Source organism: Shewanella aquimarina, assembly GCF_023349185.1.
Lineage (GTDB): Bacteria > Pseudomonadota > Gammaproteobacteria > Enterobacterales > Shewanellaceae > Shewanella > Shewanella aquimarina.
Genome location: NZ_JAKIKY010000002.1, coordinates 402,215 through 488,694 on the forward strand (window position 1 = coordinate 402,215; position 86,480 = coordinate 488,694).

Here is an 86,480-nt window from a genome sequence, read left to right on the forward strand (position 1 = left end):
GTGTTTCTTATGAGAAATTAATTACACAACTAATAATTAGTGCTCAAACTATATTAACATTCAATTGATCTATTTTTCCACCCTGAATCCAGAGAGAACGCTTACTCGCACCTTCATCTAATCCTCTGTAGCCCTTGTGGTTGCTGAGGTTGAGGCGTGATAAGTAGACGCTGAAATAAAAATATGAAGCGGCAATACACCTAGTACTGTTGTGGGATCAACCTTACCTCTGTATGAAAAATAACCAGTATTCGGTTGTCAGCAGCATGGCTGGAGCTATGGTCTGGAAGAATTCATGTCCATAGTCGTAGGCCATTTTGTTGACTCAATGACGGCTGAGCGAATGCTTAGCACTGACCCTGTGGCGGTCTGGGCTGTTATCCATGACTGAGGCCGCTAGTGTATGCTTCTTGCTCGCTGCCGAGCCTTTATAGTTGAGGGAAGTTTAGGCTGACAGAGTTTAACTATGGCGAGTAGTTTAATTAGCTCTGTAACTATTTTGTCATCTTGATTTCTAGGGATTCTCTCTAGTCGACTTTTGCCTGTGCGGGGGTAAGCTCGGCGATTACGAAGTCAATAAACAGGTTGATCAGCGCCGAGTCTTTTCGCCTATGGCTGTAGAGGGCGTAGAAGTTGGCTGACGCAAGTTGGTAGTCGGGCAGTATGGCCACCAAATCGCCTCGCCGCAGGTCGGCATCAACTAGATATTTAGGCAGTACGGCGATGCCAAATCCAGCCTTGACCGCCTGGTAGATGGCGCTCTTATTGTTAAAAGTGAGTTCGCCATCCAGCCGCTGATCAATACTCTGCATGGCACTATGGTTAGTGCATAGCAGCTTGATGCGATCGAATACCTTGTCCCTGCTGCTAAGGAGGATCATTTTGTGCTCAGCCAGCGCCTCTGGGGTCTGCGGGGCGGCATGTCGACTCAGATAGTCGTGGCTGGCGCAAAGTATAGACTCATCTTTTGCGATCAGCCGCGCCAGGTAAGGCTCTGTGGTGATCTGTGTGCTGCGAAAGGCGATATGTAGCTTGTCTCTGTGAAGGTCGCTGTGTTCGTTGGAGAAGCTGGCCTTGATGTGCACATCGGGATGATGACGCTTGAAGGCCAAGATGATGGGGGTCAGTATGCGCTCGCCCCAGAGTTTGGGGGCCGTGAGGCGCAGCTCGCCGCTAAGCTGGGTCTTCTGGTGACTCAGGTTGTCTAGCAGTTCGTCGTTGAGCTCCAGGATCTCCTGGGACTTGTGATAGAAGAGTTCGCCGGCGTCCGTGGTGGTTACATGGCGGGTACTGCGCTGCAACAGTCGGGTATCGAGCAGGCTTTCCAGGTATTGAATATCCTTAGAGGCCTTGCTCGGGGTGATCGACAGCTGTGCGGCCGCGGCAGCAAAGGAGCCGCGGTGGACAATGGCGGCAAATAGCTTCATCAGGTAGATGGTATCTAGCTTACTCTTCACAGTTATTATTTCCTATTGGGAAATTTACTCTTGCTGATTTGCCTGATTATATCGCCTATGGGAGTGGTGTACAGTAGGCGCCATGAGTTTAATGGTGTGGAATATCTACTATGGTGACGACAAGCTTTACCCATCCCCAGCTGTTTTGCCGCGCAGGTAAGAGCGCTAAAAACAAGACGGTTCTGGCCCCGCTGACCCATAACATGAGCGAAGATAATGGCGATCTCAGCAGCGACGAGATGGCCTGGCTTAGCCTGTGTGCCCGGGGCGGGTTCGGCACCCTGATCTTAGCCGCCACCCAGGTTCAGACCGGCGGGCGCTGCTGGCAGGGGCAGCCCGGTCTGATGAGCGATTATCAGCAGGGACAGTTTGCCAAGGTGGCCGCGATGGCCAGGGGTCATGAGGTACTGACCCTAGTGCAGTTACATCACGGTGGCGTACGCGCCTCGGTGGAGTTAAATGGCCGAGCGCCAATGGGGCCCTCAGCCATCCCACCGGGTGGACGCTATCCACTCGGGGTACAGGAGATGAGCGGCGAACAGATCGCCGAGCTTAAGGAGGCCTTCGTTCATTCGGCGCAGCGGGCCTTTGAGGCGGGATTGGATGGCATAGAGCTCCACAGCGCCCACAATTTTCTGCTGTGTAATTTTCTCAATCCGACCCTCAACCAGCGTAGCGACGAATGGGGTGGTAGCGTCTATAAGCGTACCAAGTTACTGCGCGACATCATCGCAGAGATCCGCCGTCGCCTGCCCCGTAACTTTATCGTCGGCGTTCGTCTGTCACCGGAAAGCTATGCCAATGTGCGTGGCATAGCGCTGAGCCATCAGATGGAGGTTGCCAATATCCTCGCCGAGCAAGATATCGACTGCCTGCACTTCTCCTTGGGGGACAGCTTTAAGGCGCCGGATGAAGGCGAGGGGAGTTCCCTGCTGGCAAATATTCGTGAAGGCTTTATCGGTGATATTCCTTTGATGGTAGCCGGTAAGATTGCCGATGGCCTCAGTGCGCAACAGGCGTTGCATCTGGGGGCCGACATGGTGGCCGTGGGCAGTGCGGCCTTGGGTAATCCCGACTGGTTCAACCGGGTGTCGACCCGCACTAAGTTGATTAAGCCGCCCTTTAGTCGAAAGCGGCTGAGCCTAAATGGCTTCAACGCTAAGGGACTTGAATATCTGCTCTCTGTGCCCGGGCTGGTTGCGACGCCCGACGACGCTCAGGCCTAACTCAGGAAAGGGAGAGACTCTGTGGATTTCTCATGGTTACTGGTCTTTATGTTGACCTTCTTTCTCATGTCGGTCTCACCTGGGATCTGCATGATGCTGGCAATGACGCTCGGAGCCAACATAGGCGTGCGTCGAACCCTCTGGATGATGATCGGCGTGTTGGTGGGCATCGCGTCGATCGCCACCTTGGCGCTTGTCGGTATCAGCAACTTGCTTAGCCGTCATGAATGGTTGCTGCTGATGGTGAAATACCTTGGGGCAGCCTATCTCATCTATCTCGGGGTGAAGAGCTGGCGCTCGCCTTATAGTGCCAGTAAGGTGGAGAGTGCGTCGCAATCATCGCCGGGGGCACTGGCGTTGAGTGGCTTCTCCGCCGCGATCTCTAATCCTAAGGCTTGGGCCTTTCTGATGACGTTGCTGCCGCCCTTTATTCGTCCCGGGCAGCCTTTGATGACCCAGGCGCTAGTCTTGCTGGCGCTGGTGGTGGTCATAGAGTTTGCCTGTTTGCTGCTCTATGCCTATGGTGGTCGACGGCTCTCGAGCTTCCTCCTGCTGCGCGGCAGGGGCCAGTGGCTCAATCGTCTCTCGGGTTCCATGCTCTTTCTGGTAGCCGTGCTCTGGCTCAGTATTTAACTTAGGGAGCTGCATTGCCAAAGTGCTTGACCCCGATGGCTAAATCACGCTTTTCGCCCCGGCTGTTATACTCAATGAACGGCGCAATGTAAGGGGGCGGGGCATGAGCTGGCAGGATATTAAAGAGATCTTATCATTCGTTCTCTTTACCTATGGTGAGTCGGCGATCACCGTCTCTCAGGTTCTGCAGGTGCCGCTGCTGCTGCTGTTGGCCTGGTTTATCGTGACCCGTATCGGTAAGCTCATTCGCCGTGCCATGCTGGCCCGTAAGGTGGCGCCGGACGCGGTGCATCTGTTTTCCCGTATCTACCTCATCCTGGCGATTGCCGTCATTGTGGTGACCAGCCTGGAGATCCTCAATATCCCCCTCAAGGCGTTCGCCTTCGTGTCCGGTGCCATCGCCATTGGGGTGGGCTTCGGGGCGCAAAACATCATCAATAACTTTATCAGCGGCTGGATCTTGATGTGGGAGCGGCCGATACGGATCGGCGATTTTCTAGAGATAGGCGACACTAAAGGCGTAGTGGAGAGCATCAATACCCGCTCGACCCTGATCCGTCGCAACGATGGGGTACATATGCTGGTGCCCAATAGCCATCTGCTTGAGAACACTGTGACCAACTGGACATTGATCGACAATATCGCCCGTTCGACGGTTAGGGTAGGAGTGGCCTATGGCTCAGACGTGGAGAAGGTGGGGGCCATCATCAAGCAGACGCTGGATGATCATGATGAGATCTTAGATGGCCCCGCACCCATTGCCATCTTCGAAGATTTTGGCGATAACGCGTTGATCTTCGATGGCATCTTCTGGGTGTGTGCCAGTAGCGAGGCGGATATTCGTCGCATCCGCAGCGACATACGTTTTCGGCTCTATAAGCAGTTTAATGATGCCGGCATAGTGATCGCCTTCCCTCAGCGGGATCTGCATATCGATGGCGAGCTTAAGCTTACGGGCAGGTCACCGAGTGGCTCAGAGGCTAATTCAGAGTCTAGTTCAGAGTCTAATTCAGAGGATGAACAGAGTCGCCAATCCTAAGAAGGCGAAGAAACCCACCACGTCTGTGACCGTGGTGAGTACGACACCGCCGGCCAGAGCAGGATCTATGCCTATCTTCTTGAGCAGCATAGGAATGCTAGCGCCTGCCACGACACCAGTGATCAGCACTATCACCATGGCGAGACCAAATACCAGTCCCAGCTGCCAGTCGCCAAACCACCTGAGGGCGATGAAGGCGACTAGGGCGGCCCACAGCAGGGCATTGAGCGCGCCGATACTGAACTCATGACCGATCAGCCTGATGATGTTGTTGCGGTTGACCTGATTGAGCGCAAGGCCCCGGGTCACCAGGGTGAGGGTCTGACTGCCAGCGACGCCGCCCATGCTGGCCACCACGGGCATCAGCACCGCCAGGGCAACCACCTTCTCGATGGCGGCCTCGAACAGGCCGATCACCCAGGCGGCGAGGAAGGCGGTAAGCAGGTTAATCCCGAGCCAGAGCGCCCGCCTCGTGGCGCTGCGAACTATGGGAGCAAACATATCCGGGTGGGTGTTAAGGCCAGCCTGGGAATAGAGCGCCTTGTCGGCCTCATCCTGAATCACGTCGATCACATCGTCCACCGTGATGCGACCAATAAGTTTTTGTTCGTCGTCCACCACGGGCGCCGAGAGCAGATCCTGGTCTTTAAAGACCTGGGCGACGCTGCTGGCGGGCATCTGTGGCGTAAATCGGGTTACCTGGGTCGACATCAGCTCACGAATGCTGATATCCATCTCGGTGGAGACCAGGAGGCTCAGGGGGACGATTCCAAGCAGGGTGTTGTCGCGATCGACCACCATTAGGCTGTCTAAGTGTTCCGGCAGCTCGCCCTCGCGCTGGCGCAGACGACGCAGATATCGCAGGGCCGCCTTAACCGAGACATCGGCACGCAGGGCGCTACTATCCACATCCATCAGACCGCCGGCGCTGTTGTCTGGGTAGTCTCTGACGCGCTCATAGCGCTGCCTGCGCTGGGCGTCCATCGCCTGCACCATGGCCGACACCACGGGCATGGGCAGATCGGCATCGATATCCGCCAGCTCATCCATCTGCATCTGGCTCAGACCCATAATGAGTCTGGTTTCTTCTGTCTGTTGGATCAGCGTGCGGCGCAGTGGTTTGGGCAGGGCCAGCAGCACCTTGGCGCAGCTGCTCGTGGGCACCAGCGCCCAGATCTGTAGTCGTTCTTTGGGAGGCTGAGACTCGAGCAGACGGGCGGTCTCGGCGCTGGTACATTCGGCTAAAATGTCCTGAATGGCGGCGTTATCGCCCTGAAGTAATGCGCTGTCGAGCCTGTCTGCAAACTGCTGAAATTTGTCTGTCATCGAATTTCCTTTTGATTGACTATTTGGGGCCTGATTTTCCCAAAATTCAGGTTCATCACAGGGAGTGAATCGATAGTGAGAGCTTAGTCTACTCTAATGAATTTAACGCGTTAGTGACAGTACAACGTCTAACCTGGAATACTTAAATGACGTGATGTATTGCTCTTGATTTAACGGGGAAAGGATGAGTGAGAGGGAAGACGATGATAGAGTTAATCTTATGAATTTATTGTTTTTTGCACATGTGATGTGGGTAAATGGTATAACTTGAGGTTGGCAGAGCTGTTATATCATCGGCAAGCTAGAGGCCGCCCACGAGTCGTTCTGCTGTCTGAATCGCTACTGATGCCATAGAGGCCTGATTTTACACAGATAGTAAAGATAATTTAAAACTTTGAAATGCCTGCCGAAGCTTTATTTCTGGTTCTTGTATTTACGAAGTATTAAATGAAGTTAAAGCTAAGAGGCAGAATAACTCTGTGCAGATACGCCGGTGACAGTCGGTCTCAGGGCCTAAAATGTTTCCGAGATTTATCGGCATTCCCTCCTTCCGTGGAGGTCAGATGAAACTGTAGAGTGGCCAGGGACGGCCTCATAGCGTGTCACTGGCAAATCTCAGTATCAAGTTCGATACAACACCTTAGTAACGTGTTCATTACAATGCACTATCTTAGCGCTTCGTGCGAAAATAATGTTTAAGACGGTCGCAAGTCGTCTTACTATGTCTACGCAGACCTTAAACCATCATGTCCTGTAGAGGATCTTCACCACATGCCAGCCGAATTTAGTCTTCACCAGATGCGGGGTGATTAGCTCGCCGCTGAAGCAGACCTTGTCGAAGGCCGGGACCATCTGTCCTTTCTTGAACTCACCCAGGCTGCCGCCTTTCTTGCCCGATGGGCAGGTTGAGTGTTTCTTGGCGAGTTGGTCAAACTTGGCGCCCTTGTTGAGCTTTTCGATGATCTCTTCGGCGAGCTCTTTATGTTTGACTAAGATATGAAGCGCCGCTGCGGTTCTGGCCATCTGGTGTTGCCTCTTGGCTAATAAATTGGATCTGATACTGGCCATTATACTGGCTTAGGCTTCGCTGGCCCAAGAGGATTTAGCCACCTTGGTTTGGGGTTGCCCATTTCTCTCGGCAAAAGGATAGCCAGGATTGTGAAAGGGCCTCCGTAAAGGAGACCCCTAGGTGATTAAATTGCCAAGCTTTAATTTGCCGAGCGTAGGGTCGATTTTCGATAAGAATAGTGATTGTTGATGAGTAGATTCTCAGACAGCGTCATGGCCTTGGCAGTGACCGCCTCCCCCTCTTGTTGATATTTGCTGACCTGATAGTTAACGAAGTCAACCACATAAACGGGCTTGTTGTCCTGCTTCGCGAGTACCTTGGCGGCCTGTTGCAGGGCTGCGGCCGATGAGCAATCGTTACATTCAATGGCGGTAAAGTTAGCGAAAGTTGCGCCCGAAAGTGCCGACGAGACGAGTAGGAGTGCTGTAGGGATCATCTTATTCATTATTATCTTCCTCATGGTAAATGTGACCGGTGTCACATTTATTCTGCTGTGCAAAATATCATCTGTCTAGTTTTTGTCTTAAAAATTAATATCTTGTTGATAGCTAAATTAGCGAGCGCTAAGCTTGTGAACGCTGGGTTTGCTCATGAACTAAGGGGCTAACCCATTGAGAAGCCTGGGGGAATGATAAGCAAGGATCCTATTGGGCGAGTATCTGTGGGAGCAGATGAGGGATTTATTGATTGAGCGCAAGCTTAATGAGGTCAGATAGCTGTCTGACACACTTGGTTTTGTTATAATTCTTATCCATTTCTAATCGGTTTTTTCGAGGCTTTTGATGGCGCGCAACGTAGGCACGGAACTTGAGCTTATCCATCTGTTTGTGCATCTGGTGAATACCGGAGGGTTTTCGCAGGTGGCAAAAGAGCTGGGAATACCTGTGGCTACCGTGAGTCGCAAGGTCACTAAGCTGGAGAGCCTGCTCGATACCCAGCTGATCATGCGCAGTACCCGTAAGCTCAGGCTGACGGAGGAGGGCAGTGAGCTCTTTGGTCGCTATCAAAATGTGGTTGCCCAGTTTGACCGTTGTAGCGAACCCAGAGTCGAAAAGGCCGAAGGTACGCTGCGCATCGCGGCGCCCGTGTCGATCATCTCGATGATCTTCATCGGGGTGCTGAACGACTTCTCCAAGGCCTACCCGGATATTCAGCTGCACATTACTCAGAATAACTCCAGCATAGATTTGATCGATGAGGGGGTGGACGTGGCCATTGTCGGCGGCGCCCAGCCGGATTCCTCCTGGGTCTCCAAGTCGCTTGGGGTGCTGGATTATGCTTTGTTTGCCTCGCCGGGTTATCTTGCCTGTGCCGGTATTCCTCACCATCCCGATCAGCTAGCGGAGCATTCCTTGATCAAGGTGTGGCCCCTGTTTAACTGGTCGATGAAACACATTAACGGCGAAGATTTTTACTACGAGGGGCCGGCCAAGTTAACCCTTGGGGATCTCAACGGTGCGGTGCGTGCCACGGTAGACGACGGCGGTATTCTCTATGGTCCAGAACTTTTCGTGAAGGAGGAGCTTGCCTCGGGTGAGCTGCGCCGGGTGTTGCCCGACTGGCAAGGGGAGCAGCGACGTATCTCTCTGCTGTACCATCAGCGTACCCATCAACCCCTAAAGGTAAAGCTGTTTATCGAATTTATGCAGGAAAGAGCCAGCTGTTTATTTCATTGATTCCGGAACTCTCTTTAAGAGTTTTTCTCTCAGTTTTAACCAAAAAAAAGCCACCCTTTAAAAGCGGTGGCTAGGCAGTTTGAGGCTGCAAAATGGGGGGTTAAATTAGGTAGACATTCAAGCTACAGGCACCATGGGCTCCCACAACCAAGGCTTGTTCGATGTCGGCCGTTTTAGATGGACCGGCAATGAATACGCCGAACTCACCGCTGTTTAAGCCGATCTGTTTAATCGCTTCATGTAGGTTGGCGACCACCTTGTCGGCGCTCACCACCAGAAACAGGTTCTCACAGATGAAGGGAGTTACCCTGTGGCCCAGGTGTTGGTTATTGACCCAGATGGCACCATTTTCCGCCACGGCGACATCGCCTGGGATCACCGCAAAGTCGATATCTTTCAGCTCGTGAGCCGTTTCCGGGGCGCTGCGGTTGCCGGTGACACCCTCGACCTGAGAGATCACCTGCTTACCTTCTTTGATCAGCTCGTCCACCTTAGCCTGTAAGGCGGCCAGGCCGCCCTCTCTGTGCAGGGTGCCGGCGACAGTGCCTAGGTTGGTTTCAAACTGGCCGATCACATCGTCAAGACGTGGGCTGACATTGATTGGCGGCATGGCCTGAGGTGCAACCGCGACGCTTTTTAATGCATTGAGAATTGATTGCTTGCTCGACATGTTTATTGACCTCTGTTTTTGTTAAACCAAGCTTCGAAGCTGGACTTAGGTGCGACCGGCAGTTCTCTGTACTTACCCCAGGCGCCCGAGAATGGCTTGAGCAGTGACCCCGGCAGGATGCGCAGCGCGGTGCGGGCGACACTCATGGAGCAGTTGAGCATGGTCTCGCTGGCCATGAAGTTGCCGACCAGCGGCATATAGTTGCGCTTGCCGTATGGTAGCTTGCCCGCCTTGGCCTTGAGGCGACGGTGGTGATGGATGATCTTATCCAGCGGCACCTTGGTCGGACAGACATAGCTACAGCTGCCACACAGGGTACAGGCCCAAGGGATAGAGTGAGTGTCATCGGCCTGTGCACCTACGGCGATACCGATAGGGCCTGGAATCGTGTAGTTGTAGCTGTAACCACCCGAACGACGATACACGGGGCAGGTGTTCAGGCAGCCGCCACAGCGAATACACTTGAGCGATTCGGCCAGAATCTTGTCTTTCAGCATGTCGGTACGGCCATTGTCGACGATGATGATGTGCATCTCGCCGCCGTCCTGTGGACCGCGATAGAAGCTGCTGTAGGTGGTAATAGGTTGACCGGTTGCGTTGCGGGCCAGGGTGCGTAGCAAGATGGCGGCGCTGTCGAGATCTGGCACCATCTTGTCGATACCCATGGAGTGCAGCTGTAGTTTCGGCAGGTTAGCGCCCATGTCGGCGTTACCTTCGTTGGTGCAGACCACAACGGCGCCTTTATCGGCAATTGCCATGTTGACCCCTGTCATGGCCGCATCGGCCGACAGGAACTGCTCACGCAGGTGGGCGCGGGCGGCGCGGGTCAGATAGGTGGGGTCCGAGGCGCCGGCCTCTGTGCCTAGCTTGTCGTGGAAGAGGTCGCCCACTTCCTCTTTCTTCATGTGGATCGCCGGTACCACGATATGTGACGGTGGCTGCTTGGCCAGCTGGATGATGCGCTCGCCAAGGTCGGTGTCGATCACCTCTATGCCTTTGCTCTCCAGGTAAGGGTTAAGGTGACACTCTTCGGTGAGCATCGACTTAGACTTAACCAGCTTCTTCACCTGATGCTTGGCCAGTATGCTGTGCACTATCTGGTTGTGCTCGGCGCCATCTTTGGCCCAGTGCACCACGATGCCGTTGGCTTGACAGTTCTTCTCGAAGGTCTCTAAGTACTCGCCCAGGTGGGTCAGAGTATGTAGCTTCATCTCGGAGCCGAGCTGACGCAGTTGTTCCCATTCAGGCAGGCTCCCGGCGGCGCGATCGCGCTTCTCACGCAATACCCAAAGGGCCTTAGAGTGCCAATCGACGCGCGCCTCATCTTTACAGAAGATGTCGGCCTTCTTCGCATGCACGCCTGAGTTGAGTGCGGTTGTTTGACTAGACATGGTCGGCTCCTTAGAGGGCTGCGTTGATGACTTCGGCGATATGACGGGTCGCGATCGGCAATAGCTGACGGCGGATCATGCCATCCAGGTGCAGCAGGCATGATGGATCGAAGCCCACCGCATAGGTTGCCCCAGTGGCGGCGTGTGCCTGCGCCTTGTCCTTACCCATCTTGGCGGAGACGGCGCCTTCGTCGACGGCGAAGGTACCACCGAAGCCACAGCATTCGTCGCGGCGATCCGGATAGACGATTTCGATGCCTGGGATGCTGCTCAGTACGGCCTCGACCTTGTTGGTGCGTGGGCCCATCTGCTCGCTCGGTGTGGCTAAGTCCAACATGCGGATGCCGTGACAGCTCAGCTGCAGGCTGATCTTGTAGTTGAAGGCCTTGTTGTAGGCGGGAATAGGTGCGACGTCGTGAAGGAATTCGGTCAGCTCGTAGAGCTTATCGATCACCGCCTGGGCTTCCGGGCTGTCGTCGAACTCATGGAAGTTCTCCTTGGCTGCCACCAGGCAAGAGGCGGCCGGGCAGACGATGGCGTCACACTCGACGCCCTTGAAGGCATTTAACAGCTTGAGGGTGGTCTTCTTGGCTTCATCAAAACAGCCCGAGTTGGTCATGGGCTGACCGCAACAGGTTTGGCCCTTGGGCAGTATGACCTGATGGCCGAGTTTTTCGAGGAGTTCGACGGTTGCGATGCCGACATGGGGCATCATCTGGTTCACCAGACAGGGAATGAATAGGGCTATCTTCATGAAGCACTCTCTTTTTTTGATGGCTGCATGTGGGCGAATGCGCTGGCTTATCGTGCCGCTACAGGTGGCATAAGCTGGTTATTTAGCCCATGTTGCAGGGTTATTTGTGATGATAATTTAAGCTTATATCCACATAATAAGTAGTGCTAATTTAGTAAATATATATACGTATTTTTTCATTTCTGAAACAGGATGATTTCGCTCACTCATTAATGAAAAATGTCACTGATCCAGGTCAAAAAAGGCTTGATTTAAACAATTATATGAAACGGTTGTTTAAATTTTTTATTTGGGCGTACATCTGTAACCTTTTGAAAAGAATGGTCTTAATTTTAAGTTATGTTTGTAACTGTAAAATAAAGCATTTTTTTGAGGTTAGAATGTTTGATCTAATTCGTTTTTTGTGACGTAATGCACACTAGGTTTTCTGGTCGGATGAGTCTGAAAGATGAGTATTAGAACAAAATTTAAAAAAGTACTGCCGAGTATATCTACCACTGAACAAGAGGCGCTCGACGCCGGTGATGTGTGGCTAGAAGGATCTATCTATCAGGGGATCCCAGACTTCGATGCCCTGCGTCAGGTTCCGGGTGCCACCCTGTCCGATGAGGAGCAGGCCTTCCTCGACGGCCCAGTGCAGACCTTGATCGAGATGGTGGATGATTTTGCCATTCAAAACAGCCTGCACCTGCCAGATAACATTCTTAATTTCTTAAAAGAGCATAAGTTCTTCTCGCTGATCATTCCTAAGGCCTTTGGCGGCCTGGAATTCAGCCCTTATGCCAACTCAACCATAGTGGCGACCATTGCCGCCAAGAGTTCGGCGGTGGCGGTTACCGTGATGGTGCCTAACTCTTTAGGCCCTGGTGAGCTATTGATGCATTATGGCACTCAGGCTCAGCAAGATTTTTGGCTGCCGCGTCTGGCCAACGGCCAGGAGATCCCCTGTTTCGCACTGACCAGTCCAGAGGCGGGCTCGGATGCCGGTGGTATTCCCGATATCGGCACTGTCACCATGGGCGAATATCAGGGCGAGCAGGTGCTCGGCCTGTCGGTGACCTGGGACAAGCGTTATATCACCCTGGCGCCTATCGCCACCGTATTAGGTTTGGCCTTTAAGGTGGAAGATCCACAGGGTCTGTTGGGGGGCAAGGAGCAGCTAGGCATCACCTGCGCGCTGATCCCTAAGTCTCATCCAGGCGTTGAGCTGGGCAATCGCCACGACCCTATGGGCTGTCGTTTCTATAACGGGACTACTCGCGGCGAGAATGTGTTTATTCCGATGGACTTCATCATTGGTGGTCAGCAGAACATAGGTCGCGGCTGGCAGATGCTGGTGGCCTGTCTCGGCGCCGGCCGTGGTATCTCGCTACCGGCACTCGGGGTCTCTGTGAGCCAGGCATCATTTAAATCGTCGGCGGAATATGCCGCTGTGCGTGAGCAGTTTGGTCTGGCCATCGGCAAGTTCGAGGGGATTCAGGAGAAGCTGGCGGATATCGCAGGTAAGACCTATCTGCAAGAGGCGATGCGCGTGCTGACCACAGAAGGCCTGGGCCTGGGGCTTAAGCCATCAGTGGTGACTGCAATGGCTAAGTACCACATGACGGAGATTGGCCGCGATGTGCTGAACTCGGCCATGGACATTCAGGCTGGTAAGGCGATTCAGCGTGGCCCGCAAAATACCCTGGCTTCTGGCTATGTGGCGCAGCCTATCGCCATCACGGTGGAAGGGGCGAATATTCTGACCCGCAACCTGATGATCTTCGGTCAGGGCGTGATGCGCTGTCACCCTCATCTGCAAAGTATGGTGGAGGCGATTCACAGCGACGATAATGATGCCGACAAGACCTTTAACCGCATCTTCAAGCAGACAGTGGGCTACAGTGTCGGTAACAGTCTGCGTGCCTTCCGCCTAGGCCTACTGCCTTTCACTGCGGGAGCCAAGTCTGAGCTGAGCGAGGTAGTGGAATATGAGAAGGCGGTGCACAAGCTGGCGTCTAAACTGGCTGTGTATGCTGACTTCTCCTTGCTGGTGCTCGGTGGCAAGCTCAAACAGGCCGAGATGCTGTCGGCGCGTCTGGGGGATGTGATGAGCTACCTGTACGCGGCCATGGCCTCGATTCGTTACTACGAGCAGAAGGTGAGTAGCGAACATCGTGCGCAGGCCAAGCCTTATTTCGAGTATGCTACACGTTGGGCGCTGGTTAACGCCGAAAACGCGCTGCAGAGCTTCCTGGACAATTTCCCATCGGCAGCGACCCGCCAGCTGATGAAGCTGATCACCGTGACCTACTCGCCTAAGATGAAGAAGATCAACGACGACCTAGTTCGTGAACTGGCCCACGAGGCGCAGCTTAATACCCAGATCAAGCGTCAACTGACCCATCTGGTGAAGCCTGTTCCGGGCGATGGTAACGATATCAATCAGCAGGCCTATCTGGCTAAGATCGCCTGTCTGCCGCTGCTGGCCAAGGTGAAGAAGGGGTTGAAGCAGGGCTACTTCAAGTCTGGTGTCAGATTTGCGCAGACGCTGGACAGAGCCCGCGCCGCCAAGATCATCACAGAGGGCGAGCACAAGCAGTTGCTTGATTATAACCTTAAGCGTGAGCGTGCCATTCGGGTCGACGAGTTCGACTTCGACATGCAGCTAATAAGCGATAAGGCTGCGTTAAAAATAGCTTAGAGTAAGCGTTTATCCGTTAAAAGCCGCCCCTTGGGGCGGCTTTTGTCTTTGGGACCTCAGGTTTAGTGGGGGGAGCAGAAGTTAACGAAGTGTTTATCGGCCACCTTGCCAATCTTTACCATGACCAGCAGGGCGATACTCATGGCGATAAAAATGGTGGCTAACATAGGCCAATGAATTGTGCCTGACAGTGCCACGACCACAGTGCTCATCATGATAATGACGCTCCATAGGATCAATAGTCTCATCGTTTCCCCTTTCGTGTGCTGGTAAATTGATTTAGCGACACTATACCTGTGGCTAGCTGAACCAAGATTGAACGTGGGGGCTGGTGGCGATAAGCCATGAGATGACGGGTAATATTGGGTATCATAGTGAGGTCAACAAATCGGTGCATCAGCAAATCGGCGGGTAGTCTGTGCTAAAACGAAATCAGTATCGACGTGAGGGACCGGACTATCGCTGCGGCGAGCAGGTGAGCTTTCATGACATCAAGGAGGTATTTGGCCTCAACCATATTCGCCTGGGCAGCTGGGTCGAGGAGGAAGAGAAGCAAAAGGCGGCTAACCTTATCTTCGACGCCTTTGCCGATCTCGCCTTCATGTTACAGTTGCCGCCCAAGGCCATGGGGCTGAGACAGACGCTGAACCTGGCGTTTGGTACTGGTGGGCAGATGGGCGTGCAGGCGCATTATATGCCTGCCCAGCGGGAATTAGCCCTGGCAAAAAATGCCGGTGCGGGCGCCCTGGCACACGAGTTCTGGCACGCCTTCGACCACTATATTGCCACCAAGGCCTTCGACATCCCTAAGACGGGCATCGCCTTCGCCAGTCACTGCTGGCTGGCCGACCACACGCCCATAGTTCATCCCCTAAATGATCGCCTGATGCAGCTGTTTGCCTGCGTCTTGCTGAGCGGCGATGGCCAGGACAGCCATGATTATGTGCGCCGCGCCGTGGCGCTCGACAGGCAGCAGGGGAGGCAATACTTTTCCAAACCCACAGAGATGATGGCCAGGGCCTTCGAGGCCTGTATCGAGTCCCATCCCGAGATCCGCAATCCCTACCTGGTCAACGAGACCCTGGATTCGTCGCTGGCGAAGGCGGGCGGCTATCCGACTCATGAACACCGCCAGGCGATCTATCGACAATTACTGGCCTATTTCGGCCCCTTGGGCGATGCCTTGGGGCGCGAGGGATAGCCTCAATCTACCCAGTGCAGTACGTCGCGTATGATGGACCATCTGGGTTGAGTTTCGCTGGCGCCTTGGCCCAGCATCCAGTAGTTGTACAGCCGCTGCTGGTGACCATCTACCTTGCGTAGTTTCTGCCAGTTGTTGACATAGTTGAGCAGGGACTGGTTGTCCTGGGCGACGGCGTAGGCGATGGGGTATTTGGCCTTATATTCCAGTGGCGCTATGCCGTAGCCGGGGAAGAAGAGGGTCCAGGCGGAGCCCGCCTCGGCGCTGATCACCACGGCATCGTACTTATCACCCTTCTGGCGAAAGAAGTCTTTATAGCCCTCAATCTTGACGAACTCGAGGTTGGGGTAAAATGCCTTGGCATCTGCGATGATGTCACTATGCTCCACATAGGCGATAGTCACATTCTCCATCGCCTTAATCGACTCATTGCGCTTGAAGCCGCTGACCTTATGGTCTTTGGTGGCGATGGCCAGGTTAAGCAGCAGTACCGGCTCCACATAGCTGAGCTTGTCCATCTGCTCGATATCCATGGCCAGGCCAGACATGGCGATATCGAAGAAACCGGCGTCGAGTGAGGCCGCCAGCTTGTCTTTCTCGAAGGGGATAAACTCAACCTGCACACCGAGATCGTCCGCCAGACGGTTTGCCATGGCGCTGTCGAAGCCCACCAATTGGCCGGCGTTGTTGTAGTAGCTAAAGGGCACATTACTGGGGATATAACCGACCCTGAGCAGGCCGCGTGCGCGGATGGCGTTGACATCGGCAATGGGTTGCTTGGCTGTCTGGCCTAACACAGGATATTGCTTGTTGACCTTAGTCGGCACCTTATCGGCCACCTGCATGTTGGCGATAACGCCGCTGGTTACCTCTGGGCTATGAATAAACAACCCCATGCCCACCCGGCAGACGATGAGGGTGAGCACCACGCTGGCCCCCACGCCTATGGCCATCTTGAGCAGTTGCGGTGGCCTGAATCTTAGACGCTTCTCAAATAGCGCCACCGTCAGCAGTGTCAGGGCAAACAGGTTCATCACGGCGGTGATGGAGTTAAACTTGCCCGTGATGAAGCCAGACATCACAAACAGCTGGAACAGATCCTGTGGCAGATGCACCAGGTCCAGCATGAAGGGGATAGCCACATAGACGCTGCCAAATAGCGACAAGACGCCGCTGATGGAGAGCGATGGCAGGGCGCCGAGCTCTATCGGTGTGCCGTTGAACCAACCGGCGAAGAGGACGAAGAGGATCACCGTCAGCTTGCCTATGTTGGGGAAGGTGAAGGCGATGGGCACCAAGATCTCCACCAAGGTTTCGGCATCGTCGCTCAGGCTCTGATGCTCGCGCATGATCTGCTTACACTCCTCGACGATCACAGGAATGACGATGAAGATGTTGCCGGTGGCGAAGGCGGTGACCAGGCTTGCCTTACTTATCCTCAGCGCCTGGGCGAAGGTGACTGGGGTCAGTGAGGCTACAATCCAGGGCAGTACCCAGAAGGTCAGCAGTAGGCAGAGCACGAAATAGCTGATGAGATAAACCTGCATGCTGGCAAACTCATCCACCCCCATGGTGCCAGCGGCCGAGGCCGACATGGCGAAGATCCCTATAGGCAGTACCTTCACCAGCGCCTGGGTGATCTTGGAGAAGATCTCGCTGCAGGTGTGCATGAAGTTAATGATCAGCTGCTTGTTATCGCCCTCCATGCCAATCAGTGCCAGCCCCATGGCGATGGCGAAGATCACCATGGCGGGCACATAACCCTCGGCCATCGACTGGAAGGGGTTGGAGGGGATATAGAGCTTAAAGTAGTCGATGGCCGCGGCGGGCTCTATGGAGCTGGTGCTGAAGAAGGAGGCGGTCTCGACAAAGGGAAAGGAGAGCGGCATCAGGGCGACCAGTAGGAGTCCGACAGCCCAGAGCAGCAGCATGATGACGCCGGCGCGGCTGAAGATCAGGCTGGCGGTGGCGCGCTTGAGTTTACCTATGCCCCCTACCAAGGAGACCAGAATATAGGGCAATACCGTCATCTGCATCAAGAGGATCACGCTGGTGCCTATGCTGCTCATCCAGCCGACGGACTCTCCGAAAAAGAGCCCCACCGCAAAACCGACAAACATGGCGACGAGCATCTGGGTCGAGCTGGTCATGGCGAGCAGTTTCTTTAGCACGAGAGTCATTCCCTTTTTACGTATGCTTGAGTTTCCGACTGCCTGATTATAAAAGGGGCTGCGGGTTGGCAAAAGGCTTTCATCTCAATCTGTTGCGCAGCAGCACAATTAATATCTGGGCAGATAGTCGTGGCCAGTCTCATGCTAAGGCTGGCCCGAACGCTTGATGCTAGCCTCCCTCGCTAGAGGGAGAGCAGAGTATGGGACGCCTGAGGAATAGTACGCTTGGCCTCTGGGTCGAAGATACAGATGCGATCCCGCCCGGTTTCCTTCGACTGATACATGGCGCTGTCGGCGTCGTTGATTAACCGCTCCAGCTTATAGCCCGACATATTAGTGTCTGTGATGCCAAAGCTGGCAGTGACTTCAAACTCATGACCCGTCTCTGTGCAATCTATGGCGGCAATCGCCGTGCGGCAGGCCTCGGCCAGTTTAATTGCCGTCTGCAGCGTGCAGCCCGGCAGGGCGATACAAAACTCCTCGCCGCCTATGCGGGCGAAGATATCGTTCTTGCGTCCCTGGGCCTGACAGGCCTTGGCGACTCGCTTGAGTACCCAGTCACCCACGGCATGACCAAATCTGTCGTTGATCTGTTTGAAATTATCTAGGTCGAACAAGATATAGCTTAAATCGGAGGCATTGCTCTCGCAGTAGGTCAGTGCGCTCTGGGCGACCTGGGTAAAGTGACCGCGATTAAACACATGAGTCAGGGCATCGTATTCCGCCAGCTGCTTGAGTCGTTTCTGAATCGTCCACGACTTGTAGGCCCAGAAGCCCAGCAGGGTGATGATGGCGATAAGTAGCGAGATAAATAGCCGGTTGTTTTCCGCCTGGGTCTTGGCCAGCTGCTGCTCGGTGAGTAGCAGGTTGTTTTGTCTGTCCAGCAGGGCGATACGGCTCTTCTGTTCCGCCGCCTGATGCTCGGCGAGCTGGAAGGCCAGATGCTTGGTCTTGATATCGTCCAGGTATGCCTTGTCGGCCTGGGCGTACTTGACATGATAATCCAGCGCCGCCTTGTAGTTGCCGCTGAGCTCGGCGATCTGATAGAGCACCTTGTAGGCGGTAACGACCGCCTGAGTATTGCCTAAGCCCTTTGCCAAATTGACAATTTTCTCTGCCAATAAGCGAGCCTCACCTATCTTGTGATCCTGCAGATAGGCGCTGGCCAGGGTGGCGTAGACCTCGGCGATAAGCCTTGGGTAACGGGTCTTCTCTATGGCTTCCAGCGATGGAGTGAGTTGCTCATAGACCTCTGCCGTATTGCCGTCTCGCAGGTGTTTTGTGGCGATAAAGGAGTGGATGAAACTCGCCATTATCACCTCTTCATCACAGCTGGCGAGTGCGGCTTGAAGGCCGGGGGAGTCGACCTCGAGTTGATTGAGGCCAAGTTGTGCCTCTATGGCTAATCCATTGGCTATACAAGTATTTCTTTTCGATGGTTTGCTGTTCTTTAATTTTTCTGCGTATTGAATAGCCGAGTTATACTGTCCCAATTGATTAAAAAACATCGAAGCAACGGCATAGCCGTTATGTTTCAGTTCTATGTTTTGGATTTCATTGAGCAAGCTTAATAAGTTTTTTAGGTGGGATAACCCTTCAGTCCATTGGTTGGTGATCGAAAAAATATTAATTAATGATATTTCAGACCGAAGTGTAATTTCATTTGGTGTATTACTATTCTTGACTAGTCTTTTTAGCTGAGATGTTCCTTCTTCTAAGTTGCCTTTGTATGTGATCTCATAAGCTTCTAAATATGCGAGCAGTGCAAGCTGTTCCGAGTTCAACTGGTTTTTTGTTTTTCTGATCTCAGCAAGAAGTAAGGAAAATTCTTCAGGTTTACTGCTTCTTATCTCGTTTGCATGTAAAAGTTTGCTACCTAAATCAAAGCTTTCCTCTGCTTTAATGTGCAGAGGAAGTGATACGAATAAAATGCTAAATAGTAGGTAGCAAAATTTCATTTTATTGATTTACCACTGACTTGTTGTCAGATTCCTCGTTGGTTTCACTTTCATTTTCTTCTTCCTCATCTTTCGCTGGGATTAGGAAGCAAATGATATCTTTACTTGTTTTGAGAGACTCGGCAAGCTCATCACCTTTGCGGTTTATCAGAAGCTCTTTTTGTTCTGCACTAATCTGTGACTCTTCAATTGTCTGCAGTTTATCAGCTTCGGTCTGTAGCGCTGCATCCTGACCCATGCGTTCCAGTAGTTGAATAATGTTCGACATTGCTCTTCCTTAATTGTTGTTGGTAGTTAGTTTGTTATTGATTAGTTTTCGGGCATTAGGGTGTTATCGACCTGGTGAGCCGTTTCAAGTCTAGCTAGTTTATCTAGGATTGTTGGGTTTGGTCGCATCTTTTCGCTTGGCGGGATCACTAAGGTGGTGTGCATAAAAATTTCGGCATCGGCCAAATCACGCAGCGGCAGCGTTTGTTTGCGTACCTTATCTATGGGCAGCACGGCCGCCTCGTAGAGGATCACCTGATGATCTAAGGGGTAAGTTTCTGCCAGCAGCTCTATCAGCACCTGACGATGGGCCTTGCCGGTGGCGAATCTGGCCATGCTCTTGTCGCCGGCCAGGCCTATTTGCCAGAGGATCAGGTAACAGGAGGGGTCGAAGCGGCGCTGATAAAACATAAACTGACTGGCTTCAAACTGCTGGCAGCCAAATTGGCCTGGATCTATGCCAAGGTCGGCGATGAGGCAATCTTCGGCAGAGATGCCTGGTACCATGACTGCCTCGAAGCCTTCTTCGCGCGCCAGTTCCAGTGACCTATGGGGCGCCTGGGCGAATACGCCGGGGTGGCCATAGAAGGCGCCGACGACTTTCTTGCCTTGTCTGACCTCTGTTAGCATGGCGTCGACCATCTCACGATAGGTGATATGGCGTGACTTGCCCTCGTCATAGTAGACCTGTAGCGAGCGGACATCGCCGTGCATCTCTTTTAGCCAGAGTTCGACTATGCCGTTTGAAACGCCCGAGAAAACGACGTCGGCTTGTTCAATATAGCTGCGTGCCAGCGGGCAGATATGGGCGCCTAAGGTCATCCCTATGCCGACACAAGCCAGGCTTCCCGCCATGAATTTGGGTCCTGATTTCATGTATGTTAATTAAGGGTTAAAGCTAACAGCAATCGCCGAGTTTTAAAACTGCTAATTGCCTTGAATTGATGACTTATTTTTGACTTTTATAGTGCTGAGGATCGGCGAAGCAAGATTTCATCTGGCGAGTGTCATCTACTACCGAATCCATTGCTGAAAATCCTTCTGTTTCGAATATAAATCCCAGCTTTTTGACGAAACGTTCGGTGGCGAGGTTTCTGGCGGCAAAGTGAGCCTGGATGCGCTTAACCTCTAACCTGAGGTAGGCGTATTCCATTAGGGCGCCCATGGCCTCCTCTGGATAGAGCTTGCCGTTGGCCTCGGGGGTCAGCATTATGCCTATCTCGGCCTGGGTGCGATCCTCGCCCAGCCAGGTGAGCCCTTGTATGCCGATAGCGTGCTGGCTTTGCCGCTCCACTATGGCCCAGTTCATATATTGGCTATCTGGCTGAGTGCTACCAAGAGCCTGCTTCATCTGGGTTAATGCCGTTTGAAACGCCCTGTCGGCCTGGGCCTGTGTGAGCGGCGTGCCTATGTGGCGCATCACTCTCTCGTCGCAATAGAGGCGGCGATATAGCGCCTTGTCTGTCTCATTTATCGGGCGCATAGTCAGGCGCTCGCTGCAAAAAACATGATTTGGAAAGTCTTGGGTAAGTCTCGACGGGAGCTGAGGGTTACTTGGCAAGCTGGGCCTCCGACATCACTAGCGGTTTCTGCTCGGCGAAGCGAATGACGCCCTTTTCATCGACCGAGCGATCAAATATCACATAGTAGCCGCTCATCAGCGGCAGGCCGAGGATAGATTGATCCGGCCAGTTAGGCAGTTGTGACAGCAGTTTGAAGCAGGCCTTCCCCTGAGTCGGCGTGTTTATCTGCCAGTAGTGCTGGGGCGTGACAGTGATGGCGATGGGCTCGCAACCGGGCGGGCAGTCTGGGTCATCACAACTTGGCATTGCCTCATGCTCGTTTCTCGGACCGACGAAATAGAAGGTGAGATCCGGCCAGCTATCGAGTTGCAGCTCGTCCATGGGGATGCCTGTCTGCTGATAGGCGATATCGCTAAAGGGGGCTATCTGTTGGATGAAGCTGGGATTGATGGCTTCAAGCGCCTGGCTGAGCGCGCCAAACAGGTGGCGGGTGAGCACTATGGCCGAGGCGCCAGTGTCGATAATGGCGTTGCTCTGCCCCCTTAGGGTGTCACAGATATGTACCCCATGGGTGTGCAGGTGCAGGCCGTCGGGGCAGAGTTCGTTATGGTCAGGCTGAGCGTCGTCAGAAGTGGGCGCTTGCTCCGCCAGCGACTGCGTCAGCAGGCTGGGGACCATCTCATTGTCGCCGATACTCATCCCCACCAGATTGACGTTGTAATACTTGTTCTCGATCACCGCTATGGTCTTAAACTCGCCCCGATAGAGTTCGGTATGTTCCTCTCCGCCGCCTAAGATTAACCAGCCCTGGTTGAGGGGATCCTGGCCGAGGAAGGCAAAGTCGTTGGCGCTATTGGGGACGAGTACCTCCTGGCTCGCCACATGTATGCTGGAGCGGCGGGCGAAGAAGGCAAATTTATTTGGCGTCAGGCCATGACTGGTCAAGTTGCTAAAGTAGGGGGGGAGATCATTGGTGGGTTGGGTACGCAAGAAGCGCTTAAACTGACGTAGGTCTTCGCTGTTGAAGCTCTGCTCGGTCGCCTGATGCCATTGGGCGTCTGATGCCGCAGAGTTGCTGCCTGTCTGCACCATAGAAAAGTCCCGATTGGCCTCGGTGAGTATGGGACGATAGTGCTGGGTGCACAGGTGGATCTCTTCGTCGAACGGCCAGGGATGGGTGAGCGCCGGGGCTATGCCATAGTGATGAAAATAGTCTTTTAGATCATAGACCTTGTTAAGGCCATCATAGGCAAGCCCGAGTATACCGTCGGCATCGGCAAAGCTGGTTTCCTGGGCCAGGGATGACACCACGGCCACGGGGCATTGATCCAGCACTATGGGGTGATGGGCGTGGGGGACGTGATCGTCATGAAGATCGAAGTCAATCGCGTCTTCGCGAATGCCCACCCGGGTATAGACTACCGGGCCGTCCCAGCCGCCTATACCGTAGAGTACCTCCTGGGCGAAGCTGGTGGGGGTGAGGGCGCTGTCGCGCTCTTCCACATAGTCGCTGCCAGACACCACCAGGGTGCTGCTACCCGTATCTAAGATAAGATTTAGCGGGTGTTTCTCGGCGCCAATTCGCAGCTGGGCGCTGTAGCCACCTTTGGCGTAGACATTCACTAGCGGGACTTTGAGGGTGCGGGGCGTGGTTGTCGTTGAACTCATCGATGACCTTTGGGTTAAGGGAATTCATATTCTTATTATGTAAGCCATTGTTTTACTCCATCTATCTATAGGGGTCAATCTGCTGCGCGTCGAGGAGAGTCTCAGGCGTTTGCTCTGGTGTTGCTTAGGGGGCAGCGTTAGCTATGAGACTTGAGTCTATGGTCGCTAAGGAGTAAGTGCAGCTCGGGAGGGGGAAGAGCAGTTCGGGGGGAAGAGCTGCTAGAAATAAGTGAAGGTCGGGTGCAAATGCTCAGTAACAGAATCAGTAACAGAAAAAGAGCGACGCGGCCCCTTTTCACTTTCGTGTTGTCCAGCAGGCGTTAGCCAGCGGTCACCCGCACTCTTTCGATCTCCGCCTTAGGGGCTGACATCATGAAGTCCAGCTGTACCTTGGCATTGGTGACACCTGTTTTTGATGATTCATATCGCCATTGGGACAGAGCCTTCATCGCCTCGTCATCAAACATGTTGCCCGGGTAAGACTTGATGATGGTGACGTTGCTGACGTTGCCTTGCTTGTCGATTTCAAATTGCAGCTGGACATAGCCCTCGATGCGTTTCTCGGCGGCCTCGGCGGGATATGCTGGCTCGACGCGCATGACAGGGCTTGGCGCCTTGGCCTCGTTGTGGTGTTTGTCCTGGTGCTTGTCGCCTGCAACCGCGCTTTGGTTAATTAAGGCGCCCGACAAGCCCAATGTGAGTGCCAGGCCTAAAATGGCCAGAGGGCGCTTAGTGTGTGTTTTCTTCAATTGCATAATCCGCTCCTTGAGGATGGTCTTGTTTCCATAGTGAGTGTGTAGCATGCCCAGGTGGGCCTGCTGGGAGTAAGCCAATAGCGTTTGGCTATAGGCAATTCTTTGTTGTTTATCCATATGCCTGGTGACCTCGGCATCGCAGGCGATCTCCTGATCGTCACGAAAACGACGATAGGCCAGCCAGCAGACAGGGTTAAACCAGAACAGGGAGACCAGTAGATAGCCCAGCAGGTTGGCCGCAATGTCGTGACGTGCCAGATGCCTAAGCTCATGGTCGAGTATCGAGGCCTGCTGGGATTGAGTGAGTTGTTTAAAATCCATAGGTACCAAGATCACCGGCTTGAGTAGACCGGCCAGCATGGGCGAGTCTATCTGTGGGTGACACTTGATGCCCACAGAGGCTTTAGGCGTCGAACCTGCTAGCTGCATGAAGGAGAGCAGGGCCTTGGGCAGGTCGAGCCCTTGGGCTTGCGCGACAACTTGCTTGAGCCGAATGGCCTGATAGAGGAGTATGCCCAAAAGTGTCAGGCTGCCCAGCAGCCAGATGCAGCCTAGGGTCATATTCAGCGTGGCGTAATGGCTCTGGGATAGGAACTCGCTCGCCTGCACCCTAAAGTGCTGCAACTGGTACAGCGACGGATTGGTTTGTCTTGCCGGGATGAGTTGGCCCAGCACAGTGCCCGCCAGTAGTAAGGGCACGGCGACCCAGAGGGTGTAGGTGTTGTGGGCGCCTAACCTGGCTAGTAGCGGTTTGTGTAGCAGCAAGATGGCGGCGCACAACAGGGTCAGCGGCAGCATCACACTGATGATTAGGCTCATCATGAGGATTGCTCCTCTTCCCAGTCATCGATCAAGGCCTTTAGTTCGGCGATATCTTCGGGGCTCAGCTGTTTCTGCTTGGCGAAACCCGCTACCAGGGGGGCGACCTTACCGGCGAATACCCGCTCGACGAAAGATTGGCTCTCCTTGAGTTGATACTCGCTCTGATCGATCAAGGGATAGTAAAGATAGGCCCGGCCCTCTTTCTCATAACCCAGGGCCTGTTTCTTCACCAGACGGTTGAGCAGGGTCTTTACGGTTTTTTCGTGCATCCCCTGGCTACTGGCCAGAGCTTCCACCACGTCGCTGGCACCTAAGGGGGCGTTTTGCCAGATTATGTTGAGTACCGACAGCTCGGCGTTGCTGATCTCTTTCATGATTCAACCGTCTTCAATTGATTACAAGTGTAATTTTTAAATTAAGATTACATTTGTAATCAAAAGCGTCAAGCATTATTTCAGTCTTAAATTTCGTAAATCAACCCATCGACTGGCGCGACTTTGTAGTAACATCTGCTGGATATCACTCCCGTTTAGTGATTTACACTGGGATTAGCCACCGCTTGCGACCGGATTGTTGGCTATCTTTGTCGGCTATCTTTGTTAGCTATCTTTGTCGGCTATCTTTGTTAGCTATCTTTGTCGGCTATCTTTGTTAGCTATCTTTGTCGGCTATCTAAGTGTCGCAGCATTGAGGATGAGGTAGATAAAATGGATTTTTCACCACAGGTATTCACTCAGGCTTTGGCGAGAGGGCTGGCGCTGGCCTTGCTCTTACAGCCCCTTAGCGTGAGCGCCACCCAGGTGGCACAGATGTCGTCACAGGTTCAGGTACAACCCAGTCAGTTGACTATTTTCAAGCAAAATCTTGGACTGTATTTCCCCGCTAACTGGCGGCTAGCCTATAGCGACCAGCACGGCGATATGTTTTCGGCCGAGTTTGTCCCTGCCCAGGAGCTGCTGGCCCATTGGTCGTCGCTCTATTGTGTGCAGGGATTTAAAGGCATGGCTGCCAGTATCGACCCTGAGGCCTTTCTCGACGGTTTCGCCGAGCAGTACCGCATTACCTGCGAAGGGGAGATGCATTATCAGAAACTGGGCGCCAGCGAGCTAGGTGGCAAGGCAAGCTATAGCGCCATGCTAACCTGCGACAAGATGCCTCACACTCATAGGGGTGAGCAGGGCATGGATAAGCCGGTAGGTGAGATAGGCCACTACACGGTTATCGCCGGTGAGGAAGATCTGTTTCTGCTGCATCAATCGGCGCGGGGAGAGGCCTTGTTATCAACCTCTTCGCTCAAGATAGCACCGCCCATCGAGCGCATCGCCGACATGGCGAGCCTGCGTTAGTCTCGCTCGTTAGATGCAGGTTCATCTACTCGCCTCAGAGGCACAAGGGGGCGATTTTTTTAGATGCAAGTGGATCGTCTGTGAGCGAAGCGAGATTGTCATTAAATTTCAATTATATTTTTGAAACTATTGATATATTATGAAGCTTATCCAATAGGGGGCTCAGGAATGGCCCCCTCTTTATTGGAGTTTTTCGGTTAATTTACGTAAACAAAGGGAACTATATGGAATATTTTATTGGTGCGTTGAAGAAGTTTGCTGATTTCACCGGTCGCGCGCGTCGCAAAGAATTTTGGATGTTTACCCTGTTCTACATCATCTTCTATGCCGTGGCGGCAACCATAGATGTGGTGACAGGTCTGTATATGCTGAGCGGTATCTTCTCGCTGGCACTGCTGATCCCAACTCTCGCTATCTCGGCCAGACGCCTACACGACACCGGCCGTTCGGGCTGGTGGCAGCTGATCGGTCTGATCCCGCTCATCGGCGCTATCGTGCTGATCGTCTTCTATGTACAAGACAGCGTTGAAGGCAACGAATATGGCGACAATCCTAAGGCATTAGCCGAGGCCTGATATCGTTAGCGATATGATGACGCAATCATGTGATGAAGGAGGCTTAGGCCTCCTTCATTGTTTTGAGGGCGCTAAGCTGTCTTTAGGGCGTGAACCTGCTCCCTTGGCGAAGATTTGGATGAGGCCGAGCCTGGGAGTATTAGACATTTATACGTGTAGACGTCTATAATGTCCGCGTTCTGTCACTGGGCCTGGAGAGCCTCTCCTCAACGCCGCACATAAGCCGCGGCTTGCCATGAGACAGAGCATGACCAAATTCATACCAATCACAGTAAGTAAGCGATCAGAAATAGCGTCGGAAAAACGTTTTAGAACAAGTTAGAATTTTTAGATAAGTAGTTATTCTACAATCGAAAAATCTAACGCAGTTATCGAACGTTTTAACAAGCTAGGATGATCGACTATTTACTACGATTGGTATTAGTCAACCTTATGTGGTGCCTGTGGCGCGAGACGACACGGGATAATCGGGAAGCCAGTGAGAATCTGGCACTGCCCCCGCAACGGTGATAGGTGAGAGCTGGGTGCGCCATGCCTTTAACATCATGGCGTTAAAAAAATCTATGCTCGTCGTTTAAATACTTTGTTTAGACTTAGCCTCAGTCCGGAGACCGGCCCTTAAGGTGATTTTGAGATTTCGGCGGGCAGATCTCGAAATGCGACCCTGGCGGTTTGATGGACTGCGCCCAGTCGTGACGCCTTGCCCTGTTTCCCTTTTAGGAGTTAAAGGAAAATGGGTACACAACCTAGTAAAATTGCGCTACTGCTTGGCGCCTGTCTGGCCGGGAGCTTTCCTGTCTTAGCGGCGACGTCGGGCACCCCTGGGCCTGTGGACGAAACCATCACGGTTATCGGCCGCACCGAAAACACCCCTATCAATATCGCGGCTAACGTCAATGTGATCGACGCCGCCGCCATCGAACTTAGCGGTGCCACCAACCTCACCGAGCTGCTGCGCGGACAGAGCGGCATTCAGGTATCAGATTCAAACTCGGGTGCCGTGTTTGCCATGCGCGGTTTCAGTGCTAGTCAGGCCGTCAACAACACCTTGATCCTGATCGATGGTCGTCGCCTCAATAACATCGATATCGCCGCGCCGAGCATCAGTGCCATCGGGCTCAATCAGGTGGAGCGAATCGAGATCCTCTCAGGCAGCGCCGGTGTGCTTTATGGTGATCAGGCAGTTGGCGGGGTGATCAACATTATCACCAAGGCGCCGAAAGATAACGGCGGCAGCCTGCAGCTCTCCGGCGGCAGCTTCGACACCCTTGAGGCCAAGGCCGAAGGGTCGGTCGCCATCAACGACAACTGGCGCCTCTATGGCGCGGCCAACCATCTCAAGAGCGATAACTATCGCGATCACAATGCCAGCAAGACCAGCTCAGTGCTGGGACGCCTGCAGTATGACGATGAAGTGCAGCAGTTCTTCGCTGAGGCGAGTCACTATGACAACCACCGCGAACTGGCTGCTGCGCTGAATGACGATCAGCTCAAGCAAAAACCAAGACAGATGGGTGATCTGAAGCAAGGCGATCTCTTTATCGATGCCTACCTGCATGAGATGACCACGGCGGCCCGCACCGGCTATCAGCGACAACTGAATGAAGCCTGGTCGCTGGGCGCCGACCTTAACTACAGCGACACCCTGACAACCGGGTTAAGCACCTGGAACACAAGCCGCCGCGATACCCGCTCCCTGCTGGAGTTTAAACCCAAGGCTGTGGCTAACATCAAGACGGATAACGGCGAGCTTAAGCTGGTGACCGGCCTGGATTTGAGCCGCGGCGAGGCGACATTTAGCAATCGCAGCAATGTGCAGAAGCTGGCCAGCGCCTATCTGCAGGCGACCGTGCCCCTCACCGAGAGCTTCAGCTATGTGGTGGGCGGTCGTTATGCCGAGGTGACAGATGAGCTGGTGGACGCCAGTGCCTATCCAAATGGGATAGATCTGGATCAGGATGCCCATGCATTCGAGCTTGGCATCAACTATCGCCCGAGCCAGCAACATAGATTCTACCTGCGGGTCGACGATAACTTCCGTTTCGCCAAGGTGGATGAGCAGGCCTATACCCCGGCTAGCATTCAGGGACTCAAGCCTCAGACGGGTCGCTCCTACGAGGCGGGCTGGGATCTGCTGCTCGAGCGCAATAGCCTGCGCCTGAGTGCCTATCGTCTGGATCTCGAAGATGAGATCGTCTTCGACCCGAGCGCCGAGACCCCCGTGGGTGGTAGTTTCCCCGGCGCCAACGTGAACGCCGATGCTTCGCGTCGCTATGGTGTGAGCGCCGATTGGGACTGGCAGGTGAGTCAGGATGTTCAGCTGGGCCTCGAGTACAACTATATCGATGCCGAGTTCACCGAAGGGGTTAACGAGGGCAAGGCGCTCTCCTGGGTAGCCAAGAACAGTGGCCGTGGCTATGTCAGCTATGATGTGTACCAGCACCTACAGCTCTTCGTCGAGGGTGTCTACACCGGTGAGCGCTACATGGAGGGCGATAATGCCAACCAGGGAGACAAGCTCGATGCCTATACCCTGGCAAACATCGCCATCAACTATAGCCGCGATGCCTGGCTGGCCAGCCTGCGAGTCGACAACCTGCTGGACAAGGAATATGTCAGCTCAGGTTACTTCAGCACCTGGGGTAGCGGTTATTACCCTGGCACGGGGCGCGCGCTGCGCCTGACCGCCAGTTACCGCTTCTAGAGCTGTTAAAGTCCTAAGAGCCAGTCATACTTGACTGGCTTTTTTATTGCCCGCTGTTCATCATAGGGCATAGATCATTTGGGAGTCTGTGGGATGAAATTTAAGTGGCTGCTCTTGCCCGTTATATTACTAGCGATCATCACCTTCTGGCCCGCCAGTGGCCCCTCGTTTGCTCCGCTGGCCAGCGATGCCAGGATCCTCGCCTTCGGCGATAGCCTGACCCAAGGCGTGGGGGCCAGCACCGGCATGGATTATCCCAGCCAATTGCAGAGGATGAGCGGGCGAGCGGTGATTAACGCTGGTATCTCGGGGGAGACAAGCGCCCAGGGGCTAACGCGTTTTTCCCGGGTGCTTGATGAGATGGCGCCGGACCTTATCATCTTGCTCGAGGGCGGCAATGATTTTTTGCGCAATAGCAGCGCGGCGCAGGTGGAGGCCAATTTGGCCGCCATGCTCGCTGAGGCGCAGCGGCGAGATATTCCTGTCGTGCTGATCGGCGTTCCCCAGAAGAGCATCTGGCTGGAAACTGCGCCCCTGTACGGGCAGTTGGCGGCGCAATATCAACCGCTATTTATTGAGGATTTTCTGACAGAGCTGCTAAAATTATCAGAGGTAAAATCTGATGCGATTCACCTCAATGATGATGGCTATCGCCGCCTCGCCGAGCACCTTTACCGGCGTCTGCAACAGGCTGGTGCCTTATAGTTTCGATGGCGTTGGCAGCGAGTAAATATGCCCCCGGCTTTAGGCCAATCTATGGATGCCACCGCTTGGTTAAATGACGGAATTTTGTCGTTTAATCAGGCCGAAAGGGTTAGCGTGAGTGGCAAGATGAATTTATTTAGGTTAATGTCCGTTTTTCCCCCAAATCGACTTGACCCAGACAGTCGTTTTATGGGTAAATTCTCGGATAACAAACGGCGCCGTGCCAATAATAAATCAGGTTAATGACTTCTCATGACAGATCTTGAGCATCAGGTATTCACTCAAGTACGTGCAATTATTGCCAATGAAGAACAGGTTATCGGGCGACGGGGTATTTTGATCCCGTTGAAGAAAGCCATTATTGCCGATGGCGATATTCGCAATGTGATCGATATCGTCTCTTCCGATCCCGCCCTGGCGGCGCACCTGCTATGGCGCAGTAATTCGGCGGCCAATGCCGGTGGCATAGTCTCCTCGAAGAACCGTTCATTGAAAGATGCCCTGGTGCGCCTGGGGCAGGTCAATATCTACCGTTATGCCTTCACCTTCTATCTCAAGGAGCGCCTCGATGAGCTGCCTCAGCCTTATAAGAAGCTGGTGTATGGCTACTGGGCACTTACCGAGAGCATAGCCACAGACGCCGTCGATAGCCTGCATCATATGGAAGGGGTAAACATCAATCCCGATGAGGTACAGACCCTGGCGCTGTTTAGTGTGTTTGGCGAGATCATCGCCCTGACCGCCTTCGCCTATCTGAATGCCGAGTCGGAGCAGTCGTTCCCGCTCTCCATCATCAAGTCGTTGATCGATAATCAGAAGCAGACCCTGACGTTGGAAGCCTTCGATTCCTTAGGCCTGGACGAAGAGCTTAGAGAAGAGTTTATGATCGCCCACAACCTGCGTCAGACCCGTAACCCAGACTCTCCGGGCCTAGTGCTGCGCCGGGTGCTTTCCATGCGCAATCAACTGCTCAACCCGCTCTAGGGCCTGTTGACCTTTTACGTTCATTTTTGCAGCATTCTGTATCGATTTTATACAAGGCAGAGTGATTGTAATCTAGTGAGCTACATCAATGAGCGATAACGCAGTAGAAAAATGATACAGACGCTGCCCGCAGGGTTCGTCTTGAGCACGTTCAACTCTTTGTTACTCGGCTTTTATATAGAATAACTATATCTCAAGCCTCGAGCCGCGATTTGAACGTGCTCAATTAGAATAAAATTTGTTCTCAAAAGGCCAACAGGCCCTAGGGCCTTCGACCAGATAAAAGAAAACCTGCCAAGTGCAGGTTTTTTTTGTGTCTTGATTTTGGTGATATGAAACAGGGTCTAATGCCCCTGGCGTTCCAGTCCCTCTGAGGTCACCAGATTGAGCCATTGCTGGGCGAGACGCGCACTGCTGCCATTGCTGCGATAGGCGCCAAACAGGGGACGCTTGAGTCCTTCTGGCCCAAGTTTTACCGCCTTAAGCGACAGGCCGTGTGCCTCGTTGATTGACCAGTTAGGCAGGGCAGCGACCCCATCCTTACAGGCGATGCGCTGTAGCAACATAGCGGTGAGATCGCAGCGGATCTGCTTGGCTACAGGCACCCCGGCAGGCTCCAAGAAGTGCCGGTAGATATCCAGTCTGTCGAGCGGTACAGGGTAGGTGAGCAGGGTCTGATCCTTAAGCTGCGCCGCCGTGACATAGGGGAGTTCGGCCAGCGGATGGTCTGCCGCGACCAATAGCTTGACCTCGAAATCGAATAGATGCTGATAGGCGATATCATGATCCGGAATAGGGTCTGAGGTGAGCACTACGTCCAGTTGTCCCTGCTTGAGTGCGGTCAGTGAATCGAACAGATGACGGCTCGACAGCTCCAGATTGGTGTGGGGAAAGCCGGCATTAAACTGCTCGATCACCGGCATCAGCCAGCGAAAGCAGCTGTGACACTCTATGCCGACAAAGAGATCTCTAGCCTCGCTGCCCAGGCCATTCTTGAGATCGATTTCGGTTTCTATCACCTTAGGCAAGATCTCTTCGGCGAGATTGAGCAGACGGGCGCCCTCCTGGGTAAAGGAGAGGGGTTTACTCTTACGCACGAAAATCGCCGAGTTGATGCGGGTCTCCAGTTCCTTGATCTGGTGGGATAAGGCCGACTGGGTGACAAAGCGCTTCTTGGCTGCGCCCGCGAGACTGCCGCTCTCTTTCAGGGCGACCAATGTACGTAAATGCCTAAGCTCTATCATTTTTACCTCACATGAATTTGGCTCATGTTGCTCGTGAAATCAATTCGATTGCGAGACAACAGATTAGCACAATAAACTTCTAGACGTCCAGACGCCTGTTTTGGTTTGTTGTGCAATTTCAGTTCTCAAACCTGGATTGCGATGACAGCGAAGGGCGCTAACCATGAATTTCGCTCATCTTAATGCAAAAGGTATACAATATGCAAACTCTAGATATTGCTTCATTAGGCTTTCCACGAATCGGTCGTCAACGGGAACTCAAATTTGCCCTGGAAAAGTATTGGCGTGGCGAGATTGACCAGGCTCAGCTGCAATCGGTTGCCAGTGAGCTACGTCAAACCCACTGGCAGTGGCAGCAGGCGGCGGGCGTGAAACTGCTGCCGGTGGGGGACTTTGCCTTCTACGATCAGGTACTCACCCTTAGCGCCACCATAGACGCCATCCCCGAGCGTCATCGCAGCGGCGAGCAGGTGGATCTAGATACCCTGTTTCGTGTGGCTCGCGGTCGAGCGCCCACTGGAGAGGCTTGCCGCGCCGCTCAGATGAAGAAATACTTCAATACCAACTACCACTACATAGTGCCGGAGCTCAGGACGGGGCAGCGCTTCGAAATAGTCTATGAGCAGCTGTTCGACGAGGTGGCCGAGGCTAAATCCCTGGGGCATCAGCCTAAGCCGGTATTGCTTGGCCCGCTTAGCTACCTCTATCTTGCCAAGTGCGAGGGCGAGCCCTTCGACAAGCTGAGCCTGCTGCACAACTTGCTCGAGGCCTACCAAGCGATTCTGGCGCGCTTTGCCGACCAGGGCGTGACCTGGGTGCAGCTCGACGAGCCTATCTTGGCGCTAGAGCTAGATGATGACTGGCTGGCGGCCTTCGCACCAGCCTACGCAGAACTCGGTGGTCAGGGGGTTAAGCTGCTGCTGGCCAGCTACTATGGCTCTGTGGCCCATCATCATGGGGTGATCAAGGAACTCGAGGTTGACGGTTTGCACCTGGATCTGGTGAGCGATGCCCAGCAGCTTAAGCAGTTTGCCGCCAGCCTAAAGCCTGCCCAGGTGCTTAGCCTTGGGGTGATCAACGGCCGCAACGTGTGGGCGGCGGATCTCGATATCTTGGCCGAGCGTCTGCGCGGTGTGGTGGCGGATCTTGGTGAGCGTGTCTGGCTGGCGCCTTCCTGTTCGCTCTTACACGTGCCCGTGGATCTGGAGAGCGAGACCGAGCTGGCGCCAGAGCTCGCCAATCAACTCAGCTTTGCCAAGCAGAAACTCGACGAGCTGGCGGCGCTGCGCACCTTGTTGCTTACCCCACAGAGCGAGGCAGCCCAGGCGATAGTGATGCGCTGTGAGGCGAGGCGTAAGGCCCGTGAGCAGGCGGCCAACCCTGAGGTGCAGGCGAGGCTCAAGGGGTTAACGCCTGCAGATTTCACCCGTGGTAGCGGCTTTGGCGAGCGCCGCCGCAAGCAGCAGGCTCGTTTTCGTTTGCCGCTGCTACCTACCACCACCATAGGCTCTTTCCCACAGACGCCGGCCATTCGCGGCCTGCGTAGTCGCTGGCGTAAGGGGGAGCTGACCGAGCAGGCCTATGTGGCCCAGCTCGAGGCGGTGACCCGAGACAGCATCAGCCGTCAGCTCAAGCTGGGCATAGATGTTCTGGTCCACGGTGAGGCTGAGCGCAACGACATGGTGGAATACTTCGGCGAGCAGCTCGATGGCGTGGGCTTTACCCAGTTTGCCTGGGTGCAGAGCTATGGCTCGCGCTGCGTCAAGCCGCCGCTCATCTACGGTGATGTGTCGCGCCGTCAGCCGATGACACTCTCCTGGGCCTGCTTCGCCCAGAGCCTGACCGACAGGCCGGTGAAGGGCATGTTGACCGGCCCTGTGACCATCTTGCATTGGTCTTTCGCTCGGGAAGATATCGGCCGTGAACAGATAGCCAATCAGCTAGCCCTGGCCATTCGCGACGAAGTGGCCGACTTGCAGGCGGCGGGGATAGGCATCATTCAGATAGATGAGCCGGCGTTTCGAGAGGGGCTGCCGCTCAAGGCCAGCGAGTGGCAGCACTATCTCGACTGGGCGGTGGCCGCCTTCAAGCTCAGCGCCGCGGGCGCGGAGGATGAGACCCAGATCCATACCCACATGTGTTACAGCGAGTTCAACGCCACCATAGACGCCATCGCCGCCATGGATGCGGATGTGATCACCATAGAGACCTCGCGCTCGCATATGGAGCTGCTCAATGCCTTCGAGGACTTCGAGTATCCCAACGAGATAGGCCCTGGGGTATATGACATCCATAGCCCCAATCTTCCAACGGTTGAGGAGATGGTGGCGCTTATCGAGAAGGCGGCGACCAAGATCCCCGTGGGCCAGCTCTGGGTCAATCCCGACTGTGGTCTCAAGACCCGTACCTGGGATGAGGTGGAGCCGGCGCTGGCTAACATGGTGAAGGCGACCAAGGAGCTGAGGCGACGCCTGGGCTAGGCCGAGTCTCTAACACGCAGCGGGCGAGCCCAAGACGGAGCGCCCGTTACGCTTTTTATTTACGCTTTTATGACCTGGCTCATCTGCACCGTGAGCTAATCAGTTGGTGGCGAGTGTCGCCTGTCTCTCGGCGAGGCGCTGTGCAAACAGCGCCTCTTCGGCCTCGCTAAAGCCTTGTTTGAGGCTGGTTAAACTGACCTCCAGCTTGCCAGTGGGAAGATAGTAAAACTGATCCGTTAGGGCGAGTTGGGCCCAGATGGCGGCGTCTACCCTCTGCCCCGTTTCTACACAGGCCTGATGCAGGGGCTCAAGTGCCAGGTTCTCGCCGGCGAGCGCGGCGCGCTCAAGGTAAGCGATGGCCTCTCTGGGATGGCGTCGTCCCCTGTCATCTTCATGGAACAGTCGCAGCCCATGGGTAAGCTCTATGCTGGCCTGTTGCTCCTGGCTCAGTGGATGCTCGGTCAAAAACTGCCGATACAGGCTCTCGGCCTGCTCCAGCTCATAGCTTCCCATCTTGGCACTCAATTCGTCGACCCGCTCAAGATGATAGGGGGCGGGATCTGTGGCGGCCAAGCGGTAGTAGCTCAGCGCCGTGGGCAGATGACGGCGGGTGCCTAATCCATCTTCGTGGGCCTTGCCCATGAGGAAGAGGGCATCCGTCCACCATTGCTCGGCCAGCGGCGTGAGCAGGGCGATCGCCTCGCGGTGGCTGTCGCTATCGCGTTTATGTTTGAGCAGTAACTCGCCCAGGCGATAGGCGGCGCTGTGATTCTCCATGGCGAGCGCTTGTCTTAGGCACTCCTCTGCCTTGGGGATATCCTGAGGCAGGGCTGTGCCTTCCTGATAGAGGTGTGCCAGCTCGATGAAGGCAAAGTCGTTTTCCTCGGCTACCTCGTGCATTAGGCGCTCTGCCTCGCGGGGCTCGGCCGGGCCGCCTTCTCCCGTTAGCAGCATCTGCGCCAGCAGGCTCTTGGCTAAGGGGTCGCTTTCGGTAATGGCCTCCAGCAGGGCTCTTGCCCTGATGGGAGCCGGCTCGCCATGGCGCGGTTCCAGCAGCACCTTGGCCAGGTGGTAATGCGCCTGCGTGTCACCCGCCTCGGCGGCGAGGCCGAGATAGTGCAGTGCCTTGGTGCCGTCGGGGTCCAGCAGCGGGCTCTCCTGATAGAGCCTGCCGAGCTCGGCCTGCTGATTGCTATTGCCCTGATCGGCGCCAGGTTTCAGCATGGCTTCCAGTTCGTGACTGCCGCCTTCTTGGCTTGGATGAACCTTCAACTTGAGCATCTGGCGTTGAATCTGGGCAAATTGTTCATCCAGCTCGGCCGCTTGTTGAAACCAGTGATCGGCCTTATCTAGGTCATACAGATGGTGATCTTCGAGGCTGTAGAGTTCGCCGAGAAACTGCGCCGCATGGGCCATGCCCATGTCGGCCGCTCGCTCAAGATAGTCGATGGCCTGGGCATCTTTGCCTCGGTTCAAGAGTTGGCTGGCCTGAAACAACACCTCGTCAGGGCCGCCGCTAAGCGCTAGAGGTTGTTTATTGCGCCAGTTAAGGTAGACCAGCAGCAGGGTGATGAAGAGTAGGGCTAAGATTACCGATAAAATAACGACTTGCATTGTGGTCCTTCACATTGTCTATGGCAGCAATGAGGCGAGTGCTGATGTTGGGCGATGGATTCGTCCCGAGATCCTCGGCGGCAAGTTTGCACCGGTTTATCTTATTAAACAAGCCATTAGCCTGTTTATTTTTATCGCCTAACCTAAGGTTTCCCCCTTAAGCCTACGTGCCTTAGATTAGGCTAGATGATGCTCGCTAACGCCTAGATAGGCGTCACCCCGGCGTAGGGGATGCCCGACAGCCTGGCCATCTCGCTGTGCCAGGTGGCGAGATCGTCCAGGTTGAAATCTTGCAGGCTGTGATGGCCGCAGGCCCTGGCCATCACCTGCATCAGTTCGGTGGAGGCCTGAAGAAAGTTGGCCAGCTGCTGCGCCGATTTATCTATGTTGAGGCGCTGACGCAGGTCGGCATTTTGGGTGGCAATGCCGGCGGGGCAGTTGTTGGTGTTACAGATGCGGGCGGCCACGCAGCCGATCGCCTGCATGGCGCTGTTGGCCAGGGCCACGCCGTCGGCGCCAAGGGCCATCGCCTTGACAAAGTCCATGGGCAGCCTGAGACCGCCTGTGATGATCAGGGTAACCCTGCCGCTGGCGCCCTGCTGGTCGAGGTAGCGCCGGGCGCGGGCCAGGGCTGGAATGGTGGGCACGCTGATGTGATCGCGAAAGATCTGCGGCGCCGCGCCCGTGCCGCCGCCTCGGCCGTCGAGTATGATGTAGTCCGCGCTGGCATCCAGTGCAAACTGGATCTCCCGTTCGATATGGTTAGCACTGAGCTTAAAGCCGATAGGCACGCCGCCGCTGAGTTCTCGCACCCTGTCGGCGAAGCGTTTGAAGTCGGCCACCGAGTTGAGGTCCCTGAAACGCGGTGGTGAGATGGCATCTTGCCCCGCCGGAATGCCTCTTATCTGGGCGATCTTGCCCTGGTTCTTGCTACCGGGCAGATGACCGCCTGTGCCTGTCTTGGCGCCCTGGCCCCCCTTGAAATGGAACGCCTGTATCTTGGCCATCAAGGCTTCCTGGTAGCCAAACTGGGCGCTGGCCAGTTCGTAGAAGTAGCGGGAGTTGGCCGCTTGCTCTTCGGGCAACATGCCGCCCTCACCCGAGCAGATCCCTGTGCCCGCCAGCTCGGCCCCCTTGGCCAGGGCGGTCTTGGCCTCTTCCGATATCGCGCCGAAGCTCATGTCCGACACCAGCAGGGGGATCTTGAGCCTCAGCGGCTTGCGTGCCTCTGGGCCTATGATCAGCTCTGTCTCGACGGCTTCCTCTTCAAACAGAGGCTTGCTGGCTATCTGGGCCGTCATGATCTGAATCTCGTCCCAGCTGGGTAGCTGATACCTGGGGACGCCCATGGCGACCATGGGGCCGTGATGACCGAGAGTCTTCAGGCCTTCCCTGGCCAGCTGATGGATCAGCTCGACGCGGGGCTCCTCCTGAGTGGCGACCGCCTTGGGCGGCTTGCCGACATCGACTCCTAAGGCCTCGCGTCCAGGCCCTTCTTGGCCCACCTGGTCGGCGGTGAAGTTTTTATGGGTGCCGTCGCAGTAGGGGGCATTGCCCGTGTGTTTGCAGGCGCACAGGTAGGCCTCGCCATCTTTCTCGGCGGTGAAGGCCTTGGGGCTAAACCCAGTTCCCTTATGGGAACCATCGCAGAAGGGCTGGTTATTGGAGCGGCCACAGACACAGAAATAGTATTCCTTGCCTTTGGTGAGCTCGACTTTCTTAGGCTTGTTATCGGCGATGATAGGGTTAACCATGGAATCTCCTTAGGGGCTGCGCATTGGCCGTTGCCTATAGTCTAGGCGCATTTTCGCCGAGTCGCCGCCTGGTGATTCAATGGCTTTGTGCGCTGGGTGTTGACCCGGGGCGGTGAAAAATTCACACTCAGTTGAATCGATTTAGCGGTAATTTCGGTCTGTTTACCCACTGAGGCGAGATCAGCTTGCAGGCTTGAGGAGGTAAGGTGACAAGGCGAGGGAATAAGATGGCTACAGAGTATGCCTTTGAAAGCGGCTTGACCCGGCGGGCGTTTCTGGCTGGAAGCGGCGCCGCGGCGATGCTGTTGGCGGCTAAACCCCAGTTGAGCTGGGCCGACACCGAATTTTCCATCACGACAAGGCCGCAAGGTTTTGATGTGATCAACCGCGCCATCATTGAGGCGGTGCAGCTACATCTGTTTCCCGATGATGGCGATGGCCCCTCGGCCAAGGATCTCAATGCCTATCGCTATCTCTTGTGGGCCATTGAAGATCCCGATAATCGCATCGATGAGGACAGGCAATTTATCTTGCAGGGCGCGGCCTGGTTGGAGGATTGGGCCGATACCCAAAGGGGACGTAGTTTTCTGGTGATGAGCTGGGAAGAGCAAGACGCGCTGCTAAAAGAGATTGCCAAGAGCCGCGCCGGTGAGAACTGGCTCTCCCTGCTGCTCTATTACCTGATTGAGGCGCTGACGCTGGATCCCCTCTATGGTGGTAATCCAGACGAGATAGGTTGGCGCTGGCTCGAGCACCAGCCGGGTTTTCCTCGGCCTAAAGCGGGTAAGAGTTATCTCGATTTTTAATCTGGGATGACAGGCCACTTTTTAGCAGATTTTTATTAGGACGCTTTGCAGATGACAGCAGCTAGGGGATTAGCAACTAAGAGGGAGCCACAGACGCCCCATCAATTCGAGGTTTGTATCGTGGGCAGCGGCGCGGGCGCCGGCCCCATCGCCTATGAGTTGGCCAGAGCCGGGATCGACGTGGTCGTGCTGGAAAAGGGCGACTGGTATACCGAGCAGGATTTCGTGAAAGATGAGCAATTGCCGCGCCACAGGGTGTTTCGCTCTCGGTTTGACGAGGAGCGTCACGTGCTCGAGCTACCCGATGGCGAGGGGGGCTGGCGCCGGGAGACCACGGCGCAGTTTTGGGGCGGCAATATCGTCGGCGGCGCCTCTAACTTTATGAGTGGCTATTTCCATCGTCTCAAGCCAACGGATTTTCGTCTCGCCTCGATCTATGGGGTGATCCCCGGCAGCAACACGGTCGACTGGCCCATCAGCTATGAGGAGCTAGAGCCGTATTACACTAAGGTGGAGCAGCTTGTCGGCGTCAGCGGCCGAGTGGTGCAACATCCCCACTTAGAACCTAGGTCGACGCCGGACTTTCCCTTTGTACCTACCGTCGAGCACCCTATCGCGGCGCGTTTCGATAATGCCTGCGAGGCGCTTAAGCTTAATCCGCTGCCGATGGCGCGGGCCATATTGTCTCGCCCCTTCAACGGGCGGATGAGCTGCGAGTATTCCGGCTATTGCGGCAGCTATGGCTGCCATTCGGGTGCCAAGGGCAGCTCCCGGGCGGCGCTGCTGAACCATGCGGTGGCTAGCGGCCATTGCCGCATCATCCCACGAGCCAAGGTGTATCGACTCAATACCGATAGCAAGGGACGGGTGAGCTCTGCCGACTATTTCGATGCCAAGGGCGAGAGTCGGCGGATCCAGGCCAAAATTTTCGTGGTTGCCTGCTACGCCATCGAGAGTGCGCGCCTGCTGCTGGCGAGTACTGGTGAGAAACACCCCAAGGGGATAGGCAATCGCCATGGCCAGGTTGGCAAGAACCTGCACTGCTGCGCCGGCGGGACCGGCCATGGGGTGTTTAAGCTGGATAAACTATCAGCCGAGACCGCCAGAGGCCTCAAGCAGCGCGGTCCCTTCTTTAATCGCGCCCTGCAAGACTGGTATGTGATTGATGATAAGGCGGCGTTCGATAAGCCCGTAAAGGGCGGCACCTTAGACTTCGTGTTCGACCCGCCATCGCCCACCAGTGAGGCGAATGCGCTCAAGTGGCAGGAGGGCAATCTGCTCTGGGGCACGCCGTTCAAGCAGAAGCTTAAGGCGCACTTTACCCAGTCGCGGGACTTTAAGTTTGAGGTCTTCTGCGACTGGCTCACCCATGATGAGTGTTTTGTCAGCCTGGATGATGAGGAGAAGGATAAATGGGGCCAGCCGGTGGCCAAGGTGCGCGCCGGTTTTCATCCCCATGATCTTAAGGTCGCCCAGTATCTGATCGATCGCGGCGTGGAGGTGATGCAGGCCATGGGTGCCGACGAGGTCTGGGGCAATGTGTTTAGCGACCCCACGGCCAACCTAGTGGCGGGGGGATGCCGCTTCGGTGTCGATCCGCGCACATCTGTGCTTGATCCCGATTGCCGGGTACACGATTGCGATAATCTGTATGTGACCGACGGCGCCTTCATGCCAAATGGCGGGAGCGTCACCCCGACCTTTACCATTTATGCCAACGCCTTTCGGGTGGCCGACAAGCTGCTAGGGCGCTTAAAGCAGGCTTAGCTGTGGTGATTCAGCACGGATTTTGCCCCTGGGTACACAGGGGGCGCAAAGCTTTTCTATACTCAAGGGGATAGCCAGTTTGCAACAGGAGATCCACTATGAGTCATACCTACAAGATCATCGAACTCGTTGGTTCCTCACCCATAAGTTCGGACGAGGCGATTAAGAATGCCATCGAATCGGCCAGTCAGTCGCTGCATCATCTCAGGTGGTTTCAGGTGGTCGAGACCCGGGGGCACTTAGAGGCCGGCTTGATTGCCCACTGGCAGGTGACGATTAAGGTGGGCTTCACCTTAGACTCAGATTGATGATGCAAGGCGTCAGGCGTCCCGGGGCAGCCCCTTTTCGACGGTGCGGATCACCCTCTGGGTCTTACGATTGATTTGAACGTCACCAGACTGCTGGCGCGCCAGCGCCCAGTCGACATGCTCGCGTACCATGTCGTCGACCTCTTCGCTGTCCCGGCGAGCCTTGAGGGCGGCGATTACATCCTCTGATGCCGGGGCATTACCCAGGGCAATCGCTATGTTGCGCAGCCAACGCTTATGGCCGATACGGCGAATGGCGCTGCCTTCGGTAAACTTGAGAAACTCCGCCTCGCTCCAGGCAAAGAGGGTCAATAGTGCTGGACGTTTGAGCGGGTCCCGAGTATGAAAATCGCTTTCCTGGGTCAAGGGCGCCTCACCATTGACCGGACACACCAGCTGACAGTCGTCACAGCCATAGATGCGGTTGCCTATCAAGGGCCTGAACTCCTCGGGAATTGCCCCCTGCAGTTCTATGGTGAGATAGGAGATGCAGCGTCTGCCATCCACTACATAGGGCTCGACGATGGCGTTGGTGGGGCAAGACTTGATGCAGGCCACGCAGGTGTTGCAATCGGCTTTGACTGGAATATCCACAGGTAGCGGGAGATCGATAAGCAGCTCACCCAGGAAGAACCAGCTCCCCGCCTCATGATTGAGTAGCAGGCTGTGCTTGCCCGTCCAGCCGAGCCCGGCCTTATCTGCCAGTGGGCGTTCTAAGATTGGCGCGGAATCCACGAAGGGGCGGTAATTGGGGCGCGCTAACCCTAAGTCATCCAGCTCGGCCTCAATCTGCTGCCCCAGCTTCTTTAGCCGGTTGCGGATCATCTTGTGATAGTCACGGCCCCCCGCGTAGCGCGAGATATAAGCCAGATTGGGGTCTTTAAGGTGGGTGGCAAAGCCGGCCTCTGGCGGCAGGTAGTCCATGCGCGCACTGATGACCCGCACCGTGCCCGGATGCAGCTCATGAGGGCGGGCGCGCATCATGCCATGACTCTCCATATAGCCCATCTCGCCGTGGTAGCCCTTATCGAGCCAGGCCTGTAGTTTGGGCTCTTCGGCGCCGAGATCGGTATCGCAGATGCCGATTTGCGCAAAGCCTAATGCCTTACCCCAGGTTTTGATCTTAAGGGCGAGCTGCTGTAATGCTTGAGGCGTCAGGGCGCTGTGGTGAGACATACTTTGGACCAAGAGTGGTGAGGTCAGGATAACTGTGGCGCCATGATAACAGTTTTGCTTTGCGTGAGAAAATTTAACACGGCTGGTCAAGGCGATGACTAATGCCAGTGGTTAAGGCCATGACTAATACCAGTGATTAATCTAGTGGTTGGGGTTTTGCTTAAAAGAATAGCGAGGGCCTGGTCTTGCCTCTAATGGCGCCTATTGCAATTTGGCTGGGCGCTATTTAAGTTGGGAAGAGGAGTCGAGAAAAGGGCTCGGCAGCATAGGCACAAATTTAGGCTCTGAATATAGGCACTAATTTAGACACTAACTATAGGCGCTGAATATGGGCGCCAAATATAGGCATTAGTATAGGCATAGGGAAAGCCTGCCCATCTTAGACGATAATCAATAACAGGCGTTGGCCTAACTTGCGGGAGAGCAATTTGATCTGGTGTAGCGCGTGGCGCATCTTGCTGATTGGTTTATCGCTGATCTATTTATCACTGCTTGGTCTATCTCGTCCGGTTGGGGCGGCGCCCCTGCGTATGTTGACCGAAGAGTGGGCGCCCATGAGCTATCAGGAACAGGGGCTTCCCATGGGCTATGGTGTCAGCCTGGTACGGCGCCTCGCCAGTGAACTGGGCGAAGAGGCCAATATCGAGGTATTGCCTTGGGCGAGGGCTTTTGCCATCGCAGAGGGCCAGGCCAATGTGCTCTTGTTTGCCACCTCTCGCAACGAGCAGCGCAGCAGGAATTTCGATTTCGTCGGTCCAATTGCTACCACCAGTATCTCTATCTATGCCAAGGCCGAAGACAGGGTCACGCCCACATCGGTAGCCGAGCTGGATGCTCTGGGCAGCGTCGGCGTCTATCGTGGCTCTCTGGGGGAGTCTATCCTGATGCGTCAAGGGGTAGAGCACCTGACTGTGGCTAGCTTTCCCCAGCAGTCGGCGCGTCAGCTACAGCACGACAGGATCCGTTTCTGGTGTCAGGCCGATCTGGCGGTGGCGCGACTGCTGGACGAGGTGAATATGGGGCTGGATGAGGTGCATCCCGTGTTGGAGCTGGCGCAGGTAGATCTCTATCTGGCTTTCTCTAAGGGGACCGATCCAGAGCGGGTGCTTCGCTGGCATGATGCCCTGGCTAAGCTGCAGGCATCAGGCGAGATGGCGCGCCTCTATCACGAATGGTTTCCCAAACTCACTCCACCCCATCGTATCGAGTTGCTTAAACACGGTGACTTAAGTTTGTAGGTCGCTGGTTTTTCGCGGTTAGCTAACCGCGACTATTGGTTGACTGCTGCGTCTTAACTGTGGCTTCTGGTTAATTGCAGCTGTCGGTTAATTGAAATTATTAGGTATCTAATATGGCGCAGTTACGACCCGATGACTTGGCGCGGTAGAGGGCATCGTCGGCCCGTTTCAACAGCTGCTCGAAGCTCTTGTCGCCATCTGTGCAGGCGATACCTGCGCTGATGGTGAGCTTGAAATTCATGTAGACGTCATCGAAATTGCTGCTCTCTACCGTGGTGACCAAGCGCTGGGCCACATTGAGGGCCTGCTCGGCCGTAGTGCCGGGCAGGATAACCAGAAACTCTTCTCCGCCGACACGCCCCACCAGATCTTGTTTACGCATCAGTCCGTTGCTGATGTTGGCGAGGGCGATGAGCACCTTATCACCTATATCATGGCCATACTTATCGTTCACCTTCTTAAAGTGGTCGGCATCGAACAGTATGATCGACAGCGGGTGGTGCTCCTCATTCTTGGACTTGAAGTATCCCTCACCCTTGGAGTAGGTGTAGCGCCGGTTAGGCAACTGGGTCAGGTGGTCCGTCAGCGCCAGGATTGAGAGCAGCTTGGACTTCTGTGACTGCTTGTAGGCGACGATCGAGAGAATGATCATGATGATGCAACCCAGCACGATCACCGCCAGTTGCAGATACTTGTTCTGCTTGAGGATCACCAGCTCGTTTTCCTTGATCTTCTGCAGTTCGATCAGCTGCTGGTTCTCGCGCTCTATCTGTTCGGTATTGAAGCGAGTTCGCATCTCGGTGGTGCGATTGGTCTGCTGGGTGGCATCCAAGGATTTGTGGGTCTGTATGTAGCTCAGTAGCGCCTCGTAGGCCTGTTGCCAGTCTTTTTCGGCGACGAATATCTGGCTATGTACCATGTGTAGCTTTTCCAGGCCGCGGGCATTCTTGATCGCCTCAAAGCTCCGCTTGGCCTTGTCGATATAATCGAGTGCCTGAGGATATTGCCCCTTGTTGAGGGCCGACTGTGCCTGATAGAGGCGCATGAAACTATAGCTGCCCCCTATTTCCGGTTGCACGTGCTTCTCTGCGAGATCCAGGTAGGCCTTGGCTTCGTCTTCACGGTGAAGCTGAATCAATACGCCGGCGACATTCACTGCTGTATAGGAGCTGGCCTCTTCGCCTTGGGTATCGCGCCAGTATTGATGGGCTTCCCTGTGTTTCTTCAGCGCCGCCTCATACTCGCCCAGCTCTTCCAGGGCGAAACCTATTTCTGTCTTGATGGCGTTGGCACCGTCTCTGTCACCCGTATCTTCGAATCCTTTTTCCAGCTTGCTATAGTACTTGATCGCCGTCTGGGGATCGCCGAAGCGGCGATAGCTGGTGGCCAGCTCGGTGAGGTTATAGATGGCCCAGTATTGCAGGTTGAGGGATTCATAGAGGTGTTGGGCGGTGATCAGATCCTCCAGCGCCTGGGCAAAGTTGCCCTGAAAAGAGTAGATGGCGCCGCGCAGTGAGCGTGAGTCGGCGATCAGCCTTGGGGATTCTATCAGATAGGCTTCGGCGACAACCTTGTTGTATTCCTCCAGTGCCACCTCCACCTCGCCCAGCAGTTGGTGCATGAAGGCGCGGCACAGCTTGAGATCTGTGGTTATCTCTGGCGAGGCTGCGACCCCTTCGGTAAGGAGTTTCATGTCGGCAAAGGCGATGGCATCTTTGAGCGCTTGCTGCTTGGTGATGTCATAGTTGTTCCAGCAAAGCACAGTCTGCAGCTTGAGGTAACGCTCCATGTCATCGGGCGAGACATTGGTCGTCAGGAAACCAAGCGCCTCTTTGATCGCTTCTTGGTCACTATATTCGCCGTGATCGAATTTCTTGAAAATAGCATCTATCTCTTCGGCGGTATTTTCTTGCGCCAGGCTCGATGGGCTGAGCCCTAAGAGTGGGAGGCTAAGACTGATCAGCAGCAGAGACGTTATCCAGGATTTTGCTTTTATTTTTCTTGTCATTTTTAGCTTTGCCAACCTTGCTATGTGACCATTTAACCATAGCATAAACACTTTTTTTGTAACTATATTATACGGATGACAGTTTATTGACAGTAAAAAGTATATTTTTTATGCGTTTATTTTTAACTTTTATATAACAAAAGTGGCAACTTTGCTTTTCAGCCGGACTAGGGGTATAACGTCAGCCCTTATTTTGCGCCCGCTTGGCGGCCTAATCCGGCGAGTGTTTTTCGGCGAACCTGGCCGCGGTGAGAGCGGCGTGTTGTGTTGAGAGTGTCTTATGAGTAAACCCAGTCAAGAATATCAGGCGATCGCCGAACAGGCGGCGCTGAACGTATGTAATACCGTGATCCCTATGGATAAGGTGCCGGCAAATCTGCTGGAAGCCTATGCCAATCTGTTTAACGAGCTGTTAAGCGATGAAGAGGGTAAATTTTCCACCGCCTGGGAGGCCCTGCCTACCAGCGCCAAGGGGCTAGTGGCTCAGGCCGAATTCCACGGCTTCTATATCGCTAACTCTTGGTTGCAACTTAGCCGCGTCGCTCAGGATATCGCCGAGCTGGCCGATAGCGACGAGGCGATTGAGGAGAAGGAGTACAACAACATCTTTACCCGTCTTTCAGATGCCTCGCTCAAGGAGAGTGTGAAGAAGTTGAAGAAGGCCCGCACCGACCGCGCGCTACTCAATAGCATCAAGGCGGTCATCGCGGGTAAATAATTGGGCCGATAATAGACTGGTAGCTAGCTTGCGCAATTGGCTACCGGCAGCGCGCTATTTTATCGAGGCTATCTCATCCTCTGTCAGGTAGCGCCATTCACCCGGTGCCAGACTCTCGTCCAGCACAATCTCGCCGATAGACTCCCTGTGCAGTCCCACCACCTTGTTGCCGACGGCGGCAAACATACGTTTCACCTGATGATATTTGCCTTCGGTGATGGTGAGTCTCGCCTCATGGCTGCCAAGCAACTCAAGCTTGGCCGGTTTAGTGAGTCCCTCTTCGCTGCGCAGTGCCAGCCCGGTGGCAAATTGCTCGACCCACTCCTCTTTGAGGGGATCGGCCAGCTGCACCAGATAGGTCTTACCGCATTCGCGTTTCGGCGAGGTGACCCTGTGGGACCACTGACCGTCGCTGGTGATCAGCACCAGCCCAGTGGTATCGGCGTCCAGTCGTCCGGCGATGTGTAGGTCTTCTTTATGGGGCAGTTCGAGCAGATTGAGCACAGAAGGGTAGACCTCATCGACGGTCGAGCAGAGGGTATCCACCGGCTTGTGCAGCATGATAAAACGTGGCCCAATCAGCGAGATAGGCTCGCCGTCCAGACAGACTTTCTGGCTATCATTCAACTTGAAGCTGCCATCTTTGATCACCTGGCCATCGACGGTCACTTCACCTCTGTGAAGGGCCTTCTTGGCCAAGGAGCGGCTGAGGTGGGTGGATTCGCTGATAAATTTGTCTAAACGCACTGGGTTAACCTAAGGATGCTACTGTGGGGCGCTATTATGAGGCCACAGAGAAGAAAGGAAAAGTGCGAGAAAGGAAAAGTGGCAATCGGGATAAATGCCGGTAAGGAAAAATGTTAGCATGAGTAATCTTATATTGTGTATGCATCCCTAAGGAGTCGGCAGGCGATGGAAGCTCTTAGTGAATTTGACAAGATGATCGGCGGTCAGGAGTACAACTGCCTCGACAGCGAGTTGCAAAAGCGCTGGCAGTTGCGGCAACAGGCGAACGCCGAGATGAACCGGCGCGGGGAAGTGGACAATGAGCTGCTGCCTCATCTGGATTCCCAGGCCGTGATTAAGCTGCCGCTCTATATCAGCTATGGGCAGAATCTGCATGTGGCGCCTCAGGTATTTATCAACGTCAATGTTACCCTGCAGGACAACGCCCCTATCACCATAGGTCGCCAGACCATGATAGGGCCAAACGTGCAGTGCTACACCGCCAATCACCCACTGGATTCGGAGCGTCGCTGTGAGGGCTGGGAACAGGCCGAGGCTATCCTGATCGGCGAGCGGGTATGGATTGGTGGCGGGGCGATCATTCTGCCGGGCGTAACCATAGGCGATGAGGCGGTTGTCGCGGCGGGCGCCGTGGTGACTAAGGATGTTCCTCCTAAAACTCTAGTGGGCGGTAATCCGGCGCGGGTGATACGGTATATCTAGGGCCTGTTGACCTTTTGAGAACAATTTTTGTTCTAATTGAGCACGTTCAAATCGCGGCATGAGGCTTGAAGTATAGTTATTCTATATAAAAGCCGAGTAACAAAGAGTTGAACGTGCTCAAGACGAACCCTGCGGGCAGCGTCTGTATCATTTTTCTACTGCGTTATCGCTCATTGATGTAGTGCACTACATTACAATCGCTCTGCCTTGTATAAAAGCGATACAGAATGCTGCAAAAATGAACGCGAAAGATAAACAGGCCCTAGGCGCTACTGGGCTGCAGGCCTAGGGAGAGGAAATCTTTACTTACATATGAGTAACCATAATTTCACCCATGGGCCGCAGATAAACTTGTTTACATTGGCCTAATCCCTTTAACATAGGTCTCTTGAAGCAGTTTTTGCACCATTTTGGCTTCGCCATGACAGTCGCATTGCTAACAAAAAAACAATTAAGCATAAAAGGAATTCACATGAAAAAAGTGTTCGTTGGAGGGGTTTGCGCCTCTTTGATTCTTGGTCTTAGCGCTTGCAACAGCGACCAGGCAGAAGTTAAGGCCCCTGAAACCGCCAAGACAGAAACCGCAGTTGCGGTAGAGCAGGCCCTGACCTCGGGTATCGATTTCGCTAACTTCGATAAGTCGGTACGTCCGCAAGATGATTTTTATAGCTATGTAAACGGCACCTGGATTAAGAACACTGAGATCCCAGGCGATCGCACCAGCACAGGCGCCTTCTATGACCTGCGTGAGAAGTCACGTGACGATGTTAAGGCGATCATCGAAGAGGTGGCGGCTACGCCTAACCTGAAGGCGGGCAGCGATGAGCAGAAGGTTGCCGACCTGTATCGCTCTTTCATGGACACAGACCAGCTAGACAAGCTGGGTATCAAGCCGATTCAAGGTGAGCTGGACAAGATCGCCGCCCTTGAGAACAAAGATCAGCTGGTGGAATACTTTGCCCACAGCCAGATCATAGGTGGCGGCACGCCGCTGGCTTTCTATATCAATATCGACGCGAAAGACTCTAGCCGTTATGCGACTCATATCTGGCAATATGGTTTGAGCCTGCCTGAGAAGGATTACTACTTCAACGAAGCCGAGCGTTTCGTCAACATTCGTAAGGCGTTTGTGGCCCACATCGAGAAGATGTTCACCTTGGCCGGCCTGCCAAACGCTAAGGCGAGCGCCGAGCAGATCCTTGCGTTGGAAACCGCTATCGCCAGCCGTCATTGGGACGTCGTCGAGACCCGTGACAGCACTAAGACCTATAACCTGTATCAGGTAGCGGATCTGCCTAAGCTGGCACCGGATATCAACTGGAACGGTTACCTCAAGACCCTGGGCGGCGACAAGCAGGCCGACATCATTATTAACCAGCCAAGCTTCATCGAAGGCTTCAACGAAGTGCTGAAAGCTAACGATCTGTCTGTGTGGAAGACCTACATGACCTGGCAGACTCTGACTCACTTCGCTGGCGATCTGAGCACAGAGCTTGACCGTGAAAACTTCGAGTTCTTCTCTAAGACACTCAACGGCCAGGCGGAGCAGCAGCCACGTTGGAAGCGCGGCGTGAGCACGGTAAACAACCTGCTGGGTGAGGTTGTGGGTAAGGTTTATGTGAAGCGTCACTTCAAGCCAGAAGCCAAGCAGCGCATGCAGGAGCTGGTTGAAAATCTACGTCGTGCCTATGGCGAGAGCATCGACGGCCTGGAGTGGATGAGCCCAGACACTAAAGTTGCGGCTAAAGACAAGCTGGCTAAGTTTGATCCTAAGATTGGTTACCCAGATCGCTGGGAAAACTACGACAAGCTGACCATCAAGGCCGATGACCTTGTTGGCAACAGCATGCGCGCCAGCGAGTTGAGCCACGAGAAGGAGCTTGAAAAGTTAGGTTCACCAATCCGTAAGTGGGAGTGGCACATGACGCCACAGACGGTGAACGCCTACTACAACCCAACCATGAACGAGATCGTCTTCCCGGCGGCGATTCTGCAGCCTCCTTTCTTCAACATGGAGGCAGATGACGCGGTGAACTATGGCGGTATCGGAGCCGTGATCGGTCACGAGATGGGGCATGGTTTCGACGATCAGGGCGCTAAGTTCGACGGCGAAGGTAACATGCGTGACTGGTGGACCGAGCAAGATCTGAAAGAGTTTGCTGCGCGCGGTAAGGCGCTGGTAGATCAGTACAATGGTTACTCGGTGTTTGACGACCTGAATGTTAACGGTGAGCTGACCCTGGGTGAGAACATCGGCGACCTGTCAGGCGTAACCATCGCCTACAAGGCTTACAAGATGTCACTCAACGGTAAGGAAGCACCGGTTATCGACGGCCTGACCGGCGACGAGCGTTTCTTCATCGGCTTCAGCCAGATCTGGCGCGCCAAGATGAAGGAAGAGGCGATGCGTAACCGCGTAGCGACCGATCCACACTCACCGGCTAAGTTCCGTGCCCTGGGCGCGCTGTCTAACATGCCTGAGTTCTACACCACCTTCGACGTTAAGCAGGGCGATGCCATGTACATCGAACCCGCTCAGCGTGTGAAGATCTGGTAACTCGAGTTTTCTCGATGAAAAAGAGCGCCAAGGCGCTCTTTTTTTATGTCTGTTTCATGATAAATAATTGTTCATCATCCATTCAGCAAGGGTTAAGTGAACCCTGGCTAGATTAAGGGTACAAGGCTTGCGCTTTTACCGAGGACGGTTATGAATAAGTTGTTTAGACCCTTTTTTATCTTCCTGTTACTTGTCTCCACCCGTAGCGCCCTGGCGACCAATTATGACGCCTTAATCGACACCAAAGAGGAGTCTGGTTGCTACGCCCAGAAACAGTCTTTCAGTAAAGACCAGCATGGTCTGCACGCCATCGCCAGTAGCTCCGCCGCCCTGATCCGCCAGAGTAGCGACGACCTCGATAGCCTCTATGCCCAGGCCCAGAACGCCCAGCAGGAGCTGACTAGCCTGCTAGAGGGGCTAAATACCCAAGAGAGTTACCAACTGCTGATCCCCGAAGTGAAAAGCTATGAGCGTGCTAAGGCCAAGATTGCAGCCAAGTTTGACGGCGACGCCAGCCGCATCACGGATCTGGCCAGGGCCAGCCTGGTGGCCGAAGATATTCAGGGGCTGATGACGGCGTTTGAGGATCTTCAGCAACAGGTCAAGGTGCTGCAGGTGAAAAACCGTTTCGCCGAGCCTAAGGCTTCTGGTTATCGCGACCTCAACCTGCTGGTGCAGTTACCGCAAACCGGCATGATCGCCGAGGTGCAGCTGCACCTCAAGGCTATCGCCGAGATCAAGAGCGGAGAGGAACATAAGGCCTACGAGCAGATCCAGGCCATCGAGGCGCGGGCCATGGCCCAGTCCCGCGACTTGAGTCAGTTGGAGCTGGCGCAGATAACCAATCTGCGTCAGGCTTCCCACAAGCAGTACCACAAGGCGTGGCTCTACTATAAAAGGCTGGACAGTGCCGAATTGCTAGCCGCGGCCTAATCTTTGTGTGGCGCTGTGTCTGCGATAAATTGGATTAACAATCTGGGCTTAAAGCGATTATACTTGCGGCCATTAGCCCATTTAGAGCAGACGACAATGCACGATCTTATCGAGCAACTCAGGGAACTGAGCGAGACAGTTCCCGTCCCTCTGGAGCTGCCCAGCTTCGATCAACTGGTCGAAGTGGAAGAGCAGATCCTGATCCCCTTACCCGCTGAGCTGAAAGAGTATCTCCTCTACGCCAGCGACGTGATTCACGGCACTATAGAGCCTGTGACCGCAGCCGATCCCTATGCCCATACCTATCTGCCCGAGGTGACCTCCTATGCCTGGTCTATCGGCATGCCGAGGGAATATATCGCCATCTGTCAGCAGGGCGATGACTTTTACTGTATCGATCAGGAAGGTCAGGTGATGCTGTGGCAAGACGGCGAGCTGGCCGAGGAGAGCTGGGAGTCGTTCTGGCAATGGGTCGAAGAGGTTTGGATCCCCGCCTAGGCGCGTGACAAGATTAACTCAAATTTGGATATCAAGATGGCAAAGACAGCTGAATTAAATGCAATAGAAATTAAATACCTGCGTCACTCACTCGGCCTAACTGCCGCCCAGGTGGGCGAGCTGAGCAAGTGCAGCGAGGCCGATGTGTTGGCCTGGGAAGCGGGTGAGGCCGAGGTGTCTGGTCTGGCGGCCAAGAAGCTGCTGGAACTGGATGAGACCATAGAGATGCAGGTGCTCAACACCTGTGACGGCATCGAGGAGCTGTTTAAGAAGGAGCCTAAGCGTCGTCTGAGCTTCGTGGTCTACCCGACACAGGCCATATACACCCAGTACAACCCCGAGTTCTTAAGCTCGCTGCCGTTGACCGAGCTATACAACACGGCGGCCTGGCGCATCAAGAAAGAGTGTAAGCTGGTGCTGGAAGTCGAGGTCACTCTGGTGCCGCTGGACGTCGATGCCTATAAAGCCTATCGCGAGAAGGAAGGCCTGAAAGAGAGCCGCGAGAGCCGCGCCAAGTGGGCAGCTACACAGCTGTGAGTTAACCCCTGATTCGATAAAAAGCCCTGCTCTAACGAGCGGGGCTTTTTTAATTATCTTTCATCTTTAAACTGTGTTGCTTCAACGAGCCCTATGCTATCTTGTGCAGATGTTACTTAAAGGTTAACTCAATTTGGACAAGGATATGTACCAAGCCGTCAGCCCTCGCCAGGCCATCTTGCTTTTAGTCGCTATCGCCGCAATTATCTATCTGCCGCTCATCGAGAGTCTGTTACCCGGCTTGTTTGGGGCCTATTGGCTCAACCCACCTTTTATGGCCAAGGTGAAACCCATGGTCCTGCTGATAAAACTCATTGTGGTATTTTTTGGCTTTTGGAAGTTGGAGCAATATCGTCGCCAATTTAGCGAGTTTATTCACCTTCATTGGCCGGTGTCTTTCTTCATTCAGCTCAGTTTCTTGGTTGGGATAGTTCAGCTGATTTTACTGAGTCTAGGTTTGTTGATGGGCCTGGTATTGAGTCCAGATACTGATGAGCAGAGCCAGTTTAAGCGCGATCGAGATTACGCCATCTGGGTGCAGACGATAGACCCTGGTGCCATGGGCAAGGCCTATCACAAGGTGTGGCGCCAGTGTGATTTGCCGCTGTGGCGTTATCAGCTAAAACCGATTAAAACCTTGGACTGGTTGGGCGACATAGAGGTGAGTCTGGATGAGGAGCTCTTGAGGATCCGTTCTCGGAAGGATGAGATCATGCTGGATCTTGCCAAGGCACCGGATTGTGTGGCGACTTAAGGGCAGTTAGCCGTAAACTGAGGAAAATGAGCGAATATTTTTAGGCATTATGGCCTAAGGAGGACAGCATAATGCCTGAGAGACATTATGCTGTTAAACCGTTATCGCTAATCAGCCGCCTTAGCGGCAACGGCCTCGGTTTTTTCAAGCGCGCTGGCCAGGGCCGGGCGGCGCTGCATCCTGTCTCTGAATGCCGCCAACTTGGGGGGAATACTTTGCTCAAACACTGTCGCCCACATCAGGGTATGCGCCAGCATGATATCGGCAACGCTTACCTCATCACCTAGCAGATAAGGGGTGTCCGGTAGCATGTTCTCGGCCAAGGCGGCTGCCTTGTCGAACTCCCAAACCGCTATGGGTAAGATGCTGGGGTGACGCTGCGCCTCGGGCAGGGCGAACTTGTGCTTACCCATGGTCCATAGGGGCTGCTCCAGTTCGCAGATGATGAAGCTCATCCATTGATGATAGTGACCGGCCTCGGGCGTGCCCGGCGTTGGCAGAAACTGGCCCTTACCGTATTTTTCGGCCAGATATTGGCAGATGCCTGCCGATTCAGTCAGTACCAGCTCGTCATCTTGGATCACAGGCACCTTGCCACTGGGATTCATGGCCAGGAAGGTCTCGCTGCGGTTATCGCCCTTAGCAAAATTGATGAAGTGAAATTGCCAATCGATACCGAGTTCTTCAAGCAGCCAAGAGACGCGCAGCGCGCGGCTTCTTGGGGTTCCATATAGCGTAATCATCCTTTTCCTCACTTATTGTTGGGAGAGCCGTTAGTCTAAATAAAAATGGCATCCATTTGGATGCCATTTTTGTGACAGTTAGAACCTCATGCTCAACTTGGTATAGAAGTAGCGACCCATAGGGTTATGGGTGGCGATCACATAGCCGTAGAGGTCGGTGTCACCGTCGCCGATGGCAAATGGCGGCTCTTCATCCAATACGTTGTTGATGCCCACGGTCCACTTAAAGGTGTCGTTGAAGCGGTAAGAGCCCGACATATCAACCAGCAGCTGAGAGTCGACCATGCGTGACTTGTTGTCTTCGAAGTCGAGTACGCCGTCGAAGTCAATGTCTGGCGTATCTTCAAACTCGCCGATGTAGCTGAAGTTGATGTTGGCGGCGAAGTCATCCATGGTCCAGTTGGTGGTGAGTAACCAGCGGTGTTGTGGATAGCGGTATTCACCCGTGTAATCCAGGTCGTCCTTCTCAAACTTATGCAGGTAGCTGTACTCCAAGCCAAACTTGAGGTCACCGAAGCGATCAAACTCTAAGCCGTAGTGGGTGGAGACGTCGACCCCTTGTACCTCTTGTGAGCTGAGGTTGATAAAGCTCGAGTGGATCAGGCTGATTGGGCCCAGTGTTTGTCCTGGTTGAGGCGCCAGACGCTCACAGACAGTGCTGTTTTGATCGTTACAGTTGGCCAGGTAGATCTCGCCCAGTGGCTGCTTGTCGATCTTGTTGTCCTGGGTGATGCTAAACACGTCGAAGCCGATGTCGAACTTCTGGCTCGGTGCCCAGATAAGGCCCGCGTTCCAGGTTTCTGACTCTTCGGCATCCAGGTCTGAATTACCGGCGAATTCTGTGTTGTAGTCCAGTGCGGTACAGTCGACGTTGTCGGCGGCGCAGCGGTAGGTATCGATGAAGAAGCTACTCTCTCTCGATGGACCAAGACCGATTTGTGCCAGAGACGGTGCGCGGAAACCGGTTGCCCAAGAGGCGCGAGCCGTTAGTGCGTCAGTGATCCCCCACTGGAAGGCGACCTTAGGGTTAGTGGTCGAACCGAAGTCGCTGTAGTGGTCATAGCGGCCAGCCAGCTGCAACTCGAAGTTGTCGGTGACAGGAATAGAGAATTCCACATAGGCGGCGTACTGGTCGCGATCGGCCTGTGCCGATACGGCTTCGGTACCGAAGATGAGGCCGCGCTGGAATTGATCATCCGGGATATCGCTCACGTCCTCTTCGCGGTACTCGACACCCGCGGCCATCATGACTTCACGATCGGCCAGGGTAAATGCAGGGCCCGTGATGCTGGCATCGTATGCGGTTAGGTGTGATACACCCTGGCGAACCAGGCTGGTGGTGATGCGATCGATCACATCCTGTGAGTTCATGGTGCCGCCAAAGGGGTTGTAGTTGCCGGCGTCGATCTCCGCTTGCAGGAAGTCGGTGCGTACCCAGCCCTGGGTTCTATCGCCTTTCTGGGTCGATTCGCTGCGGCCTTTCTGGGCCGAGACTTCCCAGTCCCACTCATCTATGTTGCCACGCAGGCCGGCAACCATGCGCAGGGTGTCAGATTCGATGTCCCAACGACGTGGTCCGGCATCGACGGTGCGGTAACGACCGATCTCGATATCCTTGCCCCAAGGGTTGTTGGGATGAGTGCCCGGTACCGTTAGCATGGCATCTTCATCCAGCGGTGTCGGCGCGCCGCCCGCTTCTGAGGTGTTATGTTGGGCGGCGACCTCTAGGAAAGCGGTCATCTCATCGCTCAGATGGTAGTCGAACTGGGCGATAGCCCCCACACGCTCGGCGGCAGGAATGGTGAGGTTGTATGGGCCGTAATCAAACAGACAGCTGCCGCTGGCAGTTGCCGAGTCGGCTGGACAATCCGGGTCTATGGTCTTGACGCCATCGACATAGAAGTAGCCTGGGAAGCCACGTGAAGAGCGGAAGTCTTCACCGCCGTATGGGCTCTGGTTAGCGGTACCGAAACGGCCCATCTCGCTGGCGGCCAGGGTGTTGTTCTTGAAGTAGTCGAGAATGATAGAGGCGCTGCCCTTATCTGACTGCATGCCCCAAAGCATAGAGCCGCTCTGCTCATCATAGCCTGAGCCTGAGGCATCGCCATAGCCCAGGTTAATTTCGAGTCCTTCGAAGTTTTTACGCAGTATGATGTTGACCACACCGGCGATGGCGTCTGAGCCGTAGATGGCCGAGGCGCCATCTTTGAGGATATCGATACGCTCGATGGCGGAAACCGGAATATTGTTGATGTCGACGAAGGAGTTAGTGATCCCCTCGGCGAAGGAGCTGATAGCCACACGGCGACCATTGATCAATACCAGGGTGGCGTCCGGGCCCATGCCACGCAGACTGATTGAGGCCGCGCCGTTAGCGGTTGAGTCTTGGCTATTGCCTCGGGTAGAGAAGGCGCCCGCGCCGTTGGCTGGCATGCGTTCCAGCAGCTGTTGCAGGTTGTCGAAGCCCATGTTGGCGATATCGTCTTTATTGATCGATTGGATCGGCGATGGGCCTTCGATGTCGGTACGTTTAATACGAGAGCCGGTGACTTCGATGCGTTCGACGCTCTCGTCGGCAGCATAAACATGTGGGGTTAGCGCAATGGTAATGGCGATAGCGCAGGCGCTGGGCCAGTATTGAGGTCTTTTCATGATTATCCCTAATTACTCGTTATATTTTTAATTCAGTGACTACCACTCAACTACCGCCACCATTTTGTTGCATTGACGTTACTAAACTAATTGCTAATGTAACAAAGTCAATAGTGCGAATTGCTAACAAATGTAAATAAATAAACGCATGATTTTGATTGATTAAAGCGAGGAGCCTTGGCATTGTCATAGGTTGGTTCCCGCCCTGTGTATTTGGAGATGTAAATAAAATGGAAGAAAAAACACTGCTCGAAGCGCGTTTTCACGGCAAGCTCGGACTCTATTGGCTGACCACTGGCGCGGCGGTGTTGAGCATCTCCCTGGTCGGTATTCCGCTCCTGCTGCTCTGGTACCCCATAGGCTTATGGGCGACCAGTCGTTATATCGCCAACATGAGCGCCGAGCTGACCACTAAGAAGCTTATCGTGCGTAAGGGAATACTCACCCGCACCGAAAATACCGTGCCGCTGGATAAGATCACCGACATGGCGATGATCCAGGGCCCCCTGATGCGGCTGTTCGGTATTCATAAGTTAACGATTGAGACGGCGGGGCAGTCGGGTACTGGCGCGCTGATCAGCCTGACAGGCATAGAGGAGGCCGCCGAGTTTCGCGCCGCCGTGATGGCGCAAAAGAGTGCGTTGGCCGAGCAGAGCCAGCCGGTTGAGGCGAAGGTGGATGTGGCCGCCCAGACCCTGACCTGCCTGCAAAACATCGAAGAGATGCTCAGGCGTATCGAGGCCAAGTTACCTCAATCATAGCGACTCTTGTCTTTGCTGCCGCGCGAGAGTTGCTGCTGCGTGAGTTTATCAATTTTTAACTTTGTCTGAAGGAAGAATAGTGACCGTGGAAGATCTCACTGTAAATACGAGTCAAACGGGTTATTGGCTTGTGTGTCGGCGACTGCTGCGAGCCACAGGCCCAGGTCTGTTGATGGCGGCCGCGGCGATAGGTGCCTCCCATCTGGTGGCCTCGACCCGCGCCGGCGCCGAATTTGGCTGGCAGCTGGCCTGGGTGATACTGCTGGTGAATTTGCTCAAGTATCCCTTCTTCGCCGCCGGAGCACGCTATACCGCGGCGACGGGGGAGAGTCTGCTTCACGGCTATCAACGTCAGGGACGCGGCTACCTGCTGCTCTTCTCGCTGCTCAACGCCCTTGCGGCGGTGGCCAGTACCGCAGGTGTCGCCATGTTAACCGCGGCGCTGCTCACCCAATTTGTTCCATTGTCGATCGACCTGCTGGCGCTGATCGTGCTGCTGGCCAGCCTGCTTCTGCTGGTGCTGGGGCACTACCGGGTGCTGGACAGGGTCACTAAGGTGATCATGCTCTGTCTGACGGTGACGACCCTGAGCGCCGCCGCGCTGGCCTTTAATGCCGAGCCTATCTTAGCGCCGGACTTTGTCTCGCCCTCGCCCTGGCAATGGGCCCATGTTGGCTTTCTGGTGGCCATGATGGGGTGGATGCCGGCGCCTATCGAGGTGAGTTGCTGGAACTCCCTCTGGCTGATCGAAAAGCAGAAACAGCAGAAGGTGACGCCCAAGCAGGCATTGTTCGATTTTAATCTAGGCTTTATCACTACGGCGATTTTGGCCGTGGTATTTCTCTCTCTGGGCGCCATGGTGATGCATGGCTCTGGCGTGCATTTCTCGCCATCGGGGGCCAAGTTTGCCGAGCAGTTGATTCAGCTCTATAGCCAGGTACTGGGTGAGGGCAGTCGTTACCTCATCGCCCTGGTGGCCTTGCTGTGTATCTTCAGCACTACGGTGACAGTGGTCGATGGCTATAGTCGTACGCTTATCTTGAGCCTGCAGCTGTTGCGGCAGGATGAGGTCAGCGAGCGCGGGCTGAATCTCACCATGTTAATCATCAGCCTATTGGGACTCGGGATCATCTTGTTCTTCAAGGGGGCGCTCCTGCCACTGCTGCAGTTTGTGATGACCCTGGCCTTTATGACTACCATCATCTTTGCCTGGCTCAATTATCGTTTGATGACCAGTGATAACCTGGCAGCCGCTGACCGCTACGGCGTGGCCATGCGGCTGCTCTCTTGGATCGGCATGACTTATCTGCTAGGGTTTGCCGCTTTATTTGTTTACTGGAAGTTTATCGGTTAAGCCGGTTAGGAGAACAAGGATGAAGATCAATGTCTTGGCGACCAGCCTCTGTCTGCTGGGGGCCATGGCGGGCAGTGCTGTGGCAAGCAATATAGTGACTGACCAGCAGCCGGCGATTAACGAGCAGGCAAAACGAAAACCGGGCCAAGAGGTGGCGCTGGGTGATGCTTTCGATGCCATTATCGCCGCCAACGAACGTCCCTTCTATGGCATTGTTGCCCTGATGCAGGGCGGTGAGATCCGCTATGTGAAGTCAAGCGGCTATGGTCAGCAGCTCGCCCCGACGCTGGATAGCCGGGTCATGTTGGCCTCCCAGAGCAAGATGGTTACCGCGGCGCTGGTGATGCAGGGTGTCAGCCAGGGTAAGTTTGCCTTGGAGGATAAGGTGAATCCTTATCTGGCATCGGCCAATCTGCCTACCTATGACGAGCGCATCACCATAGCTCAGCTGCTTAGTCACAGCTCAGGGATCGCCCCCCAGGGCAAGGCGAACCGATTCGCCCCAGGCTGCGATTTTCAATATTCTAACCTGGGCTATCAGGTGCTGGGACAGCTGCTGGAGAGCCAGTATCAAGCTGACTTTTCGACCCTGGTTAACGGCTTTCTTAAGGAGCACGGCGTAAGCGGCGTCGAGGCGCAACTCGGCGCGCAGCAGGGGCTGATCGCCGGCATCGAGGCGAGTAGCAATGAGCCGATGGAATATGAGGTGCAGATGAACCTCTTACCCGGCGGCGGCATGACGGGCTCGGCCAAGGGGCTGCTCAATTATCTCAGTGCCTTGCATGGCGGTAAACTGCTGAGTAAGGAGGCCTATCAGGCGATGGTGACGCCCAGGATGCAGCGCCCCCACCGCTGGCAGCAGCTTTATTACGGCTTCGGGGTACAGGTGAATCAGCAGGGAATCGAGGAGTATAGCCACTCAGGTTATCTGCCTGGCTATCAATCGCTGAGCCTGAGTTATCCAGCGTTCGATACATATCTTGTGGTGCTGGAAAACGCCTCCTGGCCCATTGATGAGCGCAATCAAGCCTTTGGCCTGCATGATAAGCTGCGTCAGGCGCTTAGAGACGCCTTGAAGGACGAGGCCAAGGCTGAAAATAATGCCTCGGCGTCGACGCAAAGTCGGTTATAATATCGACTCAGTGGCAGGCGCACCCGCGCGAGCCAGTAATCTAAGAAGTTAAACAATGATTAATAACGATATTTTACGCCGTCTACGATTCGTATTCGATTACAAGAACGCCAAGATGATCAAGATCTTCGCCAAGGTCAAACATGAGATGACCCAGGAAGTCTTGCTCAACATGCTTAAGAAAGAGTCCGAAGAGGGCTACAAGCCCTGTAACGACAAGACGCTGTGCCTGTTTCTGGATGGTTTGATCATCGAAAAGCGCGGCCTGCGTGAAGGTGCCGAGATCCCATCTCCTGTGTCTCAGTTAAACAACAACCTGATCTTCAAGAAGCTGAGGATTGCGCTTGAGATGCGTGAAGAAGATATTATTGAGACCTTAGCCCTGGCGGACTTCAGAATGAGCAGTTCTGAACTGGGTGCCCTGTTTAGAAAGCCCGGCCATAAGCACTTTAAGGAGTGCGGCGATCAGGTGCTGCGCAACTTCTTGACCGGCCTGTCGATCAAGTATCGCGGAAAGTAAGAGATATCGTCAGCTAAAGACGCGGCTTAGGCCGCGTTTTTTGTGTCTGGCCGTTAGTGTTTAAAACAGCCAGGGTGTGAAAATAATCAAAAAAATGATCGCGCCGAAGGCAACAAAGATCACACTTTGTGGTAATCTTGCCAAAATTGATAGCACAGCCATTCCAACATACCCACAGATAGAGAAAAGGTTACCAATGGACGATAATAAACGCCCGCTATATCTTCCTTTTGCCGGCCCAGCCATTCTTGAAGCCCCCTTGATCAACAAGGGCAGTGCCTTTACCGAAGAGGAGCGCATCTTCTTCAACCTCGAGGGGCTGCTGCCCCACGTCATTGAGACCATCGAGGAGCAGGCTTCGCGTGCCTACGATCAGTACAAGAACTTCAGTAACGATCTCGACCGCCATATCTATCTGCGCAACATTCAAGACACCAACGAGACCCTCTATTACCGTCTGTTGCAGAACCATATTACCGAGATGATGCCGATCATCTATACCCCTACGGTTGGCCTGGCCTGTGAGCGTTTTTCGAAGAACTATCGTCGTAACCGCGGCCTGTTTATCTCCTATCCCAACAAGGATCGCATCGATGACATCCTGAATAACTCGACGCGCCAGAAGGTGAAGATCATCGTCGTCACCGATGGCGAGCGCATCTTGGGTCTGGGCGACCAGGGGATCGGCGGCATGGGTATTCCGATTGGTAAGCTGTCACTCTACACCAGCTGTGGCGGTATCAGCCCGGCTTACACCCTGCCTATTACGCTGGACGTGGGCACAGACAACCCGCATCTATTGGAAGATCCTATGTATATGGGCTGGCGTAATCAGCGTATCGGCGGCGAAGAGTATGCCGAGTTTGTCGAGGCCTTCATGCAGGCGGTTCACAGACGCTGGCCAGATGCCTTGATCCAGTTTGAAGATTTTGCCCAGAAGAACGCCATGCCACTGCTCGAGCGTTACAAAGACAAGTACTGCTGTTTCAACGACGACATTCAGGGCACGGCGGCGGTTACTGTAGGTTCTCTGCTGGCAGCCTGTCAGGCGGCGGATACTCAGCTCAGTCAGCAGCGTGTGGCCTTCCTCGGCGCCGGTAGTGCAGGTTGTGGTATTGCCGAGGCGATCATCGCCCAGATGGTGTCAGAAGGGATAAGCGACGAGCAGGCGCGTCAGCAGGTCTTCATGGTAGACCGTTGGGGGCTGCTGCAAGATAACATGCCTAATCTGCTGCCGTTCCAGCAGAACCTGGCACAGCAGGCGGCCAGGGTTGAGGGCTGGAACACTGAGAGCGAGAACATCTCGCTGCTGGATGTGATGAATAATGGTAAGCCGACCGTGCTCATCGGCGTATCCGGCGCCCCGGGTCTGTTTAGCGAAGAGATCATCAAGGCGATGCACAGCCACTGTGAGCGTCCTATCATCTTCCCGCTGTCTAACCCGACCAGCCGTGTCGAGGCGACACCGAAAGATATTCTGCACTGGACCAAGGGCCAGGCGCTGGTGGCAACCGGTAGCCCGTTTGAGCCCGTGGTGATCGACGAGCAGACCTATGAGATCGCCCAGTGCAACAACAGCTATATCTTCCCAGGGATAGGCCTGGGCGTGTTGGCCTCGGGGGCCAAGCGCGTCAGTAACGAGATGCTGATGGCTTCGAGCCGCGCCCTGGCAGAGTGTTCTCCTTTGGCTAAAGATGGCGAAGGTTCGCTATTGCCGGCGCTGGAAGATATCCATGCGGTGAGTAAGCATATCGCCTTCGCGGTGGGCAAGGTGGCCATTGAGCAGGGCCATGCGCTGCCGGCCAGCGACGAGCTGCTGATGCAGTCCATTGAAGATAACTTCTGGACCGCGGAATATCGCCGTTATAAGCGCACCTCTTTCTAACCTCTTTGACTTAGCCGTTTGCGCTTAAAAAAGCCGCCTTTTGGGCGGCTTCTTTGTGTCTTATACAAGATGAAATTTTGCTTTGGATCACAAAGTGTTAGTGAGGCGTATGATCTTGCCAGCACTTCTTTCATCGAGATGGCATTTTTAAGTTTGGCTTAATCTTGGCTGGTAATGCTCGCCAGACAGCTTGCTGCGCCCAGCGCTTCTTGAGTATGCCTGTTGTGAGTATGTCTATCTATCTTGTATAGACCAGTGACAGGCAGGAGGCGGGCCGGCAAGCCTAGGGTTTGTTGACCTTTCCTGTTTGTTTCTGCAGCATTTTGTAGGTTATTTATACAAGGTGGAGTCCGTGTAGTGTAGTTATTCTACATGAGCGGGTGATAACGCCGTAGAAATGGCCTACAAAAGCTGCCCGAAGGGTTCATCTAAACGCGCCTTGAGCAAAACGCGTTTAGATCGAACAAAAATTAAACCTGAAAGATAAACAGACCCTAGAGTGTTCGCCTACTATTGTGAGCTTTTTAGCTGTTTGAATTGCCAAAACTGGAGCCTGAAATGAAAAAATTAATCACCCTAGCCGCCGGCCTGCTATTTGCTGGCGCGGCCGTTGCCATGGATTGTAAAGATTGCCATGAGCCTATCGACCTGACCATGCACACAGAGTCAGAGGCTACCCTGGCAACCTGTAATGATTGTCATGGCATGAAGGATGCCCACGCCCCCGACATGGAGATGCATACGCCTGAGCTGACCATCAAAGAGTGCGCCGATTGCCACGGTATGAACTAGTGGTTTTGTCAATTTAAGAATGCATAAAAAAGGGCCCTCAGAGAGGGCCCAAAGACAAGGTCGAACTAAATCGTTGGACGCTTAGTGTAGCTTACGGCGTCCGGCCAGCAGACCCAGTAGGCCCAGAGCCAGGAAGCCGAGGCTACCGCCCGAGTCATTGTCTGTTGGCTCATCTGGCGTTTCCGGCGCCGGCGGCGTTGGCTCAACACCGTCTGAGTTCACCGTCAGCATGAAGCTGGTGGAGGCGGCGTCAGATGGGTAGGCCATATCATGTACGGTTACCGTTACCAAGGTGTCACCATACCAGTCGGTATCAGGTGTGATGCTAAAGCTATCACCATCGACCTCTGCCGTGATGTGCTCACCCGATACCATGATGCCGTTGGCTGTGCCTTTAACATCGTTGTAGGTAACTGTGATGCCTTCTAACGTGGTATTTTCTTCCATCATCATGTCGGCAATGGCTGCCACGCTGATATTCGATGGGCTAGACACCTCATGGGTTACCGTCACTAGTTCAGAGTCTGCATATTGGGTATCGACTTTTACAAAGTTGTCGGCGCCGACGGCATTGGCCGAAACCCGCGCCGAGAACTTGAGTGATACCTTTGACTGCTCAGGGCCGCGATAGTCGGCGCAGACAACTGTGCCAGAACTGATCTTTTCGTCGACATCCTTATAGGCGAAGCCATCGTTCAACCAACCTCCTGCAGGGCCGAAGGTGGCGCGCTCACCCCAGTAACCGTGTAGACCGACAGAACCGAACTGGTCGTTCTTTGTGTCTAAGGTTTCATAGGCGAAGATGATCTCTGGGCTTGCCTCATCGAAGCTGATGTCAGTTGCGACGATAGTCTGGATGTTGAACTTAGCATCCGGATCAGGCGTATCGTTACCGCTGAGGAAGGAGTTCCATTCCTCACCACCATCCCACTGGAAGATGTAGTGCTTGTTGGTGAGCACCGCATAGACGGCATGCTCGTAGCGACCCGTATTCCAGTTGAACATGGTCTGCGGCATTTTCACATCGCCGCGCCATAGTGGTGCCACCATAGTATCAGGGAAGCCCTGGAAGTTATCATCAAATGGCAGATTGTAGTTCCAGAAATCAGGCATAGGGTCAAACTGTACATAGCCAAATGGCGAGATGGCTAATACGTCCTGTCCAAACACCTCAGGGTTACCGTACAGTGGTACATGGGGTAAGCCATTGGCACTGAGTGGGATCAGTAGTGTTTGATTCGATCTTCCAGACAGGCCTATGGGTTGAGACCCTTGAGAAGGTAGATCGAAGAAGCTGCCATCTTCCCCATAGGGCACTCGACAGGTCTCATCTGTGAGGTTAGTGGTAAAGACATAATGGCGCTTCATCTCGCTAGACGAAGGCTGCGTGGCCGAGATTGCTATCTTGTTGCCGTCAACCGTCATGCCATCACCATAGTTGCCGATACCGCCTACTGCAACAGTGTCTGGCATCAGTACCAGGCCGTCGCTTAGCTCGGTATTAAAGGTGAATTCTCGCTCGCCCCCTAACAGGTTAGGCGCGAGTTCCACGACGAAATCCAGAATGTCGCCCTCTTTGGCTGCCGTTTGCGAGGCCGTGACTGTGGTGTCGCTGCCCATATGCATGAGTTTCACCGCGAAGTCACCCAGATTAGAGTCGTTATATTCATCACTTCCCAGGCCGACCATGCCGTAGTAGACATCGCCTTCCTCGGCGCCGGGCAGATCGTAGTTGAGTTTTAGCTGATAAGGGGTCATGCCGTTGTTGGTCGCCGGACCTTCGATGGACAGGTTGCCGCTATCGCTTTCGCCTACAATCGCCAGGCTAAGCTCGAATGGATCGGCGAGGTTCTTCTGATCCTCATACTCCCATTTCCAGTTGGCAGCAATGGCCCAGTAACGACCCGGCATAGGGTTATTGATGGCACAGAAGTCGCCATTGTCTGTCTGTGAGAAACAGATGGCTTCGTCTAACCATTGGATATCCTCATCACCGTTAACGTCCATACCTAAGTCGATTGAGGTATAAGCGTGTTTCGGTGCCGATAACACTTCCCATACGACACGCTTGGTGCCTTCGGGCACATCGAAGAAGATCACCTTGGCACCACCATCCTCAATCTCCTGACGTGTATAGCCGTCCGAGTAGAGTCTGACTTCGGCGCGCTTAAGCTCGGCGTCGTGGCGTTCACCCTTGGTGAGGCCATAGACACGTGAGTTGAGCGACTGTACCTCTTTGGTATGGATCTCAGGGGTCAGGTTGTGGCCCTGCTGGCGATGGATAATGCCAGAGACCTCGTTAGGCAGTGTGTCGCCCTTATAGCGAACGCCGACCGGTAGATGCTGCATAGGTTTGCTGCTGTCGCTTGGCGTCAGCTTAACGCTACCCGTCAGCTGGATCTGCGAAGAGTCGGCGCCAATGGCTTCCACTTCGAGGATCTTAGCCTTGAGGCTGATCGCCTGAGATTTACCGGCCTTGAGGGTGAAGGTCTTAGGCGATACCTCGAGCTCCAGCATCTGGGCACCTTCCATCTCGTTAGGCGTTGCCTCAACCGTCCAGGTACCGTCTTGGGTTGCAGTTACCGTGCGCATCCAGGTACAGGTGCCCGCGCAGCTATCATGGTAGAAGTAAGGCAGGTTTAGGGTGTGAATGTTGCCACCATTATTAGGGTTGGCGGCGCGATAGTTTTCGACGCTTTCATCCAGCAATAATGGTGCGTTGTTGGCGCGCGACACATTGATCACCCCGCTACCCGCATCGCTGAAGCCCGCTGCGACTGGGTCGTAAGGATTACCGTCACGAGCGCGTGTGACGCCTTCAAGTGATGCCGTGGTCATCAGCGCCGATTGGATCTGCGCCGGACTCCAGTCTGGGTGCGCCTGAGTCAGCAGTGCCATGGCGCCTGCCACGTGCGGTGCCGCCATAGAGGTGCCGCTGATGGCGGCGTAGTCGGCTGGCATGCCTTGGGTGGTGAATGGCATCTCATCGGCCCAGGCGGCGTATACGTTAACGCCTGGCGCTGCCAGGTTAGGCGACATCACATCTGGCGCCTCCAGGTTGGGGCCGCGAGACGAGAAGTCGGCGACATAGTCGGCGGCACCTTCTCTGGTGCTGACCTCTGAGGCCGTGATGGTTAGGGCATGGTCGCTGCCTGCCGCGAGCCAATCTTGCAGGCCATAGTTGCCATTGCTACTGTTGCCATAGTAACTGCCGTAGTTGATGTTGATGCCAGGGATAACGTATGGATCGTTATGGGTCGGGTCTGAGTATCCTGGGTTCCATAGGATGAAGCCACCCGCACCACCGGCCTGGACATTCACCGCCTTAGTTACACGGGCTATTTCGCCGCGCTTACAGACGACGATCGGCGCAGTAGCATAAGGATTTCCTGCCGGATCGACATCGAAGAAGCCCGCCGGGAAGGGCTCGTTACACATCTCATACTCGCTGCCGTAGGCCTTGGCCTCGACCACTGGGCCTGTATAGGCGTCGGTGATCCCCGAGCCTTCCAGATCGCTAAGCGGCTGCTCGCCTCCGGTTGCATTGGTCAGCATTTTGCCTTCTACGGCAATCTCACGGCCGTGTGTGGTAGCGGCTACCGAGGTGAGCCAAGGAGAGAAGTGATCGATTGCTCCGCGAGCCTGAGAGGCGTATTGCGGCATGTAGGAGTTACCCGCAGAGGCCGATACTGAGATGCCCGCCTCGCGCGCGGCGAGGAAGCCTAGTTCCATCGGGTCGTCCCAAGGGAAGCTGCCGAAGGTCGAGCCTATCGAGTAGTTGATCACATCGACACCATCGGCGATGGCATCGTCGATGGCGGCGAGCAGCGCCGAGCCTTTACAGCCGGCATAGCTGTCGCCATAGCTAGTATCACCCGGATAGCAGACCTGATACATGATGATGTTGGCACGAGGCGCGACGCCTGAGATCTTGCTGAATTTGAGTCCAGTAGGAATACCGTCGCCTGTTTCGCCAAGTGAAGGCACCACATAGTCGACATCTGAAAGCTCGTTACCCGCAGCGGTCGAAGAGGTGTGTGAGCCGTGGCCGTTATAGTCCTCACCGTTTTGGGGGCGTTTGGGGTCTTCTACTTCCCACCAGTTCTTATCTGGCTGGAAGATAGGATCCAGATAGCTGTCGGTGATCGCCTCGTATGAGCGTACCCCGATTAGCTTATCGTTACACATGCTGGCAAATTCGGCCTTTTCACAGTCACCTAGATAGTGGCTGTAACGCGCAGGCATCTGGTGCACATAGCCATCGCCGGCGACGGCAGCGAACGATGGATGATCTGTGTTGATCCCCGTATCCAGCACACCGACGACTATGCCTTCCCCCTTGTACTTATCGTCGGCCGCTGTGCCCATCCACAGACCGTCGGCACCAATGTGTTTTGGCCCAACGTCTGTGTGCAGCTCATACATTTTTTCCAGGCTGACATTGCGGATGCCGGGCAGGGCAGCCACGCGAGCGGCCTGATCTTGGGTCATGCGCATCGCCATGCCGTTAAAGGCCAGACGATAGTGTTGTTTAACTTCGACATTGCCGCCGACGGCAGCGCCGATCTGCGACAGCACCTGAGCCTGCTTGTCGGCGAGATAGTCGCTGTATTGCTTCACCGCACTGCTCTGCATATCGACCTTGTTGTGGCCTCTTGGATTGAGCATCACAGGTACTGTGCTCATGGCTGGGGAGGTCGCCGCTAGCTCGGGAAGATCGCCGCGATAGAGTGAGACCGGCTTGTCGCTGAGTTCGACGATATAGGTCTGCTCACCGGTTAGGCCAGCTTCAAACTTAAATGGCACCTTGCTGTTTTGCTGCGTGGCAATCGCACGGTGAACGTTCTTGCCATTGCTGCCGCGCTGTTGCAGTGACTCATTACTCTGGGTGCCATTGCGCAGCTTACCGGCGCGTAGATCCTCGTTGTATTTCAGGATGGCGTCGGTGATCTCTATGCTACGCATGTTGTGGGTATCGGCATTGCTGGACGCGGCGGCGCCGCCAACACCGGCGGCATAGATGGCCGCTATCGTTATGAGACTTATTTTTTTCAATTTCATTGGTTGTTCCCTTTTCTTTTTATTGTCAAAGCTTGGGCTTGGTTGCAAAAGTAAGGCACTCGTACACCATTCGATTTTTATTGAGTTACGGATGTGCAGGCCAATGCGTAAAAGCTATAGGGGTATGCATAAAGGCTATGCGCCAATGAAAGTGAAGACCTTGAGTCGGGCGGACTAAGCGCCTGCTAGCTAGTCTTTTAAACTGATTCTGCTTGTTATTTTGATTTTTTATGTTGGATTTTGGCGGTTGGCCTTTGTGATTTGTGTGTTTCTGAAGCCTTTTTTAGGGGCGGAAGACCAAATTGAGTTGGATGCCTTATGTATCATTTGGTAGCAATCTGATACAAATTGTTAATTTTATGTTATTGGGGCGAGGTTGAACGCTTTATTTGCGACAGTTTAACTTTGGTGTTTCATAATGTGCTGTTTTAAAAGCTTTTATTTCTAATGGCTCAAGATCTGCTTTTGTCATACGGGCCCGCTTAGGGTGAGTTTTATACCTTGCCCGTCCTGGGTCCTATATCGCTTGCCTTTCTATAGTGATAGAAATGGTGATTATGCAGTAACTAGTTCAGTAACTGGTGCTGCACTAAGGTATGACCCTAATAGTGATAATCACAACAAGAATAATAAGAGTGAGATAGATGGAATTACGACACTTAAGGCACTTCATTGTACTGGCACGGTTGAAGAGTTTTAGTAAGGCGGCTAACGAGTTGCATTTGGCCCAGCCTTCATTGTCTCGTAGCATTCAGAAGATGGAGCAGCGCCTGGGAGCCAACCTGTTGGCCCGTGACGAGAAACATTTTGCGCTGACGGAATATGGCCGCCTGGTGTTGGCCCAGGGGGAGTTGATTGTCAGTCAGCTGGAATACCTGGAGTCTGAGATCAAAACCAAACAGGGGCTTGAGCAGGCTAAGCTTGCCATTGGCGCCAGTCCTATTCCGTCCAACAGTATTATCGGGCCGGCGGTAGGCAGGTTTGTTCGCGATAACCCAGATATCTCTCTGGAGCTAAAGGTCGAGAGTTGGAGCCGACTCTACAAGCTACTGCTCAAGGGGGAGCTGGACATGTTTGTCGCCGAGACCAATGTCACCTTGCTGGATCAGCGAGACAATGTGGTGACCCAATGCCTGCCTCAGTCAGAGGCGATCTTCTGCTGTCGTCCCAACCATCCCCTCACTCGCCTAAAAACGGTTTACTTGCCGAGTCTGCGTGATTACCCCCTTGGCATGCCTAGCGCCATGCCGCAGTCGCTGAGGCAAAAATATGAGGATCTGTTCGATGAAGACAGACATGATTTTGTTGGCCTGGTGAAATATGCTCAGTTTCAGCCCATTAAGTCGGCCATCAAGGAGTGTGACATGGTGGTGATCACCCCAGATATCTCGGTACGAGAGGAGCTGGCATCGGGCGAGCTGGTGGCTTTAGACGTAGTGGGGGGGCCGAGCATCCAGGCGAGCTTTAGTGTGGTATCGATGAAGAATCGTCGCTTGAGTCATAGCGCAGAGCGATTTATCGACTCCCTATTGAATCACTCGGCGGCCAAGGTGGTTGGCTTTTAACAGGTTTATGCCGTTCGTAACAAAAAGGGCCCGATAGCGGGCCCTTTTTGATGCTAAGATTCGGGTCGTCGGCCTCAGTTCTAGCGCTACTTGAGATTGATGTCGCCGCTGATGGTGTTGATCAGAATATCGGCGCTGCCATTGCCCATCTGCAACTGTAGCGAGCTACCCGGGCCATACTTAGGTCGCTTGGGCTTGTCTTGTGTCAGGCGATTATCTATGTCGCCGCTGGGGCCGCCGTCGATGGTGAAGGTGGCATCGAGATTCGCCGGCAGGCTGAAGCTGATGTCACCACTGACGCTCTCCAGGCTGGCCTTAGTGGTTAGGCCGGAGACAGACAGATTAAGATCGCCGCTGACGCTCTGGGCCTTGAGGCGCTCTACCTTATCAAGGTTGACCTTAGCATCACCCGATACCAGCTCGATAGAGACCTGCTCGGCGCCGCTATCTGCGTTGAGCTTGCCACTGACCAGGGTGTAGCTGACCTTGCCTAGGCTCTGCTTGTCTTTGATGTTGCCCGACACGGTTTCCAGCTTGAGCTTGCCTTCAAGCCCCTGGCTGACAATATTACCCGAGACGGTATTGATGCTGACCTGTTCGCTCAAGCCGTCGGCCTTGATGTTGCCGCTGACGGTTTGCACATTGATGTCGCCCGAGAGCTCGCTCACTTTATAGTTAGCCGAGACGCCTTCGCTGTAGAGCTTGAGCTGCTTAGGCACCTTGATGGTGAGGCGCGAGCCCTCCTTGTTACTGCCCGAGTAGTGACGGGGCAGCTTGTCTTCGATGGAGATAGTGCCGGCGTTTTGCTTCACGGTTAGGCCTTCACTCAGCTCATCCAGGGTGCCGGTGACAGTGATGGCGGACTGATCCCAAGGTAAAATCTCGACCTCGCCGCGCTGCACCTCGAGATTCAGGCGTAGGTCTCCTTGAACCTCTATGCGTTTATCCACGCTCTGGGCCGCTAGTGCAGATTGGCTCAATAGTAGAAAGGGCAATGCCAGTGCGGTGGTTTTTAGCTGTATTTTCATATCATCTCTCCTGTTGTATCACGATCGACAGGGAGTTTTTGCCCCTGCTTGATTAACTCTATTTCGCGTTGCTGCGTCCATAGCCAGAGCTGCCACAGCTGTTTGTCTGTCGGGTTGAGTTTTAGTGCCTCATAGATCTCCTTGGCGGCGGTTCTTAGCTGTTCTATCCCTTGCTCGACCGGCTGGCTGTATGGGCTAGTGCGCCAGTCGACGCGTTTGGTCAGGCTTAGCGCGTCGACGCTTGCCTTATGCTGGGCCTGAATGGCGGCCAGAGTCTGAATGAGGGCCTCGTTCTCGGCATCAGGCATTGTTGGCCCAAGGCTCAACTTGCCGACCAGCAGCGCCAACAGCAGGGTGGAGGCGATAGCCATGGGGCGCCAGTAGTGATTTGTGGTGCTTACTGGGGCATCGAGGCGCTGGTCTATTCCCTGCCAGAGATCCCGCTCAGGGGTCATCTCTTTCGGCGTTTGTGCCAGCAGGCGTGCTAGTTTGTCTGCCTTATCTGTCATGAGATCATCTCCTGCAGTAATTTCTTGGCCCTGTGGTACTGCGCCTTGCTGGTGCCGGGGGCTATCTTGAGGCGTTTGGCTATCTCGTCGTGTTGATAGCCCTCCAGGGCATAGAGGACGAAGACGATACGAGCGCGCTCCGGTAGTTTTAGCAGCAACTTGTCCACCCCCTGATATTCGTCGAAGGCGACCGCGGCCGTTTGGGTCTCTTCGCCGGGCATGAATCGGGCCCAGAAGCTCTTGTGTTTCTTAATGCAGCTCAGGGCCTGATTCACCGTCAGGCTGTGGAGCCAAGTCGTAAACTGGCTCTTGCCATCGAATAGAGGCAGTTTCTGCCACAGGCGGACAAAGGTCTCCTGGGTGGCCTCTTCCGCCAGCTCGGCCTGACCGGCCAGGCGAAAACAGAGGGCATAAACGCGTCTATGATGCTGGTCAAAGAGTTGCCGAAATGCGGTCTTGTCGCCCTGCTTGGCGCGCTCGACCAATACGGCATCGAGGAGCTGGTGAGCATCATCTGGACTCGTGAGTGCGCTCAAATCTGTCTTCCCTGTGAGTGAACAATACCTATTAGACATAGGCAGAGTTTGAAAAGGTTTAATGCGATATGAAAAAAAGTTTGGCTTAAGGTAGCGCAGCGGAGATCGAATGCCAACTTGGGGGATGAAGCGGTAGCAGTAGAAATCGAGTGTGAAAGAGAAGTAGGGCGGCAGCGCCGCCCTACTTCTCATCTTATTAGCGCTAGGCTTGTTTTTCGTATACCAGTTGGGCACCCACCAGATCGGCCAGCGCAGTGCCAACGGACTTAAACAGTGTGATGGCGTGGTTGTCAGAGCGTGGAGCATTTTGGTCAGGAGAGTCCTGGCGTGGAGTGAGCGTGCCCCGGCACAGATCGGCTAGTTCGCCCTTGACCTGAGACAGCTCGAACACCCCTTCCGAGACGGGGATTAACAGCTCGCCCGCCTCGGCGAAGACGTTGACCTTGGCATCCACATAAACCTCGGCCCTGGCAATCAGGTCGCTGTCACATTCTCGTCGGTCATGATGATGGTTGCCCACCAGATCCACATGGGTACCGGGAGACACCCAGGCGGAATCGAACAATGGCGAAGGTGCACCTGTGGCGCAGCAGATGATGTCGGCCGCGGCCACCGCCCGGGGAAGATCGTCGCAGGCCTTCACTTCTATCTGCGGCGCGCCAGCCTGTATGGCGCTGATGGTCTTGTCGACCTTGGCGTCTGAGCGTCCCCACACGGTGATTTTTTCAATCGGCCTGACACTGGCGTGCGCCAGTGCCATGAAGGCTGCCAGCCGGCCCGTGCCAAACAGCAGCAGATGTTTGGCGTCTGATCGAGCCAGATACTGGCTCGCCAATGCCGACACCGCCGCGGTGCGCCAGTAGGTGACGCTGGTGCCATCGACTAAGGCCTGTGGCTCACCTGTATCACGATTAAAGATCAAAATCTTGGAGTAGAGGCTTTCCAGTTCGGAAGATTTTTTCGGGTTGCCAGGAAAATAGGTAAAGGCTTTCACCGCTATGGTCTTCTGGTTCCAGGCCGGCAGCACGGCAAAGGCATCGCTGTGGCTGTCGTCTAATGGAAACACCTGGCGCTGTGGCATTCCGGCGGGCTGGGCAAATGTTTCTCTTAGCGCGGCGATTAGGCTGGGAAAGTCTAGTGCCTGATGGACCGCATCGGCATCGATAACTCGCATATTACCTCCTATTAGTTTTGGATAATGTATCCAATTTTTAGGTGGGTTAAAAGTAGCTAAGTGGTATTTCGATATGGGAAGTTGATTTTTTAGTCAGTCGTGACTGGCAAGCACATGAATTATTAATAATTCATTAAAGATGAATGTATGTAAGTCGATAGTTACTATACTCAATATTGGAATCACTTTTGCCATTCCAAGGTGTTAATTGTCGTTGAAGACAAGTAAAGCAATCACTCAAATAAAAGGATCTCCCTTTATGCTCATTCGTCACAAATTACTCGTTAGCGCAGCAGTGTCTATCTGTTCTGTGATAGCGATGTTTGGTTTGCAGCGTTTTTCGGCGGCAAAGCTGGATGATTTGTCCCATGCTGCACAACAAGTTATCGAACTTGAAAAGGATGTTTTGAGTTTACGTCGAGATGAAAAAGACTTCTTTGCGCGATTGGATCTGACCTATATAGATAGACACAAACAGCAGGGTAGGGAATTGGAGGAGAAGATCGCCAGTCTGGGGGCGATCTTCGAGCGTCATGATATTTCGCAAAGCGATCTGCAGGCCTTTAGGCAGAACGTGACACGTTATGAGTCTATCTTTGCCGAGGTTACCGAGCTGCAAAAGCAGATCGGTTTGCATCCCAAAGACGGCCTGTATGGGGCGCTGCGCGGCGCGGTGCACAATGTAGAGACCCTGGTGAAGGAGAAAAACGAGCCCGAACTCATGGTGACCATGTTGCAGCTGCGCCGTAACGAGAAGGATTTTATGCTCAGGCGCGCCTTGAGTTACCTGGATAAGTTCAATGGTAACTTGAGTTTGCTGAGACAGCAGGTGGCTGGCGCCATGTTAGTCGATTCGGTCAAGGGTGAGCTCAATGCCCTGATCGACGATTATGAGAAAAACTTCGCGGCCTTGGTGAGCAAAGAGCAAGAGCTGGGATTGGACAAAGACAGTGGCCGTATGGCGACGCTACGAGACAGTATCGCCTCGGCCGAGAAGGCTTTGGTGCAACTTAAGGGTCAGTCTTTGGATGCCATTTATGCCGCCGAGAGTGCAACCGTCACCGTCAGTATCATTATCTTCGTGTTGATCACCCTGGTGTTAATTGGATTCACCCTGGCAATCATTCGCAGCATCATGGAGCCGGTGCAGCGGATCAGCGATGCGATATCTCGTATCGAGGCGACCAAAGATCTGACATTGAGATGTGATACCAAGGTAGATGACGAGATTGGCCAGATAGCTCGCCACTTCAATAGTATGGTCGAGTCGTTCCAGTCGCTGATCAAAGAGGTGTTGAGCTCGGTTGAGGTGGTCAATCACTCCTGCCAGGAGCTGTCGGAGAACTCGACGCGCGCCTCGGAAGGGGTGGGGCGTCAGCTCAATGAGACAGATATGGTGGCGACCGCGATCACCGAGATGGGCGCGACCATTGACGAGATCGCCAGCAATACCGAATTGGCGGCGGAACGTGCCGGTAATACCCATGACAATGCCCAACAGGGTCAGGTAGGCGTTGAACACACCATAGAGAAGATCCAGGCATTGGCGGCGCAGCTGACCGATTCGGCTCAGGTGGTCTCTGAGCTTGAGAAAGACAGCGAGACCATAGGAAGCGTGTTGGATGTGATCCGTGGCATTGCCGAGCAGACCAACCTGCTTGCGTTAAACGCCGCCATCGAGGCGGCCAGAGCCGGAGAACAGGGCAGAGGCTTTGCCGTGGTGGCCGATGAGGTGAGAAGCCTGGCGATGCGCACCCAGGAGTCGACCGAGGAGATCGCCGGGATCATCCAGACCCTGCAGTCTCGTACCCGCTCCATAGTGCAACTCATGGAAGCGACCCAAAGACAGGGGATAGAAAGTGCCGATCAGGCGGCGAGTGCCGGTGCCTTGCTGGAGCAGATCAACGCCGATGTCACCAACATCATGGATATGAGTACGCAAATTGCCGCGGCCATCGAGGAGCAGAGCATGGTGGCCTCAGAGGTGAATAAGAATGTGGTGGTGATTCGCGACATTGCCGCCGAGTCGGCTCAGGCGGCGGATGAGAACGCCAAAGCCTCTGACGATGTGAAGGCGCGAACCCAGGTACTCTATCAGGCCGTGAGTCTGTTCAAGATTTAAACGCTTAGTATAAAAGGGAGGCTTAGCCTCCCTTTTTTTTGAAATTTATTTGTGAAATGCAGGGTTTATACTCAAATTCTGTCGCCGGGTCGACTAAGCTAATCTAGAGTGCAGGACATAAAGAGCGTGGTCGATGCGATTAAATCACTTCCTGAATATTTTAGCCCTAGGGCTCCTGTTGTTGTCGTTTCTGACCGCAAGCTGTATCTATTACCTTATCTACCTGCCAAGAATCGAAGAGCAAGTGGTCTCGAGGCAAGACAGAGATCTTCAGGCGGTTCAGCAAGGGATCGCCTATGCCCAGAAAAACCTCGATACCCTATGTTACGACTATGCCATCTGGGATGACATGGTGACCTTTGTCGATAATGTGTCGCCTGAGTTCGTGACTAAAAATCTGTTCGATAATGCCTTCGAGGCGGCCAACGTAGATGGATTCTATGTGTTTAACCGCCAGAATCAGCTGGTATGGCAATATAACAGTGGTGCCGAGTTTGTTTCTCAGAATCTTCCCCTCTCCAAGGGGCAATTTGTCGGCAAGATACTTCCTTCGAAGGCCGAGATGGATGGCAATCGTCCATCGGTGCGCAGCGGCCTGCTGCGCATGAATGACAAAGTGGTCTACTTTAGTAATGTCACCGTCATGCCAAGTAGTGGTGAGGGCCGGGTTGCGGGTAGCCTGCTGACCGTGCGTAACGTGAGTCAGACGATTCATGAGGAGATAGAGCAGTTTAGCCTGATTAAGTTTGAGCTGGAGGTGCTGGCTAAACCTGAGCTTTCCGGTGAGACCTCGCTGGGTTTTAGAGAAACACCTAAGGTGGATGAGATCTCAGCGGAGCATTCTTGGTATCTGCATGATGCACTCAGTGTGCCGTCGCTCAAGATCACCGTGAATCACGACAGAAGCCTGCTTCCCTCTATCTTTACCGTAGAGTCGATCTTGATGTTCTTAAGTGTCTTGGTGATGTCCTACATAGCTATCATCCCCTTCTCGGCGCTGGTGGTCAGGCCGCTTCGAATCGCCAACGCCGTGCTGGATAAGATGGCCCATCGCGGCGTGCTCTTGACCATGCCGACGGCTTGGGCAATCACCGAGGTGGCCAATCTGACCGAATCCTTCAACCTGGTGGTGGAGAAGCTACAGCGCCATCAGAATTATCTGGAATCCCTTTCTTTTAACGATCCTCTCACCGGTATCGCCAACCGTCGCAGCTTAGAAGTCTTTGCCGAGCGAGCTCATAAGCAGTGGCGTGAGGGTAAAGGGGCGATAGGTTTCATCATGTTGGATATCGATTTCTTTAAGCCTTATAACGATACGGTTGGGCATCAGAGTGGCGATCAGGCGCTTATCAAGGTGGCGCAGGCGCTGATGCTCGAGTGTCGTCGCCGGGGCGAGCTAGTCACCCGTTATGGCGGCGAAGAGTTTTGTGTAGTGATCCACGGCGATAACATGGCTCAGATGGAGCTGTTGGCAAAGCGGATGTTACAGAAAGTGCGCGATCTCAACATCTATCACCAGGCTTCACCCTTCGAGATCATTACCGTCAGCATGGGCGCCGTACTCTACGACGGTTATCATCCCGAGTTTGCCAATGACGATTGGCAGCAGATGATCAGGCTCGCCGATGAGCAGCTCTATAAGGCAAAAGAGAGTGGGCGGAATAACCTACAGATATTGCATCGTAAGGTTAGTCCGCTGTTTGTGGTGGGGTGAGTCAGAGCTTGAAGGTGATCACTTGCTGGCGCATCGAGTCGGCGAGTGAGGTAAGCTGAGCGATGGAGTGACCCAGCTCTAGGGCCGATTCTGTGGATTGACTGGCTATGTCACTGATGGCGATGATACTGCGGTTAATGCTCTCGGCGACACTGCTCTGCTCTTCCGCTGCCGTGGCGATATGGGTGTTCATCTCTGTGATGTTATCGACCGAGGCTACGATCTCTTGCAGCGCTTCGCCGGCCTTGTTGGTTTGCTGATTGGCATCATCCACCTGTTTAATGCCCACATCCATGGCGGTGACCGCCTCGTTCACCCCACTCTGAAGCGTCTCTATCATGGTCTCGATCTCCTGGGTCGCCTCCTGGGTGCGCTGGGCGAGGGAGCGAACCTCGTCGGCGACCACGGCAAATCCGCGCCCCTGCTCACCGGCCCTGGCGGCCTCGATGGCGGCGTTGAGCGCCAGCAGGTTGGTCTGCTCGGCAATCCCCTTGATGACGCTCAGTACGCTGCCGATATGTTGGCTTTCGTGGGACAGGTGGGTGATCACCTCTGAGCTGCTCTGGATCTGCATCGACAGCGCCTGCATGCTGCTAATCGACAGCTGGACGATATCATTGCCGTTGGCGGCGAATCTGTCGGCATTTCTGGCTGAGTCGGCGGCGGCTGTGGTGCTTTGCGCCACCTCGTTAACCGTTGCCGTCATCTCATTCATGGCTGTGGCGGTCTGCTCTGTCTCCGCCTGCTGCTGTTGAATGCGGGCATTGGAGATTTGAGTGAACTCGTTGAGGGCTAACGCCGAGTCACTGACGCTGTTGGCTGCCTCGGCTACCCCCTTGAGGATGCCTCGCAGGTGGCGAAAGACATCATTGAGCCCGGTGGAGATCAGCCCCAGCTCGTCTTTATTCAGTTGCTCGAAGGTGACAGTGAGATCTGAGTCTTGCTGTATGGTCAGTAGCTGGGTGCGTATGTGGTTGATTGGTTTCATCACGCTACGGTTGATCCAGATACCTAGCACTATGCTGGCAACGGCGGCGACCAGGGTGATGAGCAAGAAGAGGGTGAGGGAAGATTGGTAGATCTCGGCGACCCTGTCCTTTTCCTCGCCGGCGACCTTGAGTTGCAGGCTGATTAACTCGGCGATGGTGCCACTGATGGGATCGATCACCCGGTAGAGGGGGATAATCTCATCTCGCAGTTGGCCGGCAATATTGCCAGACTTACCGTTGAGCAGCTGCTCCAGGTGGGCGATTCTTTGGTTGGCCGGGACAAATAGGCGTTCGGCTTCATCGACCAGTCGTTGTTCATCCTTGGTGAGCTGGGTGGCGATGTATTGGCGCCACTTTTTGTCTATGTTGTTACTTGCTTCCTGCAGGGCCTGGTTTGCCTGTTCGGCGCTGAAATCACCGGCATTAGCCTTGTTGATGGCGTCGATGACAGATACCGCGTAATCATCGGCGATCACCTTGAGATCTTCCAGTGGAACGACTCTATCGTTATAGATGGTGACGACACCTTTCTCGATATTATTCATCATATTGATTGCTAAGATGCAGATACAGATGAGGAGCGAGAGGGGGAGTAAGATACCGAAAGCCATCTTGTGCTTGATTTGAATATTGTTCATATAGACACCCAAAAAAAGGAGTAAATAGCAGAAAGCTAAAACTTATGTCGTATCTATAGGTATAGCAAAAGATTGAAATGGGTAAGATGAATAGAAACAAAAAAGCCTCGCAGTGCGAGGCTTTTTTGTGTGGTGCGCTAGGCACCCTAGAATATGGTGCCCGAACCCGGAATCGAACCAGGGACACGAGGATTTTCAATCCTCTGCTCTACCGACTGAGCTATTCGGGCGACGGGGTGCATTAAAAGGCTTTTGCGCATTTGAGTCAACACATTTTTGCAAAAACTTTGTTTATCTCGCTTGTTTGGATAACTTTTGCCCGAAACGTCGATTTTTAGATCAAATGTCGAGATTCAGGGGATCTGTCGAGGTTGAAACAGGGCGGCGGGCCGAGCCCTCTATTTGATGACTACCGAGTAAGTTAGGCTGGTAATGTCGACCAATAAGCGACTAAAGCTGCGTGTGGGTCATAGAGGCGGATATAAAAAAGGCCCCGCGTGCGGGGCCTCTTAAATCATTGACTACTCTGTATGTACAGGCTGGCTTACTTGAGCATGTCGTTGTTGGGGAAGTTGCTCTGCATCACCATGAGTACGTGATCTTTGAGTTTCTGCTGGCCGAGTTTCTCGTAGGCGGTCGCCATGATCTCTAGGGCGCGCTCGGTAGATGGTGTTCCCGGGTAGGTTTCCAGCACTGTCTGGGCGCGCACGGCGGCGGCGCTCCAGGCATTCATCTTGATGTAGTATTCCGCGACGGTAATGGCGTACTTGGCCAGACGGTTCTTTAAGAACTGCATGCGTTTCTGCGCATCGGCGGCATATTTGCTGTTAGGATACTGCTTGATCAGACGATCGAAGTCTTTAAAGGCGTCTTGCGCAGCCTTGGGATCTCGGTCGGTTCTGTCGATGTTGAGCATGTCGTGGAACATATAGTTGTCCGACTGCATGTTCACCAGACCACGCATATAGTAGACATAGTCGATATCTTTATGTGTGGGGTTAAGGCGAATGAAGCGATCGATATTGGCGATGCCCGACGCTGAATCATCCAGTTTGTAGTATGCGTAGATCAGGTCTAATTGTACCTGAGTCTTGTGTGGTCCGAAGGGATAGCGAGAGTCTAGTGCTTCCAAAGAGCGCACCGCTTTACTATAGTTGCCCAGCTCCATCGAGGTTCTGGCTTGAGAATAGAGGACTTCGGGGGAAGATTTACTCAGTTCGATATCATCTTCTGGTTTACTACTACACGCCGCTAAGGTCAATGACAACAAGGCGATAGCTGCGCCTTTAGCAAAATTATGCATACTTGAATTCGATTCTTTGTAAGTTGTTGTTTAAGAATTTTTCCATTTCACGATAAAATAGAAACAATACGATTGTAACAGATAGCACTTTAATTTGGACCCCAAAACGCGGGTACGGTTCCTATGACACAAGAGATTAATCTAAAAAGCGAGATCACAGCAACACAAACCGGGCAGAGATTAGACCAAACTCTGGCCGAGTTGTTCCCTGATTACTCCCGTACACGTATTAAAGAGTGGATACAGGCTGGTGCCGTCTACGTCGATGGTATGGTGCAGACTAAGCCGAGAGAAAAGGTGCTCGAAGGCCAGGAAATTGAGATCGAAGCGACTCTCAAAGAGGAGATCAAGGCCGAGGCACAGGCGATCGATCTGGATATCGTCTACGAAGATGACCATATTATCGTGATCAACAAGCAGGCTGGCCTGGTGGTTCACCCCGGCGCAGGCAACAGCGATGGCACCCTGATGAACGCGCTCTTGCATCACTGCCCTGAAATTGAGCTGGTGCCAAGGGCCGGTATCGTACATCGTCTCGATAAGGACACTACAGGCTTGATGGTAGTGGCTAAGACGGTCGAGGCGCAGACCCATCTGGTTGCGGCATTGCAGGCACGCGAGATCACCCGTGAATATGAGGCGATCGTGAGTGGCACCATGACGGCCGGTGGTGTGGTCGATGAGCCGATTGCGCGCCATCCGACCAAGCGTACTCATATGGCGGTGCACCACGGCGGTCGCCCCTCGGTGACCCACTACCGTGTGGCGGAGAAGTTCCGTGCCCATACCCGTCTTCGCCTGCGTCTGGAAACCGGTCGTACCCACCAGATTAGGGTGCACATGGCACACATAGGCCATATTTTAGTCGGGGATCCTGTCTATGGCGGTCGTCCTCGTCCACCTAAGAAGGCGACACCTGAGCTGATGGAGGCGCTAAACGGCTTTAAGCGTCAGGCGCTGCATGCGGTACGCCTCGAGCTGGCACACCCCTTCACCTGTGAGATCATGAGCTGGCAGGCGCCAATTCCTGAAGATATGGTGGCCTTAACGCGCGCCCTGCGTGATGACACCAAGGCTCATCCGGCGGAATATTAATGCTGCCTCAAGACTGGTTCATCCCACCTGGCGTGAAGCTGGCTTTTAGCCAGCGTCAGGGGGGCGTGAGCCTGTCACCCTTCGATAGTCTCAATCTTGGCGACCATGTGGGCGACGCCCCCGAGTTTGTGCGTCAAAACCGTTTGCTTGTGGCAAAGGCTCTGGGCATGTCAGCCGAGCCTGCCTGGCTGCAGCAGATCCATGGCATCGAGCTGGTGAATCTGGACCAGGACACAAACCGTGTTGCCGATGGCAGTTTCTGCCGCAGTGGCGAGCATGTGTGTGTGGTGATGACTGCCGACTGCCTGCCTGTGCTGATTTGCGATCGCGCGGCGACTCAGGTGGCGGCGGTGCATGCCGGTTGGCGCGGTCTTTGTAATGGCATCGTCGAGGCGGCTATCGCCGAGTTTGATGCGTCCGCCGAAGAGTTACTTATCTATCTTGGCCCCTGTATAGGCCCTGATGCCTTCGAGGTCGGCGGTGAGGTTAGGGCGCAGTTCATCGCTCAGCATGCTGAAACCACAGACTTTTTTAAGCCGAGTGCCGATAAGTTTTTAGCCGATCTGCAAGGGATAGCCCGCTACCGTGCTGAGCGTCTCGGTGTTGGCGGCGTCTATCAATTACCCCACTGCACCTATAGCTTGAGTGCCGACTATTTCTCCTATCGCCGCGAGGCGAAAACCGGCCGTATGGCCTCTTTTATCTGGCTGGAAGCTTAGTACGAAAAAGCAGCAATTTTTCTCTTATTGCTTGAATCCTCCTAAAAAGCCCCCATCTATACTGGTAACAAAGCACTGAAGGTTTCCTTCATTCGTTAATTTTTTAGGAGGCTGTATGCGACTCGATCGTATGACGAACAAATTCCAGATAGCAATCTCCGATGCTCAGTCATTAGCGTTGGGGCGTGACCATCAGTTTATCGAGCCGATTCATCTGATGATGGCGTTGCTTAACCAAGATGGTGGTTCTATCCATCCATTGCTGACCCAGGCCGGGATCTCGGTTAGCACCTTGCGTTCTGCCCTGAGTCAGGAGCTAGAACGTTTACCTCAAATTGAGGGCACAGGCGGTGACGTTCAGCTGTCGCAGGCGCTGATTCGCCTGTTGAATCTGTGTGACAAGTTGGCGCAAAAGCGCAAAGACAAGTATATCTCCAGCGAACTCTTCGTGTTGGCTGCCCTCGAGGGCAGCGACGCGTTGGCGCAATGCCTGAAGAAATCGGGCGCCACCAAGGAGCTGCTTGAGAAGACCATCGAAGAGGTGCGTCTTGGCAAGAATATCGACGACCCTAACGCCGAAGATCAGCGCCAAGCGCTGAAGAAGTTTACCGTGGATCTGACCGAGCGCGCCGAGCAGGGCAAGCTGGATCCCGTGATCGGCCGTGATGATGAGATCCGACGTACGATTCAGGTGCTGCAACGCCGCAGCAAGAACAACCCTGTACTCATCGGTGAGCCTGGCGTGGGTAAGACGGCCATCGTCGAGGGCCTGGCCCAACGCATCATCAATGGCGAGGTGCCTGAGGGGATCAAGAATAAGCGGGTGTTGTCACTCGACTTAGGTGCGCTGGTGGCCGGTGCTAAGTATCGTGGTGAATTCGAGGAGCGTCTCAAGGCGGTGCTCAATGAGCTGGCGCAGGAAGAGGGCCAGGTGATCCTCTTCATCGATGAGCTACATACCATGGTCGGCGCAGGTAAGAGTGATGGCGCCATGGATGCGGGTAACATGCTTAAGCCAGCATTGGCCAGAGGTGACCTGCACTGTGTCGGTGCCACCACCTTAGATGAATATCGTCAATATATTGAGAAAGATGCCGCGCTCGAGCGTCGTTTTCAGAAGGTGCTGGTTGATGAGCCAAGCGTCGAAGACACCATCGCGATTTTGCGTGGTCTGAAAGAGCGCTATGAGCTGCATCACCATGTGGAGATCACCGATCCGGCCATCGTGGCCGCGGCCAGCATGTCTCACCGCTATATTTCTGACAGGAAACTGCCCGATAAGGCGATCGACCTCATCGATGAGGCGGCCTCAAGTATCCGTATGCAGATAGATTCTAAGCCCGAGCCACTGGACAGGTTAGAGCGCCGCACCATACAGCTTAAGCTGGAGGAGCAGGCCCTGATCAAAGAGAGTGACGAGGCCAGTCAGCGTCGCCTTAGCACCTTGCGCAGTGAACTTGCCGAGGTCGAGGCCAAGGCCGCCGAGCTCAACGAGGTCTGGCATACCGAGAAGGCTGCACTGGCAGGCACTCAACATATCAAGGCGGATCTCGAGCAGGCCCGTATGGATCTCGAGGTGGCAAGGCGTGCAGGGGATCTGACCCGTATGTCTGAGCTGCAATATGGTCGTATTCCCGAGCTCGAGAAACAACTGGATCTGGCGGCGCAGGCCGAGATGCAGGATATGACGCTGTTGCGTAACAAGGTCTCTGACGTGGAGATTGCCGAAGTCCTGTCTAAGGCGACCGGTATCCCTGTGTCTAAGATGCTCGAAGGGGAAAAAGAGAAGCTGCTACATATGGAAGAAGCACTGCATACTCGGGTGATTGGACAAAACGAGGCCGTGGATGCGGTGGCCAATGCCATTCGTCGCAGCCGCGCCGGCCTTGCGGATCCTAATCGTCCTATCGGCTCCTTCCTTTTCCTCGGTCCTACCGGTGTGGGTAAGACTGAGCTGTGTAAGTCATTGGCGAAGTTTCTGTTCGATACCGAATCGGCCATGGTGCGTATCGATATGTCCGAGTTTATGGAGAAGCATTCGGTGTCACGCCTAGTTGGTGCGCCTCCAGGGTATGTGGGCTATGAAGAGGGGGGCTATCTCACCGAAGCGGTGAGACGTAAGCCTTATTCGGTGATCTTGCTCGATGAGGTGGAAAAGGCTCATCCCGACGTGTTCAACATCCTGCTGCAGGTGCTGGACGATGGTCGCCTGACCGATGGTCAGGGGCGTACGGTGGATTTCCGTAATACAGTGGTGATCATGACCTCGAACCTGGGCTCAGATGTGATTCAAGAACGTTTCGGTATTGCCAGTTATGCCGAGATGAAGAGTGAGGTGATGAATGTGGTAACACACAGCTTCAGACCCGAGTTCCTCAACCGTATCGATGAAAGCGTGGTCTTCCATCCATTGGAGTCAGAGCATATCGCTCATATTGCGCAGATCCAGATAGACAATCTGAAGGCGCGCCTGGCGGAGAAAGACTTTGAGCTTGAGGTGAGTGACGATGCCTTAGCCTTGATCGCTCAGGCTGGATTCGACCCTGTCTATGGTGCAAGGCCGCTGAAGCGTGCCCTGCAGCAAGAGGTCGAAAACCCACTGGCGCAGAAACTCTTGAGCGGCGAGCTGTTACCTGGCGCGCCAATCAAGGTCGATGCCGCGGGGGGCGAGCTCGCCTTTCATCAATAAGGCTCGCTCTAGTAACTTAGCTTTGTAATTTAGTCCCGTGACTTAGTTCGATAGCTTAGTTCGATTGCTTAGTCCAATTACTCAGTCCTGTAAAAAGCCCAAACCTAGGTTTGGGCTTTTTTTATCAGGGGCATCAGATTGCACTTGTCTATTATTTGAACTAGTTTGCAAAGGGCGGTATCTCTTCCTAATTTGAGTTTTTATACAGTGAAGGAGTATTGGATGAAAGCAAGGTTAGCAGTTATAGCATCTCTGGCCGTATTGGTGACAGCATGTAGCTCGGCACCAATGCAAAGCAGTGGCCCGGCCTTTGTCGGCGTCGGCAGCGTCGACTATGACAGCCTCTATCACTATGGTTACAACACTGGCTGTCGAAGCGCCGGTTACCTGAAACAAAATCCAGGCGCCGATACCTTAGAAGGGATGAAGGATAAGGTGTTGGATGGCTTGAGTGAATTTGATAAGGGCTGGAATGCGGGCATCCAGGCCTGCCAGGATGGCGTGAGTCGCTCTATGTATATGGTGAAAGGTAGCAGTTCGAAAGGCGCTAGTAAGTAGAAGTCGAACAGGGTCTATAAGAAACATCAAGCGACAACCTCGGCACGTCGGGTTGTCGCTTCTACTTCTATACATATGTCTATTTGACGCAGAAGAGTTTGATACGTTGTTTCTGCGCGGCGATCTCTGATTGCCTGTCTTCCTCAGTCATGCGCACCATTTCACCACTTTCTTCATTCTTACGTGTTAGGCGAGTATAGGTCTCGAGCACGCTCAACTGATGCTTGGCATTTTCGCAGATGGCCTTGGCTTGGGCCTTATCTTTCTCGTTGATCGCTTCGGCGGCTAACGCGGCTTCGCTTTTTGGCTCTCCCTGTTTTTCAGTGACCTTAGGGGCGGTAAAGCCGACTTTTTTCTGTTCGATATCTTCGCTATAGAGTTTTTCTGTCTTAGCCTCGGGAGGCTTTTCCTGGCTGTAGTGGGTGACTCCGTTTTCATCTACCCACTTATAGATGGTCGTAGCAAGCGCGGGGGCGCATAGGAATAGGCTAAGTAGTGCGCTAAGATAAAATTTTCCGGTCATCATAGTGTCCATATTTAGGCCGGGAGAGAGTGCAAGAGATGCCTCATCTGCCAACAATTAGAGGTCCGTATAAAAAGTGAGCTTAAATCTGTGTTATCTTTCTATTTTATCAAGATAACCTTGCTCCTTATTATATGCAAAATTTAAACAAAGAGACGGTTAAGAACCGCGGTATCTACCTTTTACCTAATCTGTTCACCACTGCGGGATTGTTTTCCGGCTTCTATGCGGTGATTGCCTCCATGAATGGCCACTTTGAAGCGGCGGCGATCGCCATCTTTGTCGCCATGATCTTCGACGGTGTCGACGGACGGGTCGCAAGGATGACTAATACCCAGAGTGCATTTGGCGCCGAATATGACAGCATGGCCGATATGGTCTCTTTCGGAGTCGCCCCTGCGTTGATCGCCTATAACTGGGCCTTGGCCGATCTGGGCAAGGTCGGTTGGTTGGCCGCATTTATCTATTGTGCCGGCGCCGCATTACGACTGGCGCGTTTCAATACCCAGGTTGGCGTCGCCGATAAGCGCTACTTTCAGGGGTTGGCGAGTCCAGCCGCCGCGGCCATCATCGCTGGTGCTATCTGGACGGGTACCTATTATGAGATTGAGGGCCAACAGGTAAGTATATTGGCGCTGCTAATGACAGCTTGTGCCGGTCTCTTGATGGTGAGTAACTTCCGTTACTACTCCTTTAAAGACTATGACTGGCGCGGCCGGGTTAACTTTATGGTCATTCTGGCACTGGTGGGCCTGTTTGTGGTGGTTTCGGTGCAACCAGCTACCATCTTGTTTATCGTCTTTAGTCTCTACGCACTCTCTGGCCCTATATACACCATACGCACGGTAAAGAAATTAAAGGTGAGTCATGTGGTGGGGGATGAGAACGAAACCGGTACCGATATTGCTCAAGAGACAGATGAATCCAAACCAACTGAGCAAGATGATTCAGATGCCGATAAGAAGCTGTAGCACTTAAGTTTATATTCTAAGTCTATATCTATTATATAGGCGACAAGATAAGGCGACGCAGACATAAGGTGGCACTGAGATAAGACGACACAGATATAAGCCGACAGTGAGGCAAGGCGGCAAAGCACTGATGCTATAAGGGCTAAATAAGCCAGCTGGGCGGCCTTGCAATTAGGCTGCTCAGATTTTTGGCAGAGTCGAAATTTTTGTGCCAAACTTATTTTCCGGTTTCAAACAAGCGAGTCACCCAATCGACAGTTTGTGGTGGTGTCGTTACTCGCATGTTGACCTTGTGTGTGGCTTTTCGCTGGAATCATCACGTTTTGCGTGTTTTTTGTTCGATCGATATTTTTCGTTAAAAAAGCCCTTGCGCAAAAGATTTGGCTCCCTATAATGCGCTCCCACTGACACGGCAAACGGCGCTACTTACCAAGTGAGTAGGTAACGAATGTCGAGTCAAGGTGATAAGCGGTTCGAGTTTTTAAGCCGGTAGTTACAGCGCTAGAGCACAGTAATTAACCGCTTAAAAATCTTTTGAAAAAAGCGCTTGACGCCGACAGGGAGAAGCGTAGAATACGCAGCCCTAGCCCGCTGGACTCCAGTATGAGGCGAACGTTCTTTAACAAGATAAAACAAGAAATCTGTGTGGACACTCACAGGTATTGAGTTAATCGAAAACGATTTAAATCTCAATGCAATTCTTTACTAGAGATAGTGAGAGTCCATAGCAATATGTACAAACATCCTTAGATTCTTCCGAGTCTAAGTGATGAATCAGAATTCATTGAGTCGGACTTAGGTCCACAAAAACTTTTAATTGAAGAGTTTGATCATGGCTCAGATTGAACGCTGGCGGCAGGCCTAACACATGCAAGTCGAGCGGTAACATTTCAAAAGCTTGCTTTTGAAGATGACGAGCGGCGGACGGGTGAGTAATGCCTAGGGAACTGCCCAGTCGAGGGGGATAACAGTTGGAAACGACTGCTAATACCGCATACGCCCT

At 54.0% G+C, this 86,480-nt stretch carries 70 protein-coding genes, 1 tRNA gene, 1 rRNA gene and 1 riboswitch; of the genes, 39 read left to right on the forward strand and 33 right to left on the reverse strand.

Going from position 1 to position 86,480, the window contains the following annotated elements:
* Nucleotides 1-527 precede the first annotated feature (527 nt).
* The gene (locus L2731_RS03905) at nucleotides 528-1,457 is read right to left on the reverse strand and encodes a LysR family transcriptional regulator (RefSeq protein ID WP_249251919.1); all 930 of its coding nucleotides are present in this window, start codon (nucleotides 1,455-1,457) and stop codon (nucleotides 528-530) included.
* 110 nt (nucleotides 1,458-1,567) lie between these two features.
* On the opposite strand from L2731_RS03905, the gene L2731_RS03910 reads away from it, so the two are divergent.
* The 3 genes from L2731_RS03910 to L2731_RS03920 all read left to right on the forward strand — a co-directional run bounded on the left by L2731_RS03910 (nucleotide 1,568) and on the right by L2731_RS03920 (nucleotide 4,355).
* On the forward strand, nucleotides 1,568-2,683 hold the full coding sequence (locus L2731_RS03910; protein WP_239852120.1) for an NADH:flavin oxidoreductase: 1,116 nt from the start codon (nucleotides 1,568-1,570) through the stop codon (nucleotides 2,681-2,683).
* A gap of 21 nt (nucleotides 2,684-2,704) precedes the next feature.
* Nucleotides 2,705-3,316, forward strand: coding sequence for a LysE family translocator (locus tag L2731_RS03915; protein WP_239852118.1), 612 nt, complete (start codon nucleotides 2,705-2,707; stop codon nucleotides 3,314-3,316).
* A 103-nt stretch (nucleotides 3,317-3,419) separates the two neighbouring features.
* The gene (locus L2731_RS03920) at nucleotides 3,420-4,355 is read left to right on the forward strand and encodes a mechanosensitive ion channel family protein (RefSeq protein ID WP_239852116.1); all 936 of its coding nucleotides are present in this window, start codon (nucleotides 3,420-3,422) and stop codon (nucleotides 4,353-4,355) included.
* Here the strand turns inward: L2731_RS03920 and mgtE are convergent.
* The 3 genes from mgtE to L2731_RS03935 form a co-directional block, all read right to left on the reverse strand.
* Nucleotides 4,326-5,681 carry a magnesium transporter gene (gene mgtE, locus L2731_RS03925; protein ID WP_239852114.1) on the reverse strand — a complete coding sequence of 452 codons (1,356 nt, stop codon included), beginning with the start codon at nucleotides 5,679-5,681 and terminating at the stop codon, nucleotides 4,326-4,328. The two genes, L2731_RS03920 and mgtE, sit on opposite strands and share 30 nt — an antisense overlap.
* A 744-nt stretch (nucleotides 5,682-6,425) precedes the next feature.
* Nucleotides 6,426-6,704 carry a peptidylprolyl isomerase PpiC gene (gene ppiC / locus L2731_RS03930; protein ID WP_144201869.1) on the reverse strand — a complete coding sequence of 93 codons (279 nt, stop codon included), beginning with the start codon at nucleotides 6,702-6,704 and terminating at the stop codon, nucleotides 6,426-6,428.
* A gap of 185 nt (nucleotides 6,705-6,889) precedes the next feature.
* Nucleotides 6,890-7,195, reverse strand: a complete 306-nt coding sequence (locus L2731_RS03935; protein WP_249251921.1) for a hypothetical protein — start codon at nucleotides 7,193-7,195, stop codon at nucleotides 6,890-6,892.
* A 337-nt stretch (nucleotides 7,196-7,532) separates the two neighbouring features.
* On the opposite strand from L2731_RS03935, the gene L2731_RS03940 reads away from it, so the two are divergent.
* Entirely contained in the window at nucleotides 7,533-8,426 is an 894-nt protein-coding gene (locus tag L2731_RS03940; RefSeq protein WP_249251922.1) for a LysR family transcriptional regulator, read from the forward strand.
* A gap of 100 nt (nucleotides 8,427-8,526) precedes the next feature.
* On the opposite strand, the gene L2731_RS03945 is transcribed toward L2731_RS03940, so the two are convergent.
* The 3 genes from L2731_RS03945 to L2731_RS03955 are packed head-to-tail and all read right to left on the reverse strand — an operon-like array spanning nucleotide 8,527 to nucleotide 11,241.
* On the reverse strand, nucleotides 8,527-9,096 hold the full coding sequence (locus L2731_RS03945; protein ID WP_249251923.1) for a LutC/YkgG family protein: 570 nt from the start codon (nucleotides 9,094-9,096) through the stop codon (nucleotides 8,527-8,529).
* A 2-nt stretch (nucleotides 9,097-9,098) separates the two neighbouring features.
* On the reverse strand, nucleotides 9,099-10,487 hold the full coding sequence (locus L2731_RS03950; protein ID WP_041508641.1) for a lactate utilization protein B: 1,389 nt from the start codon (nucleotides 10,485-10,487) through the stop codon (nucleotides 9,099-9,101).
* Between the two features lie 10 nt (nucleotides 10,488-10,497).
* Complete coding sequence (locus L2731_RS03955) at nucleotides 10,498-11,241, reverse strand: (Fe-S)-binding protein (RefSeq protein ID WP_249251924.1); 744 nt, start codon at nucleotides 11,239-11,241, stop codon at nucleotides 10,498-10,500.
* A 448-nt stretch (nucleotides 11,242-11,689) separates the two neighbouring features.
* Here L2731_RS03955 and L2731_RS03960 point away from each other — a divergent pair, with 448 nt between their 5' ends.
* Complete coding sequence (locus L2731_RS03960; RefSeq protein WP_249251925.1) at nucleotides 11,690-13,924, forward strand: acyl-CoA dehydrogenase; 2,235 nt, start codon at nucleotides 11,690-11,692, stop codon at nucleotides 13,922-13,924.
* Nucleotides 13,925-13,986: 62 nt separating this feature from the next.
* Here L2731_RS03960 and L2731_RS03965 read toward each other — a convergent pair whose 3' ends face one another.
* Complete coding sequence (locus tag L2731_RS03965; RefSeq protein WP_220043187.1) at nucleotides 13,987-14,172, reverse strand: hypothetical protein; 186 nt, start codon at nucleotides 14,170-14,172, stop codon at nucleotides 13,987-13,989.
* A 170-nt stretch (nucleotides 14,173-14,342) separates the two neighbouring features.
* On the opposite strand from L2731_RS03965, the gene L2731_RS03970 reads away from it, so the two are divergent.
* Nucleotides 14,343-15,125 carry a CLCA_X family protein gene (locus L2731_RS03970; RefSeq protein WP_249251926.1) on the forward strand — a complete coding sequence of 261 codons (783 nt, stop codon included), beginning with the start codon at nucleotides 14,343-14,345 and terminating at the stop codon, nucleotides 15,123-15,125.
* Between the two features lie 2 nt (nucleotides 15,126-15,127).
* On the opposite strand, the gene L2731_RS03975 is transcribed toward L2731_RS03970, so the two are convergent.
* From L2731_RS03975 to L2731_RS04010, 8 genes are all read right to left on the reverse strand, one after another.
* On the reverse strand, nucleotides 15,128-17,305 hold the full coding sequence (locus L2731_RS03975) for a cation:dicarboxylate symporter family transporter (RefSeq protein WP_249251927.1): 2,178 nt from the start codon (nucleotides 17,303-17,305) through the stop codon (nucleotides 15,128-15,130).
* Between the two features lie 173 nt (nucleotides 17,306-17,478).
* Nucleotides 17,479-18,609 carry a GGDEF domain-containing protein gene (locus tag L2731_RS03980; RefSeq protein WP_249251928.1) on the reverse strand — a complete coding sequence of 377 codons (1,131 nt, stop codon included), beginning with the start codon at nucleotides 18,607-18,609 and terminating at the stop codon, nucleotides 17,479-17,481.
* 646 nt (nucleotides 18,610-19,255) lie between these two features.
* Nucleotides 19,256-19,522 (reverse strand): hypothetical protein, encoded by a 267-nt coding sequence (locus tag L2731_RS03985; RefSeq protein WP_249251929.1) that lies wholly within the window; start codon nucleotides 19,520-19,522, stop codon nucleotides 19,256-19,258.
* 41 nt (nucleotides 19,523-19,563) lie between these two features.
* A complete protein-coding gene (locus L2731_RS03990) occupies nucleotides 19,564-20,376 on the reverse strand; it encodes an SAM-dependent methyltransferase (protein WP_249251930.1) in 813 nt (270 codons plus the stop codon).
* A 94-nt stretch (nucleotides 20,377-20,470) separates the two neighbouring features.
* Nucleotides 20,471-21,004, reverse strand: a complete 534-nt coding sequence (locus tag L2731_RS03995; protein WP_249251931.1) for a GNAT family N-acetyltransferase — start codon at nucleotides 21,002-21,004, stop codon at nucleotides 20,471-20,473.
* Nucleotides 21,005-21,071: 67 nt separating this feature from the next.
* Nucleotides 21,072-22,712, reverse strand: a complete 1,641-nt coding sequence (locus L2731_RS04000; protein ID WP_249251932.1) for a pepsin-like aspartyl protease — start codon at nucleotides 22,710-22,712, stop codon at nucleotides 21,072-21,074.
* Nucleotides 22,713-23,032: 320 nt separating this feature from the next.
* On the reverse strand, nucleotides 23,033-24,289 hold the full coding sequence (locus L2731_RS04005; RefSeq protein WP_249251933.1) for a M56 family metallopeptidase: 1,257 nt from the start codon (nucleotides 24,287-24,289) through the stop codon (nucleotides 23,033-23,035).
* Nucleotides 24,286-24,663 (reverse strand): BlaI/MecI/CopY family transcriptional regulator, encoded by a 378-nt coding sequence (locus L2731_RS04010; protein ID WP_249251934.1) that lies wholly within the window; start codon nucleotides 24,661-24,663, stop codon nucleotides 24,286-24,288. Before L2731_RS04010 ends, L2731_RS04005 begins: the two co-directional genes overlap by 4 nt.
* A gap of 333 nt (nucleotides 24,664-24,996) precedes the next feature.
* Here L2731_RS04010 and L2731_RS04015 point away from each other — a divergent pair, with 333 nt between their 5' ends.
* The 5 genes from L2731_RS04015 to L2731_RS04035 all read left to right on the forward strand — a co-directional run bounded on the left by L2731_RS04015 (nucleotide 24,997) and on the right by L2731_RS04035 (nucleotide 30,603).
* On the forward strand, nucleotides 24,997-25,635 hold the full coding sequence (locus tag L2731_RS04015) for a hypothetical protein (protein ID WP_249251935.1): 639 nt from the start codon (nucleotides 24,997-24,999) through the stop codon (nucleotides 25,633-25,635).
* A 224-nt stretch (nucleotides 25,636-25,859) separates the two neighbouring features.
* On the forward strand, nucleotides 25,860-26,210 hold the full coding sequence (locus L2731_RS04020) for a DUF805 domain-containing protein (protein ID WP_249251937.1): 351 nt from the start codon (nucleotides 25,860-25,862) through the stop codon (nucleotides 26,208-26,210).
* Between the two features lie 418 nt (nucleotides 26,211-26,628).
* Nucleotides 26,629-26,843, forward strand: a riboswitch (cobalamin riboswitch).
* A gap of 100 nt (nucleotides 26,844-26,943) precedes the next feature.
* The gene (locus tag L2731_RS04025) at nucleotides 26,944-28,914 is read left to right on the forward strand and encodes a TonB-dependent receptor (protein ID WP_249251939.1); all 1,971 of its coding nucleotides are present in this window, start codon (nucleotides 26,944-26,946) and stop codon (nucleotides 28,912-28,914) included.
* A gap of 93 nt (nucleotides 28,915-29,007) precedes the next feature.
* A complete protein-coding gene (locus tag L2731_RS04030; protein ID WP_249251940.1) occupies nucleotides 29,008-29,619 on the forward strand; it encodes an arylesterase in 612 nt (203 codons plus the stop codon).
* Nucleotides 29,620-29,871: 252 nt separating this feature from the next.
* The gene (locus L2731_RS04035; RefSeq protein WP_041508692.1) at nucleotides 29,872-30,603 is read left to right on the forward strand and encodes an HDOD domain-containing protein; all 732 of its coding nucleotides are present in this window, start codon (nucleotides 29,872-29,874) and stop codon (nucleotides 30,601-30,603) included.
* A gap of 344 nt (nucleotides 30,604-30,947) precedes the next feature.
* Here L2731_RS04035 and L2731_RS04040 read toward each other — a convergent pair whose 3' ends face one another.
* Nucleotides 30,948-31,847 carry a LysR family transcriptional regulator gene (locus L2731_RS04040; protein WP_249251941.1) on the reverse strand — a complete coding sequence of 300 codons (900 nt, stop codon included), beginning with the start codon at nucleotides 31,845-31,847 and terminating at the stop codon, nucleotides 30,948-30,950.
* 200 nt (nucleotides 31,848-32,047) lie between these two features.
* Between L2731_RS04040 and metE the strand changes: the two genes are divergently transcribed.
* Nucleotides 32,048-34,327 carry a 5-methyltetrahydropteroyltriglutamate--homocysteine S-methyltransferase gene (gene metE, locus L2731_RS04045; RefSeq protein ID WP_249251942.1) on the forward strand — a complete coding sequence of 760 codons (2,280 nt, stop codon included), beginning with the start codon at nucleotides 32,048-32,050 and terminating at the stop codon, nucleotides 34,325-34,327.
* 99 nt (nucleotides 34,328-34,426) lie between these two features.
* On the opposite strand, the gene L2731_RS04050 is transcribed toward metE, so the two are convergent.
* A complete protein-coding gene (locus L2731_RS04050; RefSeq protein WP_249251943.1) occupies nucleotides 34,427-35,941 on the reverse strand; it encodes a tetratricopeptide repeat protein in 1,515 nt (504 codons plus the stop codon).
* A gap of 1 nt (nucleotide 35,942) precedes the next feature.
* Between L2731_RS04050 and L2731_RS04055 the strand changes: the two genes are divergently transcribed.
* Nucleotides 35,943-36,083, forward strand: a complete 141-nt coding sequence (locus L2731_RS04055) for a hypothetical protein (RefSeq protein WP_160290135.1) — start codon at nucleotides 35,943-35,945, stop codon at nucleotides 36,081-36,083.
* Nucleotides 36,084-36,144: 61 nt separating this feature from the next.
* Here the strand turns inward: L2731_RS04055 and L2731_RS04060 are convergent, their stop codons facing one another.
* On the reverse strand, nucleotides 36,145-37,695 hold the full coding sequence (locus L2731_RS04060) for a glutamate synthase-related protein (RefSeq protein ID WP_249251944.1): 1,551 nt from the start codon (nucleotides 37,693-37,695) through the stop codon (nucleotides 36,145-36,147).
* 227 nt (nucleotides 37,696-37,922) lie between these two features.
* Here L2731_RS04060 and L2731_RS04065 point away from each other — a divergent pair, with 227 nt between their 5' ends.
* The 3 genes from L2731_RS04065 to L2731_RS04075 all read left to right on the forward strand — a co-directional run bounded on the left by L2731_RS04065 (nucleotide 37,923) and on the right by L2731_RS04075 (nucleotide 40,576).
* On the forward strand, nucleotides 37,923-38,501 hold the full coding sequence (locus L2731_RS04065) for a gluconate 2-dehydrogenase subunit 3 family protein (RefSeq protein ID WP_249251945.1): 579 nt from the start codon (nucleotides 37,923-37,925) through the stop codon (nucleotides 38,499-38,501).
* A gap of 51 nt (nucleotides 38,502-38,552) precedes the next feature.
* Nucleotides 38,553-40,268: a GMC family oxidoreductase gene (locus tag L2731_RS04070; protein WP_249251946.1), complete on the forward strand. Its 1,716-nt coding sequence runs from the start codon at nucleotides 38,553-38,555 to the stop codon at nucleotides 40,266-40,268.
* A 98-nt stretch (nucleotides 40,269-40,366) separates the two neighbouring features.
* Nucleotides 40,367-40,576 (forward strand): dodecin, encoded by a 210-nt coding sequence (locus tag L2731_RS04075; protein ID WP_041508698.1) that lies wholly within the window; start codon nucleotides 40,367-40,369, stop codon nucleotides 40,574-40,576.
* 12 nt (nucleotides 40,577-40,588) lie between these two features.
* On the opposite strand, the gene queG is transcribed toward L2731_RS04075, so the two are convergent.
* Nucleotides 40,589-41,752, reverse strand: a complete 1,164-nt coding sequence (gene queG / locus L2731_RS04080; protein WP_249251947.1) for a tRNA epoxyqueuosine(34) reductase QueG — start codon at nucleotides 41,750-41,752, stop codon at nucleotides 40,589-40,591.
* A 428-nt stretch (nucleotides 41,753-42,180) separates the two neighbouring features.
* Between queG and L2731_RS04085 the strand changes: the two genes are divergently transcribed.
* The gene (locus L2731_RS04085) at nucleotides 42,181-42,990 is read left to right on the forward strand and encodes a substrate-binding periplasmic protein (RefSeq protein WP_249251948.1); all 810 of its coding nucleotides are present in this window, start codon (nucleotides 42,181-42,183) and stop codon (nucleotides 42,988-42,990) included.
* Nucleotides 42,991-43,090: 100 nt separating this feature from the next.
* On the opposite strand, the gene L2731_RS04090 is transcribed toward L2731_RS04085, so the two are convergent.
* Nucleotides 43,091-44,998, reverse strand: coding sequence for a tetratricopeptide repeat-containing diguanylate cyclase (locus L2731_RS04090; protein ID WP_249251950.1), 1,908 nt, complete (start codon nucleotides 44,996-44,998; stop codon nucleotides 43,091-43,093).
* A gap of 280 nt (nucleotides 44,999-45,278) precedes the next feature.
* On the opposite strand from L2731_RS04090, the gene L2731_RS04095 reads away from it, so the two are divergent.
* Nucleotides 45,279-45,716, forward strand: a complete 438-nt coding sequence (locus L2731_RS04095; RefSeq protein WP_239852064.1) for a DUF3069 domain-containing protein — start codon at nucleotides 45,279-45,281, stop codon at nucleotides 45,714-45,716.
* Between the two features lie 54 nt (nucleotides 45,717-45,770).
* Here L2731_RS04095 and rsuA read toward each other — a convergent pair whose 3' ends face one another.
* Complete coding sequence (rsuA, locus tag L2731_RS04100) at nucleotides 45,771-46,463, reverse strand: 16S rRNA pseudouridine(516) synthase RsuA (protein WP_239852062.1); 693 nt, start codon at nucleotides 46,461-46,463, stop codon at nucleotides 45,771-45,773.
* Nucleotides 46,464-46,628: 165 nt separating this feature from the next.
* Here rsuA and L2731_RS04105 point away from each other — a divergent pair, with 165 nt between their 5' ends.
* The 6 genes from L2731_RS04105 to L2731_RS04130 all read left to right on the forward strand — a co-directional run bounded on the left by L2731_RS04105 (nucleotide 46,629) and on the right by L2731_RS04130 (nucleotide 52,444).
* On the forward strand, nucleotides 46,629-47,165 hold the full coding sequence (locus tag L2731_RS04105) for a sugar O-acetyltransferase (RefSeq protein ID WP_249251952.1): 537 nt from the start codon (nucleotides 46,629-46,631) through the stop codon (nucleotides 47,163-47,165).
* 472 nt (nucleotides 47,166-47,637) lie between these two features.
* Complete coding sequence (locus L2731_RS04110; protein WP_249251953.1) at nucleotides 47,638-49,722, forward strand: M13 family metallopeptidase; 2,085 nt, start codon at nucleotides 47,638-47,640, stop codon at nucleotides 49,720-49,722.
* Between the two features lie 150 nt (nucleotides 49,723-49,872).
* Nucleotides 49,873-50,655, forward strand: coding sequence for a RelA/SpoT domain-containing protein (locus L2731_RS04115; RefSeq protein WP_249251954.1), 783 nt, complete (start codon nucleotides 49,873-49,875; stop codon nucleotides 50,653-50,655).
* 96 nt (nucleotides 50,656-50,751) lie between these two features.
* Entirely contained in the window at nucleotides 50,752-51,153 is a 402-nt protein-coding gene (locus tag L2731_RS04120; protein WP_144201818.1) for an SMI1/KNR4 family protein, read from the forward strand.
* Between the two features lie 36 nt (nucleotides 51,154-51,189).
* On the forward strand, nucleotides 51,190-51,690 hold the full coding sequence (locus L2731_RS04125) for a DUF4447 family protein (RefSeq protein ID WP_144201816.1): 501 nt from the start codon (nucleotides 51,190-51,192) through the stop codon (nucleotides 51,688-51,690).
* Nucleotides 51,691-51,835: 145 nt separating this feature from the next.
* Nucleotides 51,836-52,444, forward strand: a complete 609-nt coding sequence (locus L2731_RS04130; protein ID WP_249251955.1) for a hypothetical protein — start codon at nucleotides 51,836-51,838, stop codon at nucleotides 52,442-52,444.
* Between the two features lie 107 nt (nucleotides 52,445-52,551).
* On the opposite strand, the gene L2731_RS04135 is transcribed toward L2731_RS04130, so the two are convergent.
* Complete coding sequence (locus L2731_RS04135) at nucleotides 52,552-53,187, reverse strand: glutathione S-transferase family protein (protein WP_249251956.1); 636 nt, start codon at nucleotides 53,185-53,187, stop codon at nucleotides 52,552-52,554.
* Between the two features lie 78 nt (nucleotides 53,188-53,265).
* Nucleotides 53,266-55,839, reverse strand: a complete 2,574-nt coding sequence (locus L2731_RS04140) for a TonB-dependent receptor (RefSeq protein ID WP_041508707.1) — start codon at nucleotides 55,837-55,839, stop codon at nucleotides 53,266-53,268.
* 230 nt (nucleotides 55,840-56,069) lie between these two features.
* On the opposite strand from L2731_RS04140, the gene L2731_RS04145 reads away from it, so the two are divergent.
* From L2731_RS04145 to L2731_RS04170, 6 genes are all read left to right on the forward strand, one after another.
* Nucleotides 56,070-56,600: a PH domain-containing protein gene (locus tag L2731_RS04145; protein WP_249251957.1), complete on the forward strand. Its 531-nt coding sequence runs from the start codon at nucleotides 56,070-56,072 to the stop codon at nucleotides 56,598-56,600.
* Between the two features lie 172 nt (nucleotides 56,601-56,772).
* A complete protein-coding gene (locus L2731_RS04150; protein WP_249251988.1) occupies nucleotides 56,773-57,954 on the forward strand; it encodes an Nramp family divalent metal transporter in 1,182 nt (393 codons plus the stop codon).
* Nucleotides 57,955-57,973: 19 nt separating this feature from the next.
* Nucleotides 57,974-59,086, forward strand: a complete 1,113-nt coding sequence (locus L2731_RS04155) for a serine hydrolase domain-containing protein (RefSeq protein WP_249251958.1) — start codon at nucleotides 57,974-57,976, stop codon at nucleotides 59,084-59,086.
* Between the two features lie 55 nt (nucleotides 59,087-59,141).
* Nucleotides 59,142-59,606 (forward strand): YehS family protein, encoded by a 465-nt coding sequence (locus L2731_RS04160; protein WP_041508710.1) that lies wholly within the window; start codon nucleotides 59,142-59,144, stop codon nucleotides 59,604-59,606.
* 196 nt (nucleotides 59,607-59,802) lie between these two features.
* On the forward strand, nucleotides 59,803-61,491 hold the full coding sequence (locus tag L2731_RS04165; RefSeq protein ID WP_249251959.1) for an NAD-dependent malic enzyme: 1,689 nt from the start codon (nucleotides 59,803-59,805) through the stop codon (nucleotides 61,489-61,491).
* Between the two features lie 558 nt (nucleotides 61,492-62,049).
* A complete protein-coding gene (locus L2731_RS04170; protein WP_249251960.1) occupies nucleotides 62,050-62,283 on the forward strand; it encodes a cytochrome c3 family protein in 234 nt (77 codons plus the stop codon).
* A gap of 81 nt (nucleotides 62,284-62,364) precedes the next feature.
* Here the strand turns inward: L2731_RS04170 and L2731_RS19535 are convergent, their stop codons facing one another.
* On the reverse strand, nucleotides 62,365-67,344 hold the full coding sequence (locus L2731_RS19535) for a S8 family peptidase (protein WP_283165010.1): 4,980 nt from the start codon (nucleotides 67,342-67,344) through the stop codon (nucleotides 62,365-62,367).
* A gap of 644 nt (nucleotides 67,345-67,988) precedes the next feature.
* Between L2731_RS19535 and L2731_RS04185 the strand changes: the two genes are divergently transcribed.
* A complete protein-coding gene (locus L2731_RS04185) occupies nucleotides 67,989-68,909 on the forward strand; it encodes a LysR family transcriptional regulator (protein ID WP_239852040.1) in 921 nt (306 codons plus the stop codon).
* Between the two features lie 86 nt (nucleotides 68,910-68,995).
* On the opposite strand, the gene L2731_RS04190 is transcribed toward L2731_RS04185, so the two are convergent.
* From L2731_RS04190 to lhpI, 4 genes are all read right to left on the reverse strand, one after another.
* Complete coding sequence (locus L2731_RS04190; protein ID WP_249251962.1) at nucleotides 68,996-69,937, reverse strand: DUF4097 family beta strand repeat-containing protein; 942 nt, start codon at nucleotides 69,935-69,937, stop codon at nucleotides 68,996-68,998.
* On the reverse strand, nucleotides 69,934-70,446 hold the full coding sequence (locus L2731_RS04195; RefSeq protein WP_249251963.1) for a hypothetical protein: 513 nt from the start codon (nucleotides 70,444-70,446) through the stop codon (nucleotides 69,934-69,936). The genes L2731_RS04190 and L2731_RS04195 overlap by 4 nt, the downstream gene beginning before the upstream one ends.
* Nucleotides 70,443-71,021, reverse strand: a complete 579-nt coding sequence (locus tag L2731_RS04200) for an RNA polymerase sigma factor (RefSeq protein WP_415837032.1) — start codon at nucleotides 71,019-71,021, stop codon at nucleotides 70,443-70,445. The genes L2731_RS04195 and L2731_RS04200 overlap by 4 nt, the downstream gene beginning before the upstream one ends.
* Nucleotides 71,022-71,184: 163 nt before the next feature.
* A complete protein-coding gene (gene lhpI / locus L2731_RS04205) occupies nucleotides 71,185-72,156 on the reverse strand; it encodes a bifunctional Delta(1)-pyrroline-2-carboxylate/Delta(1)-piperideine-2-carboxylate reductase (protein ID WP_249251965.1) in 972 nt (323 codons plus the stop codon).
* Nucleotides 72,157-72,415: 259 nt separating this feature from the next.
* Between lhpI and L2731_RS04210 the strand changes: the two genes are divergently transcribed.
* Together L2731_RS04210 and L2731_RS04215 are read left to right on the forward strand one after the other, a co-directional pair.
* Nucleotides 72,416-74,278 carry a methyl-accepting chemotaxis protein gene (locus L2731_RS04210; RefSeq protein WP_249251966.1) on the forward strand — a complete coding sequence of 621 codons (1,863 nt, stop codon included), beginning with the start codon at nucleotides 72,416-72,418 and terminating at the stop codon, nucleotides 74,276-74,278.
* 133 nt (nucleotides 74,279-74,411) lie between these two features.
* Nucleotides 74,412-75,992, forward strand: coding sequence for a sensor domain-containing diguanylate cyclase (locus L2731_RS04215; protein ID WP_249251967.1), 1,581 nt, complete (start codon nucleotides 74,412-74,414; stop codon nucleotides 75,990-75,992).
* 1 nt (nucleotide 75,993) lies between these two features.
* On the opposite strand, the gene L2731_RS04220 is transcribed toward L2731_RS04215, so the two are convergent.
* The 3 genes from L2731_RS04220 to L2731_RS04230 form a co-directional block, all read right to left on the reverse strand.
* Nucleotides 75,994-77,619, reverse strand: a complete 1,626-nt coding sequence (locus L2731_RS04220) for a methyl-accepting chemotaxis protein (protein ID WP_249251968.1) — start codon at nucleotides 77,617-77,619, stop codon at nucleotides 75,994-75,996.
* Between the two features lie 154 nt (nucleotides 77,620-77,773).
* Nucleotides 77,774-77,849 (reverse strand) — tRNA-Phe (locus L2731_RS04225).
* Between the two features lie 314 nt (nucleotides 77,850-78,163).
* Nucleotides 78,164-78,922 carry an outer membrane protein assembly factor BamD gene (locus L2731_RS04230; protein WP_249251969.1) on the reverse strand — a complete coding sequence of 253 codons (759 nt, stop codon included), beginning with the start codon at nucleotides 78,920-78,922 and terminating at the stop codon, nucleotides 78,164-78,166.
* 123 nt (nucleotides 78,923-79,045) lie between these two features.
* Between L2731_RS04230 and rluD the strand changes: the two genes are divergently transcribed.
* The 4 genes from rluD (at nucleotide 79,046) to L2731_RS04250 (ending at nucleotide 83,983) form a co-directional block, all read left to right on the forward strand.
* Nucleotides 79,046-80,017: a 23S rRNA pseudouridine(1911/1915/1917) synthase RluD gene (rluD, locus tag L2731_RS04235; RefSeq protein ID WP_249251970.1), complete on the forward strand. Its 972-nt coding sequence runs from the start codon at nucleotides 79,046-79,048 to the stop codon at nucleotides 80,015-80,017.
* Nucleotides 80,017-80,736: a peptidoglycan editing factor PgeF gene (pgeF, locus tag L2731_RS04240; RefSeq protein WP_249251971.1), complete on the forward strand. Its 720-nt coding sequence runs from the start codon at nucleotides 80,017-80,019 to the stop codon at nucleotides 80,734-80,736. Before rluD ends, pgeF begins: the two co-directional genes overlap by 1 nt.
* A gap of 115 nt (nucleotides 80,737-80,851) precedes the next feature.
* Nucleotides 80,852-83,425, forward strand: a complete 2,574-nt coding sequence (gene clpB, locus L2731_RS04245) for an ATP-dependent chaperone ClpB (protein ID WP_041508723.1) — start codon at nucleotides 80,852-80,854, stop codon at nucleotides 83,423-83,425.
* A gap of 222 nt (nucleotides 83,426-83,647) precedes the next feature.
* Nucleotides 83,648-83,983 carry a hypothetical protein gene (locus tag L2731_RS04250; protein WP_239852019.1) on the forward strand — a complete coding sequence of 112 codons (336 nt, stop codon included), beginning with the start codon at nucleotides 83,648-83,650 and terminating at the stop codon, nucleotides 83,981-83,983.
* A 79-nt stretch (nucleotides 83,984-84,062) separates the two neighbouring features.
* Here L2731_RS04250 and L2731_RS04255 read toward each other — a convergent pair whose 3' ends face one another.
* Nucleotides 84,063-84,506 carry a DUF4124 domain-containing protein gene (locus L2731_RS04255; protein ID WP_249251973.1) on the reverse strand — a complete coding sequence of 148 codons (444 nt, stop codon included), beginning with the start codon at nucleotides 84,504-84,506 and terminating at the stop codon, nucleotides 84,063-84,065.
* Nucleotides 84,507-84,640: 134 nt separating this feature from the next.
* On the opposite strand from L2731_RS04255, the gene pssA reads away from it, so the two are divergent.
* Both pssA and L2731_RS04265 read left to right on the forward strand, forming a co-directional pair.
* Nucleotides 84,641-85,477 carry a CDP-diacylglycerol--serine O-phosphatidyltransferase gene (gene pssA, locus L2731_RS04260; protein WP_249251974.1) on the forward strand — a complete coding sequence of 279 codons (837 nt, stop codon included), beginning with the start codon at nucleotides 84,641-84,643 and terminating at the stop codon, nucleotides 85,475-85,477.
* Nucleotides 85,478-86,291: 814 nt separating this feature from the next.
* Nucleotides 86,292-86,480 (forward strand): 16S ribosomal RNA (locus L2731_RS04265); the annotation flags it as partial.

Bases quoted from the DNA above. Each gene is read 5' to 3' on its own strand.
- L2731_RS03965 (WP_220043187.1), bottom strand. From the start codon at position 14,172: ATGAGACTATTGATCCTATGGAGCGTCATTATCATGATGAGCACTGTG.
- L2731_RS03940 (WP_249251922.1), top strand. From the start codon at position 7,533: ATGGCGCGCAACGTAGGCACGGAACTTGAGCTTATCCATCTGTTTGTG.
- L2731_RS04000 (WP_249251932.1), bottom strand. From the start codon at position 22,712: ATGAGTTCAACGACAACCACGCCCCGCACCCTCAAAGTCCCGCTAGTG.
- metE (WP_249251942.1), top strand. From the start codon at position 32,048: ATGCAAACTCTAGATATTGCTTCATTAGGCTTTCCACGAATCGGTCGT.
- L2731_RS04220 (WP_249251968.1), bottom strand. From the start codon at position 77,619: ATGAACAATATTCAAATCAAGCACAAGATGGCTTTCGGTATCTTACTC.
- L2731_RS04150 (WP_249251988.1), top strand. From the start codon at position 56,773: ATGGCGGCCGCGGCGATAGGTGCCTCCCATCTGGTGGCCTCGACCCGC.
- L2731_RS04030 (WP_249251940.1), top strand. From the start codon at position 29,008: ATGAAATTTAAGTGGCTGCTCTTGCCCGTTATATTACTAGCGATCATC.
- L2731_RS04015 (WP_249251935.1), top strand. From the start codon at position 24,997: ATGGATTTTTCACCACAGGTATTCACTCAGGCTTTGGCGAGAGGGCTG.
- L2731_RS04095 (WP_239852064.1), top strand. From the start codon at position 45,279: ATGAGTAAACCCAGTCAAGAATATCAGGCGATCGCCGAACAGGCGGCG.
- L2731_RS03975 (WP_249251927.1), bottom strand. From the start codon at position 17,305: ATGACTCTCGTGCTAAAGAAACTGCTCGCCATGACCAGCTCGACCCAG.
- L2731_RS03950 (WP_041508641.1), bottom strand. From the start codon at position 10,487: ATGTCTAGTCAAACAACCGCACTCAACTCAGGCGTGCATGCGAAGAAG.
- L2731_RS04215 (WP_249251967.1), top strand. From the start codon at position 74,412: ATGCGATTAAATCACTTCCTGAATATTTTAGCCCTAGGGCTCCTGTTG.
- L2731_RS04050 (WP_249251943.1), bottom strand. From the start codon at position 35,941: ATGCAAGTCGTTATTTTATCGGTAATCTTAGCCCTACTCTTCATCACC.
- L2731_RS04165 (WP_249251959.1), top strand. From the start codon at position 59,803: ATGGACGATAATAAACGCCCGCTATATCTTCCTTTTGCCGGCCCAGCC.
- L2731_RS04120 (WP_144201818.1), top strand. From the start codon at position 50,752: ATGCACGATCTTATCGAGCAACTCAGGGAACTGAGCGAGACAGTTCCC.
- L2731_RS04200 (WP_415837032.1), bottom strand. From the start codon at position 71,021: ATGTCTAATAGGTATTGTTCACTCACAGGGAAGACAGATTTGAGCGCA.
- rluD (WP_249251970.1), top strand. From the start codon at position 79,046: ATGACACAAGAGATTAATCTAAAAAGCGAGATCACAGCAACACAAACC.
- L2731_RS04140 (WP_041508707.1), bottom strand. From the start codon at position 55,839: ATGAAAAGACCTCAATACTGGCCCAGCGCCTGCGCTATCGCCATTACC.
- pgeF (WP_249251971.1), top strand. From the start codon at position 80,017: ATGCTGCCTCAAGACTGGTTCATCCCACCTGGCGTGAAGCTGGCTTTT.
- L2731_RS04020 (WP_249251937.1), top strand. From the start codon at position 25,860: ATGGAATATTTTATTGGTGCGTTGAAGAAGTTTGCTGATTTCACCGGT.
- L2731_RS04130 (WP_249251955.1), top strand. From the start codon at position 51,836: ATGTACCAAGCCGTCAGCCCTCGCCAGGCCATCTTGCTTTTAGTCGCT.
- L2731_RS03945 (WP_249251923.1), bottom strand. From the start codon at position 9,096: ATGTCGAGCAAGCAATCAATTCTCAATGCATTAAAAAGCGTCGCGGTT.
- L2731_RS04060 (WP_249251944.1), bottom strand. From the start codon at position 37,695: ATGGTTAACCCTATCATCGCCGATAACAAGCCTAAGAAAGTCGAGCTC.
- L2731_RS04160 (WP_041508710.1), top strand. From the start codon at position 59,142: ATGATTAATAACGATATTTTACGCCGTCTACGATTCGTATTCGATTAC.
- L2731_RS19535 (WP_283165010.1), bottom strand. From the start codon at position 67,344: ATGAAATTGAAAAAAATAAGTCTCATAACGATAGCGGCCATCTATGCC.
- L2731_RS04195 (WP_249251963.1), bottom strand. From the start codon at position 70,446: ATGACAGATAAGGCAGACAAACTAGCACGCCTGCTGGCACAAACGCCG.
- L2731_RS03955 (WP_249251924.1), bottom strand. From the start codon at position 11,241: ATGAAGATAGCCCTATTCATTCCCTGTCTGGTGAACCAGATGATGCCC.
- lhpI (WP_249251965.1), bottom strand. From the start codon at position 72,156: ATGCGAGTTATCGATGCCGATGCGGTCCATCAGGCACTAGACTTTCCC.
- L2731_RS04010 (WP_249251934.1), bottom strand. From the start codon at position 24,663: ATGAAAGAGATCAGCAACGCCGAGCTGTCGGTACTCAACATAATCTGG.
- L2731_RS04110 (WP_249251953.1), top strand. From the start codon at position 47,638: ATGAAAAAAGTGTTCGTTGGAGGGGTTTGCGCCTCTTTGATTCTTGGT.
- L2731_RS04065 (WP_249251945.1), top strand. From the start codon at position 37,923: ATGGCTACAGAGTATGCCTTTGAAAGCGGCTTGACCCGGCGGGCGTTT.
- L2731_RS04135 (WP_249251956.1), bottom strand. From the start codon at position 53,187: ATGATTACGCTATATGGAACCCCAAGAAGCCGCGCGCTGCGCGTCTCT.
- mgtE (WP_239852114.1), bottom strand. From the start codon at position 5,681: ATGACAGACAAATTTCAGCAGTTTGCAGACAGGCTCGACAGCGCATTA.
- L2731_RS04025 (WP_249251939.1), top strand. From the start codon at position 26,944: ATGGGTACACAACCTAGTAAAATTGCGCTACTGCTTGGCGCCTGTCTG.
- L2731_RS04250 (WP_239852019.1), top strand. From the start codon at position 83,648: ATGAAAGCAAGGTTAGCAGTTATAGCATCTCTGGCCGTATTGGTGACA.
- L2731_RS04155 (WP_249251958.1), top strand. From the start codon at position 57,974: ATGAAGATCAATGTCTTGGCGACCAGCCTCTGTCTGCTGGGGGCCATG.
- L2731_RS03985 (WP_249251929.1), bottom strand. From the start codon at position 19,522: ATGTCGAACATTATTCAACTACTGGAACGCATGGGTCAGGATGCAGCG.
- L2731_RS04075 (WP_041508698.1), top strand. From the start codon at position 40,367: ATGAGTCATACCTACAAGATCATCGAACTCGTTGGTTCCTCACCCATA.
- L2731_RS04090 (WP_249251950.1), bottom strand. From the start codon at position 44,998: ATGACAAGAAAAATAAAAGCAAAATCCTGGATAACGTCTCTGCTGCTG.
- L2731_RS04115 (WP_249251954.1), top strand. From the start codon at position 49,873: ATGAATAAGTTGTTTAGACCCTTTTTTATCTTCCTGTTACTTGTCTCC.
- L2731_RS04035 (WP_041508692.1), top strand. From the start codon at position 29,872: ATGACAGATCTTGAGCATCAGGTATTCACTCAAGTACGTGCAATTATT.
- L2731_RS03980 (WP_249251928.1), bottom strand. From the start codon at position 18,609: ATGGCGAGTTTCATCCACTCCTTTATCGCCACAAAACACCTGCGAGAC.
- L2731_RS03960 (WP_249251925.1), top strand. From the start codon at position 11,690: ATGAGTATTAGAACAAAATTTAAAAAAGTACTGCCGAGTATATCTACC.
- L2731_RS04210 (WP_249251966.1), top strand. From the start codon at position 72,416: ATGCTCATTCGTCACAAATTACTCGTTAGCGCAGCAGTGTCTATCTGT.
- clpB (WP_041508723.1), top strand. From the start codon at position 80,852: ATGCGACTCGATCGTATGACGAACAAATTCCAGATAGCAATCTCCGAT.
- L2731_RS04170 (WP_249251960.1), top strand. From the start codon at position 62,050: ATGAAAAAATTAATCACCCTAGCCGCCGGCCTGCTATTTGCTGGCGCG.
- L2731_RS04230 (WP_249251969.1), bottom strand. From the start codon at position 78,922: ATGCATAATTTTGCTAAAGGCGCAGCTATCGCCTTGTTGTCATTGACC.
- L2731_RS04255 (WP_249251973.1), bottom strand. From the start codon at position 84,506: ATGACCGGAAAATTTTATCTTAGCGCACTACTTAGCCTATTCCTATGC.
- L2731_RS04190 (WP_249251962.1), bottom strand. From the start codon at position 69,937: ATGAAAATACAGCTAAAAACCACCGCACTGGCATTGCCCTTTCTACTA.
- L2731_RS04145 (WP_249251957.1), top strand. From the start codon at position 56,070: ATGGAAGAAAAAACACTGCTCGAAGCGCGTTTTCACGGCAAGCTCGGA.
- L2731_RS03990 (WP_249251930.1), bottom strand. From the start codon at position 20,376: ATGGCGGGAAGCCTGGCTTGTGTCGGCATAGGGATGACCTTAGGCGCC.
- L2731_RS03910 (WP_239852120.1), top strand. From the start codon at position 1,568: ATGGTGACGACAAGCTTTACCCATCCCCAGCTGTTTTGCCGCGCAGGT.
- L2731_RS03920 (WP_239852116.1), top strand. From the start codon at position 3,420: ATGAGCTGGCAGGATATTAAAGAGATCTTATCATTCGTTCTCTTTACC.
- queG (WP_249251947.1), bottom strand. From the start codon at position 41,752: ATGTCTCACCACAGCGCCCTGACGCCTCAAGCATTACAGCAGCTCGCC.
- L2731_RS03935 (WP_249251921.1), bottom strand. From the start codon at position 7,195: ATGAATAAGATGATCCCTACAGCACTCCTACTCGTCTCGTCGGCACTT.
- L2731_RS04070 (WP_249251946.1), top strand. From the start codon at position 38,553: ATGACAGCAGCTAGGGGATTAGCAACTAAGAGGGAGCCACAGACGCCC.
- L2731_RS04185 (WP_239852040.1), top strand. From the start codon at position 67,989: ATGGAATTACGACACTTAAGGCACTTCATTGTACTGGCACGGTTGAAG.
- L2731_RS04125 (WP_144201816.1), top strand. From the start codon at position 51,190: ATGGCAAAGACAGCTGAATTAAATGCAATAGAAATTAAATACCTGCGT.
- L2731_RS04005 (WP_249251933.1), bottom strand. From the start codon at position 24,289: ATGATGAGCCTAATCATCAGTGTGATGCTGCCGCTGACCCTGTTGTGC.
- ppiC (WP_144201869.1), bottom strand. From the start codon at position 6,704: ATGGCCAGAACCGCAGCGGCGCTTCATATCTTAGTCAAACATAAAGAG.
- pssA (WP_249251974.1), top strand. From the start codon at position 84,641: ATGCAAAATTTAAACAAAGAGACGGTTAAGAACCGCGGTATCTACCTT.
- L2731_RS04105 (WP_249251952.1), top strand. From the start codon at position 46,629: ATGGAAGCTCTTAGTGAATTTGACAAGATGATCGGCGGTCAGGAGTAC.
- L2731_RS03995 (WP_249251931.1), bottom strand. From the start codon at position 21,004: ATGCGCCCGATAAATGAGACAGACAAGGCGCTATATCGCCGCCTCTAT.
- L2731_RS04040 (WP_249251941.1), bottom strand. From the start codon at position 31,847: ATGATAGAGCTTAGGCATTTACGTACATTGGTCGCCCTGAAAGAGAGC.